106 protein-coding genes and 4 tRNA genes (1 of these 110 running past the window's edge) are annotated in these 112,705 nt (G+C 70.8%); 43 read left to right on the top strand and 67 right to left on the bottom strand.

Annotation, left to right across the window (positions count from 1 at the left end; translation table 11 throughout):
* Window positions 1-267: 267 nt before the first annotated feature.
* The 5 genes from RCR19_RS23315 to RCR19_RS23295 all read right to left on the bottom strand — a co-directional run bounded on the left by RCR19_RS23315 (window position 268) and on the right by RCR19_RS23295 (window position 6,821).
* Window positions 268-1,323 carry a LacI family DNA-binding transcriptional regulator gene (locus RCR19_RS23315; protein WP_331266886.1) on the bottom strand — a complete coding sequence of 352 codons (1,056 nt, stop codon included), beginning with the start codon at window positions 1,321-1,323 and terminating at the stop codon, window positions 268-270.
* Window positions 1,324-1,505: 182 nt separating this feature from the next.
* Window positions 1,506-2,969 carry a GH1 family beta-glucosidase gene (locus RCR19_RS23310; protein WP_331266885.1) on the bottom strand — a complete coding sequence of 488 codons (1,464 nt, stop codon included), beginning with the start codon at window positions 2,967-2,969 and terminating at the stop codon, window positions 1,506-1,508.
* Window positions 2,970-3,154: 185 nt separating this feature from the next.
* Window positions 3,155-4,075 carry a carbohydrate ABC transporter permease gene (locus RCR19_RS23305; protein ID WP_059127667.1) on the bottom strand — a complete coding sequence of 307 codons (921 nt, stop codon included), beginning with the start codon at window positions 4,073-4,075 and terminating at the stop codon, window positions 3,155-3,157.
* A gap of 14 nt (window positions 4,076-4,089) precedes the next feature.
* A complete protein-coding gene (locus tag RCR19_RS23300; protein ID WP_059127668.1) occupies window positions 4,090-5,088 on the bottom strand; it encodes a sugar ABC transporter permease in 999 nt (332 codons plus the stop codon).
* Window positions 5,089-5,498: 410 nt separating this feature from the next.
* Complete coding sequence (locus tag RCR19_RS23295) at window positions 5,499-6,821, bottom strand: extracellular solute-binding protein (protein ID WP_331266884.1); 1,323 nt, start codon at window positions 6,819-6,821, stop codon at window positions 5,499-5,501.
* A 493-nt stretch (window positions 6,822-7,314) separates the two neighbouring features.
* On the opposite strand from RCR19_RS23295, the gene RCR19_RS23290 reads away from it, so the two are divergent.
* Together RCR19_RS23290 and RCR19_RS23285 are read left to right on the top strand one after the other, a co-directional pair.
* Window positions 7,315-8,358, top strand: coding sequence for a LacI family DNA-binding transcriptional regulator (locus RCR19_RS23290; RefSeq protein ID WP_331266883.1), 1,044 nt, complete (start codon window positions 7,315-7,317; stop codon window positions 8,356-8,358).
* Window positions 8,359-8,517: 159 nt separating this feature from the next.
* Complete coding sequence (locus RCR19_RS23285) at window positions 8,518-9,945, top strand: GH1 family beta-glucosidase (protein ID WP_331266882.1); 1,428 nt, start codon at window positions 8,518-8,520, stop codon at window positions 9,943-9,945.
* A gap of 74 nt (window positions 9,946-10,019) precedes the next feature.
* On the opposite strand, the gene RCR19_RS23280 is transcribed toward RCR19_RS23285, so the two are convergent.
* From RCR19_RS23280 to RCR19_RS23270, 3 genes are all read right to left on the bottom strand, one after another.
* Entirely contained in the window at window positions 10,020-11,483 is a 1,464-nt protein-coding gene (locus RCR19_RS23280) for a cellulose binding domain-containing protein (protein ID WP_331266881.1), read from the bottom strand.
* A 111-nt stretch (window positions 11,484-11,594) separates the two neighbouring features.
* A complete protein-coding gene (locus tag RCR19_RS23275) occupies window positions 11,595-12,986 on the bottom strand; it encodes a HAMP domain-containing sensor histidine kinase (protein ID WP_331266880.1) in 1,392 nt (463 codons plus the stop codon).
* Window positions 12,983-13,687, bottom strand: a complete 705-nt coding sequence (locus tag RCR19_RS23270) for a response regulator transcription factor (protein ID WP_331266879.1) — start codon at window positions 13,685-13,687, stop codon at window positions 12,983-12,985. Before RCR19_RS23270 ends, RCR19_RS23275 begins: the two co-directional genes overlap by 4 nt.
* A gap of 165 nt (window positions 13,688-13,852) precedes the next feature.
* Here RCR19_RS23270 and RCR19_RS23265 point away from each other — a divergent pair, with 165 nt between their 5' ends.
* A complete protein-coding gene (locus RCR19_RS23265) occupies window positions 13,853-14,380 on the top strand; it encodes a hypothetical protein (RefSeq protein ID WP_331266878.1) in 528 nt (175 codons plus the stop codon).
* A 16-nt stretch (window positions 14,381-14,396) separates the two neighbouring features.
* Here the strand turns inward: RCR19_RS23265 and RCR19_RS23260 are convergent, their stop codons facing one another.
* Window positions 14,397-15,263: a fused MFS/spermidine synthase gene (locus RCR19_RS23260; RefSeq protein ID WP_331266877.1), complete on the bottom strand. Its 867-nt coding sequence runs from the start codon at window positions 15,261-15,263 to the stop codon at window positions 14,397-14,399.
* Between the two features lie 83 nt (window positions 15,264-15,346).
* The gene (locus RCR19_RS23255) at window positions 15,347-15,781 is read right to left on the bottom strand and encodes a hypothetical protein (RefSeq protein ID WP_331266876.1); all 435 of its coding nucleotides are present in this window, start codon (window positions 15,779-15,781) and stop codon (window positions 15,347-15,349) included.
* Between the two features lie 302 nt (window positions 15,782-16,083).
* Between RCR19_RS23255 and RCR19_RS23250 the strand changes: the two genes are divergently transcribed.
* Window positions 16,084-17,547, top strand: coding sequence for a hypothetical protein (locus RCR19_RS23250; RefSeq protein ID WP_331266875.1), 1,464 nt, complete (start codon window positions 16,084-16,086; stop codon window positions 17,545-17,547).
* A 24-nt stretch (window positions 17,548-17,571) separates the two neighbouring features.
* Here the strand turns inward: RCR19_RS23250 and RCR19_RS23245 are convergent, their stop codons facing one another.
* On the bottom strand, window positions 17,572-18,168 hold the full coding sequence (locus RCR19_RS23245) for a histidine phosphatase family protein (protein ID WP_331266874.1): 597 nt from the start codon (window positions 18,166-18,168) through the stop codon (window positions 17,572-17,574).
* 199 nt (window positions 18,169-18,367) lie between these two features.
* Here RCR19_RS23245 and RCR19_RS23240 point away from each other — a divergent pair, with 199 nt between their 5' ends.
* The 7 genes from RCR19_RS23240 (at window position 18,368) to RCR19_RS23210 (ending at window position 24,919) form a co-directional block, all read left to right on the top strand.
* Window positions 18,368-19,321, top strand: coding sequence for a phosphatase PAP2 family protein (locus RCR19_RS23240; protein WP_331266873.1), 954 nt, complete (start codon window positions 18,368-18,370; stop codon window positions 19,319-19,321).
* The gene (locus tag RCR19_RS23235) at window positions 19,272-20,435 is read left to right on the top strand and encodes a hypothetical protein (RefSeq protein WP_331266872.1); all 1,164 of its coding nucleotides are present in this window, start codon (window positions 19,272-19,274) and stop codon (window positions 20,433-20,435) included. Before RCR19_RS23240 ends, RCR19_RS23235 begins: the two co-directional genes overlap by 50 nt.
* Window positions 20,426-22,030, top strand: coding sequence for a hypothetical protein (locus tag RCR19_RS23230; protein ID WP_331266871.1), 1,605 nt, complete (start codon window positions 20,426-20,428; stop codon window positions 22,028-22,030). The genes RCR19_RS23235 and RCR19_RS23230 overlap by 10 nt, the downstream gene beginning before the upstream one ends.
* 2 nt (window positions 22,031-22,032) lie before the next feature.
* Window positions 22,033-23,379, top strand: coding sequence for an AAA domain-containing protein (locus tag RCR19_RS23225; protein ID WP_331269531.1), 1,347 nt, complete (start codon window positions 22,033-22,035; stop codon window positions 23,377-23,379).
* Between the two features lie 332 nt (window positions 23,380-23,711).
* Window positions 23,712-24,077, top strand: a complete 366-nt coding sequence (locus RCR19_RS23220) for a hypothetical protein (protein WP_220293954.1) — start codon at window positions 23,712-23,714, stop codon at window positions 24,075-24,077.
* Window positions 24,078-24,228: 151 nt separating this feature from the next.
* On the top strand, window positions 24,229-24,855 hold the full coding sequence (locus RCR19_RS23215; protein WP_331266870.1) for a hypothetical protein: 627 nt from the start codon (window positions 24,229-24,231) through the stop codon (window positions 24,853-24,855).
* Window positions 24,846-24,919: transfer RNA gene (locus RCR19_RS23210), tRNA-Lys, on the top strand. Before RCR19_RS23215 ends, RCR19_RS23210 begins: the two co-directional genes overlap by 10 nt.
* A gap of 420 nt (window positions 24,920-25,339) precedes the next feature.
* Here the strand turns inward: RCR19_RS23210 and RCR19_RS23205 are convergent.
* Entirely contained in the window at window positions 25,340-26,647 is a 1,308-nt protein-coding gene (locus RCR19_RS23205; RefSeq protein WP_331269530.1) for a M6 family metalloprotease domain-containing protein, read from the bottom strand.
* Window positions 26,648-27,182: 535 nt separating this feature from the next.
* On the opposite strand from RCR19_RS23205, the gene RCR19_RS23200 reads away from it, so the two are divergent.
* Complete coding sequence (locus tag RCR19_RS23200; RefSeq protein WP_331266869.1) at window positions 27,183-29,066, top strand: EAL domain-containing protein; 1,884 nt, start codon at window positions 27,183-27,185, stop codon at window positions 29,064-29,066.
* Window positions 29,067-29,106: 40 nt separating this feature from the next.
* Here the strand turns inward: RCR19_RS23200 and RCR19_RS23195 are convergent, their stop codons facing one another.
* Window positions 29,107-30,189 (bottom strand): LLM class flavin-dependent oxidoreductase, encoded by a 1,083-nt coding sequence (locus tag RCR19_RS23195; RefSeq protein ID WP_331266868.1) that lies wholly within the window; start codon window positions 30,187-30,189, stop codon window positions 29,107-29,109.
* 90 nt (window positions 30,190-30,279) lie between these two features.
* Window positions 30,280-31,011: a decarboxylase gene (locus tag RCR19_RS23190; protein WP_331266867.1), complete on the bottom strand. Its 732-nt coding sequence runs from the start codon at window positions 31,009-31,011 to the stop codon at window positions 30,280-30,282.
* Between the two features lie 359 nt (window positions 31,012-31,370).
* Between RCR19_RS23190 and RCR19_RS23185 the strand changes: the two genes are divergently transcribed.
* The 7 genes from RCR19_RS23185 (at window position 31,371) to RCR19_RS23155 (ending at window position 36,628) form a co-directional block, all read left to right on the top strand.
* Complete coding sequence (locus RCR19_RS23185; protein WP_331266866.1) at window positions 31,371-32,333, top strand: D-2-hydroxyacid dehydrogenase; 963 nt, start codon at window positions 31,371-31,373, stop codon at window positions 32,331-32,333.
* A 135-nt stretch (window positions 32,334-32,468) separates the two neighbouring features.
* Window positions 32,469-33,374 (top strand): ectoine/hydroxyectoine ABC transporter substrate-binding protein EhuB, encoded by a 906-nt coding sequence (gene ehuB / locus RCR19_RS23180; protein ID WP_331266865.1) that lies wholly within the window; start codon window positions 32,469-32,471, stop codon window positions 33,372-33,374.
* Complete coding sequence (gene ehuC, locus RCR19_RS23175) at window positions 33,371-34,081, top strand: ectoine/hydroxyectoine ABC transporter permease subunit EhuC (protein ID WP_331266864.1); 711 nt, start codon at window positions 33,371-33,373, stop codon at window positions 34,079-34,081. The genes ehuB and ehuC overlap by 4 nt, the downstream gene beginning before the upstream one ends.
* Complete coding sequence (ehuD, locus tag RCR19_RS23170) at window positions 34,078-34,728, top strand: ectoine/hydroxyectoine ABC transporter permease subunit EhuD (protein ID WP_059127691.1); 651 nt, start codon at window positions 34,078-34,080, stop codon at window positions 34,726-34,728. Before ehuC ends, ehuD begins: the two co-directional genes overlap by 4 nt.
* Before the next feature lie 10 nt (window positions 34,729-34,738).
* A complete protein-coding gene (ehuA, locus tag RCR19_RS23165; RefSeq protein WP_331266863.1) occupies window positions 34,739-35,515 on the top strand; it encodes an ectoine/hydroxyectoine ABC transporter ATP-binding protein EhuA in 777 nt (258 codons plus the stop codon).
* 202 nt (window positions 35,516-35,717) lie between these two features.
* Window positions 35,718-36,476, top strand: a complete 759-nt coding sequence (locus RCR19_RS23160) for an IclR family transcriptional regulator C-terminal domain-containing protein (protein ID WP_331266862.1) — start codon at window positions 35,718-35,720, stop codon at window positions 36,474-36,476.
* A 78-nt stretch (window positions 36,477-36,554) separates the two neighbouring features.
* A tRNA-Lys gene (locus RCR19_RS23155) sits at window positions 36,555-36,628 on the top strand.
* 43 nt (window positions 36,629-36,671) lie between these two features.
* Here the strand turns inward: RCR19_RS23155 and RCR19_RS23150 are convergent.
* From RCR19_RS23150 to RCR19_RS23130, 5 genes are all read right to left on the bottom strand, one after another.
* Window positions 36,672-38,366: an AMP-binding protein gene (locus tag RCR19_RS23150; RefSeq protein ID WP_331266861.1), complete on the bottom strand. Its 1,695-nt coding sequence runs from the start codon at window positions 38,364-38,366 to the stop codon at window positions 36,672-36,674.
* 69 nt (window positions 38,367-38,435) lie between these two features.
* Window positions 38,436-38,903: a DUF3592 domain-containing protein gene (locus RCR19_RS23145; RefSeq protein WP_331266860.1), complete on the bottom strand. Its 468-nt coding sequence runs from the start codon at window positions 38,901-38,903 to the stop codon at window positions 38,436-38,438.
* A gap of 128 nt (window positions 38,904-39,031) precedes the next feature.
* Complete coding sequence (locus tag RCR19_RS23140) at window positions 39,032-39,655, bottom strand: lytic polysaccharide monooxygenase (RefSeq protein ID WP_331266859.1); 624 nt, start codon at window positions 39,653-39,655, stop codon at window positions 39,032-39,034.
* Window positions 39,656-39,773: 118 nt separating this feature from the next.
* Window positions 39,774-40,919 (bottom strand): SPFH domain-containing protein, encoded by a 1,146-nt coding sequence (locus RCR19_RS23135; RefSeq protein ID WP_331266858.1) that lies wholly within the window; start codon window positions 40,917-40,919, stop codon window positions 39,774-39,776.
* Window positions 40,920-41,010: 91 nt separating this feature from the next.
* A complete protein-coding gene (locus RCR19_RS23130) occupies window positions 41,011-42,222 on the bottom strand; it encodes a peptidoglycan-binding protein (protein WP_331266857.1) in 1,212 nt (403 codons plus the stop codon).
* Window positions 42,223-42,446: 224 nt separating this feature from the next.
* On the opposite strand from RCR19_RS23130, the gene RCR19_RS23125 reads away from it, so the two are divergent.
* From RCR19_RS23125 to RCR19_RS23110, 4 genes are all read left to right on the top strand, one after another.
* Window positions 42,447-42,520 (top strand) — tRNA-Lys (locus RCR19_RS23125).
* Between the two features lie 90 nt (window positions 42,521-42,610).
* Window positions 42,611-43,321 (top strand): FadR/GntR family transcriptional regulator, encoded by a 711-nt coding sequence (locus RCR19_RS23120; RefSeq protein WP_331266856.1) that lies wholly within the window; start codon window positions 42,611-42,613, stop codon window positions 43,319-43,321.
* Window positions 43,322-43,624: 303 nt separating this feature from the next.
* Window positions 43,625-45,568 carry a glycosyltransferase family 2 protein gene (locus RCR19_RS23115; RefSeq protein WP_331266855.1) on the top strand — a complete coding sequence of 648 codons (1,944 nt, stop codon included), beginning with the start codon at window positions 43,625-43,627 and terminating at the stop codon, window positions 45,566-45,568.
* Window positions 45,565-47,502, top strand: coding sequence for a galactose oxidase-like domain-containing protein (locus tag RCR19_RS23110; protein WP_331266854.1), 1,938 nt, complete (start codon window positions 45,565-45,567; stop codon window positions 47,500-47,502). The genes RCR19_RS23115 and RCR19_RS23110 overlap by 4 nt, the downstream gene beginning before the upstream one ends.
* A gap of 61 nt (window positions 47,503-47,563) precedes the next feature.
* Here the strand turns inward: RCR19_RS23110 and RCR19_RS23105 are convergent, their stop codons facing one another.
* From RCR19_RS23105 to RCR19_RS23045, 13 genes are all read right to left on the bottom strand, one after another.
* Window positions 47,564-48,583: a glycoside hydrolase family 6 protein gene (locus RCR19_RS23105; protein WP_331266853.1), complete on the bottom strand. Its 1,020-nt coding sequence runs from the start codon at window positions 48,581-48,583 to the stop codon at window positions 47,564-47,566.
* A gap of 116 nt (window positions 48,584-48,699) precedes the next feature.
* A complete protein-coding gene (locus RCR19_RS23100) occupies window positions 48,700-49,365 on the bottom strand; it encodes a class F sortase (protein WP_331266852.1) in 666 nt (221 codons plus the stop codon).
* A 3-nt stretch (window positions 49,366-49,368) separates the two neighbouring features.
* Complete coding sequence (locus RCR19_RS23095) at window positions 49,369-49,932, bottom strand: hypothetical protein (RefSeq protein ID WP_331266851.1); 564 nt, start codon at window positions 49,930-49,932, stop codon at window positions 49,369-49,371.
* 129 nt (window positions 49,933-50,061) lie between these two features.
* Entirely contained in the window at window positions 50,062-50,841 is a 780-nt protein-coding gene (locus RCR19_RS23090) for an HAD-IIA family hydrolase (RefSeq protein ID WP_331266850.1), read from the bottom strand.
* 48 nt (window positions 50,842-50,889) lie between these two features.
* Window positions 50,890-51,951 carry a 2-aminoethylphosphonate ABC transporter substrate-binding protein gene (locus RCR19_RS23085; RefSeq protein WP_331266849.1) on the bottom strand — a complete coding sequence of 354 codons (1,062 nt, stop codon included), beginning with the start codon at window positions 51,949-51,951 and terminating at the stop codon, window positions 50,890-50,892.
* Between the two features lie 50 nt (window positions 51,952-52,001).
* The gene (locus tag RCR19_RS23080) at window positions 52,002-52,799 is read right to left on the bottom strand and encodes an ABC transporter permease subunit (protein WP_331266848.1); all 798 of its coding nucleotides are present in this window, start codon (window positions 52,797-52,799) and stop codon (window positions 52,002-52,004) included.
* Window positions 52,786-53,604, bottom strand: coding sequence for a 2-aminoethylphosphonate ABC transporter permease subunit (locus RCR19_RS23075; RefSeq protein ID WP_331266847.1), 819 nt, complete (start codon window positions 53,602-53,604; stop codon window positions 52,786-52,788). The genes RCR19_RS23080 and RCR19_RS23075 overlap by 14 nt, the downstream gene beginning before the upstream one ends.
* Window positions 53,597-54,646 (bottom strand): ABC transporter ATP-binding protein, encoded by a 1,050-nt coding sequence (locus RCR19_RS23070; RefSeq protein WP_331266846.1) that lies wholly within the window; start codon window positions 54,644-54,646, stop codon window positions 53,597-53,599. The genes RCR19_RS23075 and RCR19_RS23070 overlap by 8 nt, the downstream gene beginning before the upstream one ends.
* On the bottom strand, window positions 54,643-55,335 hold the full coding sequence (locus tag RCR19_RS23065) for a phosphonatase-like hydrolase (protein WP_331266845.1): 693 nt from the start codon (window positions 55,333-55,335) through the stop codon (window positions 54,643-54,645). Before RCR19_RS23065 ends, RCR19_RS23070 begins: the two co-directional genes overlap by 4 nt.
* Before the next feature lie 8 nt (window positions 55,336-55,343).
* Window positions 55,344-56,465, bottom strand: coding sequence for a TIGR03364 family FAD-dependent oxidoreductase (locus RCR19_RS23060; protein ID WP_331266844.1), 1,122 nt, complete (start codon window positions 56,463-56,465; stop codon window positions 55,344-55,346).
* 142 nt (window positions 56,466-56,607) lie between these two features.
* Entirely contained in the window at window positions 56,608-57,363 is a 756-nt protein-coding gene (locus RCR19_RS23055) for a GntR family transcriptional regulator (protein WP_331266843.1), read from the bottom strand.
* A gap of 59 nt (window positions 57,364-57,422) precedes the next feature.
* Complete coding sequence (locus tag RCR19_RS23050) at window positions 57,423-58,193, bottom strand: hypothetical protein (RefSeq protein WP_331266842.1); 771 nt, start codon at window positions 58,191-58,193, stop codon at window positions 57,423-57,425.
* 152 nt (window positions 58,194-58,345) lie between these two features.
* The gene (locus RCR19_RS23045) at window positions 58,346-59,467 is read right to left on the bottom strand and encodes an ROK family transcriptional regulator (protein ID WP_331269529.1); all 1,122 of its coding nucleotides are present in this window, start codon (window positions 59,465-59,467) and stop codon (window positions 58,346-58,348) included.
* A 128-nt stretch (window positions 59,468-59,595) separates the two neighbouring features.
* Here RCR19_RS23045 and RCR19_RS23040 point away from each other — a divergent pair, with 128 nt between their 5' ends.
* Together RCR19_RS23040 and RCR19_RS23035 are read left to right on the top strand one after the other, a co-directional pair.
* The gene (locus RCR19_RS23040) at window positions 59,596-60,681 is read left to right on the top strand and encodes a Gfo/Idh/MocA family oxidoreductase (RefSeq protein ID WP_331266841.1); all 1,086 of its coding nucleotides are present in this window, start codon (window positions 59,596-59,598) and stop codon (window positions 60,679-60,681) included.
* Entirely contained in the window at window positions 60,678-61,148 is a 471-nt protein-coding gene (locus RCR19_RS23035; RefSeq protein ID WP_059127712.1) for a heme-degrading domain-containing protein, read from the top strand. Before RCR19_RS23040 ends, RCR19_RS23035 begins: the two co-directional genes overlap by 4 nt.
* An 85-nt stretch (window positions 61,149-61,233) precedes the next feature.
* Here RCR19_RS23035 and RCR19_RS23030 read toward each other — a convergent pair whose 3' ends face one another.
* The 4 genes from RCR19_RS23030 to RCR19_RS23015 all read right to left on the bottom strand — a co-directional run bounded on the left by RCR19_RS23030 (window position 61,234) and on the right by RCR19_RS23015 (window position 63,953).
* Window positions 61,234-62,091: a fumarylacetoacetate hydrolase family protein gene (locus RCR19_RS23030; RefSeq protein ID WP_331266840.1), complete on the bottom strand. Its 858-nt coding sequence runs from the start codon at window positions 62,089-62,091 to the stop codon at window positions 61,234-61,236.
* 148 nt (window positions 62,092-62,239) lie between these two features.
* Window positions 62,240-62,938, bottom strand: coding sequence for a membrane protein insertase YidC (gene yidC / locus RCR19_RS23025; RefSeq protein ID WP_331269528.1), 699 nt, complete (start codon window positions 62,936-62,938; stop codon window positions 62,240-62,242).
* A 118-nt stretch (window positions 62,939-63,056) separates the two neighbouring features.
* Window positions 63,057-63,368: a DUF6412 domain-containing protein gene (locus tag RCR19_RS23020; RefSeq protein WP_331266839.1), complete on the bottom strand. Its 312-nt coding sequence runs from the start codon at window positions 63,366-63,368 to the stop codon at window positions 63,057-63,059.
* A gap of 51 nt (window positions 63,369-63,419) precedes the next feature.
* A complete protein-coding gene (locus RCR19_RS23015; protein WP_331266838.1) occupies window positions 63,420-63,953 on the bottom strand; it encodes a helix-turn-helix domain-containing protein in 534 nt (177 codons plus the stop codon).
* 199 nt (window positions 63,954-64,152) lie between these two features.
* Here RCR19_RS23015 and RCR19_RS23010 point away from each other — a divergent pair, with 199 nt between their 5' ends.
* Window positions 64,153-65,541, top strand: coding sequence for an MFS transporter (locus RCR19_RS23010; RefSeq protein WP_331266837.1), 1,389 nt, complete (start codon window positions 64,153-64,155; stop codon window positions 65,539-65,541).
* 3 nt (window positions 65,542-65,544) lie between these two features.
* Here the strand turns inward: RCR19_RS23010 and RCR19_RS23005 are convergent, their stop codons facing one another.
* The gene (locus RCR19_RS23005; RefSeq protein ID WP_331266836.1) at window positions 65,545-66,312 is read right to left on the bottom strand and encodes a class E sortase; all 768 of its coding nucleotides are present in this window, start codon (window positions 66,310-66,312) and stop codon (window positions 65,545-65,547) included.
* Between the two features lie 349 nt (window positions 66,313-66,661).
* Between RCR19_RS23005 and RCR19_RS23000 the strand changes: the two genes are divergently transcribed.
* Window positions 66,662-67,675: a hypothetical protein gene (locus RCR19_RS23000; RefSeq protein ID WP_331266835.1), complete on the top strand. Its 1,014-nt coding sequence runs from the start codon at window positions 66,662-66,664 to the stop codon at window positions 67,673-67,675.
* A gap of 180 nt (window positions 67,676-67,855) precedes the next feature.
* Entirely contained in the window at window positions 67,856-71,017 is a 3,162-nt protein-coding gene (locus RCR19_RS22995) for a DUF3427 domain-containing protein (RefSeq protein ID WP_331266834.1), read from the top strand.
* 111 nt (window positions 71,018-71,128) lie between these two features.
* Here the strand turns inward: RCR19_RS22995 and RCR19_RS22990 are convergent, their stop codons facing one another.
* Complete coding sequence (locus tag RCR19_RS22990) at window positions 71,129-71,602, bottom strand: carboxymuconolactone decarboxylase family protein (RefSeq protein ID WP_059127719.1); 474 nt, start codon at window positions 71,600-71,602, stop codon at window positions 71,129-71,131.
* Between the two features lie 309 nt (window positions 71,603-71,911).
* Here RCR19_RS22990 and RCR19_RS22985 point away from each other — a divergent pair, with 309 nt between their 5' ends.
* Window positions 71,912-72,214 carry a hypothetical protein gene (locus RCR19_RS22985; RefSeq protein WP_331266833.1) on the top strand — a complete coding sequence of 101 codons (303 nt, stop codon included), beginning with the start codon at window positions 71,912-71,914 and terminating at the stop codon, window positions 72,212-72,214.
* A 40-nt stretch (window positions 72,215-72,254) separates the two neighbouring features.
* Here RCR19_RS22985 and RCR19_RS22980 read toward each other — a convergent pair whose 3' ends face one another.
* Window positions 72,255-73,238: a helix-turn-helix domain-containing protein gene (locus RCR19_RS22980; protein WP_331266832.1), complete on the bottom strand. Its 984-nt coding sequence runs from the start codon at window positions 73,236-73,238 to the stop codon at window positions 72,255-72,257.
* A gap of 164 nt (window positions 73,239-73,402) precedes the next feature.
* Here RCR19_RS22980 and RCR19_RS22975 point away from each other — a divergent pair, with 164 nt between their 5' ends.
* Window positions 73,403-73,858 (top strand): hypothetical protein, encoded by a 456-nt coding sequence (locus RCR19_RS22975; protein ID WP_331266831.1) that lies wholly within the window; start codon window positions 73,403-73,405, stop codon window positions 73,856-73,858.
* Between the two features lie 85 nt (window positions 73,859-73,943).
* Here RCR19_RS22975 and RCR19_RS22970 read toward each other — a convergent pair whose 3' ends face one another.
* Window positions 73,944-74,450 (bottom strand): MarR family transcriptional regulator, encoded by a 507-nt coding sequence (locus tag RCR19_RS22970; protein WP_331266830.1) that lies wholly within the window; start codon window positions 74,448-74,450, stop codon window positions 73,944-73,946.
* 207 nt (window positions 74,451-74,657) lie between these two features.
* Here RCR19_RS22970 and RCR19_RS22965 point away from each other — a divergent pair, with 207 nt between their 5' ends.
* Window positions 74,658-75,506: an alpha/beta hydrolase gene (locus RCR19_RS22965; protein WP_331266829.1), complete on the top strand. Its 849-nt coding sequence runs from the start codon at window positions 74,658-74,660 to the stop codon at window positions 75,504-75,506.
* Between the two features lie 18 nt (window positions 75,507-75,524).
* Here the strand turns inward: RCR19_RS22965 and RCR19_RS22960 are convergent, their stop codons facing one another.
* The 3 genes from RCR19_RS22960 to RCR19_RS22950 all read right to left on the bottom strand — a co-directional run bounded on the left by RCR19_RS22960 (window position 75,525) and on the right by RCR19_RS22950 (window position 79,064).
* Window positions 75,525-75,980 carry a hypothetical protein gene (locus tag RCR19_RS22960; protein WP_331266828.1) on the bottom strand — a complete coding sequence of 152 codons (456 nt, stop codon included), beginning with the start codon at window positions 75,978-75,980 and terminating at the stop codon, window positions 75,525-75,527.
* Window positions 75,981-76,158: 178 nt separating this feature from the next.
* Window positions 76,159-77,631 (bottom strand): MFS transporter, encoded by a 1,473-nt coding sequence (locus RCR19_RS22955; RefSeq protein WP_331266827.1) that lies wholly within the window; start codon window positions 77,629-77,631, stop codon window positions 76,159-76,161.
* A 62-nt stretch (window positions 77,632-77,693) separates the two neighbouring features.
* A complete protein-coding gene (locus RCR19_RS22950; RefSeq protein ID WP_331266826.1) occupies window positions 77,694-79,064 on the bottom strand; it encodes a DUF445 domain-containing protein in 1,371 nt (456 codons plus the stop codon).
* Window positions 79,065-79,299: 235 nt separating this feature from the next.
* On the opposite strand from RCR19_RS22950, the gene RCR19_RS22945 reads away from it, so the two are divergent.
* Window positions 79,300-80,631 (top strand): SGNH/GDSL hydrolase family protein, encoded by a 1,332-nt coding sequence (locus RCR19_RS22945; protein ID WP_331266825.1) that lies wholly within the window; start codon window positions 79,300-79,302, stop codon window positions 80,629-80,631.
* Between the two features lie 33 nt (window positions 80,632-80,664).
* Here RCR19_RS22945 and RCR19_RS22940 read toward each other — a convergent pair whose 3' ends face one another.
* Genes RCR19_RS22940 through RCR19_RS22925 form a run of 4 tightly spaced genes read right to left on the bottom strand, consistent with a single transcriptional unit; the run spans window position 80,665 to window position 84,292 of the window.
* Complete coding sequence (locus RCR19_RS22940; protein ID WP_331266824.1) at window positions 80,665-81,573, bottom strand: DUF1707 domain-containing protein; 909 nt, start codon at window positions 81,571-81,573, stop codon at window positions 80,665-80,667.
* A 32-nt stretch (window positions 81,574-81,605) separates the two neighbouring features.
* Entirely contained in the window at window positions 81,606-82,646 is a 1,041-nt protein-coding gene (locus RCR19_RS22935) for an ATP-binding cassette domain-containing protein (RefSeq protein WP_331266823.1), read from the bottom strand.
* 7 nt (window positions 82,647-82,653) lie between these two features.
* The gene (locus RCR19_RS22930; RefSeq protein ID WP_331266822.1) at window positions 82,654-83,499 is read right to left on the bottom strand and encodes an ABC transporter permease; all 846 of its coding nucleotides are present in this window, start codon (window positions 83,497-83,499) and stop codon (window positions 82,654-82,656) included.
* On the bottom strand, window positions 83,492-84,292 hold the full coding sequence (locus RCR19_RS22925; protein ID WP_331266821.1) for an ABC-2 family transporter protein: 801 nt from the start codon (window positions 84,290-84,292) through the stop codon (window positions 83,492-83,494). The genes RCR19_RS22930 and RCR19_RS22925 overlap by 8 nt, the downstream gene beginning before the upstream one ends.
* A 203-nt stretch (window positions 84,293-84,495) precedes the next feature.
* Here RCR19_RS22925 and RCR19_RS22920 point away from each other — a divergent pair, with 203 nt between their 5' ends.
* On the top strand, window positions 84,496-86,910 hold the full coding sequence (locus RCR19_RS22920) for a transglycosylase domain-containing protein (protein WP_331266820.1): 2,415 nt from the start codon (window positions 84,496-84,498) through the stop codon (window positions 86,908-86,910).
* A 12-nt stretch (window positions 86,911-86,922) separates the two neighbouring features.
* Here the strand turns inward: RCR19_RS22920 and bcp are convergent, their stop codons facing one another.
* Window positions 86,923-87,390 carry a thioredoxin-dependent thiol peroxidase gene (bcp, locus tag RCR19_RS22915; protein ID WP_331266819.1) on the bottom strand — a complete coding sequence of 156 codons (468 nt, stop codon included), beginning with the start codon at window positions 87,388-87,390 and terminating at the stop codon, window positions 86,923-86,925.
* A gap of 162 nt (window positions 87,391-87,552) precedes the next feature.
* On the opposite strand from bcp, the gene RCR19_RS22910 reads away from it, so the two are divergent.
* From RCR19_RS22910 to RCR19_RS22890, 5 genes are all read left to right on the top strand, one after another.
* Window positions 87,553-87,891: a DUF3618 domain-containing protein gene (locus RCR19_RS22910; protein ID WP_059127734.1), complete on the top strand. Its 339-nt coding sequence runs from the start codon at window positions 87,553-87,555 to the stop codon at window positions 87,889-87,891.
* A 43-nt stretch (window positions 87,892-87,934) separates the two neighbouring features.
* Complete coding sequence (locus RCR19_RS22905) at window positions 87,935-88,276, top strand: co-chaperone GroES (RefSeq protein WP_079050309.1); 342 nt, start codon at window positions 87,935-87,937, stop codon at window positions 88,274-88,276.
* 163 nt (window positions 88,277-88,439) lie between these two features.
* Window positions 88,440-88,760: an SMR family transporter gene (locus RCR19_RS22900; protein WP_059127735.1), complete on the top strand. Its 321-nt coding sequence runs from the start codon at window positions 88,440-88,442 to the stop codon at window positions 88,758-88,760.
* Between the two features lie 104 nt (window positions 88,761-88,864).
* Window positions 88,865-89,881 (top strand): HNH endonuclease signature motif containing protein, encoded by a 1,017-nt coding sequence (locus tag RCR19_RS22895; protein WP_331266818.1) that lies wholly within the window; start codon window positions 88,865-88,867, stop codon window positions 89,879-89,881.
* A 39-nt stretch (window positions 89,882-89,920) separates the two neighbouring features.
* A tRNA-Leu gene (locus RCR19_RS22890) sits at window positions 89,921-90,005 on the top strand.
* A gap of 56 nt (window positions 90,006-90,061) precedes the next feature.
* On the opposite strand, the gene rdgB is transcribed toward RCR19_RS22890, so the two are convergent.
* The 4 genes from rdgB to RCR19_RS22870 form a co-directional block, all read right to left on the bottom strand.
* Entirely contained in the window at window positions 90,062-90,664 is a 603-nt protein-coding gene (gene rdgB / locus RCR19_RS22885) for an RdgB/HAM1 family non-canonical purine NTP pyrophosphatase (protein ID WP_331266817.1), read from the bottom strand.
* Window positions 90,665-90,728: 64 nt separating this feature from the next.
* Window positions 90,729-91,127, bottom strand: a complete 399-nt coding sequence (locus tag RCR19_RS22880; protein WP_331266816.1) for a hypothetical protein — start codon at window positions 91,125-91,127, stop codon at window positions 90,729-90,731.
* 168 nt (window positions 91,128-91,295) lie between these two features.
* Window positions 91,296-92,027: a ribonuclease PH gene (gene rph, locus RCR19_RS22875; protein ID WP_059127862.1), complete on the bottom strand. Its 732-nt coding sequence runs from the start codon at window positions 92,025-92,027 to the stop codon at window positions 91,296-91,298.
* Window positions 92,028-92,101: 74 nt separating this feature from the next.
* A complete protein-coding gene (locus RCR19_RS22870; protein WP_331266815.1) occupies window positions 92,102-92,335 on the bottom strand; it encodes a PTS glucose/sucrose transporter subunit IIB in 234 nt (77 codons plus the stop codon).
* A gap of 439 nt (window positions 92,336-92,774) precedes the next feature.
* Between RCR19_RS22870 and RCR19_RS22865 the strand changes: the two genes are divergently transcribed.
* Complete coding sequence (locus tag RCR19_RS22865) at window positions 92,775-94,025, top strand: PTS transporter subunit EIIC (protein WP_331266814.1); 1,251 nt, start codon at window positions 92,775-92,777, stop codon at window positions 94,023-94,025.
* A 90-nt stretch (window positions 94,026-94,115) separates the two neighbouring features.
* Here the strand turns inward: RCR19_RS22865 and RCR19_RS22860 are convergent, their stop codons facing one another.
* Window positions 94,116-94,868, bottom strand: coding sequence for an MBL fold metallo-hydrolase (locus tag RCR19_RS22860; RefSeq protein WP_331266813.1), 753 nt, complete (start codon window positions 94,866-94,868; stop codon window positions 94,116-94,118).
* A 267-nt stretch (window positions 94,869-95,135) separates the two neighbouring features.
* Between RCR19_RS22860 and RCR19_RS22855 the strand changes: the two genes are divergently transcribed.
* Window positions 95,136-95,576, top strand: a complete 441-nt coding sequence (locus tag RCR19_RS22855; protein WP_331266812.1) for a type II toxin-antitoxin system PemK/MazF family toxin — start codon at window positions 95,136-95,138, stop codon at window positions 95,574-95,576.
* A gap of 70 nt (window positions 95,577-95,646) precedes the next feature.
* Here the strand turns inward: RCR19_RS22855 and RCR19_RS22850 are convergent, their stop codons facing one another.
* From RCR19_RS22850 to clpS, 9 genes are all read right to left on the bottom strand, one after another.
* Window positions 95,647-96,189, bottom strand: a complete 543-nt coding sequence (locus RCR19_RS22850; RefSeq protein WP_331266811.1) for a hypothetical protein — start codon at window positions 96,187-96,189, stop codon at window positions 95,647-95,649.
* Window positions 96,190-96,329: 140 nt separating this feature from the next.
* Window positions 96,330-98,399 (bottom strand): putative Ig domain-containing protein, encoded by a 2,070-nt coding sequence (locus tag RCR19_RS22845; protein WP_331266810.1) that lies wholly within the window; start codon window positions 98,397-98,399, stop codon window positions 96,330-96,332.
* A gap of 367 nt (window positions 98,400-98,766) precedes the next feature.
* Complete coding sequence (locus RCR19_RS22840) at window positions 98,767-99,717, bottom strand: cysteine synthase (RefSeq protein ID WP_331266809.1); 951 nt, start codon at window positions 99,715-99,717, stop codon at window positions 98,767-98,769.
* Between the two features lie 6 nt (window positions 99,718-99,723).
* Window positions 99,724-100,023, bottom strand: a complete 300-nt coding sequence (locus RCR19_RS22835) for a MoaD/ThiS family protein (protein WP_331266808.1) — start codon at window positions 100,021-100,023, stop codon at window positions 99,724-99,726.
* Window positions 100,024-100,174: 151 nt separating this feature from the next.
* Window positions 100,175-100,270, bottom strand: a complete 96-nt coding sequence (locus RCR19_RS22830) for a putative leader peptide (protein WP_319114358.1) — start codon at window positions 100,268-100,270, stop codon at window positions 100,175-100,177.
* A gap of 79 nt (window positions 100,271-100,349) precedes the next feature.
* Window positions 100,350-100,772 (bottom strand): M67 family metallopeptidase, encoded by a 423-nt coding sequence (locus tag RCR19_RS22825; protein ID WP_331266807.1) that lies wholly within the window; start codon window positions 100,770-100,772, stop codon window positions 100,350-100,352.
* A gap of 75 nt (window positions 100,773-100,847) precedes the next feature.
* The gene (locus RCR19_RS22820) at window positions 100,848-102,299 is read right to left on the bottom strand and encodes an amino acid permease (protein WP_115975419.1); all 1,452 of its coding nucleotides are present in this window, start codon (window positions 102,297-102,299) and stop codon (window positions 100,848-100,850) included.
* A 343-nt stretch (window positions 102,300-102,642) separates the two neighbouring features.
* Complete coding sequence (locus RCR19_RS22815; protein WP_331266806.1) at window positions 102,643-103,248, bottom strand: DUF2017 domain-containing protein; 606 nt, start codon at window positions 103,246-103,248, stop codon at window positions 102,643-102,645.
* Window positions 103,249-103,258: 10 nt separating this feature from the next.
* Window positions 103,259-103,576, bottom strand: coding sequence for an ATP-dependent Clp protease adapter ClpS (gene clpS, locus RCR19_RS22810; protein ID WP_059127851.1), 318 nt, complete (start codon window positions 103,574-103,576; stop codon window positions 103,259-103,261).
* 92 nt (window positions 103,577-103,668) lie between these two features.
* On the opposite strand from clpS, the gene RCR19_RS22805 reads away from it, so the two are divergent.
* Window positions 103,669-104,997, top strand: a complete 1,329-nt coding sequence (locus RCR19_RS22805) for a nicotinate phosphoribosyltransferase (protein WP_331266805.1) — start codon at window positions 103,669-103,671, stop codon at window positions 104,995-104,997.
* A gap of 254 nt (window positions 104,998-105,251) precedes the next feature.
* A complete protein-coding gene (locus RCR19_RS22800) occupies window positions 105,252-105,839 on the top strand; it encodes an isochorismatase family protein (protein ID WP_331266804.1) in 588 nt (195 codons plus the stop codon).
* A gap of 42 nt (window positions 105,840-105,881) precedes the next feature.
* Here the strand turns inward: RCR19_RS22800 and RCR19_RS22795 are convergent, their stop codons facing one another.
* Window positions 105,882-106,214: a hypothetical protein gene (locus RCR19_RS22795; protein WP_059127848.1), complete on the bottom strand. Its 333-nt coding sequence runs from the start codon at window positions 106,212-106,214 to the stop codon at window positions 105,882-105,884.
* 121 nt (window positions 106,215-106,335) lie between these two features.
* Window positions 106,336-108,678, bottom strand: a complete 2,343-nt coding sequence (locus RCR19_RS22790; protein WP_331266803.1) for an immune inhibitor A domain-containing protein — start codon at window positions 108,676-108,678, stop codon at window positions 106,336-106,338.
* 466 nt (window positions 108,679-109,144) lie between these two features.
* Between RCR19_RS22790 and RCR19_RS22785 the strand changes: the two genes are divergently transcribed.
* Window positions 109,145-109,435, top strand: coding sequence for a hypothetical protein (locus RCR19_RS22785; RefSeq protein WP_331266802.1), 291 nt, complete (start codon window positions 109,145-109,147; stop codon window positions 109,433-109,435).
* 123 nt (window positions 109,436-109,558) lie between these two features.
* Here the strand turns inward: RCR19_RS22785 and RCR19_RS22780 are convergent, their stop codons facing one another.
* The 3 genes from RCR19_RS22780 to RCR19_RS22770 form a co-directional block, all read right to left on the bottom strand.
* On the bottom strand, window positions 109,559-110,344 hold the full coding sequence (locus RCR19_RS22780) for an RDD family protein (RefSeq protein ID WP_331266801.1): 786 nt from the start codon (window positions 110,342-110,344) through the stop codon (window positions 109,559-109,561).
* A 54-nt stretch (window positions 110,345-110,398) separates the two neighbouring features.
* Window positions 110,399-111,889 carry an RDD family protein gene (locus RCR19_RS22775; RefSeq protein ID WP_331266800.1) on the bottom strand — a complete coding sequence of 497 codons (1,491 nt, stop codon included), beginning with the start codon at window positions 111,887-111,889 and terminating at the stop codon, window positions 110,399-110,401.
* Window positions 111,890-112,172: 283 nt separating this feature from the next.
* Window positions 112,173-112,705, bottom strand: the 3' portion of a protein-coding gene (locus RCR19_RS22770) for an FAD-linked oxidase C-terminal domain-containing protein (RefSeq protein WP_331266799.1). Its footprint extends 874 nt past the window's final position; 533 of the gene's 1,407 nt are visible here — the last part of the coding sequence; its start codon lies beyond the right edge, outside the window — the gene reads right to left on this strand; its stop codon occupies window positions 112,173-112,175.

The raw sequence follows: 112,705 nt of genomic DNA, 5'->3' as shown, positions 1-112,705 counted from the left end.
ATGCACGCGCGGGTCCCGTGGGCGAGCGTCGCGCTCGGCCCCGGCGACGGCCCGGTCTCCCGCCCCGGGGCGGTGCGGGCACCGCCCGATCGTCCTCGATCCCGTCCCACGGCACACGGCGGTGGGCTTCCACCCGGACGCCCACGGCACACCGCACGTCCGGCACGCCTGGCACGACGGATCCCATGGCCGGCACGGCCCGATCGTGCGGTCCCACCCACTCCCGGCCGCACCGCGGCGAACTCGCGCTCACGGCCGCGTCCTTGCTCAGGAGGACGCGCGCACCACCAGCTCCGTAGGCAGGACCACCTGGCGGGGGGCCGGGCCCCGCGAGACCGACGGGCCGGGGGCCGCTATCTCGTCCTGCAGCAGGTCGATCATCGCGCGGCCCATCTCCTCGATCGGCTGGCGCACACTCGTCAGGGGCGGATCCATGTGGCGGGCTATCGCCGAGTCGTCGTAGCCCACCAGGGCCACGTCGTCGGGGATGCGCCGGCCCGCCTCGCGCAGCACCTGGCGGGCACCCGCCGCCATCACGTCCGACTCCGCGAACACCGCGTCCACGTCGGGGCGGCGGGCGAGGAGTTCCGTCATGGCGCGGCGGCCGCCCTCCTCCGTGAAGTCACCGGGCAGGATCAGGCCTTCGTCCACCTCCCGCCCCGCCTCCCGCAGGGCGTCGCGGTAGCCGTCGATGCGTCGCTGCGCGCCGTAGACGTCGACGCGGCCGGTGATGGTGGCGATCTGCGCACGGCCGCGGTCGATCAGGTGCTCGACGGCCGAGCGGCCGCCGCCGTAGTTGTCGGAGTCCACCGAGGGCAGCGCCTCGTGCTCCGAGCGCGGGCCGCTGATCACGGCCGGGATGTCGAGCTGCAACAGGAGGTCGGGCAGCGGATCGTGGGCGTGCACCGAGACCAGCAGGACGCCGTCGACCCGGTGGGCCGCCAGATACTGGGCCAGTCTTCGGCGTTCACGGTCGTTGCCCGCGAAGATCAGCAGCAACTGCATCTCGGTGTCCGACAGTTCGGCACCCACCCCGCGCAGCATGTCGGAGAAGTACGGTTCGGCGAAGAAACGGGTCTCCGGCTCGGGGACGACGAGGGCGATCGCGTCCGTACGGTTGGCCGCGAGGGCGCGGGCAGCCGTGTTGGGGACGTAGCCCAGTTCCGCGACGGCCGCTTCGACGGCCGCCCGCGTCGCGTCGCTGACCCTGGGCGAGCCGTTGATCACCCGGGAGACCGTGCCCCGGCCGACACCGGCGCGTGCGGCGACCTCCTCCAGCGTCGGCCGTCGACCGTTCCGTCCCCGCCCCGCGTTGACTGCCATGGTCTCCGCCTCCCGTTCGCAGCCGCCAGGCCAGGATCGTGTTCGCGGCCGTTCGGCCAGGAATGTAACAGTCCCTGTCCTGACGCCCCCGCTCCCATCATCCTCCGCCGGCGGGCACTCCCGGCCGTGGGGCACTCGCGAGGGGCGCCACCACTGAGCGGTGGCGCCCCTCGGCCGGGTGATCAGCCGTTGTTCTGCCCGTCGACGGCGGGCAGCGCGTTCCTGCGGATCACGTCCGCGTACCAGTGGGCGCTCGCCTTGGGGATGCGGCGCTGGGTCGAGTAGTCGACGTAGACCGTGCCGAAGCGCTTCGAGTAACCGTAGGACCACTCGAAGTTGTCCAGCAGGGACCACAGGAAGTAGCCGCGGACGTCCGCCCCGTCGGCGATGGCCCTGCGCACCGCGTCCAGATGGGCGTGGAGATAGGCGATCCGCTGCGGGTCGTTCACCACGCCCTCGGGCGAGATGTAGTCGTCGAAGGCGGCACCGTTCTCCGTGACCATCAGCGGCAGTTCCGGATGCGACTTCGAGAGGTCGGTCAGCAGGGTGTGCAGCCCGCTGGGGTCGATGGCCCAGTTCATCGCCGTGAGGTTGTCGTTGGCGAGGTGGAAGGCGACGTGGTCGGAGCCGGTCCACGGCGAGTGCTCGCTCGCGCCGTGACCGTCGTTCTTGGTGGTGCCGACGCCCTCGGTCGCAAGCGAGACCACGGTCGGCGAGTAGTAGTTGACGCCGAGCACGTCGATGGGACGGGAGATCTCCGCCAGGTCGCCGTCGTGCACCAGGCTGCCCCAGTCGACGATGTGCGCGGTGTCCTCGAGCAGGTCCTCGGGATACGCACCGTCCAGGATGGGACCGGTGAAGACCCGGTTGCCGACCGCGTCGATACGGCGGGCGGCCTCGGCGTCGTCGGCGCTGTCGGTCAGCGGGCGCACCTGATGCAGGTTGAGGGTGATGGAGGTCTGCGCGGACGCGGGCAGAACCGCGCGCAGCGCCCCGATCGCCTGGCCGTGGGCCAGGTTGAGGTGATGGGCGGCGCGCAGGGTGGCCGCCGGGTCCGTCCGGCCGGGCGCATGCACACCGGAGCCGTAGCCGAGGAACGCCGAGCACCACGGCTCGTTGAGGGTCGTCCACACCCCGATCCGGTCACCGAGGGTCCGGGCCATGATGTCGGCGTACTCGGCGAAACGGTATGCGGTGTCGCGGTGCGGCCAGCCGCCCGCGTCCTCCAACTCCTGGGGCAGGTCCCAGTGGTAGAGCGTGGCGACAGGGGTGACGCCGGCCTCCAGCAGCTCGTCGGTGAGCCGGCGGTAGAAGTCCAGGCCACGCTCGACGGCGGGTCCGCGCCCGGTGGGCTGCACCCGGGACCAGGAGATGGAGAAACGGTACGCCTTGAGGCCGAGGTCCTTCATCAGCGCCACGTCGTCGCGGTAGCGGTGGTAGTGGTCGGCGGCGATGTCCCCGGTGTCCCCGTTGCGGACCCTTCCGGGGGTGTGGCTGTAGGTGTCCCAGATGGACGGGGTGCGGCCGCCCTCGGTGGCGGCACCCTCCACCTGGTAGGCGGCGGTGGCGGCGCCCCAGGTGAAGCCCTGGGGGAAGGAGGTGGCCGGAGCCGACAGGGGGGTCGCCTCGGGTCGTACTGCGGTCATCGTGAGAACGCTCCCAAAGTATCGGGTGAAAAGGCCGGACAGTGGTCCGGCGGGAGGAGGATGCGGGGCCGGGCGCGGGCCGGGCGGCCGTCCGGTGGAGCCTGCGTGCGGGGCGGGTCCCACCGGACGGCGGATGACGGGGCAGGCGCGTGGGCTGCCGGGGCGCCGGCCCGGCGTGGACGGTGTCAGCCCTTCACGGCGCCCGCCATGATGCCCCCGACGATCTGCTTGCCGAAGATCACGAACACCAGCAGCAGCGGCAGCGTGCTGATCAGGGCTCCGGCCATGACGATGCTCTGGTCGGGGGTGTAGGAGGCACTGAGCTGGCCGAGGGCCACCTGGATGGTGGGGTTCTCCTGGTTCAGGGCCAGGAAGGGCCAGAAGAAGTCGTTCCACGCCTGCACGAACGTGAGCATGCCCAGCACCATCATCGCGGGCCGGGCCACGGGCAGGACGACGTTCCAGACGATCCGGATGTTGCTCGCACCGTCCACCTTGGCCGCCTCGATGAGCTCGTACGGCAGGGCCTCCAAGAGGTACTGCCGCATGAAGAAGACGCCGAAGGCACCGACGAGGGTCGGGAAGATCACCGACTCCAGCTTTCCGCCCCATCCGATGTCCGACATCATCATGAAGAGCGGAACGACGCTGAGCTGCGGCGGAATGGTCAGCGTGGCGATGACGGCGGTCATCAGGGCGCCGCGCCCGCGAAAGCGCATCTTGGCGAAGGCGTAGCCCGCGAGGGTGCAGAAGAACAGCGTCGCCGCCGTGATGCAGCCGGACACGATGATGCTGTTGACGATGGCCTTCCCCAGGTGCGCCTGTTCCCAGGCCGACTGGAGGTTGCTCCACAGACGGCCGCCCGGCACGAGCGGCGGCGGGGTGTCGAGGACCCGCTGCTGGTCATGCGAGGCGGCCACCAGGGTCCAGTACAGGGGGAAGAGCGAGCCCAGGCCGACGATGACGAGGGCCGCGTAGGTGAGCGGGCCGCCCTTCAGCTGCTGGCCGGCGCCGAGCTTGAAACGGCTGCGGCCCGTGCCCTCGGTCCGGGGCTGTCCGGCCGGGAGGAGGGTCGGTGCGGTCTTGGTGGGACTGGTCGTGGTCATCGATTTCGCTCCCGTCAGGCCGCGCTCTTGCGCACGAACCGGCTGACGATCCAGTTGATCAGGGCGATGAGCAGCAGCAGGACGAGCATCGCCCAGGCCACGGCCGCGGCCGGACCCAGGTGCCCCAGCTTCCAGCCGTAGTTGAAGAGATAGATGCTGAGCGTCTCGTACTGGTGCTCGTTGCCACCGATCGAGCCGAGGGTTCCGCCCTGCAGCAGCAGCGGCTCACCGAAGAGCTGCATGGAACCGATGGTGGAGATGACGATCGTGAAGAGGATCGTCGGCCGCAGCGAGGGAATCGTCACCTTGCGGAACTGCTGCCACCGCGTCGCCCCGTCGATCGAGGCAGCCTCGTACAGATCGGTCGGCACGGCCTGCATGGCCGCGAGATAGATCAGCGCGTTGTAACCGGTCCACCGCCAGATCACGATGACGGAGATGGCGATCTTGGATGTCCACTCCCCGTTGCCCCAGTCGATGTTGCTGAACCCGACGAAGTGCAGCGCCCAGTTGAGCAGGCCGCCGTCGGCCCGGAAGACCAGGGCGAACACCAGGGCCGCGGTCGCCACCGAGGTGGCGTACGGGGTGAGGATCACCGTCCGCCAGAAGGTGCTGGCGCGCAGCTTGTAGTTGAGGAGATGAGCGAGGCCCAGTGCGACGAGCAGCTGCGGGACGGTCGAGATGACGCCGATCACAAAGGTGTTGGCGACGGCCGTCCAGAACTCGGAGTCCTGGAGGATCTTGGCGAAGTTGTCCCAGCCCACCCACTCGGACTGGCTGAGGCTCGTCATCTCCACCCGGTGCAGGGCGATCCAGCCGGTGTAGAGGAGCGGATAGAGCCCGAAGGCGCCGAAGATGAGGAAGAAGGGGGCGATGTACGCGTAGGGGGAGGCCAGGTCGTCGAAGCGCCAGAGCCGACTGCGCCACGATCGCCGATCGCTTCCGTTCGACGCGGCGCCGGAGCCGCCGGGCGGCGGGCTGTAGGCGCCCCGGGTGGGGGTTGTTGTTGCCACGGAGGAAGTCCTTCTCTGGGGGTTCGGCCGGGTACGGGGCCGCAGACGCGTCCAGGGTCGGGCGCCGGTCCCGACGCGCCGCGAAGCACGTCGGTTTGGGCACCGGCCCGCTGCGCGCCTGGCCTTGAAGTCCGTGCGATGCGGGACCCGGCCGCCGGATGCCCGGCCCTGTGGCTCAGGTGCCGGACCGATCGCGCTGCCGGACGTGCACCGGCGGGCGGAGGGACCACGTGGCGCGTCCGGCGCGGCACCAGGGGCCGCGCCGGCGGGCGCCGCGACGCTCTCCGCCCGTACGGAGCCGGGCACTCGGCCGGACGCGGAACGGACCCTTCCTGCCGTGGGATCCGCCGGACCGGACTTCGCGCCCGGGCCGGTGCGGGCGGCCGCGGAGCCGCCCGCACCGGCGAGCGTCAGCCGATCGCCTTGTCGATCGTCTCGGTCGCGGCCTTCCACGCGTCAGCGGGCTTGGTGCCCCGCTGCTCCATGTTGTTGATCTGCGTGGAGATCGTGTCCTTGATCACGCCGTCCTTCGGGCCGAGCACCGCCTCGGGGATGGTCTTGGCCTCCTCGGCGTAGATCTGGCCGATGGGTGCGTCGCTGAAGTAGGCGAGCTTGGCGTCCTTCACGTCGGGGAGCTCGTAGGCGCCCTGGTTCGACGGGAAGATGCCGGCCGCCTTGAACACGGCGGCCTGCTGCTCGGCGCCCGTCAGCCACTTCACCAGGTCGGTGGCCTCCTTGACGTGCTTGCCGCTCTTGGGGACGGCCAGGAACGAGCCACCCCAGTTGGCCGCGGTCGAACCGGGCGCGCGGGAGATGTCCCACTTGCCCTTGTAGGCGTCACCGGAGTTGTTGGAGATCTGGTTGGCCATCCACGCGGGGCAGGCCACGGTGGCCACGGAGCCCTTGCGCAGCGCAGCCGTCCAGGCGTCGGTGAACTGCGGCAGGCCCTGGGTCAGCTTCTTCGAGGCGGCCTCGGCGGCCAGGTTCCAGCCCTGCTGGACGGCCGGGCTGTCCTTGTAGATCGGCTTGCCCTCGGCGTCGTAGTACTGCTTGGCGTCCGAGCTGACGACCGCGTTGTACATGGCGCTCGCGGAGTCCATGAAGTAGGTCCCGGAGGGAGCCTTCTTCTTGTACTGCTCACCGAGCTTGAGGTAGTCCTCCCAGCCGCCCGCGACGGCCTTGGCGACGGCCTCGCGGTCGGTCGGCAGACCGGCCTTCTCGAAGAGGTCCTTGCGGTAGCACAGCGACATCGGACCGATGTCGGTGCCCGCACCGATGACCGCGCCGTCCTTCGTGGTGGCCTGCTTCTCCTTCCAGGACACCCAGTCGCTCACGTTGATCGACTTGCTCAGGTCGCTGAACTTGTCGGCCTGGGTGTCGACGACCTCCTTGATGCGGCCGACCTCGATGCCGGTGACGTCCGCCAGACCGCTGCCCGTGTTCAGCTGCTGAAGGAGCTTCGGGTAGTAGTCCTGCTCGTTGGCGGTGGTCTCTTCCTTCACCGTGATGTTCGGGTGGAGCTTGTGGTACTGAGCGAACAGATCGGCTTCCTTGTAACCGAACTGCCCGAAGTCGGCCACGGTGAGGGTGATCTTGCCGTCGGAGCCGGAGGCGTCCGAATCGCCGTCGTCGCTGCTGCAGCCCGTGAGCAGCAGGGCCGAGGCCGCCAGGACCGAGGTGGTCAGGACCGCCGCTCTGCGGCCGCGACCGCCGCCGGTGCCAGTTATGCGCATTCCACTACTCCTTGTTCCAGTGGGGAACGGACCTCAGGATTCGGACCGCCAGCGGTCGACGGTCCGGACCTGCCCCTCTCGGTTCGAGCAGCGGCCAGCCCACAGCACGGGCGTGCAGTGCGAAGATGCTGGTCAACGGTGTGCCATGCGAGGTAGAGGGAAAGGCCATCGGTGCTTCGGGGCCGCGCGAGACGACCCCCGGGGCTACCCGTGGGACCGCTCCCACGCGGCATGCCGGAAGACTCCTTCCTGGCGGGCCATGTGTCAAGACTTGAAAACAGCGTTGTTGCGCGAGCGTGTCCCGTACGTCACGTGAACGTGTCGCGCCGCAGGCCGTTCAATGGCGAGGTGCTCGCCGTACTGTTGGGGAATCGGCGCAGGTCACGCACGGAATGCACGCATGCAGGCGCAGGGCCGGCCTGCCCGTGGAAGCGTTCGGCGAAATTTCCGGGTCACAATGAAGCACCCCTTACAGAACGCCGGAAGGTGAACAATGAGTTCTGCCGCACAGCCGCCTGAGGCCGCCCGCGCCCGGCGCCCGACGCTGGACGCCGTGGCCGCACGCGCCGGCGTCGGCCGCGGCACTGTCTCCCGGGTGATCAACGGCTCCCCCAAGGTGAGCGCCCAGTCCAGGGCGGCGGTGGAGCAGGCGATCGCCGAACTCGGCTACGTTCCCAACCGCGCCGCCCGTTCCCTGGTCACGCGCCGTACGGACTCGGTCGCCCTGGTCGTCCCCGAGTCCGAGACCCGGCTCTTCTCCGAGCCGTACTTCTCGGCGATCATCCGGGGCGTGTCCTCCGGCCTCTCGGGCGCGGGGATGCAGTTGCTGCTGGTGCTGGTGCGCGACGAGAGCGAGCGCGCTCGGCTTGCCACATACCTGACCGAGCAGCGGGTGGACGGCGTGCTGATGGTGGCCGTGCACCGCGACGACACGCTTCCGGACCTGCTGGACGAACTGGCGATTCCGACCGTGCTGGCGGGGCGCCGCGGCCATCCGGAACCTCTGGGACACGTCCGCGCGGACAACGGAGGCGGCGCCCGGGCCGCGGTCCGGCACCTGCTGCAGGGAAACCGGCGGACCATCGCCACCATCACCGGACCGTTGGACATGGACGTCGCCCGGGCCCGTCTGGACGGCTACCGGGAGGCCCTGCAGACGGCGGGCATCACCGTCGACGAGGAGTTGATCGCGGTCGGCGACTTCACGGAGGAGGGCGGAAGGGCGGCCATGCGCGAGCTGCTGCGCCGGCGCCCCCACCTCGACGCCGTCTTCGCCGCCTCCGACGTGACGGCCTCGGGTGCCGTGCTCGAACTGCGTGCGGCGGGGCGCCGGGTGCCCGACGACGTCGCCGTCATCGGCTTCGACGACTCGATCGTGGCCCGGCACACCGATCCCCCGCTGACCAGCGTGCGCCAGCCGATCGAGGAGATGGGCCGCACCATGGCGCGCCTCCTGCTGGAGGAGATCGCCCAGCGGGGCAAGGGCCACCGGGAGGTCGTCCTGCCGACGGAACTGGTGGTCCGGAAGTCCGCCTGAGCGGCGCCGTCCACTCGGCGGGCCCCGAGACGGGACCCGACCGCAGCGCGGCACCGATGGCGGACGCCCGCCCCGCACGGACTTTCCGCCGCGCACCCCCTTCCGTATGGGAGCGCTCCCATGCACAATGGGGCCAGCCGACCCAGGAGAGCCCCCACGATGACCGTGTCCGCGCCACAGGTGACGTTTCCCCGCGCCTTCCTCTGGGGTGCCGCCACGTCGGCGTACCAGATCGAGGGAGCGGTGCGGGAGATCGGCCGCACGCCCTCCATCTGGGACACCTTCAGCCACACACCGGGCAAGACGGTCGGTGGCGAGACCGGTGACATAGCCGTCGACCACTACCACCGCTACCGCGACGACGTCGCGCTCATGGCCGAACTCGGCCTGGGCGCCTATCGCTTCTCGGTGTCGTGGTCGCGGGTGCAGCCGACCGGCCGGGGCCCGGTGGTCCAGCGGGGTCTGGACTTCTACCGCCGCCTCGTGGACGAGCTGCTCGCGCACGGCATCAGGCCGACCATCACGCTCTACCACTGGGATCTGCCACAGGACCTGGAGAACGCGGGCGGCTGGCCGCAGCGTGAGACCGCCTTCCGGTTCGCCGAGTACGCCCAGCTGGTGGGTGAGGCGCTGGGCGACCGCGTCGAGCAGTGGATCACTCTCAACGAGCCCTGGTGCAGCGCGTTCCTGGGTTACGGCGCCGGGGTGCACGCTCCGGGCCGTACCGACGCCGCGGCGTCACTGCGGGCGGCCCACCATCTGAACCTGGCCCATGGCCTCGGTGCATCCGCCCTCCGGTCCGTGATGCCGGCCCGCAACACCGTGGCGGTGAGCCTCAACTCGTGCCCGGTGCGGACGGTGTCGCAGGATCCGGCGGACCTGGCGGCGGGGCGGAAGATAGACGACCTGGCCAACGGGGTCTTCCACGGCCCGATGCTGCACGGTGCCTACCCTCAGTCCCTGCTCACGGCGACGTCGTCGCTCACGGACTGGTCCTACGTCCACGACGGCGATCTGGCGACGATCAACCAGCCGCTGGACGCGCTGGGCCTCAACTACTACACCCCGACTCTCGTGTCGGCCGCGTCGCGGACGGCAGCGGGCCGTCCACGGCCGGGCGGTCACGACAGGGCCGCGGGCACACCCTGGCCGGGCGCGGAGGACGTGTCCTTCCATCAGAGTCCCGGTGAGCGCACGGAGATGGGCTGGACGATCGACCCGGCCGGCCTGCACGAGCTGATCATGCGGTACAGCCGCGAGGTGCCCGGCCTGCCGCTCTACGTGACGGAGAACGGCGCGGCCTACGACGACAAGCCCGACCCGGACGGGCGTGTGCACGACCCGGAGCGGATCGCGTACCTGCACAGCCATCTGTCGGAGATCCGCCGTGCCATCGCGGACGGCGCCAATGTACGTGGCTACTACCTGTGGTCCCTGCTGGACAACTTCGAGTGGGCGCACGGCTACAGCAAGCGGTTCGGGGTGGTCTACGTGGACTACGCGACGCTTGCCCGGCAGCCGAAGTCGAGCGCGCACTGGTACTCCCTGGCGGCCCGCACCGGAAAGCTGCCGCCTCCGCAGGTCTGACCGGCCGGGGACGCGGCGCGGGAGGGAGACGCCGCGTCCCCGGCGGTCCGGGATCCCGTCCGGTGAGCCGGGCCCTACTTGAAGGCGGCGAACGCCTTCGAGAAGGCGAACCTGTCCTGGACGACCGAGCTGCACGTCGGGTCGGCCGTGGGCCTGGCACCGCCGTCGCACTGCCTGTCCCGCGTGGCCGACCACATCGACAGCCCGCCAAGACCCTTGGACCGGGCGAAGTCCGCCAGCTGGGCGGCGTCGTCGACCCTGAAGATCTCCGACGACACGTCGTTGACGCCGATCATCGGGGTGACCGCGACCGCCTTCCAGGCCGCACCGTCGGAGAGTCCCAGCACGCTCTTGAGCTGAGCCTGGGTGGCGGTGGCGGCCTGGGTGGCGTAGGTGCCCATGTCACCGCTGTACGCGGCTCCGTAGTCCATCGCCATGATGTTCACGGTGGAGATCTTCACGCCGTTGGTCCTCGCGTCCGCCACGAGGTCCACGCCGTCCTGGGTCAGGCCCTCCGGCATGACGGGGAGGGTGAACGAGACGTCCAGGCCCGGGTGCTGCTGCTGGAGCTTGGTGACGGCCCGGGCTCGGCGGGTGTTGGCGGCCGTGTTCGGCAGCGCGCCGCCCTCCACGTCGAAGTCGACCTTGGTGAGCTTGTACGCGTCCACGACCTTCCCGTACGCCGCCGCGAGCGCGTCCGCCGAGGAGCAGCCCGTGGCCAGTTCCGCTCCGGAGGCGCCGCCGAAGGAGACGCGGACGTCGCCGCCCTTGGCTCGCAGGGCGCCGATCTGCGCGGCCACCGCGTCGCTGCCGATGGCCGTGACACCGCCCCACTTGGGGGTGCATCCGCCGCCGTCGGTGACGAAGGCCAGGTTGTAGTCCTTCACGCCGGTCGCGTCGGCGGCGGCGATCAGGTCGAAGGCCGGGTAGAGGGAGGTGTCCACGTACGGTGCGAAGCCGGCGCTCGTGCTCGTCCCGGAGCCGGGGGTCCCGGAGGCGGTGGGGGACGGCGTGCCGGTCGCCGTGGCGGTGGGGGTCGGTGTCCTGGTGGGGGTCGCGGTGGGGGTCGGCGACTGTGTCGGACGCCCGCTGGGCTCGGGCGTCGCTCCGTCGTCGGCGGAGCACTCGGCGCCGTCGATCAGGCAGCCTGTCGGGTTCCCGGAGCCGGTCACGACGAAGCCGACGGTCGCGGTTTCGCCGGCCGCCAGCCCGTCCTTGTCCCAGGACGGCGGCTTCACGGTGACATGCTGCCCGCTGACCGTCGACGTGCCGTTCCACAGCGAGCTGAGCTTCGCACCGGCCGGCAGATCGAACCGGAGCGTCCAGTCGTCCTTGGTCCGGTCGCCGTCGTTCGAGACGACGTACTGCGCGGTGTATCCCGTGGCCCAGTCGCTGGTCCTGGTGTAGACGGCACCGACTCCGGCGGCATGCGCGGTGCCGGTGACCAGAAGCGCTGCGCCGCCCACGACGGAGGCGGCGACGACCCCGCCGATCACCTTGTTCCTGCCGCTGACCCTGCGCCGGTGCGTACTGCTCATCGCGTGCCTGCCTTCGCTGCTCACGGGGGGGTGGGATGCGGGAGCACGCTAGCGAGCGGGGATCACGCAAATCAGATCATCCGGACGGCATCCGGGGATCTTAGGGTGCGCTTAAGGAAGGGATCGGGGCCGGTTAAAGGTAGAGACCAATGCGCGTCTGCGGCGCACCCGGTGCCCGCGCCGCACCGGGGCCCGCCCGTCGAGCTGGAACCAGATGCGCACCTCGGTGCCGCCCAGCACGGACGAGCCGATCCGCACGTCGCCGCCGGTCGACTCGGCGAGCCGCCGCACGATGTCCAGGCCGAGGCCGGTGGATCCGGCACTGCCCGAGCCACGACCCCGGGCCATCGCGGCCTCCGGGTCCAGGATGCCGGGCCCGGCGTCGGACACCAGCACGATCACCGCGTCCTCGCCGTTGTGCACGTCGACTGCGAACGCCGTGCCCTCCGGCGTGTGCCGGAAGACGTTCCCGAGCAGTGCGTCGAGCGCGGCCGCGAGGTCCGCCCGGGCCACGGGTGTGCGCACGGGCCGGTCGACCCCGGCCACCCGCCACTTGCGGCCCTCGTCCTCGGCGAGGGCCGACCAGAACTCCATCCGCTCGCGCACCACTTCGGCCGCGTCGCACCCGGCGCCCGGACCCGCCGCCGCCGTCTGCGGCTTGGCCTCCCGCGCCGTACGGATGATCGTGTCGACCTCGCGTTCGAGTTGCGCCACCGCCGCCCGCGTCTGCTCGGCGGCCGGGCCCTCGCCGAGAGAGGCCGCGTTCAGCCGCAGCACCGTCAGCGGGGTGCGCAGGCGATGGGAGAGATCGGCCGCCAGCTCCCTTTCGTTGGCCAGCAGTTGGACGACCTGGTCGGCCATCGAGTTGAACGCGACGGCCGCGAGCCGCAGTTCGGTCGGTCCCTCCTCCGGCACCCGTGCCGCGAGTCTCCCCTCCCCCAGCTCGTGCGCGCCCTCGACCAGGCGCTGGGCGGGCTGCACCATCCGCACTCCGAGCCGGTCGGCGACCGCCACCGAGCCGACGACGAGGGCGACGCCGACCACGGCGAGCACCGCCCAGGCCGTGGCGACGCCGTTCGACACCTCGGACTCGGGGACGTACACCTCGACGACGGCGATGTCGCCCGAGCTCAGGGCGGTGGGCTGGAGGAGCGCCGAGCCGCCCGGGACCTCCGCCATGGAGGCCCGGCCCAGCCGGCGCGTGGTCTCGATGTCCCTGGCAGGCGCGCGACCGGGCCCGATGTCGACGGCCTTCGTGCCGTCGCCCGCCGGGATGTGCACGGCCATCGCGTCGCCGGGACCCGCCGAGGCGACCACCTTCTCCAGCTGGTCCCGGTCGGTGGTGATGGACAGGGCGGGCGCGATCGCCGCGGCCTCCCGCTCCGCGTTCGAGAAGGCGCGGTCGCGTGCCATCTCCTTGATGACGAGCCCGAGCGGGACCGCGAAGGCCACCACGACCATGGTGGTCACCGCCACGCAGACCTTGACCAGCGCCCACCTCACGACAACGGCTCCGTCCTCGGCGGTTCCAGCTTCACGCCCACTCCCCGCAGCGTGTGCAGATAACGCGGCTTCGCCGCCGTCTCACCCAACTTCCGCCGCAGCCATGAGAGATGGACATCAATGGTCTGGTCGTCCCCGTACGACTGCTGCCACACCTCGGCGAGCAGCTCCCGGCGCGGTACGACCACACCGGGCCGGCCGGCGAGAAAGGCGAGCAGATCGAACTCACGGCGGGTCAGGTCGAGTGGTGCGCCGTCCAGTTCCGCGAGGCGGCGCAGCGGATCGATCACGAGGCCGCCGACCCGGATGACGGACGGAGGGGCGGCCTCGGCCGCGGCGGCGCGGGTACGGCGCAGGACCGCCGCGATCCGTGCGGACAGGTGCTCGACCGAGAAGGGCTTGGTCAAGTAGTCGTCGGCGCCCGCGTTGAGCAGGCGGACGATCTCCGCCTCGTCGTCGCGGGCGGTGGCGATGATGACCGGCACGTCCGTGATGCCGCGCAGCATCTTCAGCGCCTCCGACCCGTCCAGGTCGGGCAGTCCGAGGTCGAGGATCACGACGTCGAACGGAAGATGGGCGACCTCGCGCAGCGCCTCCAGCGCGGTGCCGACGCTGCGCACGGTGTGTCCGGCCTCCGTGAGGTGCCTGATGAGCGCCGAGCGTACGAACTGGTCGTCCTCGACCACGAGCACACGTGCCATGGGCGGCACCGTACGCCATACGGGGACGACGATCCCCCCGGTCGGGCGAAGCCGGCGGGGCGACAACCGTGGTAAGGGGACCGGCTCGCGGGCTCCCGCAGGGACGACCGGAACTGTGTGCGACCCGTGAGACACCGGTGGGGCGTGTGGGGCAGTATGGCGGGGATGGTCAGAGGACTCGTACACGTACTGGCGTGGTCGGTCGCCACGGGCGCCGCGGTCACGTTGTCGTGGTGGGGCGTGCACACGGTGATGACGGGGACCGCCTACGATCCGCCGCGCGCCCTGCCCATCACGGCGGGCGGCGCGACGACGCAGCGCGCGAAGCCCGCTGCGTCCTCGACAACGCGTCCCGAGCCGTCACCGAGCTCGAGCCGCGGGCCCGCCTCGAGCCCGGGGCCCACCTCGGTGAAGACGGCCGGCGCGCGTCCGAGCAACACTCCCACGACGTCCTCGTCCCCCTCCGGGTACGGCCGGGTGAAGAGTTACGACACCGACGGCGGGCGCGCGGTCTTCGACCTGGGCAGCACGTCGGCGTCATTGGTGTCGGCAACGCCGGGGCCCGGTTGGTCGATGCAGGTGTGGAAGACCGAGTCCTGGATCCGGGTCGAGTTCGCCTCGGGCGTGAACCGGGTGTCGGTGTTCTGCACCTGGCACGACGGTCCGCCGCACGTGGAGATCGGCAACTACTGAGGGGCGGGTGCCCGGATCAGCGGAAGACCGACGGCGGCGGCGCGGGTGATGCCACGGCCGCCGCGTCCGTGACCGCCGCGGCGCCTCCGGTGAAGTCGGTGAGCGCCCTGCCGTGCTCGACACGTGCCGGGTGCGGGTCCGAGGCGGCCCGGCGCGTCAGTTCGGCGACCGGAAGCGGATGGGCCGAGGCCACCAGGACCGCGTTCCCGAAGCGCTTGCCGCGCAGTACGGCGGGGTCGGCGATCAGGGCGAGTTCGGGGAAGACGGCCGCGGCGGTGGAGATCTGGCCGCGCAGATGGGCGAGCGGTGGCCCGTCGGCGAGATTGGCCGCGTACTGACCGCCGTCGTTCAGCACCCTGCGCACATCGGCGAGGAACTCGACCGACGTCAGATGCGCGGGCGTGCGCGCCCCGCTGAACACATCCACGATGACCAGGTCCGCCCAGCCGTCCGGCACCTTGGCGAGCCCTTCGCGGGCATCCGTGGAGCGCACCCGTATACGGGCGTTCGGGTCCAGGGGGAGGGCGCGCCGCACGAGTTGGACGAGCGCACCGTCGCGCTCGACGACCTGCTGGGTGGAGCGGGGCCGGGTGGCGGCGGTGTAGCGGGCGAGGGTGAAGGCACCGCCGCCGAGGTGCACGGCGTGCACCGGACGGCCGGGCGGAGCGGCCAGGTCGATGACATGACCGAGGCGGCGCTGGTATTCGAACGCGAGGTACGACGGGTCGTCGAGGTCGACGTGCGACTGGGGTGCGCCGTCGATGAGGAGGGTCCAGGCGCGCACCCGTTCCCGGTCGGGTATCAGCTGCGCGAGTCCGCCCTCGACCGTCTCGACGACGGCCTCTGCGGCCTGCCCGCGCCGCGCATTCCGTGACCTGCCCATTCAGCCATTATCGAGGGGACGGCGATGGCGGGCCCACCGGCGGTGTGCGGGGAGCCCGGCCGACGCGGACCGTCAGCGCGCACTCACCGACAGTTGTCGGCGGCCTCCAGCATGCGCGCCGCTTCCCCGAGGGCCTCGCGGAGCACGGTGGGGTCCGTGGCCAGTTCCACGTCGCCCGGGGGCAGAAGCCAGCCCGTGCCCTCGACGGGAGGGACCGGAGCGGCCTGACCGACCCCGCGCCCCTGGGTCTGTGTGCAGGTGCTGCCGGGGACGTCCCAGGCGTCCGCGGTGCCGGGAGGGACCAGGAAACCCAGGGTGTCGCAGCCGTCGTCGTGGATGACGGGCCCGACGCAGTCGCCTGCGCCTCGACGCAGGATGTCGACGGCCTCCAGTCCTTGCCGGGCCGGCACGGTCACGAGGTCCGGGGCCTGCTGCGGCGGTGCGCTGCACTCCCGGGTCGGCATGTGCCGCGCGGTCGACTGCGACGTACGGAATTCGGTGCTCTGCGTGCTCTGCATCCCGGCCTCCATGGCGGAACCCCTCCTCGACGCGTGAGTTGGGTCGGGAGTTCGGGGGGCTCCCGGTCCATCGGGTTAAACGCTCCGGAACGTCAACGGCAACGGGCACAACGCCGCCGCAAAGGATGGCAGTTCATGGCAGATCGCGCATGAGATATCCGGTTTGTAGGCAAACCCGGCGTGACGACTCTCGCGGGACGGGTACGTTCGTGCACCGCCGGACGCAGGGAACAACTTGCACCACGCGGGCAAGTCGTCCCGAATCCGGCATGGTTCGACGGTTCGCACGAAGGAGCCCGACCATGACCTCGTCCCAGCACCCCCGGCCACCACGGCCGAACCTCGCCTTCCGGCAGCTGCGCGGGCAGCGCTCACCGGGCGAGTTCGCCGCGGCGGTACGACGCGCCGCACGGGAGATCGGCGAGCGGGTCAGCTGTGACGCCCGGTACATCGGACGTGTGGAGGCCGGCGAGATCCGTTGCCCCAACTACGCCTACGAACGGGTGTTCCTCCATATGTTCCCCGGACGCACTCTCACGGACCTGGGGTTCGCACCTCGCTCCGCGGTGCGCGGCCGGGGGGCGCGAGCCACCCATGAGGCGACCCCCGTCAACACCATCCGCCGTCCGTTCGCCTCAAGTGAGACACGCGAGGCCTTCGAGACGTATGAGACGCCAGACACCTACGAGACGCACGAGTCGTACGACGGACACGCGTACGGCGAACAGAACCACGAGGAGAGCGACGTGCTGCGTCGCGCATTCATGACCGGCGGCACCGTCACGGTGGCGACCGCATCCCTCGGCCCTTTCGGGCTCACCTTCGGCGGTGCGGCAGCGGCCGCCGAACGCCCCGTCCATCGCGCGGGCTCGTCCGAGGCGAGCGCGCTCGAGGAGGCCGTACGCAAGATCAGGCTGCTCGACGACCGGCACGGTGCGGACGGCCTGTACCGCCGTGCGGCGACCCCGCTGCGCACCGCCTACGCACTGCTCGACGCGGGCACGACCCGGCAGTCGGTCACCGACCGGCTGTATGTGGGCGCGGGCGAACTGGCCATCTCGGTCGGCTGGTTGGCACACGACTCCGGGCGGTTCGACGACGCCCGCTCGCACTACGCGGAGGCACTGGCCACGGCCCGGATGTCGGGAGACCCGGCCCTTGAGGCGCACGCGTTCTGCAACACCGCGTTCCTCGCCCGTGACGCCGGCCGGCCCCGCGAGGCGGTACGGGCGGCGCAGGCGGCCCAGCGCGCCGCGCGCCAGCTGGGCTCCCAGCGCCTGATGTCGCTGCTCGCGCTGCGCGAGGCGGGCGGCTGGGCGGGGCTCACCGACCGGGCGGGCTGCGAACAGGCGCTGGCCCGGGCGCAGGCCCTGTTCGAACGCGGGCCGTCGGAGACCGACCCCGAGTGGATGACGTTCTACGGCGAGGCCGAGCTGGAAGGCCTGGAGGCGCAGTGCTGGTCGGCCCTGGGCGACTGGCCGCGCGCCGCCCGGCACGCCCGGCGCGCCGCTCGTCTCCAGGACCCGCACTTCTCCCGGAACATCGCCCTGTACACCGCGGAGCTCGCCGACGACCTGGCCCGCGGCGGCCGCCCCGACGAGGCGGCCGAGGCCGGGCTGCGCGTCCTGGACCTCCTGGACCAGGTCCAGTCGTCCCGGATCCAGACGATGCTCGCGGGCACGGCGCGGGTCCTGCTGCCGCACCGCCGGGCAGCGGGCGTGTCGGCGTTCCTGGACCGCCACGCGTCCCTGCCGCGCACGGCCTGAGCCGTGCCCGCGCGGGGAGCGCGGTCATGCCATGAGGTGACCGCAGTCGTTCCAGGACTCGATCGCCGGCTCCCCGTAGGCCCACCCGAGGACCGACAGGGAGGTGGGGTTGAGACGGATGCGGGCCGCGAACTCCAGCGGCAGCCCGAGCCACCGCGCCCCTATGGAGCGCAGGATGTGCCCGTGCGCGAAGACCAGCACGTCGCGATCCACCGCGCGGGCCCAGGCGACGACCTCGTCCGCCCGCGCGCCGACCTCGGCCAGGGTCTCCCCCTCGGGCACCCCGTCGCGCCAGATGAGCCAGCCCGGCCGGACCGCCTGGATCTCGGCCGGCGTCATGCCCTCGTACGCGCCGTAGTCCCACTCCAGCAATGTGTCCCAAGTGCTCGCCCGCTCGCCGAAACCGGCGATCTCGCACGTCTCACGCGCGCGTGCCAGCGGACTCGTGCGCACCTCGACACCGTCCAGCCCGTCGAACGGCGCCCGGTGCAGGCGCCGGCCCAGCAGCTCGGCACCCCGCTTGCCCTCCTCCAGGAGCGGTACGTCGGTCCTGCCGGTGTGCTTGCCGGACAGCGACCACTCCGTCTGTCCGTGCCGGGCCAGCAGGATGCGCGGTGCCATGAGCGACCTTTCGGGATGAATCCATCAGAAGTCAACAAGGACGTCACACCATCATCGCTCACCCCGCCCCCGGGCAACCCGGTGGGCGATCTCTGCGTCTTGTCCGCCGGGGTGCCCCTCAAGAGGGGGCGCATACGCCGTAAGGTGGCAGACCGGGCAACGGGAGCCGCAGCAGAGCAGAACGGGGAGGGCGAATCGTATGCCGCAGGCCGAGACAGCAGGCATCGGGGGAAGCCCACTGACCCGGCTGCGCTGGTGGACCGAACTGCCCCTGATCCTGCTGGTGTACATGTGCTACTCCGCCGGCCGGCTGCTCGCCCGGGGCGACGTCTCCTCCGCCGTCGACCACGGCCTGGCGATACTGCGCCTGGAGAAGCTGCTGCGCATCAACGCCGAGCACCCGCTGAACCGGCTGTTCACCCGAGAGGCGTGGCTCGGCATACCCGCCGACTTCTGGTACGCGTCACTGCACTACGTGGTGACCCCGGTGATCCTGGTGTGGCTGTTCAGGTGCCGCCAGGAGCACTACCGGGCGGCCCGCACCTGGCTGATGACGTCCACGTTCATCGGTCTGATCGGCTTCACGCTGCTGCCGACCTGCCCTCCCCGGCTTCTCTCCCCGGGCCACGGCTTCGTCGACACGATGGCCCAGTACAGCTCCTACGGCTGGTGGGCCGGCGACGCGAGCGCACCGCGGGGGCTCGGCGGGATGACGAACCAGTACGCCGCGATGCCGAGCCTGCACGTCGGCTGGGCGCTGTGGTGCGGCGTGATGCTGTGGCGATTCGGCGGCAGGCGCTGGACCAGGGTGGCGGGCGTCGCCTATCCGCTGCTGACCGCGATCGTGGTGATGGGCACCGCGAACCACTACTCGCTCGACGCGGTCGCGGGTGTCGCCGTCATGGGCGCCGGCTTCCTGCTGGCCCCGTCGGTGATGCGCGCGGCGGACGTGGTGCGCACCCGGCTGCGGCGGCCGTTCGTGCCCACGGCGGACGCCCCGCACGCCTCAGGTTCCCCAATTGTCAGTGCCGGGTGCCAGACTTCGACGGGTGAGCGAATTCCCCGACAGCGCATCTCCCGCTCCGGACCGGGAGCCGAGCCGGGTGCCTCTTCCGCGGACGCGGGGGACGGCGCTGCGGCAGCGGCTCGCTGACCTGCGCGGCCCCTCCGTACCGCCCAAGCCGCTGGACGCGCGCGCCCTCGCCGCACTCGCCGCGAACCCCGGGTGCAGACGCCGCGCGCTCCTGGACGGGGCCGGGGTGGACAAGGCGGCGCTGGCGGGAGCACTGGGAGCGCCCTCGGCGTTCGGCCAGTCGCAGTTCGCCTTCGTGCGGGGCAACGCGTTCGAGGCCAGGGTCAAGGCCGACGGCGGCGCGGAGCTGCTGCGGTTGGTGCACGAGAAGCTGGACCCGGCCGCCGACGCGCCCGAAGAGGCGCGTGTCCCCGACCTCACCGCCGCCGGTCCCGAAGGGCGCACGGCCCGGACGGCGCTGGCGTTGCGCGAGGCCGTCCAGGAGGGCGGCTGGACCCTGCTCGACCACCCCATGCTCGCCCTCCCCGTGGCGGGCTCCCTCGCGTTCCTCGAGCCGGACGCCGTGGTGGTGCACCCGGACGGCAGCTGGACCGTCGTGGAGATCAAGTCCTTCCCCATGCTGGACGGATCGGCCGACCCGGCGAAGGTGGGAGCGGCAGCCCGCCAGTCCGCGGTGTACGTGCTGGCTCTGGAGGAGGTCGCCGCCCGCCTCGGTGCGGAGCCGGAAGTCTGCGACGCCGAGGGCGGCGCACCTCCCGTGGTGCGCCAACGGGTCCTGCTGGTCTGCCCAAAGGACTTCAGCAATCTGCCGACCGCCTCCGCGCTCGACGTCCGCAAGCAGCGTGCGGTCACCCGGCGCCAGCTGACCCGTCTCGTCCGTGTCGAGGAGATCGCCGACGCCCTCCCGCAGGGCACGTGCTTCGCGCCCGACCTCCCGCGGCAGGAGCTGACCACCGCGGTGGAGTCGGTCCCTGCGACCTATGCGCCCGAGTGCCTTGCCGCGTGCGAACTGGCCTTCCACTGCCGGGACCATGCACGCGCCGAGGGCGCGGTCACCTCCTTCGGAAGGTCGCTGCGGGCCGAGCTGGGCGGGCTGACCACGGTGGACGAGGTCCTGGCCGCCGCCCACGGCACGGCCGGCGACCCGGACGACCCGGCCGTGGCGGCGCTGCGCAGGGCGGCGGAACTGCGCGCGGAGGCAGTCGCCGGCCGGGAGGACGCCGTATGTCGCTGATCGCGACCCTCGCCCGGCTCGAGGCCGTCCGGTCGGGCCGCGCCCAGGCCCTCGCCACCGTCCGGCACCGGCACCTGTCCGAGCGGCCCCTCGTGCTCGTTCCGCTCACCACCGCGGGCGAGGCCGGAGCACCGCTCGGAGCACTCGTCGGCACGGACCGGGACGCGCCGCGGCTGCTCGTGGTGCCGCAACCACGCGACCGCGACCTCAGGTTCGCGTTCCTCGCCGACCTCGCGGACGTCGTCCTGCCGTACATCGACGGGTGCGCCGAGGCGGTCGAGGCCGCCGAGCGCTCCGAGACCGACCCCGAGACCGGCAAGCGGATCAAGGTCGAGGTCGACCTGTGCGCGGACGCGCCGCAGCTGATCGTGCCGAGCCGCGCGGGCATCGACTTCGTCCGGCTCCTCGGCCGCTCCATGCGTTTTCGCCGCACCGCCGAGCAGGACCCCGAGACCCCGTTCCCGGCGCCCACCCGTGTACCTCTGCTGGGCCGGTGGTTCACCCACTTCGGGGAGCGCTCCAGAGTCCCGGGATCCTCCCTGCTGCTCGCCGTCACCGATCTGCTGCCGCGGCACTGGGCGACCGGGCAGTCCCATCTGGAGGACCAGCACCTGGGAGCACTGCTGGCCTGGATCGACCCGCCGGAGGGTACAACGGGCGCGGACGCGGCGCTGCGGGCCGAGCTGGCCCGGGACGGAAGCGGTCAGTTGCTGTGCCCGCCCGCCGGGCCGGCCACCGACCCGGCCTTCGACAACAAGCTGCTCGCCCCGGCCATCGAGCGCTACGACCAGGTGCGGATCCGGCTCGCCGCCGCCGAGGACGGTGTCGAGGCGGACGACCGCTTCGGTGAACTCACCGAAGCCGAGCACTCGATCCGCACGCTCGTCGAGAAGTGCACGCGTCCGACCTGGGACGCGGTGTGGCGCGGACTCGACCTGCTGCGCGAGCTCGAGGAGGGCGGCCATGTGGCCGACCGCTGGACGCGTGACCGCTGGTCGTTCACCGGCCACCGGGACCGGGTGGCCGCGGGAGAACCGCCGCAGCCGCGCCGGGACGACGCGGTCACGGCGGCGAACAAACTCGCCGCGCGCGAGCGCGAACAGGCCCGCCTCGACGCCCAGGAGGCACTCGACGACCCGCTTGTCATGGCCGGGCGGCGGTTGTCGGGCGAGGCGTTCGCGGGCGAGGTCACGGACGTCGTGATGACGTACAGCGAGGGCAAGCGGCCGAGCCCGCGCCCGCTGCTGACCGTACGGACCGAGGACCGGCCCCATCTCGGGGAGCGCACCAAGGTGTACCGGTCGCTGGCCGGCAAGCCCCAGGCCGCCGAGTTCGTCGGGCACGAGGAGCTCGCCCGGGGCGGCGGTCTCGTGGTCCTGCGGATCGTCGACAAGATGGGGCGCGGCAAGGAGCCGGAGGCGGGCACCGTGCCCGAGAAGGGCGACCGCGTCTGCTTCACGGTCTTCGAGCACGAGCAGCGCGGCGGGGCGAAGCTGCCCGAGCCCGAGGAGACGCCCTGGACGCACGGCGGGCCTCCGGGTGAGGCCGACACCGTGCCGCAGCCCGATCCGGTGACCGAGGAGGACGTTCTGTGACCGTGTTCGCCCAGCCGGGCGGGGCCCTCGATCCGGGGGCCGCGGCCGCCCGGGCCACGGAGGCGATCCTCCACGACACGCTGCACGGGGCGCACCGCGGTGTCGTCGTCGACTCGCCGCCGGGCGCCGGGAAGTCCACACTCGTGGTCCGGGCCGCGCTGGAACTCGCGGCCGCGGGACGGCCGTTGATGGTCATCGCGCAGACCAACGCGCAGGTGGACGACCTGGTGCTGCGGCTGGCGGAGAAGGACCCCGGGCTTCCGGTCGGCCGGCTGCACAGCAGTGACCCGGACCCCTACGACAGAGCTCTCGACGATCTGCCGCACGTCCGCAAGTCGGCGAAGGCGGGCGATCTGGCCGGCCTGGACGTCGTCATCTCCACCGCCGCCAAGTGGGCGCATGTCAAGGACGTCGAGCCGTGGCCGCACGCGATCGTCGACGAGGCGTACCAGATGCGGTCCGATGCGCTGCTGGCGGTGGCGAGCCTGTTCGAGCGGGCGCTGTTCGTCGGTGATCCGGGGCAGCTGGACCCGTTCGCGATCGTCGGCGCGGAACAGTGGGCCGGGCTGTCGTACGACCCCTCGGGGTCCGCCGTGACCACGCTCCTCGCCCACAACCCCACGCTCCCGCAGCACCGGCTGCCGGTGTCGTGGCGGCTTCCGGCGTCGGCGGCCCCTCTGGTGTCGGACGCGTTCTATCCGTACACACCGTTCCGCAGCGGTACCGGGCACGGGGACCGGCGGCTCACCTTCGGGGTGGACTCCGACGGTTCGGGACCCGACCGGGTGATCGACGAGGCGGCCGAGTCGGGCTGGGGGCTGCTCGAGCTGCCCGCCCGGTACACCCCGCGCACGGATCCCGAGGCGGTGCGGGCGGTCGCCCTGGTCGTACGCCGCCTGCTGGACCGGGGCGGGGCGTCGGTCTCCGAGCGGGCCACGGATCCTGCGCCGCTGACCGCGGACCGGATCGCCGTCGGCACGGCGCACCGGGACCAGGCGGCGGCGGTGCGCTCGGCGCTGACGGACCTCGGCGTGATGAACGTGACGGTGGACACGGCCAACCGGCTCCAGGGCCGGGAGTTCGACGTGACGGTGATGCTGCATCCCCTGTCGGGCCGTCCTGACGCGACGGCGTTCCACCTGGAGACGGGGCGGCTGTGCGTGCTGGCCTCCCGCCACCGCCATGCGTGCATCGTGGTGTGCCGGGCCGGGGTCTCGGATCTGCTGGACGACCATCCGTCGACGGAACCGGTGCAGCTGGGGGTGACGGTGAAGTTCCCGGACGGATGGGAGGCGAACCAAGCGGTGCTGACCCATCTGGCGGAACACCGGGTGGCCTGGCGTCCCTGAGGGGCGGGGCCACCGGTACGGCCGTACGGCCGGTGACCAACGGCACACCGGGTCGGCCGGGCGATACGTGAACGGCCGCCCGCGCCGGGGCCGCGGCACCGGCTGCCGGCCGGCAGGCCCTCGACCGGCGCAAACGCCCCGGCGGCCGGAAAATTCCGTTCGACGGGAACATCGCGTGAGCGGGCGGCCTTGAGACTGCGCGAGGCGTGCGGCACGGTCGGCGCCCGGTCCTGCGTACTCGCGCGTCGAGGCCCTCTTGCATCGTCGCGAGACAATGGACGGTGGCCCACCCGAAGGGTGGTGTCACTCGGACCCTACGAGGAGGAGAAGACATGGCGGAGCCCACGCCGCGTCGGAACGAGCCGCGGCTACGCCCCGCGCCCCTGCTCTTCGAGCCGGCGGAGGCGGCCTCCGACCCGGAGCACTTCTTCGACCTGGAGTCGATCGACGACCCGCGGGCCCTGCTGGCGCGCGCCACGGAACTGGCTCAGGCCTTCCGCGCTGCCGCGGACCGGGCGGTGGAGTTCCAGGCGGTCGCCGCGGCCCAGCTCGCCGATCCACGCCGCTTCGACCGGCTGACCCCCGCCGCGATCGCCGAACAGGCGGAATGGACCGAGGACTACGCCAAGAAGATGGTGGAGTTCGGCCGCGATCTGATGCGCGGCGTCGAGGCGAGCGGGCCCGAGAACCTGGGCTGAGCGGTGCGGCGGCGGGGAACCGTCCCGGCCGCCGACCCGAATGATCTTTTGGCATATGCCGGGCGGCACAATACCCCTTCCCGCCCCACCCTGTCCCGGTTTTCGGCAACCCTCGGAGACGGTTTGTTCACTGCGGGTAGACCTGGGTGTCATGAGTAGTCGAGCGCCGTCCGACGAACCCTGCCGACACCTCCCCGACCGGTTCGACGCCTCCGGCGTCACCTCGGAGGGAGCCATCTGGCTCGCCTCGGCGGGAGCCTGTCCCCGCAGCACGCTCGCGCACTGGGCGGATCGCCCCTCCGCCCCCGTCGTGCTGCCCTGCGGCACCGCGTTCGACATCATCAACGCGCCCGCGATCTTCGGGCGGCGCATGCTCGACCGGCTCTGGGACGAGGGCCCGGGCTCCGGGCCCGTCGCCGAGCACCGCGGGCGCATGCTGCTCTTCGCGGCACCCGGCACGGCACGTCGGCTGCCCGCGCTGCTCGACTGGGAGGAGTGGGGCGGCCGGGTCCAGCCGATTCCGCCGCTGCTGTGCCATGGTCCCGGTGACGCCGTGACCGTGCCCGCGATCCACCCCGCCGACACCGCCGCCACACGCCCCGAATCCCGCTGGCTGGTCGCGCCCGACACCTGTCACCCGTGGCTTCCCGGGCCGGAGGTCGTGCTGTGGGCGGCCGTCCGGGCGGCCCGTACGGCCGCCTCCGCGGCTGTACGGATATCGATTTTTCCTCCCACCGACCAGGATGCTAAGGTCTACGACGTCAGCAGGCGCCGCTAGCTCAGTTGGTTAGAGCAGCTGACTCTTAATCAGCGGGTCCGGGGTTCGAGTCCCTGGCGGCGCACGATGACGATGGCGATCCATGTCCGCGGACAACGCGAACGGGGTCGCCATCGTTGTTTTTACGTGGCGTCACCGCGCGTGGTGGGGGGCTTTGCCGCCCACACCCCCTTGCGGATCCGCTCCGGTGGGCCGGCGTCCGCAGCCGTCCTGAGGCCTCGGGCGCACCCGGAGGCCTAACCGATCCGGGGCCGTGGCCCCCGAGCACCTGCCACGGCGGACCGCAGCCGCAAACCACCCCGGCACAAGCCCCGTCTCCGGGACGAACCGCACCGCCCCCGACCGGCCACGGCGAACCGCGGGCGCGAGCGCCGCCCCGCCCCGCCGGCCCGCAGCCACACCCCGCCGTGCGGTCGGCTCCCATGGGTGCCGGGGACCCGCCCTTCGATCGCGCGCGGACGACCCGTGGGGACCGCGCCCGGAGTCACTTCTTCGTGACCTTCACCGTCCACGCCCCGGTTGCGGTGCGGTCCTCCACCTCCACTTTCACCTTCACCGCTCCGGCCGCCACCGTGAAGCTCTCGCCGACCGGGATCGGGGCGTCCGCGAGGGCCGGATAGACCGAGTTGCCCCAGCAGGCGGCGGTCTGCGGATGGGCGTCCAGGACCTCGATCGGCCCACTGCCCGACTCCGTCTCGCCGTGGACGCGGTAGACGAGGACGCCCGGCAGGCAGACCCCGGTGTCGTTGCCCAGTACCCCGCGTGCCTCGATGGCGAGCACACTGTCCGACCCCGTCCGCACGACCGCCAGTTTGGTGCCGCGTCCCGAACCGAAGGCCTCCACCCCGGGCCCGAGCAACCGCTCCCCGGGGCTGCCCGCCGCACCTGTCGCCCCGCCGTCCTGCTGTGTGTCCGCGTGCACCGGCACCTGCGGCACGGTCGGGCTGGACTCGAGCGGTTCCAGCGTCAGCCGTGTGACCGTGCCCCGCACACACACCACCTGCCGCGGGTCCAGCCACCCCAGCTTCCACTTGTGCCAGGCGAACAGATCGGGAGCCAGACCGAACTGGCTGCCCATGAGATCCCAGTCGCCCACGTAGGTGTCCCAGTCGCCCTTGCCGTCGGTGGGGCGGTGGTAGAGATCGGGCAGGTCGAAGATGTGGCCCGTCTCATGGGCGAGGACCAGGTGGTCCGGCGGATGCTTCTCGAAGACCGTGACCATCCGGCGGATGTCCGTGCCGTCCGCCTGCATCGGGGTGTCGAGGTTGACCACCTTCGTGGCGTCCGAGTCGACTCCGGGCGCGTCCGGGTCGGCCACGAAGTACACGATCCGGTACTTCGAGAAGTCGACCTCCTTGTCCGCCACGGTGACCGCGTCGTGCAGATACGCGGACCGGTGCTCGGGGTCCCAGTCCCGCCCGATGGCGTACCAGTCGGAGGGCCGCGGCATGCGGATCCAGTGGCTCAGAGGATGCGGGCGTACCGAGAAGCGGCCGTAGGAGGCACGTTGGAAGAAACGGTTGGTGGCCGGGAAGTAGTCGCCGGTCAGCTCGTCGGGCGTGGTCAGCGGAGTCGCGTCCGGGAACGACAGGAAGACCAGTACGGCGTCCAGCGGGTGGGTGGGCCGCATGTAGTCGGCGTTCCAGGTGTCGACGCCCTCCGAGTGATGGGCCTCGCTGCGCGGGAGTTCACAGGGTGCCGTGGGCAGTCCGACCAGTGAGGGTCCGGTGATGAGCGAGGTCGCCACCAGCGCCGCCATCGACGTCGCCATGGCCGCGGTCCTGCGCAGCATGGGCGTCCTGCCCCGTACGAGCGCCTTGGGGACGTACCTGGTTGGCCCCTTGGCGGGGAGCGGACGCGGCACGTCGACCTCCGGGTGCGGTTCAGGGGCTCCGCATCCAGCTTTGTCCTACTTGTACTACTACGCCCTGTTTGCCTGCACCGGAAGGGTGAGACCCCCTCAGACGGGGGAAAGGGCACAGAGAAACCGCGTCGGCCGAGGGAGGGGCAGTGCGACGCGGGAGCGCACGACGGCGCAGGAAGACGGAGGGGGCGGCCGACAGGGGCCGACACCCCCACCGCTCACACAACGTCACAACCGCGGACGGCCCGATAGACCGGCGCCCGCCGCGGGCAGAAACGATCTGTCAGAGCGTGCGCCCGTTCCTGGGCACCGGACTGCGGCTGCAAGGCCTCCGGACCGGGCTCTATGATCGGCACACTTCCCTGCACGAACACGACGCGCACGGTCGCCCGTCACGCGACCGTCGACCCCGGCGAGACACACGAGATCCGTACGAAGAACGAGTGCACTGCGGGAGCGAGCGGTGAGCGGAACGTCCCAAGGGCCGACGCCTGCGGCAGACCTCGTCGGCCCGGCCGTCACAGGAAGTAACGACCCCACGTCCGGTGCGTCCGAACCGTCGTCCCTCCCGGGGGACCATCCGATCCCACCGGCCCCCGACCCTGCGCCGCACGCCTCCCGGCCCCACCCGCTGGGAGCGGCGTTCACCGCGGCCCCGCTCGCCATGGCGCTCGTCGACCGCGAGGGCCTGGTCGTCACCGCCAACGAGACGATGGGGTCGCTGCTCGCCACCGGCACGAGCGCCCTGGCCGGCAAGGCCGCCGCCGATCTGGTGGACCTGTCCTCGGACGCCCGCACCTGGCACGCGTACCGCGAGGTGCTGCGCGGCCGCCAGGCGCGGCTGCGCTGTACGCGCCGGCTCAAACATCCCGACGGCCACTCGCTCTGGGTCCAGGTGACCGTCACCCCGCTGCCAGAGACGGAGAAGGCGGTACTGCTCTCGGTCGCCGACATCGGCGCCCGCCGCGAACTCCAGGCACAGCTACGGCACTTGCAGATGCACGATCCGGTGACACGGCTGCCCAACCGCACGTTGTTCTTCGAACGTCTGTCGGCCGCACTGGAGGTCGAATCGTACGAGGAGAGCGGCACCGGCCGGGTCGGGCTGTGCTATCTGGACCTCGACGGCTTCAAGGCCATCAACGACACCCTCGGGCATCGCGTCGGGGACCGGCTGCTCGCGGCCGTCGCGGAGCGCCTGACGGCGTGCGCGGACGAGGCGGGCTACGCGCGTGCGGCCACTCCCCTGGTGGCGCGGCTGGGGGGCGACGAGTTCGCCCTTCTCGTCGAGGACTCGACGGGCACCGACCAACTCGCCGAGCTGGCGGAGTCGGTGCTCAAGGCGCTTCAGGCGCCGTTCGACCTGGCCGGGCAGCGCCTGTCCGTCTCGGCGTCCATCGGCGTGGTGGAGCGGCACGCGGCCGGGACGACGGCGACCGGTCTGATGCAGGCCGCCGATACGACGCTGTACTGGGCGAAGGCCGACGGCAAGGGCCGCTGGACCCTCTTCGACCCCGAGCGCAACGCACACCGTATGACCCGGCAGGCCCTGTCCTCCGGTCTGCGCCCGGCCATCGAGCGGGGTGAGTTCGCCCTGGAGTACCAGCCGCTCGTCGGGATGGAGGACGGACGGGTGCGCGGGGTGGAGGCACTGGTGCGCTGGCATCACCCGCAGTTCGGCACGCTCACGCCGAACCGGTTCATCGGATTGGCCGAGGAGGACGGCTCGATCGTGCAGCTCGGACGCTGGGCGCTCAAGTCCGCCTGCCGTCAGGCGCGCCGATGGCAGTTGGAGCGCCCGGACGAGCCGCCGATCTTCGTCAGTGTGAACGTGGCGGTGCGTCAGGTATGGGACTCCGATCTGGTGGCCGATGTGGCGGGAACCCTCGCGGAGACGGGACTCGCCCCCCATCTGCTGCAGTTGGAGCTCACGGAGTCCGCGGTCATGGGTTCGGCCGGCCGCCCGCTCCAGGCGCTCCAGGCGCTCAGCGACATGGGGGTGCGGATCGCCATCGACGACTTCGGGACGGGGTACTCCAACCTCGCCTACCTCAGCCGGCTGCCGGTGTCGGTGCTGAAGCTGGACGGGTCGTTCGTCCGCGGTTTCCAGTACGAGGGCACGGGCGTGCACCCCAACCCCGCGGACGAGGTGATCGTCGAGGCCATGATCCAGCTCGCGCACCGGCTGGGCCTGACCGTCACCGCCGAGTGCGTGGAGACCTCCGCGCAGGCCAGCCGACTGCGACGGATCGGCTGCGACACCGGCCAGGGCTGGCTGTACTCCCGGCCGGTGCCACCGGACCGCATCTCCGAGCTGGTGGATCCGGAGGCCTGTCACCCTTCATGACCGCGCCGGCGCCGCGCGGTCATGAAGGGTGAGGGCGGCCTCAGGCGGTCGGCAGACCGTAGGCGTCCGCGATCAGCTCGTAGGAGCGCACACGTACGTCGCCGCCGTGGGCGTTGGACGTGAGCATCAGCTCGTCGGCGCCGGTGCGCTTCTGGAGGCCGTCCAGGCCCGCGCGGACCTCGTCCGCCGTGCCGTGGATGACGTTCGCCGTCCAGGACTCGAAGAACTCCTGCTCCAGCGGACCGAACTCGTAGCTCTCCGCCTCCTCCGGAGTGGGGACGAGACCCGGACGGCCCATGCGCAGCCTGAGCATGTTCAGGGCGGCGGCCCTCACCTGGCGGCGGGCCTCCTTCTCCTCGTCGGTGGCGAGCGCGGCGACACCGATCAGGGCGTACGGGGCTTCGAGCACCGCGGACGGCCGGAAGGACTCGCGGTACAGGTCGAGCGCCGGGATGGTGTTCTGCGCCGAGAAGTGGTGGGCGAAGGCGAAGGGCAGGCCGAGCATGCCGGCCAGGCGGGCGCTGAAACCGGAGGAGCCCAGCAGCCAGATCGGCGGCCGGTGCGGGGACTGGACGCCACCCGGTGAGGTGGACTGGACGGGGCCCGGGACCGCGTGGATACGGGAGTAGGGGTGGCCGTCCGGGAAGTCGTCGTCGAGGAACCGGGTCAACTCGGCGAGCTGCTGGGGGAAGTCGTCCGCGCCCTCGTTCAGCTGATCGGTGCGGCGCAGTGCGGCGGCCGTGGCGCCGTCGGTGCCCGGAGCGCGGCCGAGGCCCAGATCGACACGGCCGGGAGCCAGGGCCTCCAGCGTGCCGAACTGCTCCGCGATGACGAGCGGGGCGTGGTTGGGCAGCATCACTCCGCCCGAGCCGAGCCGGATGCGCTCGGTGTGGGCGGCGAGGTGGGCGAGGATCACGGCGGGCGAGGAGGACGCCACGCCCGGCATCGAGTGGTGCTCGGCGACCCAGAAGCGGTGATAACCGCGGGACTCCGCGAGGCGCGCGAGATCGACGCTGGTGCGGAGGGCGTCGGTGGCGGTACGGCCCGCACCGACCGTGACCAGGTCAAGTACGGACAGGGGTACGGGCGCGGTGCCCTGTGCCGTGGCTCGGATCTCGTCCACCGAACTGCCTCCTGCGTGTGTGTCGCGACTCCCACGCACAACAGGAGGCAGTCCCCGGTTATTCCCGGTCCGTCGGCCCGGACCGGGCGCTCACACCTGGACGATCGGCTCCCTGGTGAACAGGGTCCCGAGGCCGGGGGCGTTCACACGGCGGTCCACCAGGCGCAGGGCCTCCCACACCGTGACCTGGTTCGCCGTGAGGATGGGCTTCGCCAGCTCCTTCTCCAGGGCCGCCAGGTGCGCGACGGTGTGCAGTGCCGTGTCGGGCAGCAGGATCGCCTCGGCGTCGGGGTGGTCCGCCTCGTGCGCGAGCGCGCTCACCTCCTTCGCGCTCCAGACCGCCACCTCCCCCGCGGTGGCCGCCCCGGCGGAGTGGACGGACACCACCTCCACCTCCGCGGCCCGCAGGAACGTGGCGAACAGGTCCGTCACGTCGGCGGGATACGGCGCCGCGACGGCCACCCGCCGCGCCTTGATCTCCCGGGCCGCGTGCACGAAGGCGAACGATGTGGCGGAGGCCGGCATGCCGGCCGTGCGCGCGAGGGTGCGCACCTGCTCGTGGGCGCCCTCCCAGCCGAGCACAAAACTCCCGCTGGTGGACGCCCACACCACCGCCTCGGCGCCGGAGAGCCGCAGCTCCTCGACGCCCGCCGCGAGCATCTGCGGCGAGCCGATCCGGCGGAGCGTGTCCACGCGGTGAGCGCCCTCCCCCGCGTCGGTGTGCACGAGGTCAACCCGGATGTCGCTGGCCAGAAGCTGCTCGATCCGGGGGTAGTCGTCCTCGGCGTAATGGCCCGGGTAGAGGAATCCGAGTGCGGTCATGCCCAACCTTCCTGTTCTTCCGGCAGTGCGGGACCCTGGTGTGCTGCCTGTCCCTCCCACCGCCTCCGGGGCGTGGGAGGCGTCCCCCCAGCAGAGCCTGATGGGGACGCGCCGCCCGGGTACCCAGGTGACGCTGAGCCGCCCGCCCCCGTCACCTGCTTGGCGGAGACGACGTCCGTCCCGGCGTGCTGGAACGCCTTCCCGAACCACGCGCCGAGTAACGCCGGCACGGCGGTCGCCGGGGCGTCCCCAGCGATTGACGGCCGTCGCTCCGGGTGCGACCGTGTTCCATCCGCGCATGTCGGACGCCCGCCCGGCCGCCCCCGGCCGTCTCCGCCGAACGGAGGCACGGTTCCCGAATGACCGCCCGCCCGCCCGGCCGTCCCACGTTGCTCGTCCTGGACGCCGAGCCGCTGCCCCGGCTCGGCCGGCTGACCGGTCGGGTGCGGATCGAGCACGTGGACGACTCGGCCCTCGCCCGGCGGCTGCCGTTCGCCGATGTGCTGCTGGTCTGGGACTTCACCTCGCGTGCCGTGCTCGACGCCTGGCCCGGTGAGGGCCCGCGGCCGCGCTGGGTGCACGCCGCGAGTGCGGGCGTGGACCATCTGCTGTGCCCCGAACTCGCCGCGTCCGACACCGTGGTGACGAACGCGCGCGGCGTCTTCGAGCGGCCCGTCGCCGAGTACGTGGCCGCGCTCGTCCTCGCGATGGCCAAGGACCTGCCCCGGACGTGGGACCTGCAGCGGGAACGCCGGTGGCGGCACCGTGAGACGACACGGGTCGCGGGCACGCGCGCCTGTGTGGTCGGCTCCGGACCGATCGGGCGGACGATCGCCCGCACGCTCAAGGCCCTCGAGGTGACGACGTCGATCGTGGGCCGCGTCCCGCGTACCGGCATCCACGGCCCGGCCGACCTCGACCGTCTGATGGCCCGTGCCGACTGGGTCGTGGCGGCGGCGCCGCTCACCGAGCAGACGCGGGGCATGTTCGACATACGCCGCTTCGGCGTCATGCAGCCCTCGGCCCGCTTCGTCAACGTGGGACGCGGGGGCCTCGTGGTCGAGGGGGCGCTCGCCGAGGCGCTGACCAAACGATGGATCGCGGGCGCGGCACTGGATGTCTTCCAGAACGAGCCGCTGGGCCCCGACAGTCCGCTGTGGCACGTGCCGGGGCTGCTCGTCTCCCCCCACATGAGCGGCGACACGGTCGGCTGGCGCGACGAACTGGGCGCACAGTTCGTCGGACTGTACGAGCGCTGGGAGGCGGGGAAACCGCTTGTGAACGTGGTCGACAAGAAACGTGGATACGTGCCCGGTCACTGAGTGCACACCGAGTGCAGTCGTGGCCGGTCAGCACCGCGGCGGAGCGGGGACACGGCCCTCGTGCGCACCACTGCACGGGCGCGGGGCCGATAATCGGCCTGAATACATCGCATGGTCCCGGGTAGCCGCGCGCCCATGGCTCCACCACGGACGAATGACGCAGAAAAACCCGGACCCACCAGACGGTCACTGCTCGCCGGCATCGCCGCAGTCGGCGCGCTGGGCGCCGCCGGCTGCAGCCGTGTCGCCACGGCGTCGACGACGCGCGGCGGAGATCTGCTCAGCCGGCTCAAGGCCCAGGGCGTCGTTCGCCTCGGCATCGCGGGCGAGATCCCCTTCGGTTACATCGACAAGAACGGAAACCTCACCGGCGAGGCCCCGGAGCTGGCGAAGGTCATCTTCAAACGCCTCGGCGTCGACCGCGTACAGCCCGTGCCGACCGAGTTCGGCTCCCTCATCCCCGGGCTGAACTCACAGCAGTTCGACGTCGTCTCCGCCGGGATGTACATCAATCCCGAGCGCTGCCAGCAGGTCATCTTCGCCGATCCGGACTACCAGATGCTCGACTCCTTCATCGTGCGCAAGGGAAACCCCAAGGGCCTGCACTCGTACAAGGACGTCGTCGCGAAGAAGGCGAAATTCGCCACCGGGACCGGATACGCGGAGATCGAGTACGCCGTCGAGGCCGGCTACAAGGAGAGCGAGATACTGATCGTCCCCGATCAGGTCGCCGGGCTGAACGCCGTCGAGGCCGGCCGGGTCGACGTGTTCGCGGGCACCGCGCTCACCGTCCGTGAGGTCGTCAAGAACTCCCCCAAGACCGAGGCCACCAGGCCCTTCGCCCCGCTGGTGAAGGGCAAACCGCACGTCGACGGCGGCGGCTTCGCGTTCCGGCCCACCGAGACGGGGCTGCGGGACGCCTTCAACGCCGAGCTGAAGAAGATGAAGGCGAGCGGCGAGCTCTTCCGTGTCCTGCGTCCGTTCGGCTTCAGCAAGGCCGAGATGACGGACATGACCGCGAAGGAGCTGTGCGGCGGATGACCTCGGGACTCTGGGAACTCGTACTGAAGGGCATATGGACCACGGTCCAGCTGCTCGTGCTCAGCGCGGTGCTCGCGACGGCCGTGTCCTTCGCGGTGGGCATCGCACGCACCCACCGGCTCTGGATCGTCCGATTCCTCGCCGGCTTCTACACCGAGGTGTTCCGCGGGACCTCGGCCCTGATCATGATCTTCTGGGTGTTCTTCGTGCTGCCGCTCGCCTTCGGCTGGCAGCTGGTGCCCCTGTGGGCGGGCACACTCGCCCTGGGCCTGACGTACGGGGCCTACGGTGCCGAGATCGTGCGCGGCGCCCTCAACTCCGTCGACCCCGCACAACGCGAGGGCGGGATAGCGCTGAGCTTCACGCCGTGGCAGCGGATGCGGAAGATCCTGCTGCCGCAGGCCGTGCCCGAGATGATCCCGCCGTTCTCCAACCTGCTGGTCGAACTGCTCAAGGGCACCGCCCTGGTCTCCGTCATGGGCATGGGCGACCTGGCCTTCAGCGGCAACCTGGTGCGGCTCGCGCTGCAGGAGAGCGCACAGATCTACACGTACATCCTGCTCATCTACTTCGTGATCGCCTTCCTTCTCACCCGGCTGATGCGCGGGCTGGAGAACCGGCTCAAGGCCGGGGTCGGCAAGGCGCCTGAGCCTGCCGTCTCCGTTCGGCGGTCCGAGACGACGACGGTCGGAGGTGGTGTCTCGTGAAGTGGGACTGGGGTGCCGTCCGCGATTTCCTGCCGCACTTCTGGGACGGCCTGCTCGTCACCCTCCAGGCGCTGGTCCTCGGTTCGCTGATCGCCTTCGTCCTCGGCCTCGTGTGGGCGCTGCTGATGCGCACACCGACCCGGTGGGTGCGCTGGCCGGTGGGGGTCGTGACCGAGTTCATCCGTGACACGCCGCTGCTGGTCCAGCTGTTCTTCCTCTTCTACGTGCTGCCCGAGTGGGGACTCGCCTTCTCCGCGCTGACCACCGGTGTGGTCGCGATCGGACTGCACTACTCCACCTACACGATGCAGGTCTACCGCGCCGGCATCGAGGCGGTTCCGGCCGGCCAGTGGGAGGCCGCCACCGCGCTGAGCCTGCCGATGCGCCGCACCTGGACGGCGGTGATCCTCCCGCAGGCGATCCGCCGGGTCGTGCCCGCCCTCGGCAACTACGTGATCTCGATGCTCAAGGACACGCCGATGCTGATGGCGATCACCGTCCTCGACATGCTCGGTGAGGCGCGCCTCTTCTCCCAGCAGCACTTCCAGTTCACCGAGCCGCTCACGGTCATCGGTGTGGCCTTCGTCCTCATCTCCTATCCCGCCTCCCTCCTCCTGCGAGCCCTGGAGCGACGCCTTGTCCGCTGACACCCCTCTCATGAAAGAACCCGACGCCCACGCCAACCCGCAGGCGGCCACCGGCGAGCTGATCCGGCTGGACAAGGTGACCAAACGCTTCGGCGACCACACGGTGCTCGACCGCCTCGACTTCACGGTCGACGCGGGCAAGCACGTCACCCTGATCGGCCCCTCGGGCTCCGGCAAGACCACCATCCTGCGGATGCTGATGACCCTGACGAAGCCCGACGAGGGCACGATCACGGTCGCCGGACAGCAGCTCTTCCCGGCCGGCGAGAAGCAGGTCCGCGAGATCCGCAAGAGCATCGGCATGGTGTTCCAGCAGTTCAATCTGTTCCCGAACATGAAAGTGCTCCGGAACATCACCGAGGCGCCGGTCACCGTCCTCGGCATGTCGAAGGACGAGGCCGAGCAGCGGGCACGCGAGCTGCTCGACCTGGTCGGGCTCGGCGACCACCTCGACAAGTACCCGAGCCAGCTCTCGGGCGGGCAGCAGCAGCGGGTGGCGATAGCCCGGGCCCTGGCGATGCGCCCCCAGGTGCTGCTGCTCGACGAGGTGACGTCCGCGCTCGACCCGGAACTGGTCGCCGGTGTGCTCGACGTCCTCCGTGACATCGCTCACTCCACGGACATCACCATGCTCTGTGTGACCCACGAGATGAACTTCGCCCGCGACATCTCCGACCGTGTCCTGATGTTCGATTCCGGCCAGGTCATCGAGGCGGGCGCGCCGGAGAAGATCTTCAGCGAGCCGGAGCAGCCGCGAACCCGGGAGTTCCTCAGCGCGGTGCTGTGACGTCGGGAAGCTGATCGAGGCACCGCCCGGCACGGGCGGTCGGTTCATGACCTTGGCATATGCCAGTGTGATGGGCCCCTGCTGAGGGGGCCGAATCACGCCACGAAGTTCGTCAACTCCCACTCCCCGTCGAGCCCTTGAGCCTTATCGTGGAGGCAGCCAAGCTGTCCCGAGTACGGCCCAAGAAGCGCAGGGGGAGACCGTGGCGCTGACCCATGAGCCGACCGCTCCGTACCACTCGACGCAGGACGCACTGCGCGTCCTCGAGACGGTGGCGGGGCGCCCCGCCGGCGTCACCGACACCGAGCTCGCCCGCCGGACCGGTTTCGGCACCCACCGGCTGACCTCACTCCTGCGGATGCTGAGCCGGGAGGGGTACGTCGAGCAGACCGCCGACGGCGCATACGTCACCGGCACCGCCCTGAGCCGTCTCGGCTCCGCCCACGACCGCGAGCAGGCACTGCGCGAGAAGCTCCAGCACACGCTCGACGATCTGCGCGAGTCGGTGGGCGCGGCGATCTACATGAGCCGCTACGTCGACGGCGAGGTGCTCGTCACCCAGTGCGCCGAGAGTCCGGCGACACCGGCGGTGCACGAGTGGGTGGACTTCCGCTCCTCGGCCCACGCCAGCGCGGTCGGCAAGAGCCTGCTCGGTCAGCTGGACGTCAACGGCCGCCGGGACCACCTCGCCCGGCACAAGATGGCCCGGCTCACCTCGCGGACGATCACCAGCGAGAAGCTGCTGCTGTCCCGCCTCGACGCCCATCCACCGACGGTCCCGGTCCTTGATCTGCAGGAGTACGCGGTGGGCACGGTCTGCGCCGCCGTCCCGATCACCGCGGGCTCCGCGGTCGGCTGTCTGGCCCTGTCCCTGCCGGTGGAGCACGCTCACCGGCTGCGGCAGGCGGCGGACCGCCTGAACAAGGGCGCGGCCCCGGTCCTGCTGTCGCTCGCGATCTGAGGGTGGTCACAAGCACCCCGGCGGACCAGGTAGTATTTCTTTTGTCGCCGGACGCCGAAGCGAAACGCGACAGAGTCTGCGCCGCTAGCTCAGTTGGTTAGAGCAGCTGACTCTTAATCAGCGGGTCCGGGGTTCGAGTCCCTGGCGGCGCACGTACGAGAGGCTCCTCGCGAAAGCGGGGGGCCTCTCCTCGTGTCACGGACGCCGATCCCCCACGGCGGGACGCACGACAGCCGGCGGCAGCAGCTCCTCCCGCCCCCGGGCCCGGTACTCCGCCACGAGCCCGGCCACGTCCCCGTCGGTGAGGCGCCGGTAGCCGGACTCCTCCGGTGGCCGCCACCACACCGGATCCGCGCACCGGAATCCCTCCCGTCGCAGCCCCACCCGGTGGATCTTGTTGGTGGCGGTGACCGGCATCACCTCCACCACCCGCACGAAGCGGGGTCCCATCTTCGTCCCCAGATCCGGCTGGGCTGCGAGGAACGCGGCGAAGACGTCCGGATCGAAGGACCCGGCGTCGTCCAACGCCATCGCCGCCATCACCCGGTCCCCCGCCACCGGGTCCGGCACCGCGTACACCGCCACGGAGAGCGCGCCCCGATACCGGGCGAGGATGCCCTCGATCATCGCGGCGGCCAGGTTCTCGCTGTCGACGCGGAGCCGGTCGTCGGTCCGGCCGGCGAAGTACAGGAACCCGTCCGCGTCCCGGTAGAAGAGGTCACCCGTCCAGTACCAGCCCTCGCGGCGGCGTGCGGCGTCCGCGGCCGGGTTGCGCCAGTACCCCTCGAAGTGATGGGGCCCGCGATTGACCAGTTCCCCTATGGCCTCGTTGCCGTTCATCAGCCGGCCGTCCCCGGTGATGACCGCCGGCGGGCACTCCTCACGCGTGACGGGATCGACGACGGCGAGGTCGTCGCCCGGCGCGGCCCTGCCGATCGCACCGGCCGGGGTCCCCGCCGTCCGCTGCACGGCGGCTCCGCCCTCCGACGAGCCGTAGCCCTCCACGAGCCGCACCCCGAAGCGCCGCTCGAAGGCGGCGGCGTCCACCACGCCGGCCTCCGTGCCGAAGCCCAGCCGCAGGGGGTTGTCCCGGTCGTCGGGCCGCTCCTTCGTCGCCAGGACGCAACTCACGGCACGTCCGACATAGGTGAAGTACGTGGCCCCGCAGGTACGCACGTCCTCAAGGAACCCCGAGGCCGAGAAGCGCCGCCTGAGCGCGATCGCGGCCCCCGAGACGAGCGCGGGTGCCCAGTCGGCGATCACCGCGTTGCCGTGGAACATCGGCATACAGATGTAGTGGACGTCGTCGGCGCCGAGCCCGAAGTGACGGACCAGGGAGCGGCCGGCTGCCACGAGCCGTCCCTGGGTGCAGATCGCGGCCTTGGGTGCGCCGGTGGAACCGGAGGTGAAGTACAGCAGGAAGCGGTCGGCGGGGGTGGCCCGCGAGTCGTCCGGCTCGGCCCCCTCGTACCCGGCGAGGAGGTCCGCGCAGTCGTCCGTGTCGGTCACCAGCACCCGGACGCCGGGCAGGTCGAGCCCGTCCGGCAGGGGGCGGAAAGCCTGCTCGGTGACCAGGACACGGCACTCGGTGTGCAGCAGGTCGCGGGCCGACTCCGCCCCTCCGCGGGTGGGGTTGATCCCGGCGACGGCCGCACCTGCGAGGGCCGCCGCACTCAGCCACAGCGGGTACTCGGGTGTGTTGTGGAGCAGCACCCCGAAGTGCGGCCGGTCCCCCGGTCCGAGCAGATCGGCGAACAGCGCCGCCCTGGCCGCGGCCCCCGCGGCCACCTCGTGCCGGGTGAGCGACCGCCCCTCGAACCACAGTCCCGTCCGGTGGTCGTTCCATCCCTGCATGACCAGTTCCGCGACGGTACCCCTCGTGGACTCCATGGGCGCGCAGATTAACTGACGTACCGTCAGATAGGGAGACCCGTGGGACGCGCCGGGAGCGGGGCCTCCCTACGGCATGCCGGCGAACGGACCGTCCGCGGCGAAGACCTCGGCGTAGGTCACCATGAAGCCGACACAGAACGCGACGATCAGCGAGAGGAACACCAGTATGCCCACGGCGCCCGCCAGGACCCTGCCCCGGCCCGGGGCGTGCGCGGTGGCGCGTTCGGGGTGGGCTGCCGTGTAGTGCACCGGGACGATGTCGCCCTCGACCGTGGTCCGCGGGCCGCCCGTCTCCTCGAAGCGCACGGTACGGCCCTCGCGGGTGGCGAACTCGTACACATGGTGCAGCGTGGTGCTCACGGAGGTCTCTCCGCCCCCGCTGGTCGTCGTGTACGTCCGCAGACAGCGCGCCTCGGCGGTCAGGCCGCTGTTCCAGTTGCTGCGCAACCGCAGCGAGCGGCGGACCACCGCCACCGCCTGGGCCAGCGCCCCGATCATGATGAGGCCAGGCACCCCGTAGAACAAGAAGTCCATGACTCCCCCGAGTTGAGTACGACTCCACGCACGCCGCATGGTCATGTCGACGTGCGTGGAACGTACCCGCCCGGGGTGCCGGTGCTCCTCAAGGAAGGCTCAGAAAGCGAGCCGGGAGGCGGTACCGGTCAGAACGTGACGTCAGCGCACGAGTAGAACGCGTTGGCGGTGTCCGCGATCGTCCACACCCCGAGGATGACGTGGTGCCCGCTCAGCCCGGTCGGCAGCGTGCCGGCGTGGCTGAGCGTGGACGGCGGACGCTGACCGTTGTACGGGACCGTCAGGAACGGGGTGGTGTTGAGATCGGCCCGGGTCAGGGCGTGGTTCTGGTTCCAGCCCTGTTTGGTGACGTAGTACTTGAAGTCGGTCGTCGAGTGCGAGGCGGTGAACTGCCAGCGGAAGCTGTAGCTCTGCCCGCCCGTCACCTTGGTCGTCGGCCAGGCAGTGCCCGAGGGCGTCCTGGGCTGGTCGAGCGCGCCGAAGTTGGTGTGGTTGGCCGAACAGATCTGCCCGTCGCCGGGCCCCGCTGCCGGGAAGCCCTTGGGGCCCTCGACACTCTGCGGCTCCCACTGGATGTCGCCGCAGCCGGAGACGATGCCGCCGTTCGCGGCGCACATCTTCTGCCGGCTGAGCGGCTGGTCGGTGTAACCGTGGGCGCTGGCACCGCCCGTGGAGAGCACGAACGTGCCCGCGGTGGCGAGGCCGAGCACGGCCGCGTACCACTTCGCCTTCCTGGTCGTACGGATGCGCATGCTGCCGCTCCTGGAGGATGTGGGGAGTTCCTTGAGCCGTGCGCGCAGCGTTCAGGTCTAGACCAAGTCCCACGGTATTACCGGAAGTTGAACATGTCCATACCAATTCAACTCCCTTTCACGCCCCGTCACCCGTGCGCCCCGTGTAGAAGGCCACGGTCAGATCCTTCACCAGCGCCTTGCGCTCGTAGTCGTCGAGCTCGACCAGGCCCCGCGTGGTCAGCCGGATCACCGTGTCCTCCACCGAGTCCACGAGCGAGCTGAGCACCGTGTCGCGGTGTTCGGCGTCGAGCGCGGCGATACGGCGGCGCTGCATCCGCGCCGCGACCTCGGGGGCGTACTCGATCCGGGTCGGCTGCACCGCGAACACCTCCAGGCCGACCGGCTCCGCCTCCGAGGCCACCAACCGGCTGAGCGCGTCCCCGACCGCCTCGACGTTGCGCAGGCTCACGACGGCCGTCGTCCCCGGCAGGTCGGCCGGCACCTGGGGCAGTACCCGCGCCAGCGCGGACTCGACGCACTCCCGCAGATAGGTCTCGTGGTCGTCGATGCCGAGCACGGCCCGCGCGGTGTCGCTGACCCGCCAGGTCACCAGCACCACGACCTGCAGAGCGAGCCCGTTGGCGTCGACCGCGGCCATCGGCTCGCTGCGCCAGTGCCGCAGCCGTACGTCGGCCCGCCGGCGCAGCACCAGCGGGTTGACCCACACCAGCCCGGTGCGGCGGATGGTGCCCCGGTAGCGCCCGAACACGCTGAGCACCCAGGCGCCCCCGGTCTGCCCCCGCATGAGTCCGCCGAAACCGAGGAGGAAGAGCAGACCCGCACCGATGTACGCCGCCACCTGCGGCAGCCCCAGGCCCGTGGACGCCGACGGAGGCAACTCCAGCAGGCGCACGGCGGACGGCGACACGAAGCCGGCCCACCACGAGATGACCCCGCTGCCGACCGCTCCACAGAGCCCCACCAGCACGCCCAGCAGCCCGGGCATCACCCGTGCGGGCCGCTCGACGAGTTGGGGGTCCACGTCGGGCGGCTGACGGCGCGGCGGAGCGGGCGGACGTACCCGCGGCTGTTCGCCGGTACCGAGCCGCCGCCCCACCACCGCAGGGGGGACGGTCGGCGCGCCGATGTCGGAGTCGTCCCGGAACAGCAGGTGGACGGGGATGTCGGTGGTCGACTCGCTCTGGATGAGCCGGGCGGGCGGAGTGTCGGCCTCCTCCGGCGCCCCTTCGGGCTCCGGATTCTGCGGTGTCTTCGTGTTCATGCGTGCCTCCATGCCTCCGCGCCGGCAGTTCGTGCTCGGTGCGTCGGGTTACGGACCGGGAGAGGGGATCGGGAACGTTGCGGGAGAAGGGTCAGGAGAACAGGCGCCGCCAGGTCTCCGGCCCGGGAAAGCCGTCGGCCGCACCACCGCGCCAGCCCTGGGCGCGCTGGAACGCCTCCACACTGCGCCGGTCCATCTCGCCCCAGCGCGGACCGGGTCCTTCGGTGTAGTGCTTGCCGAACCCCTTCTCGATCAGCCGGCGACCCAGCCGGGTGATGTGCGGGTTGTCCGCGCCCGGACGGAACATGCCCGGGCCCGGAAAGTCGGGCGTGCCGCCCGGGGGGACGGATCGCGACCCGACGGCCAGGGCGGAACCGGCCGCGGCCACGCCCCCGCCGTTCTTCTGCGTCAGGGGCCAGGCCGAAGAACCGGGCAGCGCGACGGCGCCCGGACCTGCGACGGCGCCCGGACCTGCGACGGCGCCCGAGCCGGCGACCGCCCCGCCCGAGCCGCCGGGCAGGCCGGGAACACCGTCGGTCGCCGACGGCTGCTCGCCCTTGCTCTCCGCACCGGCCTTGCTGTCGCTCAGGTTCTTGTAGCGGTAGGGCACGTAGCGGCTGGAATTGGTCCAGTACGCGTACGGGGTGGCCAGCTTCCGCGCCCTCGGCGGGGTCTCCTCGTAGGCCGTGTACCTCTTGTGCGTGGAGTCCGTCCAGCCGCCGAAGATGACGACGTGTGAGCCGCTCTCCGGGTTGGCCGCGTTGTGGAACAGCAGGATGTCGCCGGGCTGCAGCTGCGCCTTGGAGATCCGGACGCCGAACTTGTCGAGACTGCCCGTCCATTCGTTGCTGCCGAGGTTCCAGGCCATCGAGACGTATCCCGAGCAGTCCTGCCGGTAACCGTCCGACCAGTAGTCGTCCATGCTGTACGGGACCTTGGCCGCGACCCACACCTTGGCCCGGTTGATGATCTGGGCACGGGTCGTCGCGGGGGCCAGGGCGGGGGCCGATGCCCCGGCACTGCCGTGCAGTGGAGCCGTCCGGCCCTGCGGGGTGTCCGGCGGCTGGTCACCCCTCGGGACACCCGGGCGGAGCGGAGCCTGGGCGGCGGCGGCCGCGGGCATCGCCTGGCCCGCGGCAAGGGTCGCGCCGGCGACCGCGGCAAGCGCGACGGCCTTACGGGCCGTCAGACGGCCGGTACGTCCGGAGCGGGAGGAGGCGGAGACGGCACGGCGCCAGAGGACGCAGCCCGCACACGCGCAGCCGGTCCTGGGGGCGAATTCCTCGAACTCCGGAGTCTCCATGCGACGCCCTTCACACTCCCTGTCCATACCCGGAATGATATGTCCTGTTTTCTGCATGTACGTCACTTTCCCCAACTGTGTACCTGAATCGCGTGGTGACGGCCCGAACGATGTACGTGTGCCGTTCCTCCGGGGGTACGAGGCGCCGCCGGACGGGCGCGGCCATGCGGTGTCCGTGGCCGGGGGCAGCCTCAGGTGTCGGGTAAAGTTCTCCGGGTCGACAGGCGCCGCTAGCTCAGTTGGTTAGAGCAGCTGACTCTTAATCAGCGGGTCCGGGGTTCGAGTCCCTGGCGGCGCACGACCGGGAAGGCCTCTCGCATGAGCGGGAGGCCTTTTTGTGTCCGCCCGCACCCGGGGCCCGCGCCGATCGGCCGGATACCCTCTGGCCATGGCTCGGGACCTGCAGGAGCGGATCAAGAGGCTCATCATCGAGCGTCGGCTGCCCTCGGGCGCCGTGCTGCCGACCGAACCCGAGCTGATGACACTGCTCGGCGCCAGCCGGAACTCCGTGCGCGAGGCCCTCAAGGCGCTCCAGGCGATGGGCATCGTCGAGATCCGGCACGGCTTCGGAACCTACGTCGGTCCGATGTCCCTGGCCCCCATGGTCGAGGGCCTCGCCTTCCGCACGGTCGCCGGACACCACCGCGGCAAGGATAGCCTGCTGGAGCTTCTCGAACTGCGCGAGGCGGTGGAGACGGGGCTGATCTCCCGCCTGGCGGGCCGGCTGCCGGAGCGGGACCTCGCCGAACTGGACTCGCTCGTCGATCGCATGGAAGAGGAGGCCGCACGGGGCGCCGGCCTCGCGGAGACCGACCGCGCCTTTCACGCCACGCTCTACCGGGGGCTGGGAAACGTACTCCTGAGCGAAGTGCTGGAGGCGTTCTGGGACGCGTTCCACCGTGTCCGCACCGACCTGGCCGAGGTGCCCCAGGACCCGAAGGTCCCCTGCCGGCAGCACCGGGAGATCGTCGACGCCGTACGGTCCGGTGATGCCGTGCGAGCGGAGGCGGCCATAAGGCACCACTTCCTCAACATCCGTACACGTGCGACCTCAACTGTCCCACTGGATTCCAACAAGCGTCCCATTGAGCCGGTATGAGCGGTAAACACCGCGTTTCGCTCTTGCGATCATGCCGGAAGCCATAGAACCCTGGGCTCCAAGGGACTGCCGATGCACGGCAGTTGGGGGTAATTGGCCGGTTGTGCCGCTCGGGGAGGGTGGCCCGGCCGGGGGGATGCCGAGGGGGCGTTCACACAGGCGGGAGGTCGCGTTCCCGTGTCCGCAGCGTGCAGGTGACGCGGTGGCGGCGACCAGTCACTGACGCCCGTCATGGTCGAGGGGGACCTGACGCGGGCGAAACAACCACACAGACACGCAGCCGTGCGTGCGGGGGGATGACTCATGACGTCGACGCCGACGGGCGCCCGGCAGAACTTCGACCCGTCAGAAACGACCCGGTCGAGGCTGCCATCACACCGGACGGGGCACACCGGCACCGATCATCGGAGCCGGAGGACACTGCCGAGATACGACTACGAACACTACAGCCGGCTCGCGGGACCACTCACCCACCCGGACCCGTCCAAGCCGTACAGGGTCCGCTACCGCTCACTGCTCTCCCAGGAGCCGCACCGTGTCCGCGCCGCCCTGATGCTGTGCGCGGCGCCGCTGCTGTCACTGCTCCTGCTGGCCTGGCTGCTCCAGCCCAAGCACTGGACCGAGCGCCAGTACCCGGCCTACGACTTCCTGCCCGCGCTCGACGTGGTGATGCTCGTCTCGATCGGCCTGATCGAGTTCTTCCGCTGCATGACCGTACTGTCGAACGCGCATGCAACCCTGGTCGCCCGCGACCCCGTCCCGGTGGTTCCGCAGACCGGCACGAGAGTCGCCTTCCTGACCACGTACGTCCCCGGCAAGGAACCCCTGTCGATGGTGACGAAGACCCTGGAGGCGGCCGTACGACTGCGCCACCGGGGGCTTTTGCACATTTGGCTGCTCGACGAGGGCGACGATCCCGAGGTGAAGGCGGTCTGTGAGCGTCTGGGCGTGCACCACTTCACCCGCAAGGACGTCCCCGAGTGGAACCGGCCCAAGGGCCCGCACCGCGCCCGGACCAAGCACGGCAACTACAACGCCTGGCTCCAGGCGCACGGCGACGACTACGACTTCTTCGCCTCCGTCGACACCGACCACGTTCCGCTGCCCAACTACCTGGAGCGGATGCTGGGCTTCTTCCGCGACCCGGACGTGGGCTTCGTCATCGGCCCGCAGGTGTACGGCAACTACGACACCTTCGTCACCAAGGCCGCCGAGTCGCAGCAGTTCCTCTTCCACGCCCTGATCCAGCGGGCCGGCAACCGCTACGGCTCCCCGATGTTCGTCGGCACGTCCAACGCCGTGCGGATCTCGGCGCTCAAGCAGGTCGGCGGCCTGTACGACTCGATCACCGAGGACATGGCGACCGGCTTCGAGATCCACCGCCACAGGAACCCCGCCACCGGGAGGAAGTGGAGGTCGGTCTACACCCCCGACGTGCTCGCCGTCGGTGAGGGCCCCGGCGCCTGGACGGACTTCTTCACCCAGCAGCTGCGCTGGTCGCGGGGCACCTACGAGACGATCCTCAAGCAGTACTGGAAGGGCTTCTTCTCACTGCCCCCTGGCAAGCTCTTCAACTACACGATGATGATCGTCTTCTATCCGATGTCGGCTCTCAACTGGATCCTCGCGGCGCTGAGTTGTGCGCTGTTCCTGGGTCTGGGCGCCTCGGGTGTGAACATCGACCCGACGGTGTGGCTGATGCTGTACGGCAATGCGTCGGCGCTGCAGATCGGCCTGTACGTCTGGAACCGCCGGCACAACGTCTCGCCGCACGAGCCGGAGGGCTCCGGAGGCGTGGCCGGCATGGTGATGTCCGCGCTGTCCGCACCGGTCTACGCCCGCTCGCTGCTGGACGCAGTGCTGCGCCGCAAGAGCCGGTTCGTGGTGACCCCCAAGGGCGATTCGACGAGTCCCGACACGTTTTTCGGGACCTTCCGGATCCATCTGTTCTTCATCCTGGTCTTCGGCGGCTCGATCGTCGCCGGCTTCGTCCTCGGCCACGCCCACCCCGCGATGCTCGTCTGGGCCTCGATCGCCCTGCTGATCACCGCGTCCCCGGTCTTCGTGTGGCGCTGGACCCTGCGTCAGGAGCGGCGGAAGTGGGTGATCGCCGAGGAACCGCAGGACACCGTGGTGACTCCCGGGCAACCCGCCGGGGCCCACGCACCGTCGCCGCGCACCGCGTGGAGCGGCCACCCGGGCCCTGACCAGACCATGCAGATCGCTCTCGGGGGACACAAGAAATGAATGACCCGGCCGGTCACCGTCGTGTTCGTCGTCTCGCGATCGGCACGGCGGTGGTCATCGCACTGGGCGGAATGAACGGACCGTGGCTGTACCGCTTCGGGTCGGAGCGGTACCACGAGTACACGATCAACAAGCCCGAGTACAAAGCCCGGAACGGCTACTGGCAGACCGTCGAGTTCCCCGAGGAGTACCGGCAGGACACCATCCACGCCGTGCTGCTGCACACGGGGAAGGTGCTGCTGATCGCCGGCTCGGGCAACAACCAGGACAACTTCGACAAGAAGCAGTTCGACAGCCGTCTCTGGGACCCCGTGAAGGGCACGATCAAGAAGATCCCGACGCCGAACGACCTGTTCTGCACCGGCCACACGCAGCTGGCGGACGGCAGGATCCTGATCGCGGGCGGCACCAAGCGCTACGAGAAGCTGAAGGGGGACGTCACCAAGGCCGGCGGCCTGATGATCGTGCACAACGAGAATCCGGACAAGCCGATCACGCTGCCCGCGGGCACCACGTTCACCGGCAAGGCGAACGGCAGGACCTTCCTCTCCAAGGACCCCGTGCTGGTGCCGCGGGCCAAGAAGGTCTTCGACAAGAAGACCGGCCGCTTCCTGCGCAACGACCCCGGGCTCGGCCGTATCTACGTCGAGGCGCAGAAGAGCGGCTCCCGGTACGAGACCGGCACCCAGGACAACTACCGCGTCCAGGGCCTGACCGGCTCCGACGCGCGCAACACCTATGGCATCGCGCAGAAGCTCGGCCTCGACAAGAAGGACTTCCAGGGCATCCGTGACGCCTACGAGTTCGATCCGGTCGCCGAGAGGTACATCAAGGTCGACCCGATGAAGGAGGCCCGCTGGTACCCCACGCTCACCACCCTGAGCGACGGCAGGGTCCTCAGCGTCTCCGGGCTCGACGACATCGGTCAGCTCGTCCCGGGCAAGAACGAGGTCTTCGACCCCAAGACCGGGAAGTGGACGTACACCTCGAAGATCCGCCAGTTCCCGACCTATCCCGCACTCTTCCTGATGGAGAACGGCAAGCTCTTCTACTCGGGTTCGAACGCGGGCTACGGCCCGGACGACGTGGGTCGTGACCCCGGCATCTGGGACGTGGACACCAACAGCTTCACCGAACTGCCAGGGCTGAGCGCCCCCGGGATGATGGAGACGTCCGGCACCGTACTGCTGCCGCCGGCCCAGGACGAGAAGTACATGGTCATCGGCGGCGGCGGGGTGGGCGAGTCCAAGCTGTCCACCAACAGGACCCGGCTGATCGACCTCAAGTCGGCGGCCCCCCGCTTCGTCGACGGACCCGCCCTGGAGAAGGGCACCCGCTATCCGCAGTCCTCGGTCCTGCCCGACGACACCGTGCTGGTGTCGGGCGGCTCGGAGGACTACCGGGGCCGCGGCGAGTCGAACATCCTCCAGGCGCGGATCTACCACCCGGACACCAACACGTTCCAGCGAGTGGCCGATCCGCTGGTGGGCCGCAACTACCACTCGGGCTCGATCCTGCTGCCCGACGGCCGCGTGATGTTCTTCGGCTCGGACTCGCTCTACGCCGACAAGGCCGACACCAAGCCCGGTGTCTTCGAACAGCGCATCGAGATCTACACGCCGCCGTATCTGTACCGCGACTCGCGGCCCTCCCTGTCGGGCGGACCGCAGACCATCGCACGCGGGGCGTCGGGCACCTTCACCTCGCAGCACGCCCCGACCATCAGGAAGGTCCGGCTGATCAGGCCCAGCGCCTCCACACATGTCACGGACGTGGACCAGCGCTCGATCGCGCTGGACTTCACGACGTCCGGGGACAAGATCACGGTCACGGTCCCGAAGAACCGCAACCTCGTCCAGTCGGGCTGGTACATGCTGTTCGCCGACGACGACCAGGGGACGCCGTCGACCGCGCAGTGGGTCAAGGTGCCGTAGCCGTCCCGTGCTCGGGGGCGCCCTGCGTCCGGCGGAGGGCGCCCCCGGCTCCGCACACGCTCTACGAGCCGCCGTCGGTGAGGTCGAGCGCGTAGGACGGCCACCATTGCCCGGCCTTCGGGCCGCCCTTGCACGTGCCGTCCGACTCGCCCGGCCGCTTCACCCACAGGTAGGCGTCCACCAGCGGGTCCGCCGTGTCGGTCGTCGGGGCCTCGCCCAGGGCGCGGCCCGGCGGATTGCACCACCGCTCCTGTGGATCCCCGTCCGTGTAGGGGCCGTTGCCGTTGCGGCTGGTGTCGATCACGAACGGCTTGCCGCCGATCCTCTCCGACAACTGCTTGCCGTACCCGGTCGAATCCTGCGTCGAGTAGAAGTTGGAGACGTTCACCGCGAAGCCGTCCGCCTGCTCGACACCCGCCCGCTGGAGGGGTTCGAAGATCCGGTCGGCGTGCTGCCAGCCCGCGTTGCCCGCGTCCAGGTACACCTTGGCGTTCTTCAGCGCCTTGAGTGCGGTGATCGCCCCCTTGAGCAGGTCGTACCGCTCCTCGTGGAACTCGGCCGGGGTGCAGCCGTCCACCATGTGCAGCACCGCGTCCGGCTCCAGGACCACCATCGCCCGCCGGTCCCCGATCCCGCGGGCCACGCCGTCGATCCACGCCCGGTACGCGTCGCCGTCGGCCGCGCCTCCCTGCGAGAACTGGCCGCAGTCGCGGTGCGGGATGTTGTAGAGGACCAGGAGTGCCGTACGGTCCGCCCTCGCCGCGGCCTCGGTGAACCCCCGCGCCTCCTGCGCCGGGTTCTCCGGGCCGATCCACTCCCCCGTAGGCTGCTCGGCGATCTTTCTGATCCGGTCCGCCTCGGCCGCCCTGCCGGCCTTCTCGTACGCGGTGACCTGCCGGGCCGCGTTCCCTCCCGGGTTGACCCAGAACGGGTCCGAAGCCTTCGGCTGCTGGGTGACGGTCCCGCTCGGGCGCTCTTCGCGGTCCTCCCCGTTCCCGGTGGAGGAACACCCGGCCAGCAGCAGCGCGGCCCCCACCGCCGCCGCCGCGGCCCGCGGCCCCCCACCCCTCGTCCCGTACATCCAACTCCCCCTTGGGTGTACCACTTTGGGCGTTCCGCCTTACTCCCCAATCCTGACATACCCGTCGCGTCCCGCCCATGAGATCGCGCGGCTGTTGCGGGAGACCTGTGACCGCGTCACCGGCCCACGCCCGTCAGATAGGCCGACACCACCACGTTCGCCGAGTAGGTGTGGCTCGCCCGGTCGTAGCTTCCGCCACAGGTGATCAGCCGGAGCTCGGCCCGTCCCGGCTCCCGCGGGCCGTACGCCTGCCGGGCGTCGAAGGTGTCGCGGGCAAGGACCTTGACGTCCTCCACGGTGAACCGAGCGACCCGGCCGTCGTCACGGGCCACGCGCACCACCGCGCCGGGCCGCAGACCGCTCAGCCGGTGGAACACCGCCGGTTTGCTCTCGGTGTCCACATGCCCGACGAACAGCGCGGTCCCGGCGGTCCCCGGTGCCACTCCCGCCCGGTACCACCCGACCGCGCCCGGCTGGTCGTAGGACGGCGGATCCACCGCTCCCTGCCCGTCCAGGCCCCGCGGCACGACCGGCGCCCGCACCCCGATGTCGGGGATGTCGACGCGCAGGGGTGCCGCCTGACCCAACGGTGTGGCGGCAGAGGGCAGTTCGGTCTGCGGGGGACGTCCGACGGCGGCCATGTCGCCGGTCATGGGCGCGGAGATCCCCTGGCGCACATCGGCGATCTCACTCCCCCACTGCCACAGCCCGAGCAGCAGGACCACCCAGGCGAGCCCCATCAGCAGCCGTCCGGTGCCGCAGGATCGTTCGTGTCTGGCCATGTTTCACTCCGTGTCGCGACTGCGGCGGACACCCCGGGCGACGACCGCGGCGAACGCGACGCCCGCAAGAAGGAGGCCGAAGACCGCATGCCAGGTGCCGGGTGCCGCGACCCGGGCGTCCGAGGGGGAGGCGTTCGAGGTGCCGCCGCCGCCCGCCTGGACCGGCGCGGTGGGCGAGGAGGGGGCCGACGGCGTGGCCGTGGTGGTGGGAAACGCCCGGGCGCTCGCGCTCGGGGCGGCGGTGGCGGCCCGCGACGGGGAGGCCGACGGCCCGGCCACGGTGATCACGCCCTTGATCTCCTGGCCGTCGCAGTCGACGGTGACGGCGTGAGGGCCCACGGTCGACGAGGAGCGGATGCGGGTGTCGCCGGTCAGCGTGCCGTCCTCACCGACGAGCCGTGTGTCCGCGACGAAGGCGTCGGACACCGCGGTGCCCGACGTACCGGCACAGCCCCGCACGGACAGCCTGACGTCGGTGCCGGGCGTGGGGATCGCAGGGGTCAGTGAGACACCCTGCTCGTCCGCCGCGTGCGCCGTGGGCACAAGGGCGGCTGCGACGGCGGCCACCGCACAGAGAGTGAGCCGTAGTGAGCCCATCGTGAACCTCCCGATACCAGGAGGTTCTCTCGACGGGCACTCGGGCGCATCCGGACGGGGCCCGCCACTACTCCGTTGGAGGGTCGGCCCCGGTGCCGGTCAGACGATCTCGACCAGGTCCGCGATGGAGTCCACGACATGGGAGGGACGGAAGGGGAACCTGTCGATCTGCTCCCGCGTGGTCAGTCCGGTGAGCACCAGGAACGTCTGCATCCCGGCCTCCATACCGGCCAGTACGTCGGTGTCCATGCGGTCGCCGATCATCGCGCTGGTCTCGGAGTGGGCCCCGAGTGTGTTCAGGCCGGTCCGCATCATGAGCGGGTTCGGCTTGCCCGCGAAGTACGGCTTCTTGCCGCTCGCCTTGGTAATCAGCGCGGCGACGGCGCCTGTGGCGGGCAGCGGGCCCGCGGGCGAGGGGCCGGTCTCGTCGGGGTTGGTGCCGATGAACCGCGCCCCGTTCTTGATCAGCCGCACCGCCGTGGTCATGGCCTCGAAGGAGTAGGTGCGGGTCTCGCCGAGCACGACGTAGTCCGGGTCCTGGTCGGTCAGGACATAGCCGATGTCGTGCAGCGCCGTGGTGAGCCCGGCCTCCCCGATCACGTAGGCCGAGCCGCCGGGGCGCTGGTCGTCCAGGAACTGGGCGGTGGCCAGCGCCGAGGTCCAGATGTTCGCCACCGGTACCTCGAGACCCATGCGGCTCAGCCGGGCGTGCAGATCGCGCGGGGTGTAGATGGAGTTGTTGGTCAGGACCAGGAAGGGCTTGCCGGACTCACGCAGCCTCTTGAGGAACGCGTCGGCCCCGGGGATCGGAACACCCTCGTGAATGAGCACACCGTCCATGTCGGTGAGCCATGACTCGATGGGCTTGCGCTCTGCCATCTGCGATCTCCTGCCGTACGTCTCGCTGCGTGAGTCCCAGCGTAGCGATCAGCTGTTCGTGGCGGATTTCCAGTCGTCGACGTAGGACTGAAGGTTCTTGTCGATGTCGGACCAGTCCGGCTCGAAGACGTCGACGCCCTCCATCAGCTTGGTGAGGGCGACGGCGTTGGCGTCGGTGGCCTTGACGTCCGTGCGGGCGCTGAAGCCGCCGCCGATCTCGCTGACCTGCTGCTGCGCCGTCTGCCCGAGCATGTAGTCGAGGAGCTTCTTGCCGTTCTCGCTGTGCGGGGCCTTGCCGATGAGGCCGGCCGCGTACGGCAGCGCGAAGGTGGTCGCCTTGCCGCCCTGGGTGGCCGGGAACCAGATGCCGAGGTTCGGCATGGACTTGGACTGGGCGAAGTTCATCTGGACGTCACCGTTGGCGACGAGGAGTTCGCCCTTGTCGACCTTGGGCGCGAGCTTGCCCGTGGAGGCGGACGGGCCGACGTTGTTGGCCTGAAGCTTCTTCAGGTAGTCGAGCGCCGCCTGCTTGCCGCCGAAGTCGTGCATCGCCTTGACCAGCACGGCGGTTCCGTCACCGGCGACACCCGGGGTGGAGTACTGGAGCTTCTCCTTGTACTTGGCGTCCAGCAGTTCCTCCCAGGTGGTGGGGGCCTGCTTCAGCTCCTTCTTGTTGTAGACGAACCCGAAGTAGTTGTTGACGACGGAGGTCCAGGTGCCGTCCTCCGCCTTGTCGGCACCGGAGACCTGGTCGGAGCCCTGGGGCGCGTACTTCGCCAGGAGTCCCTTGCCGTCGGCCTGCTGGATGAAGGGGGGCAGCGTGACGATCACGTCGGCCTGGGGGTTGCTCCGCTCGCGAAGGGCGCGCTGGACGACCTCGCCCGAGCCGCCCTCGACGTACTTGACCTTGATTCCGGTCTGCTTCTCGAAGTCCTTGAAGACACGGTCGTACCAGCCGTCGCCGTTCTCGCCCTTGAGGCCGTCCGCGCTGTAGACGGTGACGGTCTTGGCGTCGGCGGCGGAGGAGTCGCCTCCGCAGGCGGTGAGGGATCCGGCGAGGACCAGGCTGCCGAGGACGGCGGCGATCGGCTTGGCGGTGTTCGTGGGCATGGCGAGATGAACTCCTTGCGGGAAAAGGGTGATTCGGGTGGTCGGGCCGGTCAGCGGTAGGAGGCCCGGGTGCGGATACGGGCCACGGCGAACAGGACGAGCAGGGTGGCCGCCATGAGGACGACCGCGAGGGCCGATCCGGTGAACAGCGAGCCCCGGTCGGTGGCGGCGTAGATCTGTACCGGCAACGGGACCCAGTCGGGCGGATAGAGCATCATCGTGGCGCTCAACTCGCCCATGGACAGGGCGAAGCAGAGGCCCGCGGCGGCCGTGAGGGACGGCAGCAGCAGTGGCAGCCGTACCCGCCACAGGACGTATGCGGGCCGGGCGCCGAGCGAGGCCGCGGCATGCTCGTAGGCGGGGTCGAGGCGGAGTACGGCCGCGGAGACGGACTGGTAGGCGAAGGCCGTGACGAGCACGGTGTGCGCGAGGATCACGATCCACCGGGTGCCGTTGAGCAGCACGGGCGGCTGCGAGAAGGCGACGAGGACCGCGAGCCCGACCACGACCGAGGGCACGGCGACGGGCAGTACGAACAGGGCGTCCAGCACCCGGCGCAGGGGCCGGGGCAGCGCGTGCGCGCCGAGCGCGCCCCAGGTGCCCACGGCGAGCGCGAGCAGGCTCGCGGTCACCGCGGTGACCAGGCTGGTGATCAGCGCCTGGAGCGATTCGCCCCGGGTGGCGGCGGTGTAGTGGGCGGCAGTGAAATCGGAGGGAAGCACGCCCGACCAGTGCCCGGCGAACGAGGCCGCGAGGATGACGAACAGGGGCAGGGCGAACAGGGGGAGGAAGAGGAGGAGGAAGAGCACCCACAGGGTCCACTTCCCGGTGCGGCTATGCACCAGCACGGCGGCTCACCACCCGGTAGAGGCCGTACAGGCCCACGGAGACGAGGACGTTGACGACGGCGACCACACAGGCGCCCGGGTAGTCGGACTCCAGGATCGCCTTGCTGTAGACGAGCATCGGCAGGGTGGTGACGCCTTTGGCGCCGGTGAACAGCACGATGCCGAACTCGTTCAGGCACAGCACCAGGACGAGGCCTCCGCCGGCGGCGAGGGCGGGCAGCGCCTCCGGCAGGATCACCCGCCCCACGATCCGCCCGGGCCGCGCGCCGAGTGACGCGGCGACCTCCACCTGCGCGGTGTCGAGCTGGGAGAAGGCGGCCAGCAGGGGACGCATCACGAAGGGCGTGAAGTAGGTGACCTCCCCGAGGAGGACGCCCCAGGGGGTGGTGAGGAACCGGAAGGGTCCGGACGCCGCGCCGGTCACCTCGGTCCACAGTCCGTTGGCCATGCCCACGGTGCCGTACAGGAAGAGGAGGGCGAGCGTGATGAGGAAGGAGGGGAAGGACAGGAACACGTCGACGAACCGCGCGACGGCCTTCGCGCCGGGGAAGGGTACGAAGGCGATGACGAGCGCCAGGAAGAAACCGAGGACCAGGCAGCAGGCGGTGGCGGCGAGCGCCAGCCAGACCGTGGTCCACAGGGCCTCGCGGAACGCGACGGAGCCGAGGACATCGGTGTACGGCTGGAGGGAGGTGCCGCCGGTGTCGGGCCGGAAGGACTGCCGGACGACGAGGACGAGCGGATAGAGGAACGCGGCGGCGAGCAGGAGCGCGGGAGGCAGCGCCCACGTCAGGCGCCTAGTCACTGCTGACCCCAGCGGCCAGCAGCACCGCGTCCTCGGGGGCGAAGTGCATCTCCACCGCCTCGCCGGGAGCCGGCGGGCGCCGCAGCTCGCGCACGTCGGCCATGACCCGGTGGCCGCCCACGTCCACGTACAGACGGTGGGTGGCCCCGCGCCACTGGATCTCGCCCACGACCCCGGCCAGCCGGTTGGGGCCGGGCCCGAGCCCGACGAGGTGCGGCCTGACGCACAGGGTCGCCGCGGCACCCTTCGCCGCCCCCTGTGTGTCCACCTGCAGCTCGACCCCGTCGAAGGCGACGCCCGTCGACCCGACGGTCACCGGCAGCAGGTTCGCGTTGCCCACGAAGGACGCCGTGAACTCGGTGCGCGGCGCCCGGTACAGCTCGCGCGGCGTGCCGACGTCCTGCAACCGCGCCCGGTCCATCACCGCGATGCGGTCGGCCAGCGTCAGCGCCTCGACCTGGTCGTGCGTGACGTACAGGATCGTCACGTCCGGCAACTCCCGGTGCAGTCGGGCCAGTTCGGCCAGCATGCCGGAGCGCAGCCGGGCGTCCAGGGCGGACAGCGGCTCGTCGAGGAGGAGCACGCCGGGGCGTACGGCGAGCGCGCGGGCGATGGCGACCCGTTGCTGCTGGCCACCGGACAGCTCGCGCGGATAGCGACGCCCGTACTCCCCCATCCCGGTCATCTCCAGGGCCTCGGCGACCCGAGCGGGGATCTCCCGCCGGGGCACCTTCTGCGCCCTGAGGCCGAACGCGACGTTGTCCGCGACCCGCATGTGCGGAAAGAGCGCGTACTGCTGGACGACTATTCCGATGCCGCGCCGGTGCGGCGGCAGCCCGGTGACGTCCCGGCCACCGAGGAACACGCGCCCCGAGGCCGGGCGCACGAATCCGGCGACGGCCCGCAGCGCGGTCGTCTTCCCGGATCCGGACGGGCCGAGCAGCGCCATCACCTCGCCCGGTTCGACGGTGAGGTCGAGCGCGTCGAGCACGGTGGTCCCGTCGTACGCGACCGACACCCTCTCGAAGCGTATGCCGGTCATTCCCCCTCGGCCCCCCTCAGCAGGGAGGGCAGGCCGGTCACGGAGGCGAGCACGTGGGTGGCGCCGGCGGCCTGCAGTGCGTCGCGGTCGTGGGCCCCGGTGAGTACCCCGGCGACCAGGCCCGCCCCGGCCCGGACGCCGCTGAGCATGTCGTACGAGGTGTCACCGGCCACCGCGATCTGCCGCACGTCCTCGGCCGCCCCGGTGCGCAGGAAGGCCTCGAGCGCCATGTCGGGGTACGGCCGCCCGCGGCCTCCCGCGTCGGCCGGGCACAGGGTGAGCGGGACCAGTCCCCGCCACCCGAGGACGTCGAGGATCGCGTCCTGGGTGACGCGGGCGAATCCGGTGGTGAGCACGACGGTCCGCCCGTCGGCCATCAGTTCCTCGACGGCGGCGCGGGCGCCCGGGATCTCGTGGACGTGGCCGTCGTCGACCAGTTCGCCGTAGGCCTTCTCGAAGGCGGAGTTGGCCCGGCGGGCGAGGGACTCCTCGCCGAACAGGTGCCGGAAGACGGAGATCTTCGACTCGCCCATGGTGGCCCGTACATAGGCCACCTTCTCCGCGTGGTCGGCGGAGCCTGGCTCCACACCCAGCTCGGCGGCGGCAGCGGCGAAGGCCTGTTCGACGAGTCCGCCGTCGGCGACGGTGGTGCCGGCCATGTCCAGGACGACAAGACGTATGTCGGTCATGAGGTGGTTCACCAACCCAATTCGTTCGCGGTGGTCTCGGCGATCGCGGGTGCGCAGGTCATACCGCGCCCGCCGGGCCCGGTGACCAGCCACACCCCCTCGCGCACCTGCTGGCGGTGCACGACCCGGCCGGGGTCGGTGCACTGCGCGTACACCCCCGCCCAGCGGTGGCGGATCCTCGGCAGCGGCCGGCCGAGGAAGCCCTCGACGACCCCGGTCAGGTGCTCGTAGGGCTCTTCGACCGTGTCGAAGGCGAACGGGTGCTCGTATTCGTGGGTGTCACCGATCGTCAGACCGCCGTCCGCACGCTGCACCATCAGCAGCTGCATGCGGTGGGCGGCGGCGGTCGGGGACTGCGGCTGCGTGGCCTCGAGGTGGTCCAGGGCCTCGCCGCGGTAGGCGAGGTAGTAGCGGAAGCTGTCGGCGTCGGCCACCGAGGTGGGCAGCGGTTCGCCGAGGGGGTCGGTCTGCATCATCTGCAGCCGTACGCGGCGCACCGGAAGGTCGGGCGCCAGCTCCTTGACCAGTCCGCCGAGCCAGGCGCCCGTGCACAGCACGACGGCGTCCGCCCGGTGCACCTCGCCGTGGTCGTCACGGACCGTGCCGGGGCCGGTGACCTCGCGGACCTCACGGCCCGGCAGGAAGGTGTAGTTCGGGTGGCGCAGCAGCTCGGCGCGCAGCGCGAGCTGGGCGGTGCGCGGTTCGACCGCCGCGTCCCGCTCGCAGTACAGCGCGGCGTCGTACGTCCCGCGCAGGGCGGGGTTCAGCGTGCGCGCCTCGGCCGGGGTGAGCAGCTTGTAACCGCGCGCGGCCGCGTCCGGAAGGGACAGCGCGGCCTCGGCGACGGCACGTTCGAGGCCGGTGCGAACGAGCGTCAGCGAGCCGTTGGGGCGAAAGCCCAGCGCGGGCACACGCGCGCCGAGTCCTTCCCACAGCTCCCGGGCGCGAAGGGCCGTTTCCAGCTCCTCGCCGGCGGCGCGACCACTCACCCAGATCTGCCCGAAGTTGCGCAGCGAGGCACCCCGGGCCTCGGTCTCCCGCTCGATCTGTACGACCTCGTGGCCGCGTTCCACTGCTTGCCAGGCGTGCATGGTACCCACCACGCCGGCTCCGACGACTGTCACTCTCACGACGACCACGCTCCTCGGGTTCGGGAAATCGGAAGGATGCGTTCGGCATCCAGATGGTGAACCGCCCTTCAAGTTTGGGCTAGACCCGTTACCTTTGCGTTATAAAAAACGGACGGATCCCAGGACCCGCCCGGTGCGTCCGTCAGCCGCCCAGATGCGCCGTGAAGGAGAACCGGTCCCCCCGGTACAGCGTCCTGACCCGTTCCAGCGGCCGCCCCAGCGTGTCGCGGGAGACGCGGTGGATCAGCAGCATCGGCAGGGCCGGTGGAGTCCCGATGAGCAGAGCCTCGCGCGGCGCGGCCAGCACCGTCTCGATGCGTTCGTCCGCGTCGCCGAAGACGATGCCCTGTTCGTGGAGGTAGCTGTAGAAGGAGGAGTCGGGGTCGAAGTCGGTGTCCAGCCGCGGCACCCGCGCCACCGCCACGTAGGTGCTCTCCAGACCGACGCGCTCGTCGTCGGCGAGCAGCACGCGCTCCATGTGCCAGACCGGTTCGCCGCGGGTGAGGCCGACGTCGGCGGCGAGGGTGTCGTTGCAGGGGAAGCGGTCGAGGGTGATGAGGCCACGGCCGGGGGTGCGCCCCTGCCGGCGGACGCCCTCGGTGTAGCTGGCCAGGGACAGCGGCTGTTCCAGCTTGGGTCCCGCGACCACCGTTCCCCGTCCCTGCCGCCGCAGCTTCCCCTCCAGGAGCAGATCGCGCAGCGCCTGCCGTACGGTCTCGCGAGCGACGTCGTACCGCTCGGACAGATCGCGTTCGGTGGGCAGCAGCCCGCCCTCGCCCAACTCCGCGACGAGCGCGGCGATCCGGGCCTTCACCGCGTAGTACTTCGGGATGCGGCCGTGCTCGGGGATGCCGGAGCGGATGGGGGCGCCTGGGTCCTGGTCGTTCGGGTAGTCCACGCATTGATCGTCGCAGACGGACCCGGCCGCGCCGGGAGGGGGCGCCGTCCCGGACCGGCTCAGCGGCGCCTGCGGTACAGCAGCACGGGCAGCCCCGCCACGAGTACCGCACCCGCCATGACCAGCAGTCCGGTGGACATCCCGTCCAGTCCGTGCGTCTGCCGGGGTCCGGCGTCGGCCAGCGTGTCCCCGGCCGGGCTGCGCCGGGGGGCGGGTGGCTGCGTCCGCTGCTCGGCCTCCGTGCGTGCGCCGGTGGGGCCGCCCGCCGCCTCGACCCGGAACCGGTAGTCGTTCGACTCCCCGACCCAGTCCCCGTCGTTTCCGTGCCGCTGCACGATCGCCGCGTTCGCCACGACGTCGTCCGGCCGGGCGCCGGGGGCCAGCGCCAGACGCACCTTCACGCTGAGGGTCCGCCCCGGATCGACCGTGAAGCCCGGAAGGCCGCCGTCGAAGACGCCGACCAGCTCGGCCCGGTCCGTGCGGATGAAGGCGACCGGGTGCGGACGGCCGCCGTCGAAGAACTCCAGCCGGGGCTGAGCGGCCGTCATCGCCCGTGCGGCGTCGACCAGGACGAGCACCGGGTGGATGCTGTCGCAGCGGTGTGCGGTCGTGTTCTTCAGGTCGATGAACCAGGTGTGGGCGGCGCCACCGGACTCGTATGCACCGGGGCCGCCTCGGATACGGGTGGTGAGCGGGAAGGAGGTACCGCTGGTGGCGACGCAGCCGGTCCGCTGATCCGCCGTCAGAGTGATGGCCGAGGCCTGCGGGAGGAGGACGGTGGCGGCCAGGGCGCACGGCACCGCCGGGGCCAGCCGGGGTCGTCGAGACAATCGCATGACATCCATGAACCGGCCATGGACAACGGCCATCGGAGCACGCCACGCCCTGCCGGCCGGGGTCCGCCGTCCAAGTCCCCTCGATCAGCGCAGTCGCCGCACCGCCGCGCCCGTCTCGCCCCGGCAGGACGGCGCGGGGCCGGGAGTCACCCCTCCGCCCGCCCGAACAGCGGCGCGAGCAGCAGCTGCGCCGCGCCCTCCGCGACGCCGCGTGCCTCGCCGGGGGCGATCCGTACCGGGACGGCCGTGGCCGACCCCTCGCGCCGGGCCCGGGCGCCGAGGACGGCGCCGACGCCCCGCTCGAAGGCGTCGGGGTGCGCGGCGACCGTGCGGCCGCCGAGCAGGACGAGGTCGATGTCGAGCAGTCCGGCGAGGTTCGCCGCACCCGTGCCGAGCACACGGGCCGCCTCGGCCAGGTCCCCCCGCGCGACGGCGGCGAGGCACAGCGCCTCGATGCACCCGCGGTCGCCGCATCCGCAGGACGGCCCGTCGAGCTGGACCACCTGATGGCCGAACTCCCCGGCCCCGGTCCGGGCGCCGCGGTGCACGGCCCCGCCGACGACCAGTCCGGCGCCGAGCCCGGTCCCGAGATGCAGATAGGCGAACGACGCGTCGGCGCCCCCGACCGTCCCGCCCAGGGCCAGCCCGAGCGCGGCGGCGTTCGTGTCCTTGTCGACGACCACGGGCATCCCGAGCCGCCGCACCAGTGCGTCGCGCAGCGGGAACCCGTCCCACTCGGGGAACCCGGTGACACGGTGCAGCACACCGCGGGCGTGGTCGAGCGGACCGGGAAGTGCGACACCGACCCCGAGGACGGGCACGGAAGGCCCCGCGCCCGCGATGTCCTCCGGCGTCCCCGTGGGCTTCGCCACCCCCTCGGACAGCAGGGCCTCCACCTCCTGGGCGGCCCCCTCCACCACGGCGCGGGCACCGGCGCCGAGATCCAGCGCAGCCCGTCGCCCGGCGACCACCGCGCCCGTGAGATCGCACAGCACCGCACGCAGCTCGTCCCGGTCCAGATGCAGCCCCACGGCGTGCCCGGCGCCGGGCACCAGCCGCAGCACCGTGCGCGGCTTGCCGCCGGTGGAGGCGCGCCGGCCCGCCTCCGTGACGAGACCGTCGGTACGCAGCCGGGCCGTGATCTTGCTGACGGCCTGCGGGGTGAGCCCGGTGCGCTCCGCCAGCTCCAGGCGGCTGATCCCCGGCTCCCCGGCGGTACGCAGCAGATCCAGCACCAGTGCCGTGTTGTGACTGCGCAACGCCGGCAGATTCGCTCCGCCGGCCGCTGCCGTCCCGACCCCGCGCCTGACTGCGCCGCCTCCCGCATACGTCCTGTTCACCCGTCCATTCTCCCTCGCGCTTGCACTTTGGCAACAGCGTTGCGAAAGTAGGGGGCATGACTGGCACAGCCCCTGGTACTGACACCCCTCTCCGCGTGGGCCTGGTCGGCTACGGCCTCGCGGGCTCCGTCTTCCACGCCCCGCTGATCTCCGCGACCGAGGGCCTCGTCCTCGACACGGTCGTCACCTCGAACCCCGAGCGGCAGAAGCAGGCCCGCACGGAGTTCCCCGACGTGCGCACCGCCGCCACCGCGGACGAGCTGTGGCCCCGGGCCGACGAGCTGGACCTGATCGTCGTGGCCTCCCCGAACAAGACGCACGTCCCGATCGCGACGGCCGCACTGGAGGCCGGTCTGCCGGTCGTGGTCGACAAGCCGATCGCGGGCACGGCGGCCGACGCGCGCGAGCTGGCCGGGCTGGCCGAGGCACGCGGCCTGCTGCTCTCCGTCTTCCAGAACCGCCGTTGGGACAACGACTTCCTGACGCTCCGCAAGCTGCTGGCGGAGGGCGAGCTCGGCGACGTCCTGCGCTTCGAGTCCCGCTTCGAACGCTGGCGCCCCCAGCTCAAGGGCGGTTGGCGTGAGTCCGGCGACCCGGCAGAGGTCGGAGGTCTGCTCTACGACTTGGGCAGCCATGTCGTCGACCAGGCGCTGGTCCTCTTCGGCCCGGCCGCCTCCGTGTACGCCGAGTCGGACGTCCGCCGTCCCGGCGCGGAGACCGACGACGACACGTTCATCGCGATCACGCACACCAGCGGCGTCCGCTCCCATCTGTACGTCTCCGCCACGACGGCCCAGCTCGGCCCGCGCTTCCGGGTGCTCGGCTCCAGCGCCGGTTACGTCAAGTACGGGCTCGACCCGCAGGAGGCCGCGCTGCGCGAGGGCCTGCGCCCGGGACCCGGCTGGGGCCAGGAGCCCGAGCCGCTGTGGGGCCGGATCGGTGCCGGCGAGTCCCCGCTCACCGGCGGCGGCGACCCCGTGCCGACCCTCCCCGGCGACTACCCCGCGTACTACGCGGCGATCGCGAAGGCCCTGCGCGAGGGCGGCCCGGTCCCGGTCACCGCGCACGAGGCGGCCTCGGCGCTGGACGTCCTGGAGGCGGCCCGCCGCTCGGCCCGCGACGGTGTGGTGGTGACGCTGTGAGCACGGCACCGGAGATCGAGGAACTCGAAGCCCAGGAGCGGCGCCTGACGCTCGCCCGCTTCACCCACGACGACGCCTGGTCCCTCGGCACCCTGCTGGTGGAGCTGGCACGGGCCCGCAAGGCGCCGGTCGCGATCGACATCCGTCGCGGCGGGCAGCAGCTCTTCCACGCGGCGCTGCCGGGCTCGACACCCGACAACGACGCCTGGATCGACCGCAAGCGCCGCGTCGTCGAGCGCTACGGCTGCTCCTCCCTGCTGGTCGGCTCCCGCTTCCGGGCGAAGGGCACGACGTTCGAGGAGTCCTCGCGTCTGGACGCCGACACCTACGCGGCACACGGCGGTGCGTTCCCGATCGCGGTCGAGGGCGCCGGAGTGATCGGGACCGTGGTGGTCTCGGGTCTGCCCCAGGTGGAGGACCACGCCCTGGTGGTGGAGGCGCTGGAGAAGTTCACCGAGCTCCGCTAGGGGCCCGGGGAACCGCGCGAGCGGCCGAGCTGCCGTATTCGTCCGGCCTGCCGCACACGCGCGGTTCCCCGCCCCGGCGCAGTCGCTACGCGTCCTTCAGCTCCTGGCGCTGCCTGCCGAGCCCCTCGATCTCCAGCTCGACGACGTCCCCGGCACGCAGATAGGGCTTGGGGTCCGGCTGCCCGAGCGCGACACCCGCCGGCGTACCGGTGTTGATGACGTCACCCGGGTACAGCGTCATGAACCGGCTGACGTACCGCACGACTTCGGCGACCGGGAAGATCTGCTCGGCCGTCGTCCCGTCCTGCTTCAGCTCGCCGTTGACCCAGAGCTTGAGCGACAGTCCCTGCGGGTCGGGCACCTCGTCCGCGGTCACCAGCCACGGCCCGAGCGGGTTGAACGTCTCGCAGTTCTTCCCCTTGTCCCACGTCCCGCCGCGCTCGATCTGGAACTCGCGCTCGGAGACGTCGTGCGCCACCGCGTACCCGGCGACATGCGCGAGCGCCTCCTGCTCCGACTCCAGGTAACGGGCGGTACGGCCGATGACGACCGCCAGCTCGACCTCCCAGTCGGTCTTGGTGGACCCGCGCGGCACGAGCACGGTGTCGTGCGGCCCGACCACCGTGTCCGACGCCTTGAAGAAGATGACCGGCTCGGCGGGCGGCTGGGCGCCGGTCTCGCGGGCGTGGTCGTGGTAGTTGAGCCCGATACAGACGATCTTGCCGATACGGGCGAGCGGCGGTCCGATGCGCAGCCCGTCCGGATCCAGTTCCGGCAGCTCGCCCGACGCGGCGGCGGCGCGGATCCGGCCGAGCGCCGCGTCGTCGGCGAGCAGAGGTCCGTCGATGTCCGGGACGAGACCGGACAGGTCCCGCAGGGTCCCCTCGGCGTCGAGCAGCGCGGGGCGCTCGGCCCCGGCCGTACCGACTCGCAGCAGCTTCATGATCACAATCTCCCTCGATCGCGGCATCCCGGCCGATGGACACGGCCGAGTGCGGCTGGCCCCAGCCATCGGAGGACTGGTCGATCCTCCAAGGTCGACGTCCAGTCCGCAATACCCGGTTCACGGACTGGACCGCACCGCCGGGCGGTCAGCGGTACAGCAGCGTCCGCTCGAGCGCGCTCCATGTCGTGCTCGTCACCACGTACAGCGCGGCGGCCAGCGGCACCACCGCCACGGTGACGAGGGTGAAGAAGGACAGGAACGGCGCGACCCGGGTCACCGCCCCGAGTCCGGGAACCTGTCCGGCCTCGCCGGCCGGGGCCGGGATCGCGTCCGTCGTCCGCTTCGTACGCCGGTAGTTGTAGGCGGCGACGGCCGCGACGAGCCCGAACAGGGCGAGGTAGACGAGCCCGGCCGGTCCGAAGGGGCCGCCGTTGCCGAGCGCGTCGGCCCACCGGTCGCCGAGCGGCGCGGCGAAGAGGCTGTGGGTGAGCAGGTCGTTGCCCTCGCCGCCGATCGTCGTGCTCGAGAACAGGTGGTAGAGCAGGAAGAAGGCGGGGATCTGGAGCATGCCGGGCAGCGGGGAGACGTTCTCCCGCGCGTGCAGCTCGGCCACCGCCTTCTGGAACTTCTCGGGGCTGCGGGCGTGCTTCGCGCGCAGCTCGGCGATCTTCGGCTGGAGTCCGGCGCGTGCCCGCTGTCCGCGTGCGGCGGCCCGGGACAGAGGGTGGACGAGCAGTCGTACGAGTGCGGTGAACAGGACGATCGCGGCGGCCGCCGCGGAGGCGTGGAAGAGCGGCTGAAGCAGGCCGGCCAGCCGGTCGACCAGATCGGCGAACACGGACATGAAGGTGGACATGGGTGAGCCCTCCGGGGGTCTCGTCGTGCCGGGTGTGAAGAGGTGTCGGCATGACGACCCGCGTGAGGTCACACAGGTGGGCGTACGGAACGGACGAGTGTGTGCCCTACGCGGCGGTCGCCGGAAGGGCACGGCCCGGTGCCCGCGGTCGCGTACGGCCCCGGGCGTCCGGGTCCCGCTGCGGCAGGAACGCCGTACGGTGCTCGCGGTCGCGGATGGCCGTGCGCACCCGGGTCGGCGGCACGACGGGGGCGCTGCGGGCGGCGATCAGCGCGCAGACGGCCAGAGCGGCACCGGCCGCGGCGGTCGCGGCGAAGGCGACGGCGGCGGACAGGCTGCCGGTGTCGAGGAGGGCGACCTGGAGGAGCAGGATCAGCAGCACGACGGTGGGGCGCGGATTCACCGGCATCCGGACCATGGACCGCTCTCCCTCCCCGACCGCTCGCGCCGTCCCGACGGCTGGTGTCCGTTATACAGGCTCGGTCTCCAGCGGCTGCAGCAGCCTCTTCGGCTTCAGCAGCGCACGGCTGACCGGATCGGCCGGGTCCCGGTCGAGTCCGGGTCCCGGCATCAGTTCGACGTCCGCGACCGGTACGACGGTTCCACAGGCCGGGCATTCGCCGTAGGGGCCCAGCTCCTCCTCGGTACCGCAGACGGCGTGCCGAAAGGTGCGCAGGTCCGGCTTGTTCAGGAAGTCGCGGCCCCACAGACCGAGCGCCCGCAGGGTGGGCCACAGGGCGAGGCCGCGGGCGGTCAGGACGTACTCGTCCCGCGGCGGTGACTCCTGGTAGCGGCGCTTGTCCAGGATCCCCTCGGCGATGAGGGTCTGGAGGCGGGCGGCCAGCACAGCACGCGGAATACCGAGGTGGACGAGGAAGTCGTTGTAGCGACGCACGCCGTAGAACGCGTCACGCACGACGAGCAGCGTCCATCGCTCGCCGACGACCTCCAGCGCACGCGCGATGGAGCACTCCTGCGTCGCGTAGTCCTTGCCAAGAGCCATGCACTCCACTGTAGCCAGCTCCCGACCAGTTGGTTCGGTGACCGAATCGACTTTTCCAAAACTTGGTTCAATGAACGAACCCACGCCTGCTACGGTCATGCTCAGCAAGGTTCAGTGAACGAACCTGACTGTCCAACCACACACCGTTGAACACCTGTCGGTCGAACCCTGAACCGACCAGCCCCGGAAAGGGCAGGCCATGCCACAGCTGGAACGCACCCCACGGACCGTCGCCGCCACCGGCACGGCCCCCGAGACGCCCCGGGCGACCCCCACCCTCGCCCTGACCAGCGCCGCCACCGCGGTGGCGCTGATGACGTACACCGCGCCGGCCGTCTCGCTTCCCGGCATCGCCGCCGATCTGCACACCGGGGTCTCCGCGCAGGCCTGGCTGCTCAACGGCACCCCCCTGGGCCTGGCCGCCCTGCTCCTGGTGGCCGGCAGCCTCGCCGACGACTACGGCCGCCGCCGGATCTTCGTGGCGGGCACGATCGCCCTCGGCATCACCACCGTGCTCGGCGGCTTCACGACGTCCACCCTGCTCTTCACGCTGGCCCGCATCGCCCAGGGCGCGGCGAGCGCGGCGATCCTCGCCAGCAGCCTCGGCCTGCTGGTGCAGGCCTTCCCGACCCCGAAGGGGCGGCTGCACGCGACCGGTGTGTGGGGTGCCTTCGTGAGCGGCGGCATTGCGGTCGGCCCGCTGGTCGCCGGGGCGCTGCCCGGCTGGCGGACGACATACCTCGTCCTCGGCGCCGTGACGCTCCTCGTGGCGGCCCTGTCCGCACGCGCCCTCACCGAGTCCCGCGCCCCGCGCGGCGGCCGCCCGGACCTGGTGGGCGCCCTGGTCTTCAGTCTCGCCCTGGTCGCCCTGGTGGCGGCGCTGACACTGGGCCGCGACGGCTGGCTGCGCACCCCGGTGGCGCTGCTGTTCGCGGCGGCCGTCGTCCTGATGGCGGTCTTCGCCCTGGTCGAGCACCGCAACCGCACCCCGATGATCGACCTCTCCCTGCTCCGGCGCCCGCGCTTCCTGGGCTCCGCGGTGGGCGGTCTGTTCACGGGCCTCGCGGTACTCGGCCTGTTCACCTTCCTGCCCACCCTGCTCCAGCGGACCCTCGGCCTCTCCCCGCTCGACACGGCCTGGCTGTTCCTGCTCTGGTCCGGACTGTCCTTCGTGGTCGCGCTCCAGGCCAAGCGCCTGGCCGGGCGGATCTCGTCGCGCCACCAGCTGGCCCTCGGCTTCGCGCTGCACGCCGCGGCCGTCCTGACCATGCTCGGAGCGGTCGGCTCGGGTTCCTGGACCCGCGTGCTGCCGGGTCTGGTGATCGGCGGTGTGGGCAGCGGGCTGCTCAACGCCGCGCTCCCGCTGGTCGCCGTGCAGTCGGTCCCCGCCGAACGGGCCGCGATGGGCTCGGGCGCCCAGCAGACGTTCCGCTACATCGGCTCCTGCGCGGGTGTGGCCCTCACCATCGCCCTGGTGACCTCCGGCGGCGGCTCCCTGGCCCATGGCGCGAACGTCGCCGCGGTCGTCTCGGCGGGGCTGGCCGTGGTGGGCGCACTGGGTGTGCTGGTGCTGCGCGAGCGCTCGTAGCGGTCACCGGGGGCGTGCGGAGGCGAGCACGCCCCACACCACGAGCCGGTACCGGGAGGTGAACTGCCGGGTGCAGGTCGTCAGGGTGAGGTAGTGCCCGCGACGGTCGTACCCGTGGGAAGGACTGACACGGCTGCGCGGCACCGGCGCGATGACGCCTCCGTCCGCCGCCGAGGTCCGGGGCAGCACCTGGTCGACGACGCACGTGTACGTCGTCGACCGCGTCTCCACGACGACGGAGTCCCCGGGCCGCAGCCGGTCGAGGTGCCGGAAGGGCTCTCCATGGGTGTTGCGGTGCCCGGCGACCGCGAAGTTCCCCGCCCGCCCGGGCTGGGCGGTGCCCGGATAGTGGCCGACGTACCCCTTGTCGAGCACACCGGTCTTGCTGACGCCTTCGGCGACGGGGGCGCGCAGGGAGAGCCGGGGGACGGCGAGGACGGCATAGGCCTGGGAGCGCCCGGGACGCGCGGCGACCGCATGCCGCCGTTGCGGCGGGGTCCCGGCCGTCCCGTTCACGGCATCGGACGTCGCCCAGGCGCCGATGTCCCCGGACCCGCTCGGGCCCTCGGGCCCGCCCCACTCCCGCTCCAGCGCCCGCACCTTCCGCTCGGCCCCCTGCCGCGCCTCCCGGTTGGTCCACCACAGTTGGTGCACGACGAGCAGCATGAGCACGACGCCTACGGTGACCAGCAGTTCGCCACCGGCACGGACGAAGCGGTGGCGCACGGCGCGGCGCCGCAGTGCGGCGTGGTGGACCACGGGGATGCGCATGGCGCCGGACGATAAGGGGTGGGGCACCAAGTAGCCATGAGCGTGCGGAGGTCGGCGCTCTCCATCACAGCGTTGCCACGCGCCGCCGGTGCGGGCCCCGGACGGCCGAGGCCCGTACCGCCACACCGCTGAAACGGCCGGCGGTCACGGGCGGGTGGACCACCGCCCCGGCCCGGACATTGGCCTCACGCGATGCCCTTGACCTCGGGCGAGCAGTCGGGGGTCGTGTTCCTGTCCTTGATCGCGCAGACGACCATCAGGACCTTCTTGCGGCTCGGCGGGCTCTCCCCGCCGCCCCTGGCCTGGGAATCTCTCTCCTTTCCCGGTCGGCGGCAGTACGGTGTCCCCCATGCGCCCCGACACGCCTGCCGAGAACGTCGACCACAACGCCGAAGCAGCACGCCTGGAGCGGGCTGCCGGACTGTATCCCGAGGACGCGGAACACCTGCTGCTGCAGGCCGCGGCCCATCTGGAACTGGCCGGCGACCGCCCCGGGGCGACCACGCTGTACGACCGGCTGCTCTCGTCCTCCGAGCCGCTCGAGAACCCCCACCTCGTACGAGCCCTGAAGGCGTCGAACCTGTGGGAGTACGACCACGAGGCGGAGGCACGGGCGATCATCGACGGGCTCCGCGCGACCTCCCCCAGGCATCCGGCGCCCTGGCTGATCATCGCGGAATCCCTGGAGTCGCACGACGAGCTGGAGGCGGCCGAGGCGACGTTCACCGAGGGGCTGACGCTGCTGCTCGCCGGCCACGCGGAGCCCCCGCACGCCACGCACCCGCTTCTCTACGGCCGCCACCGGGTCCGCCGCATGCTGGGTGCGGCGCACGACGAGTGGGACGGGCTGGCGGACACACTCCACTCCTTGCCGGTCTCCCTGGACGAGCTCCACGACCCCAAGCGGATCTGGTCTCTCGGCTCGGACAACCCCGCGGAGCTCCAGGCGGAGATCGGCCGCCTGCGGGCGGAGCTCGGCGCGTACCGGGAGGCGCTCTCCCGCCCGTTCCCGGTGGCGATCCTGCACTGGCCGGAGACCGAACTGCAGGAGCTGGTCTCGGCGTACCCCACGCTGGCCACCGAGTACCCCTCCCGCGAGGAGCACCTGGCGACGATAGAGGAATCACTGCGGGAACTGGCCGCCTCCGGCACGCCGAACCTGGGCATCGTGACGGGCACGGTGCCGTCGTACGAGGCGTTCGCGGCGTCGGAGAGCGCGTCCCCGGCGGAGATCACGCTGCTGCCCCAGTACGCGACGACACTGGCGGCCCGCGGCCGCGCGGTCGCCTGGCCGCCGGAGCGGGGGGCGGGGTGCTGGTGTGTGTCGGGGCGGGTTTATGAGGAGTGCCACGGCGAGGGATGACCTGCCGCACCGCGTGGTGGGTCCCAGCCCCACGGCAAACACTGGGCCGGGGCCGACGGGCCGCCTCCCCCAACACGTAGTAACCCCGGGCCTTTGAGCCTCGGCGGCACGGCCAGATGGCAGTGTCAGTGCTCTCTGTTACACATGAGCACCGCCGTCCGAGCGATCGAGGGAGCCAGCGTGTCCGAGCAGGAGGTCCTGTCCCAGCCCCTCGCGGGTGTGTACGAGGAACTCATCACGCTGCGGTTCGAGCAGAGGCTGAAGGAACTTGCCGGCCTCGGCTGGCACCCGTTGAGCGACGCCGTCGGCCCCGAGTCGGTACCCCATGTCCTGGCGCGCCACGTGGGCGGGACGGTACGGCACGTGCTGGAAGGCCTGCCGCCAGAGGAGCGGGTGCATGCCGCCAACCACATCCTGGACTCCATCAGCACCCTTCAGGGGGCACAGGAGTGGGTGGATCTCGTGGCCACCGGTCCCCGTCAACTCCTGGCTCTGACCAAGCAGGAGGCTCCAGGGGTCTTCGCCGTCCGCCCGGCCACGCCCCTCTCCGACACCGCCCTGCTCACCAACTCCCCGGACGATCCCAGCCTCGGATTCGAGTTGCGCGCCGAGTTGGCTACCGCCGACCGAATCGACCTGCTCTGCGCATTCGTGAAGTGGCACGGGCTGCGGATCATAGAGCAGTCTCTCAGGGCAGCCCATGAGCGCGGCGTACCCATACGTGTCATCACGACCACCTACATCGGGGCAACCGAGCGGCGCGCGCTGGACAGGCTGGTGCGGGAGTTCAACGCCGAGGTGAAGGTGAACTACGAGACCCGGTCGACGCGGCTGCACGCGAAGGCCTGGCTCTTCCGTCGCAACAGCGGTTACGACACGGCGTATGTCGGCAGTTCCAACCTCTCCAAAGCCGCGTTGCTGGACGGCCTGGAGTGGAACGTCCGGCTGTCGTCCATCGCCACGCCTGACGTTCTGCGTAAGTTCGATGCCACCTTCGAGGCGTACTGGAGCGACGCGTCCTTCGAGACGTACGACCCGGCGACTGACGGGGACCGGCTCCAGGAAGCGCTGGCCGTTGCGGCAGGCGCCTCGTCCAAGACCGCATCGAACCGTGGCATCACGCTGTCTGGCCTTGAGGTACGGCCCTATCCACACCAGCGCGACATGCTGGAGCGGCTGGAAGTCGAGCGTGAGGTTCACGACCGGCATCAGAACCTCCTCGTCGCGGCGACCGGCACCGGCAAGACCGTCATGGCAGCGCTCGACTACAAGCAGTTGCGCAAGAAGCACGGCCGTGACCTGCGACTTCTGTTCGTCGCCCACCGCAAGGAAATCCTCGAGCAGTCACTCCGGACGTACCAGGATGTCTTGATCGACGCGAACTTCGGTGAGGAGCTCCACAGCGGAGAGATCCCGGAGCGCTGGACACACGTTTTCGCCAGCGTCCAGTCGCTGAATGCACGCGCCCTGGACCGGATAGCGTCTGATCATTTCGATGTGATCGTGATCGACGAGTTCCACCACGGCACATCACCGACGTATCGGAGGATCCTCGATCACTTCGAACCGCTGGAGCTGCTGGGGCTCACGGCCACCCCCGAGCGCATGGATGGCAAGAACATCCACGACGAGTTCTTCGAGGGCCGGATCGCTGCCGAGATGCGGCTGTGGGAGGCCCTTGAGAACGACCTCCTCAGCCCTTTCCACTACTTCGGCATCAGCGACAACACCGATCTGAGCGCTATTGAGTGGAAGCGTGGCGCATACGATCCCACCGCACTGAGCAACGTTCTGACCGGCAACGACGCACGGGCACGGCTGGTCGTGAGGGCTGTTGAGGAGAAGGTCGCCGATCCCAGGACCATGCGGGCACTCGGATTCTGCGTCTCCGTCGCACACGCCCACTTCATGGCGGAGTACTTCCGGAGAGCCGGCCTCACAGCAGCGGCCCTCTCGGGAGAGACGCCGCCCGTGGAACGCAAGCAGGCCCTCGCCGACCTCGCATCGGGGGCACTGCAGGTGATCTTTTCCGTCGACCTCTTCAATGAGGGTCTCGACATCCCCGACGTGGACACACTGCTCCTGCTCCGCCCGACCTCCAGTGCGACCGTGTTCCTTCAGCAACTCGGCCGCGGCCTGCGCCGCAGTGACAACAAGGCGGTTCTGACCGTGCTGGACTTCATCGGTCAGCATCGCAAGGAATTCCGGTTCGAGAACCAGTTCCGGGCCCTGACGAACCTGACGCGCAAACGCCTGCTGGACCACGTCGAGCGTGACTTCCCGCAACTTCCCTCGGGCTGCCAGATCATCCTGGAGGAGAAGGCGAAGCGAGCGATCATCGCCAACATCAAGGACCAGATCGGCGTCAACGTCACCGTGCTGGCCCGTGAGGTGGCCGACTACGCCCAGCCGAAGCTGAGCGACTACCTCTACGAGAGTGGGCGCGAGCTCAAGGAGCTCTACCGGGGCAATGGCAACTCATGGACCGGCCTGCTCCGGCGCTCCGGCCTGTTGAAGGGCGAGGTGCCGGAGGGAGAGGCAGCGCTCCTGAAGCGTGTTCCGGCCTTCCTTCACGTCGACGACCCCCTGCGTGTGGGCGCGTACACACGGATGCTGGAGGACGACGCCCCGCCCTACAGCTCTCTCGACGAGCAGCAGCAGGCCTATGCCCGCATGCTCTTCTTCCAGTTCTGGCCCCTGGGTGGCGTTACCCGCAAGGGGTTCCCGGACTACGACACCGGTTTTGCCGCACTCCGCACCCAGCACGCCGTGCGCAGCGAACTCCGGCAGGTACTGGAGTACAACCTCGCTCATACCGAGCACGTCCCGATTCCCCTCCTCGGAGTCGGCGGCCCGCACGGGGTACCCCTGACCATTCACGCCTCTTACAGCCGCGAAGAGATCCTCCCCGCGCTGGGTCAGTCCTTCATCGGTGGCTTTATGCCGGGTGACTTCCGCGAGGGTGTGAAGTGGTGCGAGTCCCTTTCAACCGATGCACTGCTCATCACCCTGGAAAAGGACGAGAGGGATTTCTCGCCGCAGACTCGTTACCACGACTACGCGCTGAACGAGACGCTCTTCCATTGGGAGTCGCAGAACCAGACGTCGGAGACGAGCCCTACCGGCATCCGCTACCAGCGTCATGCCATGGCTGGCAGTCACGTCCTCCTCTTCGTGCGCCGCTACAAGACGAACGACATCGGAGGGGCTCAGCCGTGGATGCTACTGGGGCCCGCTGAGTACGAGGGCCACAAGGGGAGCAAGCCGATGGCCATTACGTGGCGGCTCAAGCATGAGATCCCGGCGGATGTGTGGGCGTACTCGGCCATCGCGGCCGGCTGATCAACGGGACTGGGAAGGCCGAAGCACGCACGCGCAGGCCCGGTGGACAGCCCCCCGCGCAAGGTGGCGGCCGGCCTCCGGGCCAGGTGGGCGTCGTCGGTGGGCGCGCCGTCAGGCGAACTGCCCCGGCTGGTAGTCCCCCGCCGGCTGACGGACGATCACGTTCATGCGGTTGTAGGCGTTGATCAGGGCGATGAGGGAGACCAGCGCCGCGAGTTGGTCCTCGTCGTAGTGCTTCGCCGCGTCCGCCCAGGCCTCGTCCGGGACGCCGCCGGCCGCGTCCGCGATGCGGGTGCCCTGTTCGACCAGTTCCAGCGCCGCCCGCTCGGCCTCGGTGAAGACCTTCGCCTCCCGCCAGGCCGCGACCATGTGGAGGCGCTGCGCGGTCTCCCCGGCGGCCGTGGCGTCCTTGGTGTGCATGTCGGTGCAGAAACCGCAGCCGTTGATCTGGCTGGCCCGGATCTTCACCAGCTCCTGCGTCGCGGCCGGCAGGGTCGAATCGGTGATGACCTTGGCCGCCGAGTTGATGTACCGCAGGAACTTGCCGGCGACGGGGTTGGTGTAGAAGTTCAGTCGCGCTTCCATGGTGATCTCCTCGCTGTTTTGATGGTTGCACAGCACTGACGGAGCGGCCCGGTGGTGATGTGACAGCGCGACGAAGCCGACGCGTGTGACGTGCGTCTCACGGGCCTACCCGCTCCCCGGGTCCATGACGGCCTGGCGCCGGTGCACGGCCGTCCGCCTGCCGTACGGGCGGGCCACCGCGGCGCGCCCGGTTCGACCCCGGCTCCAGGACCTGCCCCGGCGCGGAGTTAGCCTCGGTCAGCAGCCGGAACGGCGACCGGGTCGGTCGTCGCGACGGCCCGGAGACGTACCAGCGGGAGGCGGACGGCGATGGCGAAGGTTCCGACGGCAGTGGTGGCCGCGGGTGGGCTGGTCGGCGGGTACGGGGTCGCCCGCTGGAGCAGGAAGCGGCAGCTCGGCGGGGCCGTGCTCGCCGTCGCCGGTGCCGCCGCGGCACAGCGGTGGCGGAAGCAGGCGGGCGGGGCGGCGGCCGGTGCGCTGACCGCCGCGTATGTCGCCGCCTTCGCCGGATCGCATCCGCTGGCCAAGAAGGTGGGCGCGTGGCCCGCGGTGTTCGGGGTGGCCGGGGCCGTCGCCCTGGCGTCGTGGGCCGTGGCCGACCGGCGCGGCTGAGGCGTCCGGCCGGATCATCTCCGCGGCCCGGGTGCGCCGTTCAGGCGACCTCTCCCCCGAGGGCCCCGGAATCCGGGCCGCGCACTCCCTGGAACGCCCGCCGATACGCGTAGGGGCTCGTCCCCACCACCCGCTTGAAGCGGTCGCGGAACGCGGTCGGGGAGCCGAACCCTGTCTGGCTCGCGATGCGTTCGACGGGGTGCGCCGTCGTCTCCAGAAGGTACTGGGCCCTGCGGATCCGCGCCCGGTGCAGCCACTGCAGCGGCGTCGTGCCGGTCTGTTCGCGGAACCGGCGGTTCAGGGTGCGGGAGCTCATGCCCGCACGGGCCGCGATGTCGTCGAGGGTCAGGTCCCGGTCCGCGTTCTCCTCCAGCCAGCGCAGCAACGGCTCCAGGGTTGCCCCGGTGGGGGACGGCGGCAGGGCGTGGACGATGAACTGGGCCTGGCCGCCCTCCCGTTCCAGCGGCATGACCGACAGCCGGGCGGCGTCGGCCGCGACGGCAGAGCCGTGGTCCTTGCGGATCATGTGCAGACACAGGTCGAGGGAGGCGGCGGCGCCCGCCGACGTGAGGAACTGGCCTTCGTCGACGTACAGCACGTCCGGGTCGACCGTCACCTCGGGATGGCGCTCGGCCAGCAGCTGCGCGGCCACCCAGTGCGTGGTCGCCCGGCGGCCGTCCAGCAGGCCGGTCGCCGCGAGCACAAAGGCGCCCGCGCAGACGGAGGCGATGCGGGTGCCGTGCGCGGCGGCCACGAGCAGGGCCTCCCGCACCTCGTCGGGCAGGGGGCGCGTCGGGTCGGCCGTGCCCGGCAGGATGATCGTGTCCGCCTCCGCCAGCGCTTCGAGCCCGTACGGGGCGCGGATCCGGAAGGCACCGGCGTCCACCTCCTCCTGGGGTGAGCAGATCCGTACGCGGTAGGCGGGCCGTCCATCGGGCAGCCGGGTGCGGGTGAAGACCTCGATGGGGGCGGAGAGGTCGAAGGGGATCACCTGGTCCAGCGCCAGGACGGCCACGGTGTGCATGGCGAGAGCGTAAGGGTGCGCCGGGATCCGGCCAAGTCGCCCGACACCGGCTGCTCAGCGGTTTTCGCAAGTCAGTGGACACCTGGAGACGGGTGGCGAGAATCCGTTGAGCACTGGCAATTGCGCCACTGTCGGCCATGATCTTGCCGACCTAGCCTCGGCCCGTGACCAAGTTCCTTCTCGCCGTTCACGTCCTCGCAGCGATCGTCGCCGTAGGCCCCGTCACCGTCGCAGCGAGCATGTTCCCGTCTCTCGCACGCAAGGTGCCGGCCGACCCGGGCGAAAGCCTGCTCAACCTCGCGCTGCTGCACCGCATCTGCCGGGTGTACGCCGTCGTCGGTGTCGCGGTCCCGGTGTTCGGATTCGCCACCGCCAAGAACATGGGCGTGCTCGGTGACGCATGGCTGATCGTGTCGATCGCGCTGACCGCGGTTGCCGCGGTGGTGCTCGGCGCCCTGGTGCTGCCCCGGCAGGGCGCCGTCCTCCGGAGCGTGGAGGACGGCGTACTCGACGCGCGGGCCACGGTACGGCTGGCCATGGTGACCGGGATCTTCAATCTCCTCTGGGCCGCTGTCACCGTGTTGATGATCGTGCGTCCGGGGTCCACCACCGGCGCCTAGGGATCCGGCACACCTCGCGGGGCCCGGGGCGGGAACACGCCGTCCCGGGCCCTTCCGCGTCCGGCCGGTCGCACCGGGCAGGCCCCTAGGAGGCCGCCGCGGTCCGCTCCGCAGTGCTCGTGTGGTGAAGGACGTTCGCCGTCAGCCGGCGCAGCAGGTCCTGTGCGGTCCTGAACTCCTCGGGGGTCAGGCCCATGGCGTCCCCGATCGCGAGCGGAACGGCGCGGATGTTCCGGCTCAGGGCGGCACCCTCGGCGGTCAGGGCCACTTCCACCACCCGCTCGTCGTCCGCCCGCCGCTGCCGCTTGATCCAGCCGTTCGCCTCGAGGCGCTTGATCAGCGGCGTCACGGTGCCGTAGTCGAGTTGCAGGGCGGCCACCAGGTCCTTGACGGGTGCCGTGCCGTGCTGCCAGAGCACGACCATGACCAGGTACTGGGGGTAGGTCAGCCCCAGCTCGTCGAGCAGCGGCCGGTAGGCGCCGGTCACGGCACGGGACGCCGCGTACAGCGTGAAACAGAAGTGGTCCTCGAGCGGCAGCGGAGGCTCGCCGGGGTGGCCCGTTGCGGGCGCGCTGGTGTCGTCGTGGCTCACGGTGGCTCTCCCCGGTCGTCGGTTCCTGGTCGCCGGACGGTCGTCCGGAAGGCATTGTCACATCCTTCAAGGACCCCAGTATCTCGCAAACCTTTATCTTGTGCACGATGTAAACGTGCGCTAGGTTTCTCGACGTCGCCCGAACAGGGCGATCCGGAGCCGCCGGCCCCACCTGCGTGAGTGCGTCGTATCCCAAGGAGATCCGTCATGCGTCCGAAGACCCTCTTCCGCCCCACCCGCAAGAGCTCCGCCGCGCTGGCGGCCACCGCGGCGGTGGCCGCTCTCACCTTCGCGGCCACGGCACCGGCCGAAGCCGCCAGGCCCGCACAGCACCCGGCACCTCCCAAGCCCACCGTCGTGCTGGTGCACGGCGCCTTCGCCGACTCATCCAGCTGGAACGGCGTCATCAAGCGGCTGCGGCACGACGGCTACCGGGTCCTGGCCCCGGCCAACCCGCTCCGCGGGCTCGCGAACGACGCCGACTACCTCCGCAGCTTCCTCAAGAGCGTGCGGGGACCCGTCGTCCTCGCCGGCCACTCCTACGGCGGCTCCGTGATCAGCCAGGCCGCCGCCGGCGACCCCGACGTCAAGGCACTCGTCTACATCGCCGCCTTCGCCCCCGACAAGGGCGAGACCCTCGCGGAGCTGGGCGAGAAGTTCCCCGGAGCCACTCTCCCCACCGTCCTCGACGAGGTCCCCTTCCCTCTCCCCGACGGCAGCACCGGCACCGATCTCTACATCAAGGCCGACAAGTTCCACGACGCCTTCGCCGCCGACCTCCCCGCCTCCACCACGGACCTCATGGCCACCACCCAGCGTCCCGTCGCCGCCTCGGTCTTCACCGACAAGCCCACCGAGGCCGCCTGGAAGACCATCCCTTCCTGGGACCTGATCACCACCCAGGACAAGGCCATCGCCCCCGACGAGCAGCGCTTCATGGCCCACCGTGCCCACGCGCGCACCACCGAGATCAGGTCCTCCCACGCGGTCCCCGTCTCACACCCGGCGGCGGTCACCGACGTGATCGAACAGGCCGCCCGGAGCACCACCCGCTGAGCGCAGGCCCGGTCCGGCTCACAACGGGTTCGTCAGCGACATGTCCTCCCGGGCCCACTCGCCCCGGAACGCCCTTGCCACCCCGGCCGTGACGAACACCCCCGTCGCGACCAGCAATGTGAACAGCCCCCAGGCCAGGGGCCGGAACGAGGCGTCCGGTCCGGGGTGGGCGCGCAAGGAGGCATGCATCAGCACGGCCGGGGGCACCGCCACCAGCAGCAGCGGCCAGCCGAGCCGGTCCCAGTGCCCGAAGTAGGCCGCCAGGAGCAGCAGGGCCAGCGCGAGGAGGAGGACCCCGGCGCCGGTGAGGGGGGTCGTCTCCTCGGTGGCCCGTGGGGTCGCGGATCGGTTGCGCGGGTCCCAGGGCAGGAAGAGCAGATGGGCCCCGGCCGCGAGGGCGGCCCCGAGCAGGCGTATCAGCCAGCGCGCGTACCACGGGCGGGTTCGCATGGGGCGGAGCAGCTTCTCGGTCATGGGGACGAGGATTCCCCCGGAGCGGATGCGTCGGCAGAGTACGGATACTCAGATCGCCCCCGGCCGCGGGCTCCTGCCGCAGGACGGCAGCGCACGCCCAGGGTCCGTCGTTCGGATCATGCCGGCGTCGATCGAAGGGCGCGGCCGCTCCCGGCCGACCTGATCCCGACGACAGACCCTAGGGAGTCGCCTGCGCCTGCGCGGCGGTGGCCGTCAGCGGTTTCGCGATGTCCTCCAGGGACCGCCGTTCCGCGCGCACCGCGAGCAGCGCGGCGACCACGCCCGCGGCGCACATCAGGGACGCACCGACCTGGAAGGCCAGGACCGTGTCGCCGACCCGGCCGGTGTTGGTGAGGTCGGCGAACAGGAGCGGGCCGCTGATACCGCCGGCAGCGGTGCCGAGGGCGTAGAAGAAGGCGATGGACATGGCCCGCGTCTCCATCGGGAAGATCTCGGAGACCGTCAGGTACGCGCTGGAGGCACCCGCCGAGGCGAAGAACAGCACCGCGCACCAGCACGCCGTCAGTGTGCCCGCGCTCAGTGAGCCGCGGTCGAACAGCCAGGCGGTGCCGAACAGGAGCAGACCCGAGAGCAGGTACGTCGACGAGATCATCACCCGGCGGCCGACCGTGTCGAAGAGCTTGCCCAGCAGCAGCGGGCCGAAGAAGTTGCCGATGGCGATGACGGTGAAGTAGTAGCCCGTGTCGCCGGTGGGGACGTCGAAGAACTTGGTGAGGATCGCCCCGAATCCGAAGGTGATCGCGTTGTAGAGGAAGGCCTGGCCGATGAACAGGGAGAAGCCGAGCACGGCGCGCTTGCGGTAGTCGCTGAAGACCGTGCGCGCGATCTCGCCGAAACCGACGCTCTCGCGCTGCCGGATGGTGATCTCACTCTTGGCGCGCGGCAGCGGCTCACCCCTCTCCGCTTCGATCTTTTGCTCGATCGAGGTCACCACCCGTTCCGCTTCCTGCTCTCTGCCGTGGATCAGCAGCCAGCGCGGGCTCTCCGGGACATGGCGCCGCACGAGCAGGATCACCAGGGCGAGGACGGCCCCCAGGGCGAACGTCAGCCGCCAGCCCAGGTCCTTCGGCAGGATGTCGGTGTTCAGCGCGACGACCGACAGCAGGGAACCGCCGACGGCCCCCAGCCAGAAGCTGCCGTTGATGACCAGGTCGACGCGTCCGCGGTAGTACGCCGGGATCAGCTCGTCGATCGCGGAGTTGATGGCCGCGTACTCGCCGCCGATACCGAAGCCGGTGAGGAAGCGGAAGAGGAAGAACCACCAGGTGGAGAAGGAGACCGCGGTCAGGGCCGTGGCCGCGAGATAGACCGCCAGGGTGATCATGAAGAGGTTCTTGCGGCCGTAGCGGTCGGTGAGGCGGCCCCAGAAGAGGGCACCGGAGCAGGCACCCGCCACGTACAGCGCCGCCGCGATACCGGTGACCTGGCCGGAGCTGATCGGCAGCCCGCTGCCGGGCTCGGAGAGCCGGCCGGCGATGTTGCCGACGACCGTGACCTCAAGGCCGTCGAGGATCCACACGGTGCCGAGGCCGATCACGATCGTCCAGTGCCACCGTGACCAGGGCAGACGATCCAGGCGGGCGGGAATCGCGCTGGTGACCGTGCCGGGTCGGGGCGCGGTGACGGACATGTCTGCCTCCTCGGTGCTGCGGCCGGCGCCGCACCCGACCCGAGTGCCCGCTCGGCCCGCGGCTACGCTCCCAGCGCCCGCGACACCGCGTAGATGAGCAGTCCGGCCAGCGAGCCCACCACCGTGCCGTTGATCCGGATGAACTGCAGATCGCGCCCGATGTGCGCCTCGATCTTGCGGGTGGTGTGCCCGGCGTCCCAGCCTGCGACCGTGTCCGTGATCAGGGACGTGATCTCCTTGCGGTACGTGGTCACCACGTGCACCGCGGCGCCCTCCACCCACTTGTCGACCTTGGACTGGGTCCTCGGCTCACCGGCCATCCGGGCGCCCAGCGACAGCAGCGAGCCCCGCACACGCAGCCTGAGCTCGCTGTGCTCGTCCTCGGCCGCCGACACGATCATGGAACGGACGGCCGTCCAGGCGGAGGCGATGAGGTCCTGGACCTCACCGCGGCCCAGCACCTCGCCCTTGAGCCGCTCCACACGGGCGCGGGTGTCGGTGTCGGACTGGAGGTCGGAGGCGAAGTCGGCGAGGAAGCGGTCGAGGGCACCGCGCGCCGGATGCGTGGGCGAGTCGCGCATCTCGGTGACGAAGCGGAGGAGTTCCCGGTAGACGCGCTCGCCGACCTTCTTGTCCACGAAGCGCGGGGTCCAGCCGGGAGCTCCGCCCTGAACGGCGGCCATGACCTGGTCGTCGTGCAGGACGAGCCAGTCGTGGGCACGGACGCAGACCAGGTCCACGACGCGTTTGTGGCCGCCGTCGGCGACGACCTTCTCCAGCATCTTGCCGAGCGGCGGCGCGATCTCCTGGGCGTCGGCACGGCGGGTTATGGCCTCGCCGACCACGGCCTGCACGTCCGAGTCGCGCAGCACGGTGAGCGCCCCGCGCAGCGCCGTCGCCAGTTCCGCCGTCACCCGGTCCGCATGCTCCGGTTCCGCGAGCCAGGTACCCAGCCGGGCGGCGATGCCGACGGCGTGCAGACGCTGCCGTACGACCTCCCCGGAGAGGAAGTTCTCACCGACGAACTCGCCCAGGGAGATGCCGAGCTGGTCCTTCTTGTTCGGGATGATCGCCGTGTGCGGGATGGGCAGTCCGAGCGGATGCCGGAAGAGCGCGGTGACCGCGAACCAGTCGGCGAGCGCGCCGACCATGCCCGCCTCGGCGGCCGCGGCCACATAACCGGCCCACGGTCCGGCGCCCGCGTCCCGTGCCCAGGTGGCGAGGGCGTACACGAGCGCCACGAGGAGCAGCAGGCCGGCCGCCATGCTCTTCATCCGGCGTACGCCGCGCCGCTTCTCCTCGTCGGCCGGGCTGAAGGACGTCATCGCCCGGTTCGTGACGGTCGACGAGCGGGCGGACGGCCCCGCGGCCGCCGCTTCGTCCGGTTTCGTGCGTTCCATCCACTCCACCCGTTCGTGTCCCCCGTTACACATTGTCCCTTCCTGACCGACTCCTGGAACGGAACGGGAGTTCCCGGCGTCTGTCCGGACGGAGAAGTCTCGGGGGTTTCTCAGGGTCCTGTCAGGGTTCCGGTCGCGATCGGGACGAGCCTGTGCCTCACGGCGCGGACACCTCGGGTTCCGTCGGCTCCTCCCGCCCCATGATTCATCATGGGGATGATCAACAACGGAGCCTCGGGCTCCCTCGCCCGAGGAGTACACGCACAGCATGACCAAGTTCAACGGTTATGCCCTGCTGGCCGCCCTGTGCGCGGTCATCCTGACCGTGTCGGCGGCCATATACATCGGCGCCGCGGCCGATGACGGCAGCGATCGCGGCGCTCTCGCCGTCGGCCGCCCGGACCCGCGGGGCGCCGCCGCACCCGTGTCGGCCGGCGTCTGGGTCGGCGCCTGGTCGGCCGCACCCTCCGGGGCCGAGCCAGGAACCGAACCGGCCGGCATGTCCGGACGGTCCGTGCGCAACGTGGTGCACACCGGCGTCGGCGGTACGGGGGCCCGCATCACGCTGTCCAACCTCTACGGACAGCAGCCGCTCTCCATCACGCACGCCTCGATCGCGGTCGCCGCAGGCAGGAACGAGGCGGCCGCCGCCATGGACACCATGCGCCGTCTCACCTTCGGCGGTGCGCCGTCGGTCGTCATAGCCCCGGGCCGCGAGGTGGTCAGCGACGCGGTCCGGATCGCCGTCCCGCAGGACTCCGACCTCCTCGTGACCACCTACTCGCCCACCCCGTCGGGCCCGGTCACCTTCCATCGGCACGCCCGGCAGATCTCCTACGTCGCCGACGGCGACCGCACGGAGGACGTGAGCGCAGCCGCCTACACCGGGCGCACGCCGTACTGGCGCTATCTGACCGCGCTCGACCTGCTCAGCAACGAGGCGGTCGGCACCGTGGTCGCCTTCGGCGACTCGATCACCGACGGTGTGACCTCCACCGTGGGCGCCGACAGCCGCTGGACGGACGTGCTCGGCCGGCGGCTGCGCCAGGCCGCCGGATCCGGGGACGTACCCCGCTACAGCGTGGTCAACCAGGGCATCAGCGGCAACCAGGTACTGACGAGCGGCCCCGGCCGGCCCGCCGACAACGCCAGCGGCCTCAGCCGCTTCGGGCGCGACGTCCTGGAGCGGGCGAACGCCAGGGTCGTCGTCATCGACCTCGGCATCAACGACATCGCGCGTCACCCCGGCCGCGCCGACCCGGACCGGATCGTCGCCGGGTTGCGCACCCTGGTCCGCGAGGCGCACGCACACGGCCTGAAGGCGGTCGGCGCGACCCTGATGCCGTTCAAGGGCCACGGCAACTACCGGACCGACCGGGAACAGACGCGGCAGGAGATCAACGCGCGGATCCGCTCCGGCACGGTGTACGACGAGGTCGTCGACTTCGACCGGGCACTGCGCGACCCGTACGATCCGCGTCGGCTGCGCCCCGACTACGACTCGGGCGACCATCTCCATCCCAGCGACAAGGGCTTCCGCAGGATGGCGGAGGTCTTCAACCCGGCCTCGCTGAAGGGGGCGGCGCCGGCCCGGCTGTGAGGCCGGACGGGCGGCGGACGTCCGTACGGCGGATCAGTACTCGTCGTCGCGCCGCCGCCCGCGCTCCTGCCGCCGGGCGTCCCTGCGCTCGCGCTGCAGTTCACGGCGCTCCTCGTGCCGCTCCCGGTGCAGATCGCGGCGCTCCTCGTGCCGTTCGCGACGCTCGTCGCGCAGTGCACGCATCAACTCGCGGTGCTGGTCGAGCACCTCGCGGTGGGACTCCGGCAACTCCCGGCGCGTCGCCTTGCGGTCCAGCTTCTCCTGGCGCCGCTCCTCCTTCAGCCGCTGCCGCTCGGCCCGCGTCACCTTGCGCTCGACGCCGACCCCGCCCCAGAACGCGAACCCGGTCACGATCACGCGCGGCGCACCCGGATCCCCGGGCACGCCCTCCTCGCGCTGGTCGAAGCCGCCCATGATCCCGACACCGCGCACGACCACCTCGACGCCGGGCGGCACGATGACGCTCATCCCGCCCATGACCGCGATGCAGTTGATCTCCACCTCGCGGTCCGCGAAGTACGCCTCCCGCAGGTCGATCTCGCCACCGCCCCAGAAGGCGAAGCAGTTGAACCGCTTCGGCACCGTCCAGCGCCCCTTGCGCTGGAACCCGGACATGACGGCGACGGCCGACGCCGACGACCCCTCGCCGCCCACGATCCGCTCGGCCCAACCCCCGCTCTCCACGGGCTCCTTGACCAGCGACACCGCGGGGGCGACCACACCGGCGGCCGGCAGATCACGGGTGATCGGGGCCAACTCCCCGTAGGTCCGCGCCTTGTACGTCGCCTCCAGCCGCTCCTCGAACTCCTCCATGTCGAGACGGCCCTCGGCGACGGCGTCCCGGAGTACCTCGACGACCCTTTCACGGTCGGCGTCGGAGGCACGGAGGTCCGGGGCGTGGGGCTCGGGAGGCGTCCCACCGGAAGACACAGCGTCGGTCATGCGGTCAGCCTACGAAAAAGCCGCGCACCGGGCTACGACACCGCCCCTTCCGGCGCGGGATCGGCGGCGCCTTCCAGCCGGTGCAGCATCCTGGCGATCACCGCCTCGATGTCCGGTTCCCGCACCGAGAGGTCCACCAGCGGACAGGTCGCCGCGATATGCGCCACCAGTGGGGCCGCCGACTCCGACGCCGGGAACGCCAGCCACTGCCGCGGCCCCTCGACCCGCACCACGCGCGCGGGCGGCGCCTCGATCGGCGGCATCTCCCGCTCCAGGTCGACCACGAGGGTGCGCTCGCTGTCGCCCACCTCGTGCAGCCCGGCGAGCGGGCCGTCGTACATCAGGCGCCCCCGGTCGATGACCATCACCCGCGAGCACAGCTGCTCGATGTCCTGAAGATCATGGGTGGTCAGCAGCACCGTCGTGCCGCGCTCGGCGTTCAGTTCCCGCAGGAAGTCACGGACCCTGGCCTTGGAGACGACGTCCAGGCCGATGGTCGGCTCGTCGAGGTACAGCACCTGCGGGTCGTGCAGCAGCGCCGCCACGATGTCGCCGCGCATCCGCTGGCCCAGCGACAGCTGGCGCACCGGGACGTCCAACAGGCTCTCCAGCTCGAGGAGTTCGACACAGCGGTCGAGGTTCTCGCGGTAACGCCGGTCCGGGATGCGGTACATGCGGTGCATCAGCCGGTAGGAGTCGATCAGCGGCAGGTCCCACCACAGGGTCGTGCGCTGCCCGAACACCACCCCGATGCGCTGCGCCAGCCGCGTCCGCTCCCGGGAGGGGTCGATCCCCGCGACCCGCAGCCTGCCGCCGCTCGGCGTCAGGATCCCGGTCAGCATCTTGATCGTGGTGGACTTCCCGGCGCCGTTCGGTCCGATGTAGCCGACCATCTCGCCGCGCGCCACGGTGAAGGAGATCGAGTCGACGGCCCGCACCCGGCGCCGCTCACGGCGCAGCAGGCCGGTCCTCGTACGCACCTCGAAGACCTTCTCCACCCCTTCCAGCCGGATGAAGTCGCCGTCCGGGCAGTCCTTGTCCACGACACCACCGTCCACGTAGCCGCCCTCCATGGGTTCCTCAGCTCCCCGTACTCCGGTACGAACGCAGTCCCGCGCGCCAGGCCAGCATCGCGAGCGCACAGCAGGCCGCCGCCACCAGCGGCGGCGCGAAGGCGAGCCAGGCCGGCAGGTCGAGCGGATACGGCCGCCCCAGCACGTACAGCGCGGGCAGCCAGTTGACGAAGGCGAGCGGCAGCACGAAGGTCACGCCGCGCACCAGTTCCTTCGCGAAGACGGTGGGCGGGTACTGCAACAGCGTCTGCCCCCCGTACGTGAAGGAGTTCTGCACCTCGGAGGCGTCCTGCGCGACGAACTGGAAGGCCGCGCCCGCCACGAACACGGCGCAGAAGATCGCGGCGCCACTCAGCAGCGCCAGCAGGACCATCAGCACCCTCGACGGTGTCCACGCCAGGTCCAGGGAGGCCACCGCGTATCCGAGGACCAGCACGCCCTGGACGATCCGGCCGAGGCGGCGCAGCCCGAAGCGGTCCGCCGCGACCTGGGCCAGCACCGGCGCCGGACGGACCAGGAGCGTGTCCAGCGTGCCGTCACGCACCCGCCGCCCCAGCCGGTCCATCGAGCCCAGCACAAGATCGGCGAAGCCGAACGCGGTGGCGGACAGGCCGTACAGGAAGGCGACCTCGGGCAGGCGGTAACCACCGAGCGAGTCGATCCGCGAGAACATCAGCATGATCGCGACGAAGTCGAGCCCGGTCGCCGCGAAGTTGCCCAGCGTGGTCATCACGAACGAGGCGCGGTAGGCCATGGTGGAGCGGATCCACATGGCGGTGATCAGACCGTAGGCCCGCAGCCCCTCGTACACCCGCCCGTGCGTCCGCCGCCCCGCGGCAGCCGTGTCAGCCACCCTGGACCACCACCCGCCGGGTCGCCGCCGACTGCACCAGCCGGCCGACGCCGAGCAGCACCACGGCCCAGGCGATCTGGAAGCCGTACGTGGGCAGCGGGTCCGCCGCGCCGAGGAGCACATCGACGGGGGCCTGGAGCAGCGCCGACCAGGGCAGCAGGCGGACGACCTCGCCGAGCGTGCCGGGGAAGACGTTCAGCGGCAGCAGCATGCCCGAGCAGAAGACCGCCGTCAGCCCAGCGAGCTGGGCGACGCCCGCCCCGTCCAGCAGCCAGAACGCGCTCAGCGCCACGACGAAGCGGATCGCGAAACTCACCACCACCCCGAGCCCGACAGCCAGCACGAACGCCACCCAGGTCAGCGGACTCGCGGGCAGCGCGAGCGGGAAGAGGAGCGCCCCGAACACCAGCGGGACCACACCCCGGCCGAGCAGATGGAACAGCGCCCGCCCCAGATCCGACGCCAGCCACCACCCCTGGAGGTCGACCGGCCGGTACAGATCGACGGCCACGTCGCCCGTACGGATGCGCTCGATCAGCTCTTCCTCGAAGCCGCCCCCGAACACGGCCACCGTCATCAGCAGGCCCTGGCTCACCCAGACGAACGTAAGAGCCTGCGACTGGTCGTACCCCCCTAGGTGGGGTCGCTCGTTCCACACGGCGAGGTAGGTGTACGCCAGGATCAATCCGAAGACCGAGTTGGTGAACACCCCGGCCGCGGTCGCGGTCCGATAGGTCGCGTACCGCCGGAAACCACTGGCGGCGACGGCGGCGTACAACCGCCCTGTCCCCACGGGAGAACCTCCTTCGACGTGTGTCGGACGGAAGCGCAGGAGCCTAGCGCGCGGGCGAAGTGGCGTACCACACGTTTTCCCGGCACGACACGTCCGTCGTCCCGGGAACGGAACGCAAGGTGCGACAGTCTTCATCAGGGGACGCAGATGGCGTACGAGGGCGTACGTGAACGTACGACGCAAAACGGGAGTCCGGCACCACGATGAGCGACGAGCCGCAGCCGCAGCCGCAGCAGGGCAGTCATGCCCTCGCGCCCCAAGAACCGCCGTCGGGCCCGTCGGGGCCGGCCCCCGGCAGGCCCCGGCGCACGGGGTGGCGCAGGCTGATCCCGACCTGGCGCATGGCCCTCGGGACCCTCGTGACCGGGCTGCTGCTGCTGGTCGGGCTCTTCGCGCTCGGCTACTACCTGGTCAAGATCCCGCCCGCGAACGCGGCGGCGACCAAGCAGAGCAACGTGTACCTGTACGCGGACGGCACCGAACTCGCCCGTGACGGCTCGGTCAACCGCGAGAGTGTGATGCTCGCCCAGATCTCCAAGGACGCCCAGCACGCGGCGCTCGCCGCCGAGGACCGCGACTTCTACTCCGAGTCCGCCGTCGACCCCAAGGCGATGATCCGCGCCGCCTGGAACACGGCCACCGGCAAGGGCAAGCAGTCCGGCTCCACGATCACCCAGCAGTACGTGAAGAACTACTACCTGGGCCAGGAGCAGACCGTCACCCGGAAGGTGAAGGAGTTCTTCATCTCGATCAAGCTGGACCGGGAGAAGAGCAAGGACCACATCCTCGAGGGCTACCTCAACACCAGCTTCTTCGGCCGCAACGCCTACGGCATCCAGGCCGCCGCGCAGTCCTACTACGGCGTGGACGCCAAGGACCTCACCGCCGCCCAGGGCGCGTACCTCGCGGCCCTGCTGAACGCGCCGAGCCAGTACGACGTGACCGCCCACCCCGAGAACAAGGCGGCCGCCGTGGCCCGCTGGAACTACGTCCTCGACGGCATGGTCAAGAAGCACTGGCTGACCGAGGAACAGCGACAGAAGGCGACCTTCCCGACACCCAGGCAGCAGGTCACCGCCACCGCCATGTCGGGCCAGCGCGGCTACCTGGTCCAGGCGATCAAGGACTACCTCGTCACCAACAAGATCATCGACGAGGACACCCTGACGGGCGGCGGCTACCGCATCACCACCACCCTGCAGAAGTCCAAGCAGGACGCCTTCGTCAAGGCCGTCGACGACCGGCTGATGAGCAACCTCGACAAGAAGAACCGCAAGGTCGACCGCTCGGTGCGGGCCGGCGGCGTCGCCATCGACCCGGCCACGGGCAAGGTCCTCGCGATGTACGGCGGCATCGACTACACCGAGCAGTACGTCAACAACGCGACCCGCCGCGACTACCAGGTCGGCTCGACGTTCAAGCCGTTGGTGTTCACCTCGGCCGTGCAGAACGGCGCCCGCACGCAGAACGGCGTCGCGATCACCCCCTACACCGTCTACGACGGCACGGACAGACGACCCGTGCAGGGCTGGAGCGGCGGCACCTACGCGCCTGAGAACGAGGACAACGTCTCCTACGGCCCGATCACCGTCCGCACGGCCACCGACGACTCCGTCAACGCCGTGTACGCGCAGATGGCGGTCGACGTCGGCCCCTCCAAGGTCAGGCAGACCGCGATCGACCTCGGCCTGCCCGCGAACACCCCCGACATGAACCCGTACCCCTCGATCGCGCTCGGCACGGCCACCGCGAGCGTCCTCGACATGGCCGAGGCGTACGCGACGCTCGCCAACCACGGCAAGCACGGCACGTACACCCTGGTCGAGAAGATCTCCAAGGACGGCAGGGAGGACGTCGACCTTCCGCACCGCGCCATGAAGCAGGTGGTCAGCCGCGAGGCGGCGGACACCACCACATCAATGCTGCGCAGCGTCGTGGACAGCGGCACCGCGACGGCCGCCCAGGGCGCGGGCCGGCCCGCCGCCGGCAAGACCGGCACCGCCGAGGAGGACCAGGCGGCCTGGTTCGCCGGCTACACCCCCGACCTGGCCACGGTGGTCGCCGTGATGGGCCAGGACCCCGACACGGGCAGGCACGAGTCCCTGTACGGCGCGATGGGCCTGTCCCGCGTCAACGGCGGCGGCGCGCCCGCCGAGATCTGGGCGCAGTTCACGAGGACGGCGCTCAAGGACAAGCCGGTCCAGAGCTTCGATCTGCGCCTCCAGGCCGGCGCGGAGGGGTACCACGACCCGTCCCTCGACCCCACGGCCCAGCAGCCGGGGGAGCCCGACGAACCCGACAACGGCGCCACCACGGGCGACCGGAGCGACCCGGGCGAGGACCAGGGGCAGACCGACGGAGGCTTCCCGCCCAGCGGCGGCACCGACACCACCGGCTCACCCGGCACCGGCGACACGGGCGACACGGGCGGCTCCACCGACGACGGCGCAACGACCGGGGACGGAGGCACCACGGGAGACGGCGGCACGACCGGCGACGGCGGCGGCACCGGCCCCGGGGGCCCGCCCGGCACAGGAACCACGAACGGCGCCGCGGGGCCCACCGGGGACGGCGGGCCTACGGGAGACGGCGGGACGACGGGCAGAGCCGAGGGCTAGGACCCGGCGCGATCAGATCCCCAGATCCTTGATGATCTTGGCCACATGCCCCGTCGCCCGCACGTTGTACAGCGCGCGCTCGACCTTGCCCTCCTCGTCGACGACCACCGTCGAGCGGATGACGCCGACGACCTTCTTGCCGTACATCGTCTTCTCGCCGAAGGCGCCGTACGCCTGAAGGACCTGCTTGTCCGGGTCGGCGAGAAGGGTCACCTTCAGGGACTCCTGTTCGCGGAACCTGGCCAGCTTCTCCGGCTTGTCGGGCGAGATGCCGATGACGTCGTAGCCGGCGCCCGCAAGGAGCTCCAGGTTGTCGGTGAAGTCGCACGCCTGCTTGGTGCAGCCTGGAGTGAGCGCGGCCGGGTAGAAGTACACGATGACCTTGCGGCCCTTGCGGGCGGCCAGGGAGACCTCGTTGCCGTCGGCGTCGGGCAGGGTGAAGGCGGGGGCGGTGTCGCCGGGTTCGAGTCGCTCGCTCATCGGTACCTCACATGGCAGGGGCGGGTTACCCGACGAGCCTAATCTCCCCCGCACCCGCCACAGGGGTGCCGGGGAGTGCGTCGGGCACGAAGCTGACAGACTGTCGACCACAGATGCAGGAATTGCGCGGAACACGTCGCAAACGACCACGGAGGAAGCGCGGTGACGGACACGTCGAGCACACCGGACACCAGGACTCCGGCGCAGATCGAGGCGGACATCAAACGCCGCCGCGAAACCCTCGCCGAGACGCTCGACGAGATCGGCGTCCGGGTGCACCCCAAGACGATCGTCGGAGACGCCAAGGCCAAGGTCGTCTCCAACATCGACCACACGCTCGGACGGGCATACGTCGGCGTCAACCGGACCGTCAGCCAGGTCAAGGGGCAGTTCGTCACGCAGGAGGGCGCACCCCGCCTGGAGCGCATCGTCCCCGTGGCCCTGGTCGTGGTCGGCGTCGCCGGACTGCTCACGCTCGGCTCCCGGCGGCGCAAGCGCTGACCCGGACGCACACGAAGAGATCGAAGGCAGGTAGGTTCGGGGTGTGAGCGAGAAGACCCACCACGACAAGTTGCCGATCCGGATGCTGCACGACCGAGTGCTCGTGCGGCAGGACGCCGCCGAGGGCGAGCGCAGGTCCGGCGGCGGCATCCTGATCCCCGCGACCGCGGCCGTCGGCCGACGCCTCGCCTGGGCCGAGGTCGTCGCGGTCGGGCAGAACGTCAGGACCGTGGAGCCGGGCGACCGGGTGCTGTACGACCCGGAGGACCGGGCCGAGGTCGAGGTGCGGGGCACCCCGTACGTCCTGATGCGCGAACGCGATCTGCACGCCGTGGCGGCGGACCGCTTCGAGGGGTCCGAGGACTCCACGGGCCTGTACCTGTAGAACGAACGGCAAAGGGGCCGGTGGCAGACGCCACCGGCCCCTTTGCCGTTCCTTTGCTAGCCTTGGACGACCCCGACGAGACGCGCCGTACCGGGACGGGACCGCCAGGTCCACAGGCAAAGACGACGCACCTGTCCGTTCACGTCTCACGGAGGTGCCTGTCATGGCCTGGGTCCTGCTCGTCGTCGCCGGACTGCTCGAAGTCGCCTGGTCGATCGGGATGAAGTACACCGACGGTTTCACCCGCCTGTGGCCGAGCCTCGCCACCGGCGCGGGAATCGTCGCGAGCATGCTTCTGCTCTCCTACGCCGCGAAATCCCTCCCCATCGGCACGGCGTACGGCGTCTGGGTGGGCATCGGCGCGGCCGGCGCGGCGGTACTGGGCATGACCGTCCTCGGCGAGCCCGCCACCGCCGCACGGATCTTCTTCGTGGCCCTGCTGCTGATCGCGGTGGTGGGGCTGAAGGCGACTTCGGGGCACTGAGTTCCCGCTGCACCGCCGGGGCGACGACTCTCGTGACTGCCCGGTCGGTGGTTCGTTACTCCGTGCGAGACGCCGAACAGGCGGGCGAGAACGGGGGTAAGGCCATGGCGGACAGGTACGACCGGGGCGCACTGGCGACGGCGGTCGCGGAGTCCCACACCTGGAACGGCCTCATGCGCCGCCTCGGGCTCAAGCCCAGCGGTGGCCGGCGACGCGTCCTGCAGGAACGCGTCGCCGCGCACGGGATCGACACAGGCCACTTCCGGCAGCGCAGTTCGTGGCTCCGATATCCGGACGATGCGATCGCCGCGGCGGTCGCATCGTCCACGACACTGCGGGAGGTCGCTCTGAAACTCGGCGCCACGCCCGCCACCGGAACGCTCACGCACCTACGCCGCCGCATCGCGGCGGCCGGCATCGACATCGGCCACTTCCCGGGCGTCGATCGCCCGTACACCCTTCCCCGGTTCACGGACGGCGAACTGCGAATCGCGGCCGCCTCGGCCCCGAGTGTGCGCGGTGCGGCCGGAGCACTGGGGGTGCCCGACGACGACCGGTCACGCGCCGCACTGAGCCGGATGTTCCGGGAGCGGAAGGTGGACACCTCCCACTTCCGCAACGCCCGCCTGGCGATCCCGGAGCAGGCACTGCGGGCGGCCGTTGCCGAAGCGACGAGCTACGCCGATGCGATGCGGGCACTGGAACTCGAAGTGACCGACACGAACCACCGCCGTGTGCGGCGCAAGGCGGCGCAGCTCGGCCTGGACACAAGCCACTTCAAGCGGCGGCCCCGGGCGGCGGTGCACACGTCCCGTCGCGCGCCCACGGCGGGACGCGTGCTCGTGATCCTCCCCGCCGGGTCCCCGCGGACCAACCGGGCCCGACTGCACGCGGCACTTCAGGAGTCCGGCATTGCCCATCGGTGCGTGTCCTGCGGCAACGCGGGTGAGTGGCTCGGGCGGGAGATCACCCTCCAGATCGACCACATCAACGGCGACTGGCTGGACAACCGCATCGAGAACCTGAGGTATCTGTGCCCGAACTGCCATGCCCTGACGGCAACATGGTGCCGCCGGAAGGACAGGCGGGCCGCAGGCCCTACAGGCTCACCCGTAGACTGAACGGCACGAAGCGACGCAGGGATAAATGTCCGCTTTGGGGCGGTCGTGGCGAAAGAGGCGATACGCGCGGGTTTTAGGTGCCCGTGGGAGAAATCCCGTGTGGGTTCGAGTCCCACCGACCGCACGCCGGCATTGTGAGGGCCCACCCGGGAGAAAAGGACGGGTGGGCCCCTCGCGTCGTCAGCCGAGCAGCTGCCGCACCACCGGTACCAGCGCCCGGAACGCCTTCCCCCGGTGGCTGATCGCGTTCTTCTCCTCGGGGCTCAGTTCCGCGCAGGTCCGTGTCTCGCCCTCCGGCTGCAGGATCGGGTCGTAGCCGAAGCCGTTCGTGCCCGCCGGAGTGTGGCGAAGGGTCCCCTTCAGCTGGCCCTCCACCACACGCTGCGTCCCGTCCGGCAGGGCCAGGGCCGCGGCGCAGGCGAAGTGCGCGCCGCGGTGGGCCTCGCCGATGTCCCCGAGCTGGGCCAGGAGCAGGTCGAGGTTCGCCTTGTCGTCTCCGTGCCGGCCGGCCCAGCGGGCCGAGAAGATGCCGGGCGCGCCGTGCAGTACGTCGACACACAGGCCCGAGTCGTCGGCGACCGCGGGCAGGCCCGTGGCCTGGGCCAGGGCGTGGGCCTTGAGCAGGGCGTTCTCGGCGAAGGTGACGCCTGTTTCCTTGACGTCGGGGATGTCGGGGTAGGCCTCCGCGCCGACCAGGTCGTGCGGGAGGCCCGCGTCGGCGAGGATCGCCCTGAGTTCGGTGATCTTTCCGGCGTTGCGCGTGGCGAGGATCAGGCGGGTCATGTCCATCAGTATCCGTGGGGCGCGGGCGTCTTCTGCCCGCGCCCCCGGTGCCGGCCGCGGCGTGCTAGGACGTGCAGACCTTGGTCAGCTCTCCGGCGGCGTCCGTGACGGGGCCGACGTCGGGGGTTTTGTCGCCGTTGCGGACGGCCTCGCGGACGTTCGTGACGGACGTGCGCAGATGGTCGACCGCCTTGTCGAGATCGACGTCGTCCGTCGTGTCCCCGATCTTGTCGAGGTTCCTCTCGATGGAGTCGAGGGACGCGTCGGTCTGCGTCGGGTCGTTCGCCGCGTTCTCGACGGCCTGCTGGAGGTCGGTGACGCTGTCGGCGATCGCGTCGGCGGTCTGGACGCAGTCGATCGCCTTGTCGACGGCGTCGCAGCCCGCGCTCGCGCCGATGGCGGCGAGTACGGCGACGGCTGCGAGTGCCGCGGCGGTGGTGCGGCGGCGGTGGCGCGCGGCCATGGAACGGATTCCCTCCCCGTCGGCGGTGCGGCACCTTCCCGTGGGCGCGCCGGCCGGTCCGGCTCGCCGACCCGTCGGTGGTCGTACGGGGCTGTGTCCGGGCGCGCGGGGTACCCCCGGGCGCCCTCGCGTCAGCGGTGCGGCTACCTCTGAAAACGCCGTTCGGCGCTACTCGGTTGCCTCGAGGGCGTCGCGTTGCAGGGTCGCGAGCCGGTCGCAGCCGGAGACTGCCAGGTCGAGCAGGGCGTTCAGTTCGGTGCGGTCGAAGGGTGCGGCCTCCGCCGTGCCCTGTACTTCCACGAAGCGGCCGTCGCCGGTGCAGACGACGTTCATGTCGGTGTCGGCCCGGACGTCCTCCTCGTAGCAGAGGTCCAGGAGCGGTACGCCGCTCACGATGCCGACGGAGACGGCCGCGACCGTGCCGGTCAGCGGCTGCCGGCCGGCCCGTACGAGCTTCTTGCGCTGTGCCCAGGCGACCGCGTCGGCGAGTGCGACGTAGGCGCCGGTGATCGCGGCGGTGCGGGTGCCGCCGTCCGCCTGGAGGACGTCGCAGTCGAGGACGACGGTGTTCTCGCCGAGCGCCTTGTAGTCGACGACGGCGCGCAGGGAGCGGCCGATGAGGCGGCTGATCTCGTGGGTACGGCCGCCGATCTTGCCCTTGACCGATTCGCGGTCGCCGCGGGTGTTGGTGGAGCGGGGCAGCATGGCGTACTCGGCGGTGACCCAGCCCTCGCCGCTGCCCTTGCGCCAGCGCGGGACGCCTTCGGTGACGGAGGCGGTGCAGAGGACCTTGGTGTCGCCGAAGGAGACGAGGACGGAGCCCTCGGCGTGCTTGCTCCAGCCGCGCTCGATGCTGATGGGGCGGAGCTGTTCGGGCGTGCGGCCGTCGATTCGAGACATGGGCCGAGCCTATCCATAGATGCGTCAGGGGCCCCTCCCGGTGGGAGGGGCCCCTGACGTGTGGGCGCGTGGGCTCACATCATGTCTTCGATCTCCGCGGCGATCGGGTCCGCGTCCGTGCCGACGACGACCTGGATGGCGGTGCCCATCTTGACGACGCCGTGGGCGCCGGCGGCCTTCAGAGCGGCGTCGTCGACCAGAGAGGCGTCGTGGACCTCGGTGCGCAGCCGGGTGATGCAGCCCTCGATCTCGTCGATGTTGTCGATGCCGCCGAGACCGGCGACGATCTTCTCAGCCTTGCTGGCCATGTCTCTTCTCCCTGATCCGAACCGCTTTGTCGCAGTAACCCATAGGTGGACGAACTTTGCGAGCGGTCTGGTCGTGCGAACCCGAGGCAGGCGTTCCCGACAGTGCGACCGTCCGCGAACTGGTCTACACCACGCCGCAACAGGGCGCCAAACGCAGTGCGGCACGGGGTGACTGCGCCGGGACATAACGACCAAGTGGCACTTATCACGCTCTTCAGGCCTCTACCGCATAGCCGGATCGAGCTATCATTTCCGGGAATTCGCCGCAAGTGCGGCACTACTTACGGTATGTCCGGGACTACAGAATTCACGGGTTCCTTATCCCACCTTCACCGTGCTACAACAGGTCTACACCAGTGAGTGGTGTAGACCACGCGGGAGCTGCCCACCTCGTTCAGCCCTTCCCGTCCCCCGGCAGCCCCCAGCACATGGAGGAACTATGAGCACCGCCACCGAAACCTCGGCGGCCCCCGCAAAGAAGCGGGGATCAGGTCTGTTCCAGGGCCTGCAGAAGGTCGGCCGCAGTCTCCAGCTCCCGATCGCCGTACTGCCGGCGGCGGGTATTCTCCTGCGACTCGGCCAGCAGGACGTCCACGACAAGCTGAACCTGCCCGACAAGGTCACGGCGGTGTTCGCCACAGCTGGTGGGGCGATCTTCGACAACCTGCCGATGCTGTTCTGCATCGGTGTGGCGATCGGCTTCGCCAAGAAGTCCGACGGCTCCACGGCACTGGCGGCCCTGGTCGGCTTCCTTGTCTACAGCAATGTGCTGAAGGCCTTCCCGGTCACCGAGGCCAAGGTCCAGGCCGGCGCCGACATAGCCGCCACCTACAACAACCCCGGCGTCCTCGGCGGCATCCTGATGGGTCTGCTGTCGGCGGTGCTGTGGCAGCGCTACCACCGGACCAAGCTGGTCGACTGGCTCGGCTTCTTCAACGGCCGGCGTCTGGTCCCGATCATCATGGCCTTCGTCGGCACGCTCGCCGGCGTCTTCTTCGGTCTGATCTGGAAGCCGATCGGCGAGGGCATCTCGGACTTCGGTGAGTGGATCACCGGTCTCGGCGCGCTGGGCGCGGGTCTGTTCGGTCTGATCAACCGCGCACTGATCCCGGTCGGCATGCACCAGTTCGTGAACACCGTCTCCTGGTTCCAGATCGGTGACTTCAAGAACTCGGCCGGCGCGGTCGTCCACGGTGACCTCAACCGGTTCTTCGCCGGTGACCCGACCGCCGGACAGTTCATGTCGGGCTTCTTCCCGATCATGATGTTCGGCCTTCCGGCCGCCGCGCTCGCCATCGCGCACACCGCCCGTCCCGAGCGCCGCAAGGCCGTGCTGGGCATGATGATCTCGCTGGCGCTGACCTCCTTCGTGACCGGTGTGACCGAGCCGATCGAGTTCTCGTTCATGTTCATCGCCCCGGTGCTGTACGCGATCCACGCGGTCCTCACCGCCCTGTCCATGGCGGTCACCTGGGCGCTCGGCGTCCACGCGGGCTTCACCTTCTCCGCGGGTGCCATCGACTACCTGCTGAACTGGAACCTGGCGACCAAGCCATGGCTGATCATCCCGATCGGCCTGGTGTTCGCGGCGATCTACTACTTCGTCTTCCGCTTCGCGATCGTCAAGTTCAACCTCCCCACCCCGGGCCGCGAGCCCGAGGAGGAGGTCGAGGACCTCACGAAGGCGTGAGCGACTCCACTGAACGACACGAAGGCCCCGGAACCTCTCAGGTTCCGGGGCCTTCGGGCGTGTGAGGGGCGCGTTGCCCGTACGCCGGTCCTAGACCTCGTACGTCGCCCGGGGCGTCGCCAGTTCCACGGGTCCGGAGTAGACGGCCCGGGCGTCCGCCAGATTGACCTGGGGGTCGGTCCACGGCGGGATGTGGGTCAGGACCAGTCGGCGGGCTCCGGCGCGGGCGGCCGCCTCGCCGGCCTCACGGCCGTTGAGGTGGAGGTCCGGGATGTTCTCCTTGCCGTAGGTGAACGCGGCCTCGCACAGGAAGAGGTCCGTGTCACGGGCGAGTTCGTCCAGGGCCTCGCTCACACCGGTGTCGCCGGAGTAGGTGAGCGACCTGCCGCCGTACTCGACGCGGATGCCGTACGCCTCCACGGGGTGGCGCACGCGTTCCGTGTGGACGGCGAAGGGGCCGATCTCGAACGAGCCGGGCTTGACCGTGTGGAAGTCGAAGACCTCGCTCATCGAGGAGGCCGAGGGGGTGTCGGCGTAGGCGGTGGTCAGGCGCTGCTCGGTGCCCTCCGGACCGTAGACCGGGATGGGTGCGGCGCGGCCGCCGTCGTGGCGGTAGTAGCGCGCGACGAAGTACCCGAGCATGTCGATGCAGTGGTCGGCGTGCAGATGACTGAGGAAGATCGCGTCGAGGTCGTAGAGACCGCAGTGGCGCTGCAGCTCGCCAAGGGCGCCGTTGCCCATGTCGAGGAGCAGCCGGAAGCCGTCGGCCTCGACGAGGTAGCTCGAGCAGGCCGAGTCCGCGGACGGAAACGACCCCGAGCAGCCGACGACGGTGAGCTTCATAAAGCTGGAACCTCCGCGTGGCAGAAAGTGCACAAGGCAGGAACGGGCAGTGACGGGGGTCGTGCGGTCCGACGAGCGTAAGGCGCAAAAGGGCCGGTCGCTCCTCCGCCAGGGGCCGTTGTGGGCGAACTCACCTGTGGTGTCACCGGTTCGGCTGGACCATGGGCGCGTGCGGAGTGCGTCGGGGCGCACGACCCGCGGTGCGGCGGCGCGTTGGTGTGTGCCGAGGGCGAGCGGTGGGGCTTGTACGCCGGTACCGTCAACGATATGGACACGTCCTGGTGGCTGGCGCTGGCGGCGGTGGTGCTGCTCGCGCTGATCGCGACGCTGGTGGACGGATGGGGGCGCGGGCAGCGCCCCCGCCGTGCCGCGACGCGTCCGCCTGGACGTGCCCGGCTGCATCCGCGGCCGGCCGAGATCTGGTGGGCGAGCGTTCCGTACGAGGACCGGATCGGTTCGAAGGACCGGCCCTGCCTGGTGCTGACGGTGCGCGGGGACAGCGCGACGGTCGCCAGGATCACCAGTCGGTACCGCGACGAGCGGGCGGGCGTGATACCGCTGCCGCCGGGCACGATGGCCGACGCCCACGGGCGGCCCAGTTTCCTGGAGACCGACGAACTGCGCGACGTGCCGCTGTGGGACTTCCGGCGCCGGGTGGGTGTGGTGGACCCCGTGCTGTGGGATCAGGTGCGGTATCTCGCTGGGTGACCGGCCTCATGGCGTGTCCTTGACGGCCCTGTCCTTCCTTCGGTCTTCGTCCTCTCCCCCGGCCTCGTCCTCACGGTGCCGTCACGGTCACCGTGACCGTCCACTGCTCGATGCCCAGGCACGCGTTCCGGCCCGGTTGCCGGGCGCACAGGGGTCGGCTCGAGGAGAGCCGCGCCGTCCCGGGCGCGACCGCCTCGAAGGCGGCGAGGGCGCCGCCCGGCGGGACGGCGATGCCGGCGTTGGTGGCCTCGAGCGCGTCTCCCTCGGCGGTGACGACGGCCCAGGGCCGGTCCTTGGAACCGTCCAGTTCGATCCGGATCCGCCCGCCCTGTGCCAGGCACACGGTGCGGCCCGTGTCGGCCGCGGTGAGCTGCACCTCGGGCGCGCACCCCGTCCCGGTGGGGGTCGGCGGAAGCGACGGTGAGGCCGGTGCCGACGGCGGGACCGGTGCCGTCGATGCAGGCGGTGCCGACAATGCGGGCGGTGCCGACGGCGGGGTCGCACCGCCACCGCTGCCGGACGAGCCGGCGCCGGCCCCGCAGCCCACGACGAGAAGTGCCGCTGCCGCGACGGCGGTGACGGTGGTGGTCCGGTGGAGCGTCGTACGGCGCATGGGGCGGCCGCCTTCCTCTGCCTCGTCCTCGGTCCTGCCCTCGTGCTGGTGTGACGTTCCTCCAGCTCATCAGGATCCGCCCGCGACCGCGAGCGGGCCCCGGCCGCTGGTACGGCCGGGGCCCTTGGTGCCGGAGGTGCTCAGCCGGTCGTCAGTGCGGTGTCGTCGACGACGAAGCTGGTCTGCAGCGAGGAGTCCTCGGCGCCGCTGAACTTCAGGGTGACCGTGGACCCCGCGAAGGAGGACAGGTCGAAGGACTTCTGCGCGTATCCGGTGGCGGCGTTGAGGTTCGAGTACGTCGCCAGCGTGGTCGAACCGGCGGTCACCGTCAGCTTGTCGTACTGGCTGCCGGTGGTGGTCTCCGCCGTGTCGATGTGCAGATAGAAGGTGAGCGTGGCCCTGCACCCGGACGGGATCGTCACCGACTGGGACAGCGTGTCGGTGTGCGAGGACCCGTACCCGTCGAGCCAGGCCTTGTACGAACCGCCGTGCGCCGCCTCACCGCTGTCGTTGGTGATGACCCCGCTCGTCGCGGTCCAGCCGGTGCTGCCCGACTCGAAGCCCGGGTTGCCCAGCAGTTGCGCCGAGGAGCAGGAGCCGCCGGAGGAGCCGACCGTCCAGCTGAAGGACGCCGAGCCCGAGGCGCCGGTTGAGTCCCTGGCCGTGACGGTCGCGCTGTAGGTGCCCGCGGTGGACGCGGTTCCGGAGATCAGGCCGGTCGAGCTGTTGATCGACAGTCCGGTGGGCAGCCCGGTCGCGCCGTAGGTGAGCGCCGCACCCGCGCTGTCGGAGGCCGAGATCTGCAGGCTGACCGAGCCGCCGGTCGTGGTGGACTGGTTGCCGGGGCTGGTGACGGTCACGGTGTTGCCGGAGCCGCTGCCCGCCGAGAAGGCGGCCGTGCCGTTGGGGGTGCCCCAGCCGGTCGGGCCGTCGTAGCCGGCGCGCGCGGTGCAGAAGTACGACGTGGAGCAGCTGCCGTTGTTGCCGGTCGTGACGTCGTACAGGTTCGCGGTGTGGGAGTAGGGGTACTTCGCCGGGTAGTCCGTGGCGCCCGGGGTGCCCGCGAGGGCGTAGACGCCGGCGATGATCGGGGCGGAGGCGCTGGTACCGCCGTAGACCGCCCAGCCGGAGCCGCCGTAGGTGTCGTAGACCGCGACGCCGGTGGCCGGGTCGGCGACCGCCGAGACGTCGGCCTCCATGCGCCGGGAGCAGCCGGTGTCGGTCTGCCAGCTCGGCTTGGGGTCGTAGGCCGAGCAGCCGGAGCCGGTGCCCTCGGTGCTGCTGGTCTTCCACACGGACTCGGTCCAGCCGCGGGAGTTGGAGGACGTCGACAGCGCGGTGCCGCCCACGGCGGTCACGTACTGGGAGGCCGCCGGGTACTCGGCGCCGTAGGCCTCGTCGCCCGAGGAGACCGTGATCGCGACGCCGGGGTGCTTGAAGTACTGGGTGTCCTCACTGGTCTGGGACGACGCCTCACCGCCGCCCCAGCTGTTGGACACGAACTTGGCGCCGAGCGCGACGGCCTCGTTCTCGGCCGTGCCGAGATCGGTGTCGTTCGCGGAGTTGGCCTCGACGAGGATGATCTTGCAGTTCGGGCAGACGGCGCTGACCATGTCGATGTCGAGCGCCTCCTCGCCCGCCCAGCCGGTGTTGTTGGACGGCAGCGAGGTGGTCGAACCGGTCTGACTGACCTGCTTGAAGCAGCCGTTGGCCTTGGTGCACGCGGACAGCCCGTAGGTCGAGCGGTAGGTCGCGAGGTCCGATTCGGCGTTGGGGTCGTTGTACGCGTCGACGACCGCCACCGTCATGCCGGAGCCGCCGGTCGAGGGCAGGTTGTAGGCGCTGTGCAGGTTGGCGGGGCTCAGGCCGGAGGGTGCGGCGGCCGCCATCGCGGAGGCGAGCCGCTGCTCGATGTCGGTGCGCCGCTGGGCGAAGCAGGACGCGTGACCGGCGGTCGGGGCGCCGCACAGGTGCTGTGTCGGCACCTTCTGGCCGGGCTTGCCGGTGGCGTGGACGGTCTGCGCCTCGGGGCTGGTCAGCGCCCGGGCGTTCTGGGTGGTGTGGGAGGACTGCGCGGTGCCGGAGGCGCTCTGGGCGCCGGCGGCCGGGGCCGCCATGAGACCGGCGACGGTGAGGGCGAGAGCGGGGAGGGCGGCGGTCAGGAGTCTTCGCAGGCTCCGTCGCCGCTTGCTCGGGCGGGACTCACGCATGGGGTGCTGCCTCTCTCGGTTTGAGGCCGGCGCCGCGCGGGCCTGGGTCGGGCCGGACGCGGAGCCACAGCCGGGAAGTGGGGATTCCTGAAGCTGAGTGGCAGGCCTGTGACGCGCGTAGCGACGGTGGGACGCGTTGCCATGGGCATGACACTTATAGCGCCGTGAACACCCTGAGAGCCCAGTGAGCGTGACATGACAGGGTGCGGGCAGAACCTAGCCCGGTCCGGCGAGGGCGGGCAGTCCCGAAGAGAGATCTTTGCCGCTCCATAGGCGGCACTTAGCGCGCCGATTGGCGGGCATTGGCGCGTTGATGAGAAGGCGGGTTCCGGGGGCGGGGCCCCCGGTCACCTCCGTAGGGAAAACCCTATGCCCACAGCTGTCCGTGCAGTGTCCTGATCGCCTCTTCCGTCGTCGCCGCCGTGTAGACGCCCGTCGACAGGTACTTCCAGCCGCCGTCGGCCACGATGAAGACGATGTCGGCGCTCTCGCCCGCCTTGACGGCCTTGGCACCGACCCCGATGGCCGCGTGCAGCGCCGCACCCGTGGAGACGCCCGCGAAGATGCCCTCCTGCTGGAGCAGTTCACGGGTACGGGTCACCGCGTCCGCCGAGCCCACGGAGAAGCGGGTGGTCAGGACCGAGGCGTCGTACAGCTCCGGCACGAAGCCCTCGTCGAGGTTCCGCAGGCCGTAGACCAGGTCGTCGTAGCGCGGCTCGGCCGCGACGATCCGCACGTCCGGCTTGTTCTCGCGCAGATACCGGCCCACGCCCATGAGGGTGCCGGTGGTGCCGAGGCCGGCCACGAAATGCGTGACGGAGGGGAGATCGGCCAGGATCTCGGGACCGGTGGTCGCGTAGTGTGCGCCCGCGTTGTCCGGATTTCCGTACTGGTAGAGCATCACCCAGTCCGGGTGCTCGGCCGCCAGCTCCTTGGCGACGCGCACGGCGGTGTTGGAACCGCCCGCGGCCGGGCTCGAGATGATCTCGGCACCCCACATGCCCAGCAGGTCACGGCGCTCCTGCGAAGTGTTCTCCGGCATGACGCACACCATGCGGTAGCCCTTGAGCTTCGCCGCCATGGCCAGGGAGATGCCCGTGTTGCCCGAGGTGGGCTCCAGGATCGTGCAGCCAGGGGTCAGCCGGCCGTCCTTCTCCGCCTGCTCGATCATGTGCAGGGCGGGACGGTCCTTGACCGAGCCGGTCGGGTTGCGGTCCTCCAGCTTGGCCCAGATACGGACGTCGTGGGACGGCGAGAGCCGCGGCAGGCGCACCAGAGGGGTGTTGCCCACCGCGGCCAGCGGGGAGTCGTAGCGCATCCGCGATCAGGCCGTTCGCGGCTCGGCCGCGGCGGAGCCTCCGGCCACGGCGGGCAGGATGGTCACGTTGTCGCCGTCGGCGAGCTTGGTGTTGATGCCGTCGAGGAAGCGGACGTCCTCGTCGTTCAGGTAGACGTTCACGAAGCGGCGCAGCTCCCCGCCGTCCACGATGCGGGCCTGGATGCCCGTGTGACGCGTCTCGAGGTCGGCGAACAGCTCGGCGAGGGTCTCCCCGTTGCCCGCGACGGCCTTCTGGCCGTCGGTGTACTGGCGGAGGATGGTGGGGATGCGGACCTCGATGGCCATGGCTCGGGGCTCCTGTCGGGAGAAGTCTGGATGGGGGGCGCCCCCTGCTCCAGCGGAGCCGAGAGCTTGCGGGCGCGCACGGCGGCGCGGAGCGTCATGACAGGACGCGGGGCGGTACGCCGCGGCCCGGCCGGACGGCGGCAGTGCGGCGTCAACAGATGGCGCTGTTCGACCTGCACAGATCGACGTGCAGCCGCGCCACGAGCAGCGTGCCCGGCGTCTTCTTGCTCACGTCGTGGAGAACCATGGGGTCATCGTATCGATTCCCCCCGCGGCGTCCGGAGTGTGATCTCGCATGGTGGATGAATTCTGCCCGAATTGCGGGATCAGTAGCTCTCCACCACCGTGACCTCCTCCTCTGTCACCTCTCCCTCCACGATCCGGAACGAGCGGAACTGGAAGGGGCCGGCGTCGTCGGTGTCGGCGGTCGAGACCAGGACGTAGTGGGCGCCCGGCTCGTTGGCGTACGAGATGTCCGTGCGGGAAGGGTGCGCCTCGGTCGCCGTGTGGGAGTGGTAGATGACCACCGGCTCCTCGTCACGGTCGTCCATCTCCCGGTACAGCTTGAGCAGATCGCCGGAGTCGAACTCGTAGAACGTGGGCGAGCGGGCCGCGTTCAGCATCGGGATGAAACGCTCGGGGCGGCCCGAGCCCACCGGGCCCGCGACCACCCCGCACGCCTCGTCGGGGTGGTCCTGGCGCGCGTGGGCGACGATCCGGTCGTACAGGTCCTCGGTGATGGTCAGCATGACGGTCAGGATAAACAGAGGGCCGCCCCGTACCGAAGGGTGGTACGGGGCGGCCCACATGGTGGGCTGTACGGCTCAGCCGACCTTCTCCAGCCGCGTTCCGCGACGCTCGGCGACCTGCGGGTTGCGGGCCTTGAGCACGACCCAGCCGACGGCCAGGGCGGCCGCCCAGACGGCCATCACGTACAGGCAGACGCGGGAGTCTGCGTCGTAGGCGATCAGGGCGGTGACGAAGAGCAGGAACGCGATGGCGATCCAGCTGCACACGGCGCCGCCGGGTGCCGGGAACGAGGAGGCGCGCAGCCGGCCCGCCACCACCGCGCGGCGGTACAGGACGTGGCTGATCAGGATCATCAGCCAGGTCCAGATGCCGGCCGCGGTGGCCACCGAGGTGACGTAGCCGAAGGCCTTCTCCGGGACGACGTAGTTGAGGACCACGCCGATGCCCATGCAGGCGACCGAGGTCGTGATGCCGAGGGCCGGGGTCTTCGACGCCGACAGCCGGCTGAACGCCTTCGGGGCCTCACCGTTGTCGGCGAGGGTGCGCAGCATGCGGCCGGTGGAGTACATGCCCGAGTTGCAGGAGGACAGGGCCGCGGTGAGCACCACGAAGTTGACGATGCCCGCACCGGCGGGAATGCCGATCTTCGCGAAGGCCTCGACGAACGGGCTCACACCGGCCCCGAACTCGGTCCACTTCACCACGCAGAGGATGACGGTGAGGGCACCGACGTAGAACAGCGCGATGCGCCAGGGCAGGGTGTTGATCGCCTTGGGCAGGGTCTTCTCCGGGTTCTCCGACTCACCGGCCGTCACACCGACCAGCTCGACGGCGAGGTAGGCGAACATGACGCCCTGCAGGGTCATCAGCGAGGAGCCGATGCCCTTGGGGAAGAAGCCGTCGAACTGCCAGAGGTTGGAGACGGAGGCGGTGTCACCGGCGGAGCTGAAGCCGAACGTCAGCACACCGAGACCGATGACGATCATGCCGATCAGCGCGGTGACCTTGACCATCGAGAACCAGAACTCGATCTCGCCGAACAGCTTCACCGAGATCAGGTTGGCCACGAACAGGACCACCAGGAAGACCAGCGCCGTCACCCATTGCGGGATGGACGGGAACCAGTAGTGGACGTAGATCGCGGCGGCCGTCAGCTCGGCCATGCCGGTCACCACCCACATCAGCCAGTACGTCCAGCCGGTGAAGTAGCCGAAGAACGGGCCGAGGAACTCCCGGGAGTACTCCGCGAAGGAGCCGGAGACCGGGCGATAGAGGAGCAGCTCGCCGAGCGCCCGCATGATGAAGAAGATGATGACGCCCGCGAGGGCGTACATGAAGATCAGACTGGGGCCGGCCTTGGCGATGTTCGCCCCGGCACCGAGGAAGAGGCCGACGCCGATGGCGCCGCCGATCGCGATCATCTGGACCTGACGGCTGCCGAGCCCGCGCTCGTACCCCTCTTCGGGGGTGTTGCCGCCCACGGCCTCACTGCCGTCGTAGTTCTTACCGACCTGCGATGAGGTCATGTGTGGTGCACCTTTCTCCATGCCGATCCGAGCCAGTCCCATGGCCCCGGATCGGGTTCCGATCCCCCCGGAATGTGATGGAGCAGTGCCTGGCCGACGGTTGTCGGCTCGGTGGCGCACCCGACCGGACGTGGGTGTTGTCCCGTCGGGCGGTCGTGAAGGTCTATCACGGCCGCACCGTTGATCGGCTGGACGCCATGTGACGCACAGCACCGGAAGAACCGGACAAATAGGCACTCGAACGGGCACACCGGGCCGCGGTGGTGATGTGATCGTTATCCGGACTTGAGCCCCCGCTGAGCGAACACGGACCCCTCGCCGGGTGCCAACAAACCCCTTTGAATCAGGGCATAAGGGTCGTGACGAGCGTTTCCTGGAGGCCACCGAGCCACAGATAGGCCATCACCATGGGCTTGCGCGGATCCTCGTCCGGCAGCCGGTAGAGGTGGTCGGTGTCGTCCTCGTCCACGACCTCGAGCCGCGAGCCGATCGCCAGGCGCAGGTCGTTCAGGGCGCCGAGCCACTGCCCGGACTCCTCCTGCGACAGCTTCAGGACGCCGCCCTCCTCGCTCGCCGAGGTCAGCGCGTCCAGCGAGCGGATCACGGCGAGGGCGTTGTCGCGCTTGCGCGCCCGCAGGTCGTTCTCGGTGAAGCGGCGGAACTCGGCCGAATGCGCCCGCTGTTCCTCGGCCTCCTCGGGCGAGTCGGGGTCGCCGCCGGGGCCGCCGTAGGCGTCCGGGAACAGACGGCGCAGCACCGGGTCGGAGGGCGGTTCGCTGGGGCCCTCCGCGAACAGTTCGGCGAGCGGATCGTCCGGGGCGTCCTCGGCGGGGCCGGGGCCGATGAGTTCCAGCAGCTGCACGGCCAGCGACCGGATGATGGAGATCTCGACGTCGTCGAGCGCGACGGCGGCACCGCCGCCGGGGAGTGATTCGAAGTGTCCTGACATCAGGGGGTCGTTACTTCCGGTCCTGCTGGAGGGTGGCCCACAAACCGTAGCCGTGCATCGCCTGCACGTCGCGTTCCATCTCCTCGCGGGTACCGCTGGAGACGACCGCCCGGCCCTTGTGGTGGACGTCGAGCATGAGCTTGGTGGCCTTGTCCTTCGAGTAGCCGAAGTACGTCTGGAAGACGTACGTCACATAGCTCATCAGGTTGACCGGGTCGTTGTGGACGATCGTCACCCAGGGGACATCGGGTTCGGGAACGGCGAACTGTTCCTCCGCCGACTCGGTCTTCTCGATCTCTAGGGGTGCAGGAGCCGTCACACGGCCCATGCTGCCACCTCGACCGGGCCCCCGCACAAACGGACACAGCCACCACCCCCACAAATCGTCAGACTGACGAGATGGGAGTACGATCCGACGTCATGAACACAGCGGACCTTGGGCTGCCGGTGGACGTGCCCTCGACGGCACTCTTCACCGACCACTACGAGCTGACGATGCTGCAGGCAGCCCTCCAGGCGGGCAGCGCCGATCGGCGCTCCGTCTTCGAGGTCTTCACCCGGCGACTGCCCGAGGGCCGCCGCTACGGCGTCGTGGCCGGCACCGGGCGCGTCCTGGACGCGGTCGAGAACTTCCGCTTCGACGCCGACGTCCTCGGCTTCCTGCGGGAGCGCCGCGTCGTCGACCCGCAGACCCTGGCCTGGCTCGCCGAATACCGCTTCGACGGCGACATCTGGGGCTACCCGGAGGGAGAGGTGTACTTCCCCGGCTCCCCGATCATGCGGGTGGAGGGCTCCTTCGCCGAGTGCGTGCTCCTGGAGACCGTGATCCTGTCCATCCTCAACCACGACTCCGCCGTGGCAGCCGCCGCCTCCCGCATGTCCTCGGCCGCGGACGGCCGGGGGCTGATCGAGATGGGCGCCCGGCGCACCCACGAACTGGCCGCCGTGGCCGCCTCGCGGGCCGCGTACATCGGCGGCTTCACCACCACCTCGGACCTGGCCGCCGGCTTCCGCTACGGCATCCCCACGGTCGGGACCTCCGCCCACGCCTTCACCCTGGTGCACGACAACGAGCGGGACGCCTTCCGGGCCCAGGTCGAGTCGCTCGGGCGGGGCACCACGCTGCTGGTGGACACCTACGACGTCACCGAGGCCGTCCGGCTGGCCGTCGAGATCGCCGGGCCCGAGCTCGGAGCCGTCCGCATCGACTCCGGCGACCTGCTGCTGGTGGCGCACCGGGTGCGCCAGCAGCTCGACGAACTGGGCGCGACCCATACGAAGATCGTCGTGACCTCCGACCTGGACGAGTACGCCATCGCCTCGCTGCGGGCGGCGCCCGTGGACGCCTACGGCGTCGGCACCCAGCTGGTGACGGGTTCCGGCCATCCGACCTGCTCGATGGTCTACAAGCTGGTCGCCCGCGCCGAGTCGGCGGACCCGCAGGCTCCGCTGCAGCCGGTCGCAAAGAAGTCGCTCGGCGGGAAGACCTCCATCGGCGGCCGAAAGTGGGCGGCGCGACGGGTCGACGAGCACGGGGTGGCGGAGGCCGAGGTGGTCGGCACCGGGGCGGTGCCGGACGGGCTGGCGGACCGGCAGCTGCTGGTCCAGCTCGTCAAGGGGGGCCAGGTGCTCGCCCGCGAGCCGCTGGACGTCGTACGCGATCGGCACGCCGCCGTGCGCGCCGGTCTGCCGCTCTCGGCGACACAGCTGTCGCGCGGGGAGCCCGTCATCCCGACCGTCTACGTGTAAGGCCCCCGGTCCGGCCGGAGCGGCACGCGGGACCGGTGCGGCCGTACCGCGGGGTGCGGCTTCGGCCGGACCCCTGCCGCGGGCGCATGAACGCGCGGCCCGTGGGAATGCAACGGCAGCGCACCCGCGCACGCCGCCGACCCGCTGACGCCCCTCCCGCCCGGCCCCCGAAGTCTCTAGGCTCGGTAGTTCGTACGGACGGCCGGGCTCGCACCCTCTACTCCGAACCGCCGCCAAGCCGAAGGACACCGACCATGCGCCGCGCCTTGATCGTCGTAGACGTACAGAACGACTTCTGTGAAGGCGGCAGCCTCGCGGTGGCCGGAGGTGCCGATGTGGCCGCCGCGATCACCGAGCTGATCGGGCAGGCGCCCGCCGGCTATCGCCATGTCGTCGCCACCCGGGATCACCACATCGCCCCGGGAGGACACTTCGCCGACGACCCCGACTACGTCCGCACCTGGCCCGCGCACTGCGTCGCGGGCACGGAGGGCGTGGGCTTCCACCCGAACTTCGCCCCGGCGGTCGCCTCCGGCGCCATCGACGCCGTGTTCGACAAGGGTGCGTACTCCGGCGCGTACAGCGGGTTCGAGGGGACCGACGAGAACGGGGTGTCGCTCGGCGACTGGCTTCAGGCGCGGGAGATCGACGAGGTGGACGTGGTGGGCATCGCCACGGACCACTGCGTCCGCGCCACCGCCCTGGACGCCGCGCGTCGGGGCTTGCGCACGCAGGTGCTGCTGGACCTCACGGCCGGGGTGTCGGCGGAGACCACGGAGCGGGCACTGGAGGAGCTCCGGGACGCCGGGGTGGAGCTGTCCGGCAAGCCCGTCGTCTCCTAGGGTCCGGGACCGCGCCGCCGGTGCGGTCGCCTCCGGGGGCGCTCACGCCTGCGCCGTCGGCCTCCTCAGCAGCGCCCTGATCGGGTGCCACAGCTCCTGGGACAGCTCCTGGCCCGCGCTGTCGGGCGCCGTGCGCCATATCAGCCCGTCGGGGTGGTGCAGGACCGCGGTGATCTCGTCGGGGGTCGGCGGGGCGGCGTTGCCGCGCAGGTAGACGGCACGCAGGCCCAGGTTGCGCAGTCGTGTCAGCGCCCGGGCGCGGTTCTGGGCGAGGACGAGCACGCGGACGAAGCCGCTGCCGGAACCGGGGCTGGGCAGGTTCAGCGCCACCACCACGCTGCCGTTCGGCAGCTTGCAGAAACCTCCTGCGGCCATTCAGTCACATCCCCGTTCCGGTCGGTGTCAATAAGTGCGCCACAGGACGCACCTAAACACGATCGGCGGCGGCCCGCCAGGGGGTCGCCGCCGATACGCTTCTGACCTGCGAAGATGCGGACTACTTCACCGCGGGCCCGACCTCGAGCTCGATGGTGGAGCCGTCCTTGGCCGCCTTTTCGATCTTGATCTTGGTGTTGGTGTCAGTGATCTTGACACCGGCGGCCGGGTTCGACGCGTCGTAGTAGGTGCTGGTGTGGTCGTTGAAGACCGACACCCCCTTCTGCGACTTGATCCGCACCGGCACGTCCGCCTTGTGCAGCGTGATCGCGTCGGTGGACTCCAGGGTGAACGGCGAGTCGTAGGCCTGGAACCGGTTGCGCAGCAGCGTGCCGTCGGTCCACTTCAGCGGCGCCGGGTGCGAGTCGATCGGCAGGATCAGGCCGGTGCCCGGGTGGTCGGCGGTGTTGTTGTCCGGCTGCGAGGTGTCCCACTTCCAGATCAACAGGCCGTTCTGGTACGGGATGTGCTCCACCCAGTCCGGACGGGTCGTCGAGAAGCCGAAGTTGTACGGGCCGACCTTCAGGGTCTTGTCGTACGACACGTACTGCCGGTTCTCGGCGACGTAGTACTGCTTGTAGGGCTTGGAGAAGGACGCGCCGATGCGGGAGAAGCCCGTCGCCGTCCAGGCCGGGTCCGCGCTCTCCGCGTTGTCGGAGAACACCGCCGAGCCGTCCGCGGTCACCGCGATCTCGTCGGCCGCGAAGCCCTTGAGGGCCACACCGCCGTCGGTCTGGTAGCGGAAGCGCAGGTCGAACTTCTTGCCCGCGTAGGCGTCGAGCGGGTACGACAGCTTGGCGTACGCGTCGATGGAACCGGTGAGCGCCGGCTTGCCGCTGGCGTCGCGCGGGACCGGCTGACCGTTCACCGTGCCGTCGAGGACGGTCCAGTTGGCGCCGCCGTCGGTCGACACCTCGGCGTAGAGGTAGTCGTAGTCGGCCTCGATGTCGTACCAGCCGTCCAGTGACAGCACGGCCGAGGACTTGCCGGTGAGGTCGACGGACCGGGTCAGCGTGTTCTTCAGGTCGTTGCCGCTGCCGCTCCACCACTGAGTCGCGCCCTGGGCCGGGGTGACCACCTCGGTGGTGACGGCCTTGTCGGGCAGGGAGACGACCAGCGCCTGCTTGTGCTTGGTGTTGTACTCGGCCAGGCCCAGCTTGTGCCAGGAGTTCACGCCGGCCTTGGCCGTGTCGTAGTTGAGCCAGCCCAGCTGGAGCTTGTCCCAGGCGTTCATGTCGCCGGGCAGGTTGCCGATGGCGTCCTTGCCCGTGCCCAGCCAGGAGCCGGACGACATCAGCGTCCAGAACCCGGTGGAGTTCTCGCCGCCGTTGGTGTCGTACTCGTCCGGCAGACCGAGGTCGTGGCCGTACTCGTGGGCGAAGACGCCGAGTCCGCCGTTCTCCGGCTGGATGGTGTAGTCGCCGACCCAGATGCCGGTGTCGCCGACCTGCGTGCCGCCGAGCTTGTTGCCGTCGGGGCCGGTGGCACCCGCGTCGGTGCCGAAGGCGTACCAGCGGTGGGCCCAGATCGCGTCCTCGCCCTGGGCGCCGCCACCCGCGGACTCGTCCTCGCCGGCGTGGACGATCTGGAAGTGGTCGATGTAACCGTCGGGCTCGTTGAAGTCGCCGTCGCCGTCGTGGTCGTAGCGGTCCCACTGGTCGAACTGGGCGAGTTCCGTGCGGATCTCGGCCGCGGTGTCACCGGCCGCCTCACGGTCGGCGACCCAGGCGTTGACGCCGTCCTGGACCGCGTACCAGGCGGCGCTGTCGCCGGCCTTGTTGGATCCGTAACGGGCCTCGTTGTAGGGGACCTTGACCCAGTCGGTCACCTCACCGTCGACCGAGTAGCGGCCCGAGGACTGCGTCTCGTAGTACTTCTTCAGCGACTCGGTGTCCTTGCCGGTGCCGAAGTACAGGTCCTGGTAGTGCTTCTGGTTGTAGTCCGCCAGCCAGTCCGTGCTGTTGTCCTTCTTGCGGTCCGGCTTGGCGATCTTGTTGTGCAGCGGCCCCGGGGTGCCGCCGTAGCGGCTGTCGACCTGGTCTCCGAACTCGACCAGGATCGTGAAGATCTTGTCGGTCTTCTCGCGGCCGAGTTCGACGTACTTGCTGTCGCCCTTCTTGCCCTTGAGCTGGACGACGTTCGAACCGTCACGGTTCTTGATCTTGGCCTTGCCCGATATGACCTGGTCGAGCGCTTCCTGGCGCTGAGCGTCCTGCGTCTTGCTCAGCGGGCCGTCGAAGTCGTGCTCCTTCTGCTTCACCGGCTGTGGGTCGTGCCGGTTCACGGCGGCGGGATTCGCCGGCGTGTTCGCCTCTGCCACCGCGAAGGTCGCGAACGTGGCCGAGGCCGCCGCGAGGGTCGCGCCTATCGCGGCCGCTCTGAACGTCCAGGGTCTACTGGTCACTTGAAGTCCTCCCCGACGCGTCCGATCGCGCGGATGACGAATCCCGATCGAGAGGGGTCCGCACGTGGTGTACGCGTGTGTCAAGTGACGACATTTGACCGGAGGTTTAGGAGAAAAGACAGACCTTGACTTGAACAGGCCAAGTGCATTAATAGAAACCGACGTTCGGTATACGAACGGCATAATCGCCTGTCAACGGGCGCGTGCATCTCCCCAGTTGGCGGACCCTATGACTCCGTGCGCCCCCTGTGCACCAGCACCGTGGGTAAGGTCACGCTTACCAGACGTTCCGCTCGGGCATGCAGGCGAATAGAGTCGGCGGGCGGAGCGTCGGAACGGTGACGGATCGCCCGGTCGACACCGGTGTCACCCCCGACACGACAAGTGCCCCAGATCCCACACGTTGTCCGCATCCTCCCCCATCGCGAGAGGCACCGGGGGGAGACCCCCACCCCGAGGAATGGCCATGCCTCGTCCGAACGCCGCACAGCTCGCCTACGGTTCCTGCACCGTGATCTTCTCCACCCTCGCCATGCTGCTGCTGTCACAGACGAGTTCGGGCCTGGGCATCGCCGTGATCGCCCTCGCGGCGCTCGCACTCGGACTGCTCGTCGCCGTGACGGTGCCGGTGCCGAAGTCCGCTTCGGCCGGTGCCCGACGGCCCGCCGCCCGGCAGCCCGCACCGGCCGCACGGCCGAGGGCGTCCGTGGGGTCCACGGCTGCGGCCGAGTCCGTGCGCGAGCCGGCGAACCCCTGAACCGGGAGCGCAGCAGAGCACTTCACGGTCGCCACAGGCACCACCGCACAGCGCATCACGAAACCGGCGGGTCCCGATACAGGGTCCGCCGGTTCGCGCGTGGGCCGCACCACGGCGTCGGCATCACACCGTGCTGACCTCCACCGTTCTGGCCGCCTTGTCGTGCAGACCCTGTTTGTAGGGCTTGTCGAAGAAGCTCCAGCCGCCGCAGATCGCGGTCCAGACGCAGGCACAGCAGAACGCGAACGGAAGCCACAGCACCGCGGCGCGGATCAGCGAGGTCCGCACGGAGGGGCTGGAGCCGTCCTGCAGATTCGCCACCCGCATGTTCAGCAGCTTCTTGCCGAGCGTCTGTCCCGACCTGGAGATCATGACGGTGTCGTAAGCGATGTAGAGCACGGCGGCGATCACGGACTGGCCGAGGGACTTGCCGGACTCGATCCGGTTGGCGTCCACGTCGTACTCGGCGGTGCGGAACACCCAGGACAGCAGCGCGACGACGATACCCACGATGATCATGTCGATGATCCGCGCGAGCACCCGCTTGCCGCTGTCGGCGAGCGGAGGCATCCCGGCGAGAGGGTCCGTCCCGCCGTACGGGCCGTAGGGACCCCCCGGGCCGCCGTACGGCGGCCCGGGGGGCGGAGGCCGGTCGTAGGGGCTTCCACCACCGGGCGGGGGCGCACCGTAGGGGCTTCCACCACCGGGCGGGGGCGCACCGTAAGGGCTTCCACCACCGGGCGAGGGCTCACCGTAAGGGCTTCCACCACCGGGCGGGGGCTCACCGGCCGGCGGCGGGCCCCAGCGGGGTTCGGTGCCGCCGCCCTGGGACGGCGGGGTCTGAGGTTTTCTGAACGGGTCCTCCTCCGGGGAGTCCCCGGAGCCGGGGGGCGGCGGTTCGGTGCTCATGGCCCGAGTCGACCGCGAACCCTCCGGCTCCGCATCCCTACAGGTCCGTCCGGGTCAGGCCGCCACGAACGTGTGTGCCGCCTTGTCGTGCCAGCACTGGCGCCACGGCCGGTCGAACACACACCACAGCACGCCCACCACGCCGACCACGAGCAGGCCCGGGACGCTGTAGACGAGCCAGCGTCGCAGCGCACGGCCGAAGGCCGGCGGTTCATGGGCCTCGATGTCCCGCACCTCGATGCCGCACAGCTTCTTGCCGAGCGTGCGGCCCCACTTGGCGGTGGGCAGCACTTCGTAGAGGACACCGAAGCCGAGGAGCACGGCGAGCACCACGGCGAGATGGAGCGAGGTCGTGCCGTCGAGCAGCCAGACCGTGACGGTCCGCCCGGAGAGCTTGGCCGCGTCGATCTTGTCGTTGATGTGGTCGATCGCCTCGGTGCCCAGCGGTACGGCGGCCACGCCCGTGACGGCCGCCAGCACCACGGTGTCCAGCAGCCGGGCGACCAGCCGCCTGCCGAGGCCGGCGGGACGGGCCGCCGCCTGCGCCCTGGCGGCCGCCAGGAACGGGTCCTCCATCGGAGGCTTCCACGGCGCGACGGGCCGGTCGCCCTCGGGACCCGGGCTCGCGAGCCGGTGCACCTGCTGGGCCCAGGAGGGCTGCCCTCCGCCGGAGCCCGTGGTCAGAGGCGTACCGGCGGACTGCTGAGGGATGCCCGGAGCGGGCTGCTGCGAAGGGGATCCCGTGGCGGGCGGCAGGGGCGCGGGGGCCGGGGGCCCCGCCGGCGGAGCGGTCGGCTGCGGAGCGGAAGCCCGTACCTCCGGGCCCGGGCCCGGCGCCTGCCGGGACGCCGCACGGGCGCCGTCGGTGTGCGGGGGCCGACCTGAACCGGAAGCGGCCGCCCCCGTGCTTCCCCCCTGCTCCCCCGTGCGCGGGGAGAGCGCACGGAACGCCGTGGTGCCCTCGGAGGCGACGGGACCGTCGTTGCCCGTGGTGCCCGGCGCGCCGGCGTCGGCGCCTTCCCCGCGCGGCTGCCGACGGAACACGACCGTGCCGTCCGGGGCCGGGGAGGAGCCGGGGCCGCCCGGAGGGTCGGTGGGCGGGATCATCGCCGTGCCGTCCGTGCGGTTCGCCGCGCCCTCGGGCCGGCCGGCGTGCGGGACCCGGGGGTCGGCCGCCTGGGGCGCCCCCCACGAGACCCGGCGGTCCTGGTCGCCGCCGAAGCCGGACTGCCGGGAGCGGTCGGCGCCCCAGGCCGAGGCGGGCTCGGGACGGCTGCCGTGCCGGGCGTCGGCCGGGTCCACGAGGGAGGGCTCCTCGACCGGGTCCTCGTCGAAGAAGTGCGGCCCGGTCTCCTCCACCGCGGGCGGAGCGGAGCGTGCGCCGGGAGGCGGGGAGAGCGGTCCGCCGTCACTGGGCGCGGGCCGGCTGGTGCCCGGCACCCAGGCGACACCGTTCCAGTACCGGACGTATCCAGGGATGGACGGATCCGGGTAGTAGCCCTCGCGGGGTCTGTCGTCACCGGGTGCCGGGGTTGGGGCGCTCATGTCCGTCGTCCCGTATCTGCTCGGGGGCTCGTGTGGACACCCACATCTATCAGAACCGGGCACGGTGTTCTGCCGGTCCGCCTGCATCCACCCCTTTCCGGGCGATACCGTGCACGGCCTTCACACACCTGGAACACTCCCCGAAAGAATTTCTCCGAAAGGCGCGTCGCGTCTTTCGGAGCTGATCGCCGCCGTCCTTGCGCGGGCCCGCCGTTGCCGGAGCGCGAGCCCGGACTCCGCGCCGCGCACCCCGTCCACCGGACGGGTGAGTGCGCCGGCGGGGTCAGAAGAGCTTGCCGGGATTGAGCAGGCCGAGGGGGTCGAAGACCTGCTTGACCGCCCGCTGCATCTCCACGCCCACCGGGCCGATCTCGCGCGCCAGCCACTCCTTCTTCAGGATGCCGACGCCGTGCTCACCGGTGATCGTGCCACCGAGTTCCAGGCCGAGGGCCATGATCTCGTCGAAGGACTCCCGGGCGCGCCGGGACTCGTCCGGGTCCTGTGCGTCGAAGCAGACCGTCGGATGCGTGTTCCCGTCGCCCGCATGGGCGCAGACCCCGATGGTGAGCCGGTGCTTCTCGGCGATCCGCTCCACGCCCTCCAGCAGCTCGCCGAGCCGGGAGCGGGGCACGCAGACGTCGTCGATCATCGACGTGCCCTTGACCGCCTCCAGCGCGGTGAGCGACAACCGCCGCGCCTTCAGCAGCAGCTCGGACTCGGCCACGTCATCCGCCGGGACGACCTCGGTGGCCCCGGCGGCCTCGCACAGCGCACCGACGGCGGCGAGGTCGGCGGCCGGATCCGGAGTGTCGAAGG

The organism is Streptomyces sp. WAC07094 (assembly GCF_036320405.1).
In the GTDB taxonomy this organism is placed as follows: Bacteria; Actinomycetota; Actinomycetes; order Streptomycetales; family Streptomycetaceae; genus Streptomyces; species Streptomyces lannensis.
Note: the sequence above shows the minus strand (reverse complement) of the source record. Positions and strands in the feature narration are given on the sequence as shown.

Bases quoted from the DNA above. Each gene is read 5' to 3' on its own strand.
- RCR19_RS23270 (WP_331266879.1), bottom strand. From the start codon at position 13,687: ATGGCACGTGTGCTCGTGGTCGAGGACGACCAGTTCGTACGCTCGGCG.
- RCR19_RS23250 (WP_331266875.1), top strand. From the start codon at position 16,084: ATGACCTCGTCCCAGCACCCCCGGCCACCACGGCCGAACCTCGCCTTC.
- RCR19_RS23140 (WP_331266859.1), bottom strand. From the start codon at position 39,655: ATGCGCATCCGTACGACCAGGAAGGCGAAGTGGTACGCGGCCGTGCTC.
- RCR19_RS23135 (WP_331266858.1), bottom strand. From the start codon at position 40,919: ATGAACACGAAGACACCGCAGAATCCGGAGCCCGAAGGGGCGCCGGAG.
- RCR19_RS23090 (WP_331266850.1), bottom strand. From the start codon at position 50,841: ATGGCAGAGCGCAAGCCCATCGAGTCATGGCTCACCGACATGGACGGT.
- RCR19_RS22835 (WP_331266808.1), bottom strand. From the start codon at position 100,023: ATGGCCATCGAGGTCCGCATCCCCACCATCCTCCGCCAGTACACCGAC.
- RCR19_RS23010 (WP_331266837.1), top strand. From the start codon at position 64,153: ATGCCACAGCTGGAACGCACCCCACGGACCGTCGCCGCCACCGGCACG.
- RCR19_RS23145 (WP_331266860.1), bottom strand. From the start codon at position 38,903: ATGGACTTCTTGTTCTACGGGGTGCCTGGCCTCATCATGATCGGGGCG.
- RCR19_RS23105 (WP_331266853.1), bottom strand. From the start codon at position 48,583: ATGTACGGGACGAGGGGTGGGGGGCCGCGGGCCGCGGCGGCGGCGGTG.
- RCR19_RS23240 (WP_331266873.1), top strand. From the start codon at position 18,368: ATGCCGCAGGCCGAGACAGCAGGCATCGGGGGAAGCCCACTGACCCGG.
- RCR19_RS23315 (WP_331266886.1), bottom strand. From the start codon at position 1,323: ATGGCAGTCAACGCGGGGCGGGGACGGAACGGTCGACGGCCGACGCTG.
- RCR19_RS22955 (WP_331266827.1), bottom strand. From the start codon at position 77,631: ATGTCCGTCACCGCGCCCCGACCCGGCACGGTCACCAGCGCGATTCCC.
- RCR19_RS23085 (WP_331266849.1), bottom strand. From the start codon at position 51,951: ATGCCCACGAACACCGCCAAGCCGATCGCCGCCGTCCTCGGCAGCCTG.
- RCR19_RS22880 (WP_331266816.1), bottom strand. From the start codon at position 91,127: ATGGCCGCGCGCCACCGCCGCCGCACCACCGCCGCGGCACTCGCAGCC.
- RCR19_RS23305 (WP_059127667.1), bottom strand. From the start codon at position 4,075: ATGACCACGACCAGTCCCACCAAGACCGCACCGACCCTCCTCCCGGCC.
- clpS (WP_059127851.1), bottom strand. From the start codon at position 103,576: ATGGGCCGTGTGACGGCTCCTGCACCCCTAGAGATCGAGAAGACCGAG.
- RCR19_RS22840 (WP_331266809.1), bottom strand. From the start codon at position 99,717: ATGCGCTACGACTCCCCGCTGGCCGCGGTGGGCAACACCCCTCTGGTG.
- RCR19_RS22920 (WP_331266820.1), top strand. From the start codon at position 84,496: ATGAGCGACGAGCCGCAGCCGCAGCCGCAGCAGGGCAGTCATGCCCTC.
- RCR19_RS23220 (WP_220293954.1), top strand. From the start codon at position 23,712: ATGGCGGAGCCCACGCCGCGTCGGAACGAGCCGCGGCTACGCCCCGCG.
- RCR19_RS22945 (WP_331266825.1), top strand. From the start codon at position 79,300: ATGACCAAGTTCAACGGTTATGCCCTGCTGGCCGCCCTGTGCGCGGTC.
- RCR19_RS23290 (WP_331266883.1), top strand. From the start codon at position 7,315: ATGAGTTCTGCCGCACAGCCGCCTGAGGCCGCCCGCGCCCGGCGCCCG.
- RCR19_RS23020 (WP_331266839.1), bottom strand. From the start codon at position 63,368: ATGGTCCGGATGCCGGTGAATCCGCGCCCCACCGTCGTGCTGCTGATC.
- RCR19_RS23185 (WP_331266866.1), top strand. From the start codon at position 31,371: ATGACCGCCCGCCCGCCCGGCCGTCCCACGTTGCTCGTCCTGGACGCC.
- RCR19_RS22815 (WP_331266806.1), bottom strand. From the start codon at position 103,248: ATGTCAGGACACTTCGAATCACTCCCCGGCGGCGGTGCCGCCGTCGCG.
- RCR19_RS22950 (WP_331266826.1), bottom strand. From the start codon at position 79,064: ATGTGTAACGGGGGACACGAACGGGTGGAGTGGATGGAACGCACGAAA.
- RCR19_RS22825 (WP_331266807.1), bottom strand. From the start codon at position 100,772: ATGCTGACCATCACCGAGGACCTGTACGACCGGATCGTCGCCCACGCG.
- ehuA (WP_331266863.1), top strand. From the start codon at position 34,739: ATGAAAGAACCCGACGCCCACGCCAACCCGCAGGCGGCCACCGGCGAG.
- RCR19_RS23120 (WP_331266856.1), top strand. From the start codon at position 42,611: ATGGCTCGGGACCTGCAGGAGCGGATCAAGAGGCTCATCATCGAGCGT.
- RCR19_RS22850 (WP_331266811.1), bottom strand. From the start codon at position 96,189: ATGCGCCGTACGACGCTCCACCGGACCACCACCGTCACCGCCGTCGCG.
- yidC (WP_331269528.1), bottom strand. From the start codon at position 62,938: ATGTCCGTGTTCGCCGATCTGGTCGACCGGCTGGCCGGCCTGCTTCAG.
- RCR19_RS22780 (WP_331266801.1), bottom strand. From the start codon at position 110,344: ATGAGCACCGAACCGCCGCCCCCCGGCTCCGGGGACTCCCCGGAGGAG.
- RCR19_RS23230 (WP_331266871.1), top strand. From the start codon at position 20,426: ATGTCGCTGATCGCGACCCTCGCCCGGCTCGAGGCCGTCCGGTCGGGC.
- RCR19_RS23070 (WP_331266846.1), bottom strand. From the start codon at position 54,646: ATGACCGGCATACGCTTCGAGAGGGTGTCGGTCGCGTACGACGGGACC.
- RCR19_RS23100 (WP_331266852.1), bottom strand. From the start codon at position 49,365: ATGGCCAGACACGAACGATCCTGCGGCACCGGACGGCTGCTGATGGGG.
- RCR19_RS22940 (WP_331266824.1), bottom strand. From the start codon at position 81,573: ATGACCGACGCTGTGTCTTCCGGTGGGACGCCTCCCGAGCCCCACGCC.
- RCR19_RS23065 (WP_331266845.1), bottom strand. From the start codon at position 55,335: ATGACCGACATACGTCTTGTCGTCCTGGACATGGCCGGCACCACCGTC.
- RCR19_RS22830 (WP_319114358.1), bottom strand. From the start codon at position 100,270: ATGGTTCTCCACGACGTGAGCAAGAAGACGCCGGGCACGCTGCTCGTG.
- RCR19_RS22900 (WP_059127735.1), top strand. From the start codon at position 88,440: ATGGCCTGGGTCCTGCTCGTCGTCGCCGGACTGCTCGAAGTCGCCTGG.
- RCR19_RS23005 (WP_331266836.1), bottom strand. From the start codon at position 66,312: ATGCGCATCCCCGTGGTCCACCACGCCGCACTGCGGCGCCGCGCCGTG.
- RCR19_RS23030 (WP_331266840.1), bottom strand. From the start codon at position 62,091: ATGAAGCTGCTGCGAGTCGGTACGGCCGGGGCCGAGCGCCCCGCGCTG.
- RCR19_RS23295 (WP_331266884.1), bottom strand. From the start codon at position 6,821: ATGCGCATAACTGGCACCGGCGGCGGTCGCGGCCGCAGAGCGGCGGTC.
- ehuB (WP_331266865.1), top strand. From the start codon at position 32,469: ATGGCTCCACCACGGACGAATGACGCAGAAAAACCCGGACCCACCAGA.
- RCR19_RS22775 (WP_331266800.1), bottom strand. From the start codon at position 111,889: ATGAGCGCCCCAACCCCGGCACCCGGTGACGACAGACCCCGCGAGGGC.
- RCR19_RS23015 (WP_331266838.1), bottom strand. From the start codon at position 63,953: ATGGCTCTTGGCAAGGACTACGCGACGCAGGAGTGCTCCATCGCGCGT.
- RCR19_RS22800 (WP_331266804.1), top strand. From the start codon at position 105,252: ATGCGCCGCGCCTTGATCGTCGTAGACGTACAGAACGACTTCTGTGAA.
- RCR19_RS23280 (WP_331266881.1), bottom strand. From the start codon at position 11,483: ATGAGCAGTACGCACCGGCGCAGGGTCAGCGGCAGGAACAAGGTGATC.
- RCR19_RS22935 (WP_331266823.1), bottom strand. From the start codon at position 82,646: ATGGAGGGCGGCTACGTGGACGGTGGTGTCGTGGACAAGGACTGCCCG.
- RCR19_RS23255 (WP_331266876.1), bottom strand. From the start codon at position 15,781: ATGCAGAGCACGCAGAGCACCGAATTCCGTACGTCGCAGTCGACCGCG.
- RCR19_RS22865 (WP_331266814.1), top strand. From the start codon at position 92,775: ATGAGCACCGCCACCGAAACCTCGGCGGCCCCCGCAAAGAAGCGGGGA.
- RCR19_RS23150 (WP_331266861.1), bottom strand. From the start codon at position 38,366: ATGGAGTCCACGAGGGGTACCGTCGCGGAACTGGTCATGCAGGGATGG.
- RCR19_RS23285 (WP_331266882.1), top strand. From the start codon at position 8,518: ATGACCGTGTCCGCGCCACAGGTGACGTTTCCCCGCGCCTTCCTCTGG.
- RCR19_RS23215 (WP_331266870.1), top strand. From the start codon at position 24,229: ATGAGTAGTCGAGCGCCGTCCGACGAACCCTGCCGACACCTCCCCGAC.
- RCR19_RS23260 (WP_331266877.1), bottom strand. From the start codon at position 15,263: ATGGGCAGGTCACGGAATGCGCGGCGCGGGCAGGCCGCAGAGGCCGTC.
- RCR19_RS23130 (WP_331266857.1), bottom strand. From the start codon at position 42,222: ATGGAGACTCCGGAGTTCGAGGAATTCGCCCCCAGGACCGGCTGCGCG.
- RCR19_RS23245 (WP_331266874.1), bottom strand. From the start codon at position 18,168: ATGGCACCGCGCATCCTGCTGGCCCGGCACGGACAGACGGAGTGGTCG.
- rdgB (WP_331266817.1), bottom strand. From the start codon at position 90,664: ATGACCCGCCTGATCCTCGCCACGCGCAACGCCGGAAAGATCACCGAA.
- RCR19_RS22820 (WP_115975419.1), bottom strand. From the start codon at position 102,299: ATGACCTCATCGCAGGTCGGTAAGAACTACGACGGCAGTGAGGCCGTG.
- RCR19_RS22855 (WP_331266812.1), top strand. From the start codon at position 95,136: ATGGACACGTCCTGGTGGCTGGCGCTGGCGGCGGTGGTGCTGCTCGCG.
- RCR19_RS23110 (WP_331266854.1), top strand. From the start codon at position 45,565: ATGAATGACCCGGCCGGTCACCGTCGTGTTCGTCGTCTCGCGATCGGC.
- RCR19_RS23265 (WP_331266878.1), top strand. From the start codon at position 13,853: ATGGTCAGAGGACTCGTACACGTACTGGCGTGGTCGGTCGCCACGGGC.
- RCR19_RS23000 (WP_331266835.1), top strand. From the start codon at position 66,662: ATGCGCCCCGACACGCCTGCCGAGAACGTCGACCACAACGCCGAAGCA.
- RCR19_RS22895 (WP_331266818.1), top strand. From the start codon at position 88,865: ATGGCGGACAGGTACGACCGGGGCGCACTGGCGACGGCGGTCGCGGAG.
- RCR19_RS23115 (WP_331266855.1), top strand. From the start codon at position 43,625: ATGACGTCGACGCCGACGGGCGCCCGGCAGAACTTCGACCCGTCAGAA.
- RCR19_RS22795 (WP_059127848.1), bottom strand. From the start codon at position 106,214: ATGGCCGCAGGAGGTTTCTGCAAGCTGCCGAACGGCAGCGTGGTGGTG.
- RCR19_RS23205 (WP_331269530.1), bottom strand. From the start codon at position 26,647: ATGCTGCGCAGGACCGCGGCCATGGCGACGTCGATGGCGGCGCTGGTG.
- RCR19_RS22860 (WP_331266813.1), bottom strand. From the start codon at position 94,868: ATGAAGCTCACCGTCGTCGGCTGCTCGGGGTCGTTTCCGTCCGCGGAC.
- RCR19_RS23310 (WP_331266885.1), bottom strand. From the start codon at position 2,969: ATGACCGCAGTACGACCCGAGGCGACCCCCCTGTCGGCTCCGGCCACC.
- RCR19_RS22960 (WP_331266828.1), bottom strand. From the start codon at position 75,980: ATGACCGAGAAGCTGCTCCGCCCCATGCGAACCCGCCCGTGGTACGCG.
- RCR19_RS22980 (WP_331266832.1), bottom strand. From the start codon at position 73,238: ATGCACACCGTGGCCGTCCTGGCGCTGGACCAGGTGATCCCCTTCGAC.
- ehuC (WP_331266864.1), top strand. From the start codon at position 33,371: ATGACCTCGGGACTCTGGGAACTCGTACTGAAGGGCATATGGACCACG.
- RCR19_RS22845 (WP_331266810.1), bottom strand. From the start codon at position 98,399: ATGCGTGAGTCCCGCCCGAGCAAGCGGCGACGGAGCCTGCGAAGACTC.
- RCR19_RS22990 (WP_059127719.1), bottom strand. From the start codon at position 71,602: ATGGAAGCGCGACTGAACTTCTACACCAACCCCGTCGCCGGCAAGTTC.
- RCR19_RS22985 (WP_331266833.1), top strand. From the start codon at position 71,912: ATGGCGAAGGTTCCGACGGCAGTGGTGGCCGCGGGTGGGCTGGTCGGC.
- RCR19_RS22870 (WP_331266815.1), bottom strand. From the start codon at position 92,335: ATGGCCAGCAAGGCTGAGAAGATCGTCGCCGGTCTCGGCGGCATCGAC.
- RCR19_RS22785 (WP_331266802.1), top strand. From the start codon at position 109,145: ATGCCTCGTCCGAACGCCGCACAGCTCGCCTACGGTTCCTGCACCGTG.
- RCR19_RS23040 (WP_331266841.1), top strand. From the start codon at position 59,596: ATGACTGGCACAGCCCCTGGTACTGACACCCCTCTCCGCGTGGGCCTG.
- RCR19_RS23190 (WP_331266867.1), bottom strand. From the start codon at position 31,011: ATGACCGCACTCGGATTCCTCTACCCGGGCCATTACGCCGAGGACGAC.
- RCR19_RS22965 (WP_331266829.1), top strand. From the start codon at position 74,658: ATGCGTCCGAAGACCCTCTTCCGCCCCACCCGCAAGAGCTCCGCCGCG.
- bcp (WP_331266819.1), bottom strand. From the start codon at position 87,390: ATGAGCGAGCGACTCGAACCCGGCGACACCGCCCCCGCCTTCACCCTG.
- rph (WP_059127862.1), bottom strand. From the start codon at position 92,027: ATGTCTCGAATCGACGGCCGCACGCCCGAACAGCTCCGCCCCATCAGC.
- RCR19_RS22805 (WP_331266805.1), top strand. From the start codon at position 103,669: ATGAACACAGCGGACCTTGGGCTGCCGGTGGACGTGCCCTCGACGGCA.